The 115,343-nt window shown below is 56.9% G+C and carries 97 protein-coding genes, 1 pseudogene and 1 riboswitch (2 of these 99 only partly in view); of the genes and pseudogenes, 40 read left to right on the top strand and 58 right to left on the bottom strand.

Annotated features, from left to right (window positions below; all coding sequences use genetic code 11):
- A protein-coding gene (yegD, locus tag HII27_RS05620; RefSeq protein WP_185666971.1) for a molecular chaperone crosses the window boundary here: on the top strand, nt 1-1,128 show its 3' portion. 225 nt of this gene lie to the left of the window's left edge; the window shows 1,128 of its 1,353 coding nt (coding positions 226-1,353); the start codon falls outside the window, past its left edge; the stop codon is at nt 1,126-1,128.
- A gap of 82 nt (nt 1,129-1,210) precedes the next feature.
- Here yegD and HII27_RS27515 read toward each other — a convergent pair whose 3' ends face one another.
- A complete protein-coding gene (locus tag HII27_RS27515) occupies nt 1,211-1,270 on the bottom strand; it encodes a type I toxin-antitoxin system Ibs family toxin (protein WP_185667046.1) in 60 nt (19 codons plus the stop codon).
- 253 nt (nt 1,271-1,523) lie between these two features.
- On the opposite strand from HII27_RS27515, the gene HII27_RS05610 reads away from it, so the two are divergent.
- The 7 genes from HII27_RS05610 to trhP all read left to right on the top strand — a co-directional run bounded on the left by HII27_RS05610 (nt 1,524) and on the right by trhP (nt 14,104).
- A complete protein-coding gene (locus HII27_RS05610; RefSeq protein WP_185666970.1) occupies nt 1,524-2,786 on the top strand; it encodes an MdtA/MuxA family multidrug efflux RND transporter periplasmic adaptor subunit in 1,263 nt (420 codons plus the stop codon).
- Nucleotides 2,786-5,908, top strand: a complete 3,123-nt coding sequence (locus HII27_RS05605; RefSeq protein WP_185666969.1) for an MdtB/MuxB family multidrug efflux RND transporter permease subunit — start codon at nt 2,786-2,788, stop codon at nt 5,906-5,908. Before HII27_RS05610 ends, HII27_RS05605 begins: the two co-directional genes overlap by 1 nt.
- Nucleotides 5,909-8,986 carry a multidrug efflux RND transporter permease subunit MdtC gene (mdtC, locus tag HII27_RS05600; protein ID WP_185666968.1) on the top strand — a complete coding sequence of 1,026 codons (3,078 nt, stop codon included), beginning with the start codon at nt 5,909-5,911 and terminating at the stop codon, nt 8,984-8,986.
- A gap of 2 nt (nt 8,987-8,988) precedes the next feature.
- Nucleotides 8,989-10,401, top strand: a complete 1,413-nt coding sequence (gene mdtD / locus HII27_RS05595; protein WP_185666967.1) for an MFS transporter — start codon at nt 8,989-8,991, stop codon at nt 10,399-10,401.
- Between the two features lie 3 nt (nt 10,402-10,404).
- Nucleotides 10,405-11,856, top strand: a complete 1,452-nt coding sequence (gene baeS / locus HII27_RS05590) for an envelope stress sensor histidine kinase BaeS (RefSeq protein WP_185666966.1) — start codon at nt 10,405-10,407, stop codon at nt 11,854-11,856.
- A complete protein-coding gene (gene baeR / locus HII27_RS05585) occupies nt 11,853-12,575 on the top strand; it encodes an envelope stress response regulator BaeR (protein WP_185666965.1) in 723 nt (240 codons plus the stop codon). Before baeS ends, baeR begins: the two co-directional genes overlap by 4 nt.
- 167 nt (nt 12,576-12,742) lie before the next feature.
- Nucleotides 12,743-14,104 carry a prephenate-dependent tRNA uridine(34) hydroxylase TrhP gene (gene trhP / locus HII27_RS05580; RefSeq protein WP_185666964.1) on the top strand — a complete coding sequence of 454 codons (1,362 nt, stop codon included), beginning with the start codon at nt 12,743-12,745 and terminating at the stop codon, nt 14,102-14,104.
- Nucleotides 14,105-14,288: 184 nt separating this feature from the next.
- Here trhP and HII27_RS05575 read toward each other — a convergent pair whose 3' ends face one another.
- Nucleotides 14,289-14,630, bottom strand: a complete 342-nt coding sequence (locus HII27_RS05575; RefSeq protein WP_185666963.1) for a helix-turn-helix domain-containing transcriptional regulator — start codon at nt 14,628-14,630, stop codon at nt 14,289-14,291.
- Nucleotides 14,631-15,022: 392 nt separating this feature from the next.
- On the opposite strand from HII27_RS05575, the gene yegS reads away from it, so the two are divergent.
- Nucleotides 15,023-15,922, top strand: a complete 900-nt coding sequence (gene yegS / locus HII27_RS05570; protein ID WP_185666962.1) for a lipid kinase YegS — start codon at nt 15,023-15,025, stop codon at nt 15,920-15,922.
- Here the strand turns inward: yegS and HII27_RS05565 are convergent.
- The 10 genes from HII27_RS05565 to thiM form a co-directional block, all read right to left on the bottom strand.
- Nucleotides 15,919-17,208 carry an ABC transporter substrate-binding protein gene (locus tag HII27_RS05565; protein ID WP_223883150.1) on the bottom strand — a complete coding sequence of 430 codons (1,290 nt, stop codon included), beginning with the start codon at nt 17,206-17,208 and terminating at the stop codon, nt 15,919-15,921. The genes yegS and HII27_RS05565 overlap by 4 nt on opposite strands.
- 94 nt (nt 17,209-17,302) lie before the next feature.
- Entirely contained in the window at nt 17,303-18,076 is a 774-nt protein-coding gene (locus HII27_RS05560) for an ABC transporter ATP-binding protein (RefSeq protein WP_185666961.1), read from the bottom strand.
- A gap of 10 nt (nt 18,077-18,086) precedes the next feature.
- The gene (locus HII27_RS05555; RefSeq protein ID WP_185666960.1) at nt 18,087-18,953 is read right to left on the bottom strand and encodes an ABC transporter ATP-binding protein; all 867 of its coding nucleotides are present in this window, start codon (nt 18,951-18,953) and stop codon (nt 18,087-18,089) included.
- Entirely contained in the window at nt 18,925-19,830 is a 906-nt protein-coding gene (locus HII27_RS05550) for an ABC transporter permease (protein WP_185666959.1), read from the bottom strand. The genes HII27_RS05555 and HII27_RS05550 overlap by 29 nt, the downstream gene beginning before the upstream one ends.
- A complete protein-coding gene (locus HII27_RS05545; RefSeq protein ID WP_062778702.1) occupies nt 19,827-20,864 on the bottom strand; it encodes an ABC transporter permease in 1,038 nt (345 codons plus the stop codon). The genes HII27_RS05550 and HII27_RS05545 overlap by 4 nt, the downstream gene beginning before the upstream one ends.
- The gene (locus HII27_RS05540; RefSeq protein WP_185666958.1) at nt 20,861-22,483 is read right to left on the bottom strand and encodes an ABC transporter substrate-binding protein; all 1,623 of its coding nucleotides are present in this window, start codon (nt 22,481-22,483) and stop codon (nt 20,861-20,863) included. Before HII27_RS05540 ends, HII27_RS05545 begins: the two co-directional genes overlap by 4 nt.
- Nucleotides 22,484-22,550: 67 nt before the next feature.
- Nucleotides 22,551-23,705, bottom strand: coding sequence for a mandelate racemase family protein (locus HII27_RS05535; protein WP_035894884.1), 1,155 nt, complete (start codon nt 23,703-23,705; stop codon nt 22,551-22,553).
- Nucleotides 23,706-23,974: 269 nt separating this feature from the next.
- Nucleotides 23,975-25,027: a class I fructose-bisphosphate aldolase gene (gene fbaB / locus HII27_RS05530; protein ID WP_185666957.1), complete on the bottom strand. Its 1,053-nt coding sequence runs from the start codon at nt 25,025-25,027 to the stop codon at nt 23,975-23,977.
- Nucleotides 25,028-25,172: 145 nt separating this feature from the next.
- Nucleotides 25,173-25,973, bottom strand: a complete 801-nt coding sequence (thiD, locus tag HII27_RS05525; protein WP_185666956.1) for a bifunctional hydroxymethylpyrimidine kinase/phosphomethylpyrimidine kinase — start codon at nt 25,971-25,973, stop codon at nt 25,173-25,175.
- Nucleotides 25,970-26,755, bottom strand: coding sequence for a hydroxyethylthiazole kinase (gene thiM / locus HII27_RS05520; RefSeq protein WP_185666955.1), 786 nt, complete (start codon nt 26,753-26,755; stop codon nt 25,970-25,972). The genes thiD and thiM overlap by 4 nt, the downstream gene beginning before the upstream one ends.
- A 34-nt stretch (nt 26,756-26,789) precedes the next feature.
- Nucleotides 26,790-26,886: riboswitch (TPP riboswitch) on the bottom strand.
- A 275-nt stretch (nt 26,887-27,161) separates the two neighbouring features.
- On the opposite strand from thiM, the gene HII27_RS05515 reads away from it, so the two are divergent.
- The gene (locus tag HII27_RS05515) at nt 27,162-27,677 is read left to right on the top strand and encodes a hypothetical protein (protein WP_185666954.1); all 516 of its coding nucleotides are present in this window, start codon (nt 27,162-27,164) and stop codon (nt 27,675-27,677) included.
- Nucleotides 27,678-28,480: 803 nt separating this feature from the next.
- Entirely contained in the window at nt 28,481-28,972 is a 492-nt protein-coding gene (locus tag HII27_RS05510; protein WP_370631757.1) for a hypothetical protein, read from the top strand.
- A 74-nt stretch (nt 28,973-29,046) separates the two neighbouring features.
- Here HII27_RS05510 and HII27_RS05505 read toward each other — a convergent pair whose 3' ends face one another.
- Nucleotides 29,047-29,967: a LysR family transcriptional regulator gene (locus HII27_RS05505; RefSeq protein ID WP_185666953.1), complete on the bottom strand. Its 921-nt coding sequence runs from the start codon at nt 29,965-29,967 to the stop codon at nt 29,047-29,049.
- Nucleotides 29,968-30,092: 125 nt separating this feature from the next.
- Here HII27_RS05505 and HII27_RS05500 point away from each other — a divergent pair.
- From HII27_RS05500 to speG, 3 genes and pseudogenes are all read left to right on the top strand, one after another.
- Nucleotides 30,093-31,887, top strand: a pseudogene (locus HII27_RS05500) (adenine deaminase); the annotation flags it as partial.
- 17 nt (nt 31,888-31,904) lie between these two features.
- Nucleotides 31,905-33,248: an NCS2 family permease gene (locus HII27_RS05495; protein ID WP_185666951.1), complete on the top strand. Its 1,344-nt coding sequence runs from the start codon at nt 31,905-31,907 to the stop codon at nt 33,246-33,248.
- A gap of 154 nt (nt 33,249-33,402) precedes the next feature.
- Entirely contained in the window at nt 33,403-33,960 is a 558-nt protein-coding gene (gene speG / locus HII27_RS05490) for a spermidine N1-acetyltransferase (RefSeq protein WP_185666950.1), read from the top strand.
- 53 nt (nt 33,961-34,013) lie between these two features.
- Here speG and HII27_RS05485 read toward each other — a convergent pair whose 3' ends face one another.
- Entirely contained in the window at nt 34,014-34,913 is a 900-nt protein-coding gene (locus HII27_RS05485; RefSeq protein ID WP_185666949.1) for a LysR family transcriptional regulator, read from the bottom strand.
- A gap of 155 nt (nt 34,914-35,068) precedes the next feature.
- On the opposite strand from HII27_RS05485, the gene HII27_RS05480 reads away from it, so the two are divergent.
- The gene (locus tag HII27_RS05480; protein ID WP_185666948.1) at nt 35,069-35,386 is read left to right on the top strand and encodes an RcnB family protein; all 318 of its coding nucleotides are present in this window, start codon (nt 35,069-35,071) and stop codon (nt 35,384-35,386) included.
- Nucleotides 35,387-35,437: 51 nt separating this feature from the next.
- Here HII27_RS05480 and apbC read toward each other — a convergent pair whose 3' ends face one another.
- Nucleotides 35,438-36,547 (bottom strand): iron-sulfur cluster carrier protein ApbC, encoded by a 1,110-nt coding sequence (gene apbC, locus HII27_RS05475; protein WP_185666947.1) that lies wholly within the window; start codon nt 36,545-36,547, stop codon nt 35,438-35,440.
- A 139-nt stretch (nt 36,548-36,686) separates the two neighbouring features.
- Between apbC and metG the strand changes: the two genes are divergently transcribed.
- Nucleotides 36,687-38,720: a methionine--tRNA ligase gene (gene metG / locus HII27_RS05470; RefSeq protein WP_185666946.1), complete on the top strand. Its 2,034-nt coding sequence runs from the start codon at nt 36,687-36,689 to the stop codon at nt 38,718-38,720.
- A gap of 142 nt (nt 38,721-38,862) precedes the next feature.
- Here metG and HII27_RS05465 read toward each other — a convergent pair whose 3' ends face one another.
- The 3 genes from HII27_RS05465 to HII27_RS05455 are packed head-to-tail and all read right to left on the bottom strand — an operon-like array spanning nt 38,863 to nt 41,779.
- Complete coding sequence (locus HII27_RS05465) at nt 38,863-39,330, bottom strand: YehS family protein (protein WP_185666945.1); 468 nt, start codon at nt 39,328-39,330, stop codon at nt 38,863-38,865.
- Nucleotides 39,331-39,377: 47 nt separating this feature from the next.
- On the bottom strand, nt 39,378-40,097 hold the full coding sequence (btsR, locus tag HII27_RS05460) for a two-component system response regulator BtsR (RefSeq protein WP_185666944.1): 720 nt from the start codon (nt 40,095-40,097) through the stop codon (nt 39,378-39,380).
- A complete protein-coding gene (locus HII27_RS05455; RefSeq protein ID WP_185666943.1) occupies nt 40,094-41,779 on the bottom strand; it encodes a sensor histidine kinase in 1,686 nt (561 codons plus the stop codon). The genes btsR and HII27_RS05455 overlap by 4 nt, the downstream gene beginning before the upstream one ends.
- 401 nt (nt 41,780-42,180) lie before the next feature.
- Here HII27_RS05455 and HII27_RS05450 point away from each other — a divergent pair, with 401 nt between their 5' ends.
- Together HII27_RS05450 and HII27_RS05445 are read left to right on the top strand one after the other, a co-directional pair.
- The gene (locus HII27_RS05450; RefSeq protein WP_185666942.1) at nt 42,181-42,900 is read left to right on the top strand and encodes a MerR family transcriptional regulator; all 720 of its coding nucleotides are present in this window, start codon (nt 42,181-42,183) and stop codon (nt 42,898-42,900) included.
- 59 nt (nt 42,901-42,959) lie between these two features.
- Nucleotides 42,960-43,073, top strand: coding sequence for a protein YohO (locus HII27_RS05445; RefSeq protein ID WP_185666941.1), 114 nt, complete (start codon nt 42,960-42,962; stop codon nt 43,071-43,073).
- Here HII27_RS05445 and HII27_RS05440 read toward each other — a convergent pair.
- The 8 genes from HII27_RS05440 to bglX form a co-directional block, all read right to left on the bottom strand.
- The gene (locus tag HII27_RS05440; protein WP_185666940.1) at nt 43,048-43,785 is read right to left on the bottom strand and encodes an ABC transporter permease; all 738 of its coding nucleotides are present in this window, start codon (nt 43,783-43,785) and stop codon (nt 43,048-43,050) included. The genes HII27_RS05445 and HII27_RS05440 overlap by 26 nt on opposite strands.
- On the bottom strand, nt 43,769-44,716 hold the full coding sequence (locus tag HII27_RS05435) for an ABC transporter ATP-binding protein (RefSeq protein ID WP_185666939.1): 948 nt from the start codon (nt 44,714-44,716) through the stop codon (nt 43,769-43,771). Before HII27_RS05435 ends, HII27_RS05440 begins: the two co-directional genes overlap by 17 nt.
- Nucleotides 44,709-45,863, bottom strand: coding sequence for an ABC transporter permease (locus HII27_RS05430; protein WP_317983835.1), 1,155 nt, complete (start codon nt 45,861-45,863; stop codon nt 44,709-44,711). Before HII27_RS05430 ends, HII27_RS05435 begins: the two co-directional genes overlap by 8 nt.
- A 12-nt stretch (nt 45,864-45,875) precedes the next feature.
- Nucleotides 45,876-46,793: a glycine betaine ABC transporter substrate-binding protein OsmF gene (osmF, locus tag HII27_RS05425; RefSeq protein ID WP_185666938.1), complete on the bottom strand. Its 918-nt coding sequence runs from the start codon at nt 46,791-46,793 to the stop codon at nt 45,876-45,878.
- Between the two features lie 71 nt (nt 46,794-46,864).
- Complete coding sequence (locus HII27_RS05420; protein WP_185666937.1) at nt 46,865-48,100, bottom strand: MFS transporter; 1,236 nt, start codon at nt 48,098-48,100, stop codon at nt 46,865-46,867.
- A gap of 71 nt (nt 48,101-48,171) precedes the next feature.
- Nucleotides 48,172-49,734: an MFS transporter gene (locus tag HII27_RS05415; RefSeq protein WP_185666936.1), complete on the bottom strand. Its 1,563-nt coding sequence runs from the start codon at nt 49,732-49,734 to the stop codon at nt 48,172-48,174.
- A gap of 62 nt (nt 49,735-49,796) precedes the next feature.
- The gene (locus HII27_RS05410; RefSeq protein ID WP_185666935.1) at nt 49,797-51,137 is read right to left on the bottom strand and encodes a glycoside hydrolase family 28 protein; all 1,341 of its coding nucleotides are present in this window, start codon (nt 51,135-51,137) and stop codon (nt 49,797-49,799) included.
- A gap of 400 nt (nt 51,138-51,537) precedes the next feature.
- Nucleotides 51,538-53,835 carry a beta-glucosidase BglX gene (gene bglX / locus HII27_RS05405; protein ID WP_185666934.1) on the bottom strand — a complete coding sequence of 766 codons (2,298 nt, stop codon included), beginning with the start codon at nt 53,833-53,835 and terminating at the stop codon, nt 51,538-51,540.
- Nucleotides 53,836-54,033: 198 nt separating this feature from the next.
- Between bglX and dld the strand changes: the two genes are divergently transcribed.
- Nucleotides 54,034-55,755, top strand: a complete 1,722-nt coding sequence (gene dld, locus HII27_RS05400) for a D-lactate dehydrogenase (RefSeq protein ID WP_185666933.1) — start codon at nt 54,034-54,036, stop codon at nt 55,753-55,755.
- 121 nt (nt 55,756-55,876) lie between these two features.
- Nucleotides 55,877-56,431 (top strand): GNAT family N-acetyltransferase, encoded by a 555-nt coding sequence (locus HII27_RS05395; protein WP_185667042.1) that lies wholly within the window; start codon nt 55,877-55,879, stop codon nt 56,429-56,431.
- Here HII27_RS05395 and pbpG read toward each other — a convergent pair whose 3' ends face one another.
- Nucleotides 56,432-57,385: a D-alanyl-D-alanine endopeptidase gene (gene pbpG, locus HII27_RS05390; protein WP_185666932.1), complete on the bottom strand. Its 954-nt coding sequence runs from the start codon at nt 57,383-57,385 to the stop codon at nt 56,432-56,434.
- 180 nt (nt 57,386-57,565) lie between these two features.
- Nucleotides 57,566-58,153 (bottom strand): Yip1 family protein, encoded by a 588-nt coding sequence (locus tag HII27_RS05385; RefSeq protein WP_185666931.1) that lies wholly within the window; start codon nt 58,151-58,153, stop codon nt 57,566-57,568.
- Nucleotides 58,154-58,307: 154 nt separating this feature from the next.
- Between HII27_RS05385 and HII27_RS05380 the strand changes: the two genes are divergently transcribed.
- Entirely contained in the window at nt 58,308-58,880 is a 573-nt protein-coding gene (locus HII27_RS05380) for a DedA family protein (RefSeq protein ID WP_185666930.1), read from the top strand.
- A 65-nt stretch (nt 58,881-58,945) separates the two neighbouring features.
- Here HII27_RS05380 and HII27_RS05375 read toward each other — a convergent pair whose 3' ends face one another.
- Nucleotides 58,946-59,602 (bottom strand): oligogalacturonate-specific porin KdgM family protein, encoded by a 657-nt coding sequence (locus HII27_RS05375; RefSeq protein ID WP_185667041.1) that lies wholly within the window; start codon nt 59,600-59,602, stop codon nt 58,946-58,948.
- A gap of 363 nt (nt 59,603-59,965) precedes the next feature.
- On the bottom strand, nt 59,966-61,408 hold the full coding sequence (gene mdtQ / locus HII27_RS05370; protein WP_185666929.1) for a multidrug resistance outer membrane protein MdtQ: 1,443 nt from the start codon (nt 61,406-61,408) through the stop codon (nt 59,966-59,968).
- A gap of 133 nt (nt 61,409-61,541) precedes the next feature.
- On the opposite strand from mdtQ, the gene HII27_RS05365 reads away from it, so the two are divergent.
- Nucleotides 61,542-62,276 (top strand): class I SAM-dependent methyltransferase, encoded by a 735-nt coding sequence (locus HII27_RS05365; protein WP_185666928.1) that lies wholly within the window; start codon nt 61,542-61,544, stop codon nt 62,274-62,276.
- Between the two features lie 51 nt (nt 62,277-62,327).
- Here HII27_RS05365 and HII27_RS05360 read toward each other — a convergent pair whose 3' ends face one another.
- The 4 genes from HII27_RS05360 to dusC form a co-directional block, all read right to left on the bottom strand.
- On the bottom strand, nt 62,328-63,722 hold the full coding sequence (locus HII27_RS05360) for a glycoside hydrolase family 1 protein (RefSeq protein WP_185666927.1): 1,395 nt from the start codon (nt 63,720-63,722) through the stop codon (nt 62,328-62,330).
- 15 nt (nt 63,723-63,737) lie between these two features.
- Nucleotides 63,738-65,675 carry a PTS beta-glucoside transporter subunit IIABC gene (bglF, locus tag HII27_RS05355; protein WP_185667040.1) on the bottom strand — a complete coding sequence of 646 codons (1,938 nt, stop codon included), beginning with the start codon at nt 65,673-65,675 and terminating at the stop codon, nt 63,738-63,740.
- Nucleotides 65,676-65,703: 28 nt separating this feature from the next.
- A complete protein-coding gene (bglG, locus tag HII27_RS05350) occupies nt 65,704-66,537 on the bottom strand; it encodes a transcriptional antiterminator BglG (RefSeq protein ID WP_185666926.1) in 834 nt (277 codons plus the stop codon).
- A 155-nt stretch (nt 66,538-66,692) separates the two neighbouring features.
- Nucleotides 66,693-67,631, bottom strand: a complete 939-nt coding sequence (gene dusC / locus HII27_RS05345; RefSeq protein ID WP_185666925.1) for a tRNA dihydrouridine(16) synthase DusC — start codon at nt 67,629-67,631, stop codon at nt 66,693-66,695.
- Between the two features lie 86 nt (nt 67,632-67,717).
- Here dusC and HII27_RS05340 point away from each other — a divergent pair, with 86 nt between their 5' ends.
- A complete protein-coding gene (locus HII27_RS05340) occupies nt 67,718-69,100 on the top strand; it encodes a M24 family metallopeptidase (RefSeq protein WP_185667039.1) in 1,383 nt (460 codons plus the stop codon).
- A gap of 91 nt (nt 69,101-69,191) precedes the next feature.
- On the opposite strand, the gene HII27_RS05335 is transcribed toward HII27_RS05340, so the two are convergent.
- From HII27_RS05335 to mhbT, 5 genes are read right to left on the bottom strand one after another with little or no spacing between them, the layout of a single operon-like run.
- A complete protein-coding gene (locus HII27_RS05335; protein ID WP_035893422.1) occupies nt 69,192-70,385 on the bottom strand; it encodes a 3-hydroxybenzoate 6-monooxygenase in 1,194 nt (397 codons plus the stop codon).
- 19 nt (nt 70,386-70,404) lie between these two features.
- On the bottom strand, nt 70,405-71,049 hold the full coding sequence (gene maiA, locus HII27_RS05330) for a maleylacetoacetate isomerase (RefSeq protein WP_185666924.1): 645 nt from the start codon (nt 71,047-71,049) through the stop codon (nt 70,405-70,407).
- An 8-nt stretch (nt 71,050-71,057) separates the two neighbouring features.
- Complete coding sequence (locus HII27_RS05325; RefSeq protein ID WP_185666923.1) at nt 71,058-71,759, bottom strand: fumarylacetoacetate hydrolase family protein; 702 nt, start codon at nt 71,757-71,759, stop codon at nt 71,058-71,060.
- Nucleotides 71,760-71,773: 14 nt separating this feature from the next.
- The gene (gene gtdA, locus HII27_RS05320; RefSeq protein ID WP_185666922.1) at nt 71,774-72,802 is read right to left on the bottom strand and encodes a gentisate 1,2-dioxygenase; all 1,029 of its coding nucleotides are present in this window, start codon (nt 72,800-72,802) and stop codon (nt 71,774-71,776) included.
- Nucleotides 72,803-72,813: 11 nt separating this feature from the next.
- Nucleotides 72,814-74,172 carry a 3-hydroxybenzoate transporter MhbT gene (mhbT, locus tag HII27_RS05315; RefSeq protein ID WP_185666921.1) on the bottom strand — a complete coding sequence of 453 codons (1,359 nt, stop codon included), beginning with the start codon at nt 74,170-74,172 and terminating at the stop codon, nt 72,814-72,816.
- Between the two features lie 169 nt (nt 74,173-74,341).
- On the opposite strand from mhbT, the gene HII27_RS05310 reads away from it, so the two are divergent.
- The 8 genes from HII27_RS05310 to preA all read left to right on the top strand — a co-directional run bounded on the left by HII27_RS05310 (nt 74,342) and on the right by preA (nt 81,730).
- Nucleotides 74,342-75,265 carry a LysR substrate-binding domain-containing protein gene (locus HII27_RS05310; RefSeq protein WP_185666920.1) on the top strand — a complete coding sequence of 308 codons (924 nt, stop codon included), beginning with the start codon at nt 74,342-74,344 and terminating at the stop codon, nt 75,263-75,265.
- 123 nt (nt 75,266-75,388) lie between these two features.
- Nucleotides 75,389-75,787 carry a CidA/LrgA family protein gene (locus HII27_RS05305; protein WP_185666919.1) on the top strand — a complete coding sequence of 133 codons (399 nt, stop codon included), beginning with the start codon at nt 75,389-75,391 and terminating at the stop codon, nt 75,785-75,787.
- Complete coding sequence (locus HII27_RS05300; RefSeq protein WP_185666918.1) at nt 75,787-76,482, top strand: CidB/LrgB family autolysis modulator; 696 nt, start codon at nt 75,787-75,789, stop codon at nt 76,480-76,482. The genes HII27_RS05305 and HII27_RS05300 overlap by 1 nt, the downstream gene beginning before the upstream one ends.
- Before the next feature lie 129 nt (nt 76,483-76,611).
- Nucleotides 76,612-77,496 (top strand): cytidine deaminase, encoded by an 885-nt coding sequence (gene cdd / locus HII27_RS05295; RefSeq protein ID WP_185666917.1) that lies wholly within the window; start codon nt 76,612-76,614, stop codon nt 77,494-77,496.
- A gap of 188 nt (nt 77,497-77,684) precedes the next feature.
- On the top strand, nt 77,685-78,419 hold the full coding sequence (gene sanA / locus HII27_RS05290; protein WP_185666916.1) for an outer membrane permeability protein SanA: 735 nt from the start codon (nt 77,685-77,687) through the stop codon (nt 78,417-78,419).
- A 181-nt stretch (nt 78,420-78,600) separates the two neighbouring features.
- Nucleotides 78,601-79,047 carry a helix-turn-helix transcriptional regulator gene (locus tag HII27_RS05285; protein ID WP_185666915.1) on the top strand — a complete coding sequence of 149 codons (447 nt, stop codon included), beginning with the start codon at nt 78,601-78,603 and terminating at the stop codon, nt 79,045-79,047.
- Between the two features lie 212 nt (nt 79,048-79,259).
- A complete protein-coding gene (locus tag HII27_RS05280; protein WP_185666914.1) occupies nt 79,260-80,492 on the top strand; it encodes an NAD(P)-dependent oxidoreductase in 1,233 nt (410 codons plus the stop codon).
- 2 nt (nt 80,493-80,494) lie between these two features.
- Entirely contained in the window at nt 80,495-81,730 is a 1,236-nt protein-coding gene (gene preA / locus HII27_RS05275; RefSeq protein WP_185666913.1) for an NAD-dependent dihydropyrimidine dehydrogenase subunit PreA, read from the top strand.
- Nucleotides 81,731-81,865: 135 nt separating this feature from the next.
- Here preA and mglC read toward each other — a convergent pair whose 3' ends face one another.
- The 7 genes from mglC to HII27_RS05240 all read right to left on the bottom strand — a co-directional run bounded on the left by mglC (nt 81,866) and on the right by HII27_RS05240 (nt 90,052).
- The gene (gene mglC, locus HII27_RS05270) at nt 81,866-82,876 is read right to left on the bottom strand and encodes a galactose/methyl galactoside ABC transporter permease MglC (RefSeq protein ID WP_185666912.1); all 1,011 of its coding nucleotides are present in this window, start codon (nt 82,874-82,876) and stop codon (nt 81,866-81,868) included.
- Nucleotides 82,877-82,891: 15 nt separating this feature from the next.
- On the bottom strand, nt 82,892-84,412 hold the full coding sequence (gene mglA, locus HII27_RS05265; protein ID WP_185666911.1) for a galactose/methyl galactoside ABC transporter ATP-binding protein MglA: 1,521 nt from the start codon (nt 84,410-84,412) through the stop codon (nt 82,892-82,894).
- 74 nt (nt 84,413-84,486) lie between these two features.
- Entirely contained in the window at nt 84,487-85,485 is a 999-nt protein-coding gene (mglB, locus tag HII27_RS05260; protein ID WP_185666910.1) for a galactose/glucose ABC transporter substrate-binding protein MglB, read from the bottom strand.
- Between the two features lie 291 nt (nt 85,486-85,776).
- Nucleotides 85,777-86,799, bottom strand: a complete 1,023-nt coding sequence (gene galS / locus HII27_RS05255) for an HTH-type transcriptional regulator GalS (RefSeq protein WP_185666909.1) — start codon at nt 86,797-86,799, stop codon at nt 85,777-85,779.
- A 156-nt stretch (nt 86,800-86,955) separates the two neighbouring features.
- A complete protein-coding gene (gene yeiB, locus HII27_RS05250; RefSeq protein ID WP_185666908.1) occupies nt 86,956-88,113 on the bottom strand; it encodes a DUF418 domain-containing protein YeiB in 1,158 nt (385 codons plus the stop codon).
- A gap of 21 nt (nt 88,114-88,134) precedes the next feature.
- Entirely contained in the window at nt 88,135-88,803 is a 669-nt protein-coding gene (gene folE, locus HII27_RS05245) for a GTP cyclohydrolase I FolE (protein ID WP_035893451.1), read from the bottom strand.
- A 112-nt stretch (nt 88,804-88,915) separates the two neighbouring features.
- On the bottom strand, nt 88,916-90,052 hold the full coding sequence (locus tag HII27_RS05240) for a YbfB/YjiJ family MFS transporter (RefSeq protein WP_185666907.1): 1,137 nt from the start codon (nt 90,050-90,052) through the stop codon (nt 88,916-88,918).
- A gap of 138 nt (nt 90,053-90,190) precedes the next feature.
- On the opposite strand from HII27_RS05240, the gene fghA reads away from it, so the two are divergent.
- A complete protein-coding gene (gene fghA, locus HII27_RS05235; protein ID WP_185666906.1) occupies nt 90,191-91,027 on the top strand; it encodes an S-formylglutathione hydrolase in 837 nt (278 codons plus the stop codon).
- A gap of 39 nt (nt 91,028-91,066) precedes the next feature.
- On the opposite strand, the gene HII27_RS05230 is transcribed toward fghA, so the two are convergent.
- Nucleotides 91,067-91,936, bottom strand: coding sequence for an AraC family transcriptional regulator (locus HII27_RS05230; RefSeq protein ID WP_317983834.1), 870 nt, complete (start codon nt 91,934-91,936; stop codon nt 91,067-91,069).
- A 187-nt stretch (nt 91,937-92,123) separates the two neighbouring features.
- Here HII27_RS05230 and HII27_RS05225 point away from each other — a divergent pair, with 187 nt between their 5' ends.
- Genes HII27_RS05225 through HII27_RS05215 form a run of 3 tightly spaced genes read left to right on the top strand, consistent with a single transcriptional unit; the run spans nt 92,124 to nt 96,413 of the window.
- The gene (locus HII27_RS05225; RefSeq protein ID WP_185666905.1) at nt 92,124-93,905 is read left to right on the top strand and encodes a DUF2264 domain-containing protein; all 1,782 of its coding nucleotides are present in this window, start codon (nt 92,124-92,126) and stop codon (nt 93,903-93,905) included.
- Between the two features lie 31 nt (nt 93,906-93,936).
- On the top strand, nt 93,937-95,202 hold the full coding sequence (locus HII27_RS05220) for an oligosaccharide MFS transporter (protein WP_185666904.1): 1,266 nt from the start codon (nt 93,937-93,939) through the stop codon (nt 95,200-95,202).
- Between the two features lie 20 nt (nt 95,203-95,222).
- Nucleotides 95,223-96,413 (top strand): glycoside hydrolase family 88 protein, encoded by a 1,191-nt coding sequence (locus tag HII27_RS05215; protein WP_185667037.1) that lies wholly within the window; start codon nt 95,223-95,225, stop codon nt 96,411-96,413.
- Nucleotides 96,414-96,531: 118 nt separating this feature from the next.
- On the opposite strand, the gene cirA is transcribed toward HII27_RS05215, so the two are convergent.
- The 3 genes from cirA to yieE all read right to left on the bottom strand — a co-directional run bounded on the left by cirA (nt 96,532) and on the right by yieE (nt 101,280).
- Nucleotides 96,532-98,499, bottom strand: coding sequence for a catecholate siderophore receptor CirA (cirA, locus tag HII27_RS05210; protein ID WP_185666903.1), 1,968 nt, complete (start codon nt 98,497-98,499; stop codon nt 96,532-96,534).
- Between the two features lie 310 nt (nt 98,500-98,809).
- On the bottom strand, nt 98,810-100,279 hold the full coding sequence (locus tag HII27_RS05205) for an amino acid permease (RefSeq protein WP_185666902.1): 1,470 nt from the start codon (nt 100,277-100,279) through the stop codon (nt 98,810-98,812).
- Nucleotides 100,280-100,413: 134 nt separating this feature from the next.
- Entirely contained in the window at nt 100,414-101,280 is an 867-nt protein-coding gene (gene yieE / locus HII27_RS05200; RefSeq protein WP_185666901.1) for a DNA-binding transcriptional regulator YeiE, read from the bottom strand.
- A 118-nt stretch (nt 101,281-101,398) separates the two neighbouring features.
- Here yieE and HII27_RS05195 point away from each other — a divergent pair, with 118 nt between their 5' ends.
- From HII27_RS05195 to HII27_RS05185, 3 genes are all read left to right on the top strand, one after another.
- Nucleotides 101,399-102,451 carry a YeiH family protein gene (locus HII27_RS05195; protein ID WP_185666900.1) on the top strand — a complete coding sequence of 351 codons (1,053 nt, stop codon included), beginning with the start codon at nt 101,399-101,401 and terminating at the stop codon, nt 102,449-102,451.
- Nucleotides 102,452-102,516: 65 nt separating this feature from the next.
- The gene (gene nfo, locus HII27_RS05190) at nt 102,517-103,374 is read left to right on the top strand and encodes a deoxyribonuclease IV (protein ID WP_185666899.1); all 858 of its coding nucleotides are present in this window, start codon (nt 102,517-102,519) and stop codon (nt 103,372-103,374) included.
- A 2-nt stretch (nt 103,375-103,376) separates the two neighbouring features.
- Entirely contained in the window at nt 103,377-104,471 is a 1,095-nt protein-coding gene (locus tag HII27_RS05185; protein WP_185666898.1) for a sugar kinase, read from the top strand.
- A gap of 25 nt (nt 104,472-104,496) precedes the next feature.
- On the opposite strand, the gene HII27_RS05180 is transcribed toward HII27_RS05185, so the two are convergent.
- The 6 genes from HII27_RS05180 to fruB all read right to left on the bottom strand — a co-directional run bounded on the left by HII27_RS05180 (nt 104,497) and on the right by fruB (nt 111,763).
- Complete coding sequence (locus HII27_RS05180; RefSeq protein WP_185666897.1) at nt 104,497-105,747, bottom strand: NupC/NupG family nucleoside CNT transporter; 1,251 nt, start codon at nt 105,745-105,747, stop codon at nt 104,497-104,499.
- 95 nt (nt 105,748-105,842) lie between these two features.
- The gene (locus tag HII27_RS05175; protein WP_185666896.1) at nt 105,843-106,778 is read right to left on the bottom strand and encodes a pseudouridine-5'-phosphate glycosidase; all 936 of its coding nucleotides are present in this window, start codon (nt 106,776-106,778) and stop codon (nt 105,843-105,845) included.
- A complete protein-coding gene (locus HII27_RS05170; RefSeq protein WP_185666895.1) occupies nt 106,766-107,707 on the bottom strand; it encodes a pseudouridine kinase in 942 nt (313 codons plus the stop codon). The genes HII27_RS05175 and HII27_RS05170 overlap by 13 nt, the downstream gene beginning before the upstream one ends.
- Before the next feature lie 285 nt (nt 107,708-107,992).
- A complete protein-coding gene (fruA, locus tag HII27_RS05165) occupies nt 107,993-109,678 on the bottom strand; it encodes a PTS fructose transporter subunit IIBC (RefSeq protein ID WP_185666894.1) in 1,686 nt (561 codons plus the stop codon).
- Between the two features lie 15 nt (nt 109,679-109,693).
- Nucleotides 109,694-110,632, bottom strand: coding sequence for a 1-phosphofructokinase (gene fruK / locus HII27_RS05160; RefSeq protein ID WP_185666893.1), 939 nt, complete (start codon nt 110,630-110,632; stop codon nt 109,694-109,696).
- Nucleotides 110,633-111,763, bottom strand: a complete 1,131-nt coding sequence (fruB, locus tag HII27_RS05155; protein ID WP_185666892.1) for a fused PTS fructose transporter subunit IIA/HPr protein — start codon at nt 111,761-111,763, stop codon at nt 110,633-110,635. It lies immediately after the preceding gene.
- A 361-nt stretch (nt 111,764-112,124) separates the two neighbouring features.
- Between fruB and setB the strand changes: the two genes are divergently transcribed.
- Complete coding sequence (gene setB / locus HII27_RS05150; RefSeq protein ID WP_185666891.1) at nt 112,125-113,306, top strand: sugar efflux transporter SetB; 1,182 nt, start codon at nt 112,125-112,127, stop codon at nt 113,304-113,306.
- Here setB and HII27_RS05145 read toward each other — a convergent pair.
- Complete coding sequence (locus HII27_RS05145) at nt 113,303-113,557, bottom strand: YkgJ family cysteine cluster protein (protein WP_185667036.1); 255 nt, start codon at nt 113,555-113,557, stop codon at nt 113,303-113,305. The two genes, setB and HII27_RS05145, sit on opposite strands and share 4 nt — an antisense overlap.
- A 154-nt stretch (nt 113,558-113,711) precedes the next feature.
- Here HII27_RS05145 and yeiP point away from each other — a divergent pair, with 154 nt between their 5' ends.
- Nucleotides 113,712-114,284, top strand: coding sequence for an elongation factor P-like protein YeiP (yeiP, locus tag HII27_RS05140; RefSeq protein ID WP_185666890.1), 573 nt, complete (start codon nt 113,712-113,714; stop codon nt 114,282-114,284).
- Nucleotides 114,285-114,390: 106 nt separating this feature from the next.
- Here the strand turns inward: yeiP and uxuA are convergent, their stop codons facing one another.
- Nucleotides 114,391-115,343: the 3' portion of a mannonate dehydratase gene (uxuA, locus tag HII27_RS05135; RefSeq protein WP_035893479.1), read on the bottom strand. 238 nt of this gene lie beyond the right edge of the window; 953 of the gene's 1,191 nt are visible here — the last part of the coding sequence; its start codon lies beyond the right edge, outside the window; the stop codon is at nt 114,391-114,393.

Below are 115,343 nucleotides of genomic sequence, written 5' to 3'. Positions count from 1 at the left end.
GAAGAAGATATCGACGTACTGAGCAATAGCGTGCAGTTTGGCCTCGCGTCGCTCAAGCAGTACATCGCCGACCCGGAAGAGGTCTATTTTGTTAAATCACCGAAATCGTTCCTTGGCGCCAGCGGCCTGAAGCCGCAGCAGGTGGCGGTATTCGAAGACCTGGTCTGCTCGATGATGCTGCATATTCGCCAGCAGGCGCAGTCGCAGCTCGCGGATAAGCTCGACCAGGCGGTGATTGGCCGCCCGATTAACTTCCAGGGACTCGGTGGCGACGACGCTAACGCCCAGGCGGTCGGCATCCTTGAACGTGCGGCAAAGCGCGCGGGCTTCCGTGAAGTGGTGTTCCAGTATGAACCGGTTGCCGCGGGGCTCGATTTCGAAGCCACGCTGAGTGAAGAAAAACGCGTGCTGGTCGTCGATATCGGCGGCGGTACCACCGACTGCTCGGTGCTGTTGATGGGGCCGCAGTGGCGCACCCGTCACGACCGTGAACAGAGCCTGCTTGGTCACAGCGGCTGCCGCGTCGGCGGTAACGACCTGGACATCGCGCTGGCCTTTAAGAGCCTGATGCCGCTGCTCGGCATGGGCGGCGACACCGAAAAAGGCATCGCCCTGCCGATTCTGCCGTGGTGGAACGCGGTGGCTATCAACGACGTTCCGGCACAAACCGATTTTTACAGCGCGGCCAACGGCCGACTGCTGCGCGACCTCGCCCGTGATGCCCGCGACGCCGAGAAAGTCGCCCTGCTGTATAAGGTCTGGCAGCAGCGTCTGAGCTACCGTCTGGTACGCAGCGCCGAAGAGAGCAAAATCGCGCTGTCCGAAGCCGCACAAATTGACACCTCGCTGCCGTTTATCAGCGACGAACTGGCCACCGCTATCAGCCAGGATGGGCTGGAAGCGGCGCTGAACCAACCGCTGACGCGCATTCTTGAACAGGTGCAGTTGGCGCTGGAAAACAGCAACGAAAAGCCGGATGTCATCTACTTAACCGGCGGCAGCGCACGCTCACCGCTGATTAAGAAGGCGCTGGCGCAACAGCTTCCCGGCATTCCAATTGCCGGTGGCGACGATTTTGGCTCGGTGACCGCTGGTCTGGCCCGCTGGGCGCAGGTGGTTTTCGCCTGAAATATCGTCGTTGACTTCGCTGTTTTTTCGACCTATCGTAAAGGAATGAGGGTAAGGGAGGATTTCTCCTCCCCCTGGTGTCTTAGTAAGCCGGTAAGCTAAACACTAAGAGTATCACCAGTATGATGACTAACTTCATCATAACCCTTTCCTTATATAAGGCCCCTTCGTCAGGAGGGGCTTTCCTGTTTTAGCGCCCTGCTAAACGCCGCTGACGGTAGCACGCGTTAGCCCGGCCCGCAGTTTCGTCCCCAGAGTTTGCGAGCCTACTCGTAAAGCCGTTCAGGATTCGGACGATTCCTTCCGTCTTTCATATTTCCTCCATTTTTTCTGAGCGTTCCGTAACTAAACTAGTATCATTTCGTGAAATGATTCAGGGCGAGAAACGGATAACAATGAAAGGCATTCATAACCATCGCTGGCGTATTGCGCTGGCCGTGCTGGTAGCGATCGCAGTCGCGTTCGGTATCTGGCACTTCAGCAGCAATTCTGATACCTCGGGTTCCACCACCGCGAAACCGGCGGGCGCGCCTGCCGCTGGCGGTCGTCACGGCGGTCGCTTTGGCGGCACGCTGGCGCCGGTTCAGGCCGCCACCGCCACCAGCGAAGCGGTACCTCGCTATCTGAGCGGGCTGGGTACCATTACCGCCGCCAACACCGTCACCGTCCGCAGCCGCGTTGACGGCCAACTGATGGCGATTCACTTCCAGGAAGGGCAGCAGGTGAAAGCCGGTGACCTGCTGGCAGAAATTGACCCAAGCCAGTTCAAAGTCGCCCTCGCCCAGGCGCAGGGGCAGCTGGCAAAAGACAGAGCCACGCTCGCCAACGCGCGTCGTGATTTATCCCGCTACCAGCAGTTGGTGAAAACCAACCTGATCTCCCGTCAGGAACTGGATACCCAGCAATCGCTGGTCAGTGAATCCGAAGGGACCATCAAAGCCGATGAAGCCGCCGTCGCCAGCGCCCAGCTGCAGCTCGACTGGAGCCGTATCACCGCGCCAATCGATGGCCGCGTGGGCTTGAAACAGGTCGATATCGGCAACCAGATCTCCAGCGGTGATACCACCGGTATCGTCGTTCTGACTCAGACTCACCCAATCGACCTGGTCTTCACCCTGCCGGAAAATGATATTGCTACCGTGGTTGCCGCGCAGAAAGCGGGGAAAAGTCTGGTGGTTGAAGCCTGGGACCGCACCAACAAGCAGAAGCTGAGTGCCGGTACGCTGCTGAGCCTTGATAACCAGATTGATGCCACCACCGGCACCATCAAACTCAAAGCGCGCTTTAACAACCAGGACGATGCGCTGTTCCCGAACCAGTTCGTTAACGCCCGCATGCTGGTCGATACCCAGCAGAACGCCGTCGTTATCCCTACCGCCGCCCTGCAGATGGGCAACGACGGTCACTTTGTCTGGGTGCTGAACAGCGACAATAAAGTCAGCAAACACACCGTGGTGCCGGGCATTCAGGACAGCCAGAAAGTGGTGATTGATGCCGGACTTTCTGCCGGTGACCGCGTGGTGACCGACGGTATCGACCGCTTAACCGAAGGGGCCAAAGTGGAAGTCGTCACCGCCCACGATGCCACCACCTCCGGAACGGAAAAACCGGCGGCGGCTGAAGGCCATGCCGCCAGCCATAAAGGAGCGCGCGGCTGATGCAAGTTTTACCGCCGAGCAACACGGGCGGCCCGTCCCGTCTGTTTATTATGCGCCCTGTCGCCACCACGCTGCTGATGGTGGCGATTCTGCTGGCCGGTATTATCGGCTACCGTTTTCTGCCCGTCTCCGCGCTGCCGGAGGTGGACTACCCCACCATTCAGGTAGTCACGCTTTATCCGGGTGCCAGCCCGGACGTGGTGACCTCGGCGATTACCGCGCCGCTTGAACGCCAGTTCGGACAGATGTCCGGGCTGAAGCAGATGTCATCGCAAAGCTCCGGCGGCGCATCGGTTGTCACCCTCCAGTTCCAGCTCACGCTGCCGCTGGACGTTGCTGAGCAGGAAGTACAGGCTGCGATTAACGCCGCCACCAACCTGCTGCCAAGCGACCTGCCTAACCCACCGGTCTACAGCAAGGTCAACCCGGCGGATCCGCCGATCATGACCCTCGCCGTCACCTCAACTGCCACGCCGATGACCGAAGTGGAAGATATGGTTGAGACCCGCGTGGCGCAGAAAATTTCGCAGGTCTCTGGCGTCGGTCTGGTAACGTTGGCGGGCGGTCAGCGTCCTGCCGTGCGCGTGAAGCTGAACGCTCAGGCCATTGCCGCCCTCGGGCTGACCAGCGAAGATATTCGCACCGCCATTACCAATGCCAACGTTAACTCGGCGAAAGGTAGCCTCGACGGCCCCGCGCGCGCGGTGACGCTCTCGGCAAACGACCAGATGCAGTCGGCGCAGGAGTACCGGGCGCTGATTATCGCCTACAAAAACGGCGCGCCGATTCGCTTAGGCGATGTAGCGACCGTGGAACAAGGGGCAGAGAACACCTGGCTTGGCGCGTGGGCCAATAAAAAACAGGCCATCGTGATGAACGTGCAGCGCCAGCCGGGAGCTAACATCATCTCCACGGCCGATAGCATCCGCCAGATGCTACCGCAGCTCACCGAGAGCCTGCCGAAATCGGTCAAGGTTGAGGTGCTTTCCGACCGTACCACCAACATACGCGCCTCGGTCTCCGACACCCAGTTCGAGCTGATGCTGGCGATTGCGCTGGTGGTGATGATCATCTATCTGTTCCTGCGTAACGTTCCGGCGACCATCATCCCCGGCGTTGCCGTGCCGCTCTCGCTGGTCGGCACGTTCGCGGTGATGGTGTTTCTTGATTTCTCGATTAACAACCTGACGCTGATGGCGCTCACCATTGCCACCGGCTTCGTGGTTGATGACGCCATCGTAGTGATTGAGAACATCTCGCGCTATATCGAAAAAGGCGAGAAGCCGATGACCGCAGCGCTGAAAGGCGCGGGCGAGATTGGCTTTACCATTATTTCCCTCACCTTCTCGTTGATTGCGGTACTGATCCCACTGCTGTTTATGGGTGATATCGTTGGCCGCCTGTTCCGCGAGTTCGCCGTCACCCTGGCGGTCGCCATACTGATCTCCGCCGTGGTGTCGTTAACGCTGACGCCAATGATGTGCGCGCGCATGCTCAGCCACGAATCGCTGCGCAAACAGAACCGTTTCTCCCGCGCCAGCGAGCGTTTCTTTGACCGGGTGATTGCCGGTTATGGGCACCTGCTGGCCCGCGTGCTGAACCATCCGTGGTTAACCCTGAGCGTGGCGCTCAGTACGCTGGCGCTGTCGGTGATACTGTGGGTAACCATTCCGAAAGGCTTCTTCCCGACGCAGGATAACGGCATTATTCAGGGCACCTTACAGGCGCCGCAGTCGGTGTCATTTGCCAGCATGGCGCAGCGCCAGCAGGCGGTGGCCGATGCGATTCTGAAAGACCCAGCGGTCGAAAGCCTGACCTCTTTCGTCGGCGTGGACGGCACCAACCCGGCGCTCAACAGCGCCCGTTTACAGATTAACCTCAAGCCGCTGAGCGAGCGTGACGACCGCGTACAGGCGGTTATCAGCCGTCTGCAGCAGTCGGCTGACCGCATTCCGGGCATCCAGCTCTATCTGCAGCCAACGCAGGATCTGACCATCGATACTACCGTGAGCCGCACGCAGTATCAGTTCACCCTGCAGGCCAACTCGCTCGATGCGTTAAGCCAGTGGGTACCACAACTGATGGAACAGCTTCAGGCACTGCCGCAGCTCTCGGATGTCAGCAGCGACTGGCAGGATCAAGGGCTGGTGGCCTACGTTAACGTTGACCGCGACAGCGCCAGCCGCCTCGGTATTTCAATGGCGGACGTCGATAACGCGCTGTACAACGCCTTTGGCCAGCGTCTTATCTCCACCATTTACACCCAGGCTAACCAGTATCGCGTGGTGCTCGAACACGATACCCGCCAAACGCCGGGGCTGGCAGCGCTTGATAACATTCGCCTGACCAGCAGCGACGGCGGCATCGTGCCGTTAACCGCGATTGCCAAAGTTGAGCAGCGGTTTGCGCCGCTGTCGATAAACCACCTCGACCAGTTCCCGGTGACCACCATTTCGTTCAACGTGCCGGATAAGTACTCGCTGGGCGATGCGGTGCAATCGATTCTGGACACCGAAAAAACGCTGAACCTGCCGTCAGATATTCGTACCGAATTCCAGGGCAGCACCCTCGCCTTCCAGTCCGCACTCAGCAGTACTATCTGGTTGGTGGTTGCGGCGGTGGTGGCGATGTATATCGTACTCGGCGTGCTCTATGAGAGCTTTATTCACCCGATCACCATTCTGTCGACGCTGCCAACCGCGGGCGTCGGCGCGCTGCTGGCGCTGATGATTGCCGGTAACGAGCTGGACGTGATTGCCATCATCGGCATCATCCTGCTGATTGGTATCGTGAAGAAGAACGCGATCATGATGATCAACTTTGCGCTCGCCGCCGAGCGTGAACAGGGCATGGCACCGCGCGAGGCGATTTACCAGGCCTGCCTGCTGCGTTTCCGCCCGATTCTGATGACCACGCTGGCGGCCCTGCTGGGGGCGCTGCCGTTGATGCTGAGTACCGGCGTCGGCGCGGAGCTACGCCGCCCGCTGGGGATTGGCATGGTCGGCGGTCTGTTGGTAAGCCAGGTGCTAACGCTGTTCACCACCCCGGTTATCTATCTGCTGTTCGACCGACTGTCGCTGTACCTGAAAAGTCGGTTCCCGCATCGTGAAGAGGAAGCGTAAGTGAAATTTTTCGCGCTCTTCATCTACCGTCCGGTGGCGACGATTCTTATTTCGCTCGCCATTACGCTGTGCGGGATCCTCGGATTCCGCCTGCTGCCGGTCGCCCCGCTGCCGCAGGTCGATTTTCCGGTGATTATGATCAGCGCCTCGCTGCCGGGGGCGTCGCCAGAGACCATGGCCTCATCCGTGGCAACGCCGCTGGAGCGCTCGCTTGGGCGTATTGCGGGGGTCAACGAGATGACCTCAAGCAGCTCGCTTGGCAGTACGCGCATCATTCTTGAATTTAACTTCGACCGCGATATCAACGGCGCGGCGCGTGACGTACAGGCGGCCATTAACGCCGCACAGAACCTGCTGCCAAGCGGCATGCCGAGTCGCCCGACCTACCGTAAAGCTAACCCGTCAGATGCACCAATCATGATCCTGACGCTGACCTCTGACACCTATTCCCAGGGCGAACTGTACGACTTCGCCTCTACCCAACTGGCGCAGAGCATTTCGCAAATTGACGGCGTGGGCGACGTCGACGTCGGCGGCAGCTCCCTGCCCGCCGTGCGCGTTGACCTCAACCCACAGGCGCTGTTTAACCAGGGCGTGTCGCTGGATGCCGTGCGCACCGCCATCAGTAACGCCAACGTGCGCAAACCGCAGGGGGCGATTGACGACACCACCCACCGCTGGCAGCTACAAACCAACGACGAACTGAAAAAAGCCGCTGAATACCAGCCGCTGATCGTTCACTACAACAACGGCGGCGCGGTGCGCCTTGGCGATGTCGCCAATGTGACCGACTCGGTACAGGATGTCCGCAACGCCGGGATGACCAACGCCAAACCGGCGATTTTGCTGATGATCCGCAAGCTGCCGGAAGCCAATATTATCGACACCGTGGACCGCATCCGTGCGGAACTGCCGGAGCTGCAACAGACCATTCCTGCGGCAATTGACCTGCAAATCGCCCAGGACCGCTCGCCCACCATCCGCGCCTCGCTGGAGGAAGTTGAGCAGACGCTGGTGATTTCCGTCGCGCTGGTCATTCTGGTGGTCTTCCTGTTCCTGCGCTCCGGACGCGCAACGCTTATCCCCGCCGTGGCGGTGCCGGTGTCGCTGATTGGCACCTTTGCCGCCATGTACCTGTGCGGCTTTAGCCTCAATAACCTGTCGCTGATGGCGTTGACCATCGCCACCGGCTTTGTGGTCGATGATGCCATCGTGGTGCTGGAGAATATCTCACGCCATATTGAGGCCGGGATGAAACCGATGCAGGCGGCGCTTCAGGGTAGCCGCGAGGTGGGCTTCACCGTTCTGTCGATGAGCGTTTCACTGGTCGCGGTATTCCTGCCGCTGCTGCTGATGGGCGGCCTGCCGGGGAGGCTGCTGCGGGAGTTTGCCGTCACGCTGTCGGTGGCTATCGCTATTTCGCTCGCCGTCTCGCTCACCCTCACGCCGATGATGTGCGGCTGGATGCTGAAATCTAACCGTCGGCATTCGCCAACCCGCAACAAAGGATTTGGGCGCGTTCTGGTCGCCATGCAGCAGGGCTACGGTAAATCGCTGAAGTGGGTATTGGGGCATGCGAAACTGGTCGGCGTGGTGTTCCTCGCCACCATTGCGCTCAATATCTGGCTGTATATTACGGTGCCGAAAACCTTCTTCCCGGAACAGGATACCGGGGTGCTGATGGGCGGCATTCAGGCTGACCAGAGCATCTCGTTCCAGGCGATGCGCGGCAAGCTGCAGGACTTTATGAAAATCATCCGCGAAGACCCGGCGGTGGATAACGTCACCGGCTTTACCGGCGGCTCGCGGGTTAACAGCGGCATGATGTTTATCACCCTGAAAGCGCGCAACGTGCGCCATGAATCGGCGCAGCAGGTTATCGACCGGCTGCGTAAAAAGCTCGCCAAAGAGCCGGGGGCTAACCTGTTCCTGATGGCGGTACAGGATATTCGCGTCGGCGGCCGTCAGGCCAACGCCAGCTACCAGTACACGCTGCTCTCCGACGACCTCAGCGCGCTGCGGGAATGGGAACCGAAAATTCGTAAAGCGCTGGCGGCACTGCCGGAGTTAGCCGACGTCAACTCAGACCAGCAGGACAACGGCGCGGAAATGGACCTTATCTATGACCGTGAAACCATGTCACGGCTGGGGATCAGCGTCGAAGCGGCCAACAGCCTGCTGAACAACGCCTTTGGTCAACGCCAGATCTCCACCATCTACCAACCGTTGAACCAGTATAAGGTAGTGATGGAGGTGGATCCGGTTTATACCCAGGACGTCAGCGCGCTGGACAAAATGTTCGTGATTAACAGCGAAGGCAAGGCGATTCCGCTGTCGTACTTCGCCAAATGGCAGCCCGCCAATGCGCCACTGTCGGTTAACCACCAGGGGCTGTCGGCGGCATCGACGGTCTCTTTCAACCTGCCGACCGGTAAATCACTGTCGGAAGCGAGCGATGCCATCACGCGGACCATGACCCAGCTTGGCGTGCCGTCCACGGTGCGCGGCTCATTCGCCGGTACCGCGCAGGTATTCCAGCAGACAATGAACTCGCAGGTGATCCTGATCATTGCCGCAATTGCTACGGTCTATATTGTGCTGGGGATCCTGTATGAGAGCTACGTTCACCCGCTGACCATCCTCTCAACGCTGCCTTCTGCGGGCGTCGGGGCGCTGCTGGCGCTGGAGCTATTCGATGCCCCATTCAGCCTAATCGCCCTTATCGGGATCATGCTATTAATTGGCATTGTGAAGAAAAACGCCATCATGATGGTCGACTTCGCCCTTGAAGCGCAGCGTAACGGTAACCTCGCCCCGGAAGAGGCGATTTTCCAGGCCTGTCTGCTGCGTTTTCGTCCGATTATGATGACCACGCTGGCGGCGCTTTTTGGTGCCTTACCGCTGGTTCTCTCCGGGGGCGACGGTTCGGAACTGCGTCAACCGCTGGGGATTACCATTGTAGGGGGTCTGGTGATGAGCCAGCTGTTAACCCTCTACACCACCCCGGTGGTCTATCTGTTCTTCGATCGTCTGCGTCTGCGTTTTTCACGTCAACCCCGACAATCGGTAACTGAATAACTATGACTGACCTACCCGCCAACGTTCGCTGGCAACTCTGGATCGTGGCATTCGGCTTTTTTATGCAATCGCTGGACACCACGATCGTCAATACCGCCCTCCCCTCAATGGCGCTAAGCCTCGGGGAGAGCCCGCTGCATATGCACATGGTGGTGGTCTCCTACGTGCTGACCGTCGCGGTGATGCTGCCCGCCAGCGGCTGGCTGGCTGACCGGGTTGGCGTACGAAATATCTTTTTCACCGCCATCGTACTGTTCACCGCCGGTTCGCTATTCTGCTCGCTCGCCGGAACGCTCAACGAGCTGGTGATGGCGCGCGTACTACAAGGGATTGGCGGTGCCATGATGGTGCCGGTAGGCAGACTGACGGTGATGAAAATCGTCCCGCGCGACCAGTATATGGCGGCAATGACCTTCGTCACCATTCCCGGTCAGGTTGGCCCGCTCCTCGGCCCGGCGCTCGGCGGGATTCTGGTGGAGTACGCCTCCTGGCACTGGATCTTCCTGATTAACATTCCGGTCGGCATTATCGGCTGTATTGCTACGCTGGCGCTGATGCCCAACTACACCGTCCAGACCCGGCGATTCGATATCGCGGGTTTTGTCGTGCTGGCACTGGGCATGGCGACCTTAACGCTGGCGCTGGATGGGCAAAAAGGCCTCGGCATCTCACCGTTGATGATGGGTGCGCTGGTGGCTATCGGCATCGTCTCTATCGTGATGTATCTTTGGCACGCCCGCGGCAACGACGGCGCACTGTTCAACCTCAAGCTGTTCCGTACGCCAACCTTCTCTCTTGGCTTGGCCGGCAGCTTTAGCGGGCGTATCGGCAGCGGCATGCTGCCGTTTATGACCCCGGTATTCCTGCAAATTGGCATGGGTTTCTCGCCGTTCCACGCCGGGCTGATGATGATTCCGATGGTGCTGGGCAGCATGGGGATGAAGCGCATTGTGGTGCAGGTGGTGAACCGCTTTGGCTATCGCCGCGTGCTGGTGGTCAGCACCGTTAGCCTGGCCGTTATCAGCCTGCTGTTTATGTTCACCGCGCTGGCGGGCTGGTACTACGCGCTGCCGGTGATCTTGTTCATTCAGGGAATGGTGAACTCCAGCCGCTTCTCGTCGATGAACACCCTGACGCTGAAAGACCTGCCCGATGAGTTTGCCAGCAGCGGCAACAGCCTGCTGTCGATGATCATGCAGTTGTCGATGAGTATCGGCGTCACCATCGCCGGGATCCTGCTCGGCACCTTCGGTCAACAGCATATCGCCGTCGGCAGCGACGCGACGCACCACGTCTTTATGTACACCTATCTTTGCATGGCGGCGATTATTGCCCTCCCGGCGTTGGTCTTTGCCCGCGTACCGGACGACACCACCAAAAACGTGGTGATCGCCCGACACAAACTCAAGGAGTAAAGCGTGAAACTATGGCGCCCGGGCATCTCCGGCAAACTGTTTCTGGTCATTTTAGCCACCTGTATCGTGCTGCTTATCAGCATGCACTGGGCCGTGCGCATCAGCTTTGAGCGCGGCTTTATTGACTATATCAAGCGCGGCAACGAACAGCGGCTCCAGCTGCTGAGTGATGCGCTGGCGGAGCAGTATGCCCAACACGGGAACTGGCGCTTTTTACGTAATAACGACCGTTTTATTTTCCAGATCCTGCGCTCTTTTGAGCATGACAATAACGAAGAGCGCCAACCGCCTGGCCCTCCGGGGCCGGACGGGGAGCCGCCTCGCGGCCCGGATCGCGGCGGCATGCCGCCGCACGGCTGGCGCACCCAGTTCTGGGTGGTCGATCAAAACGCCCGGGTGCTGGTTGGCCCGCGCGAAGCGGTGCCCCATGACGGCTCCCGGCGCGGCATTATCGTCAACGGTATGGAGGTGGGCGCGGTGATCGCCTCACCGGTCGAGCGCCTGACGCGCAACACCGACATCAACTTTGATCAGCAGCAGCGTCGTACCAGCTGGCTTATCGTCGGGCTGGCAACGCTGCTCGCTGCACTGGCCACCTTCCCGCTGGCCCGCGGCCTGATTGCCCCGGTCAGACGGCTGGTAGAAGGCACCCATAAACTGGCGGCGGGCGATTTCTCCACCCGCGTCCCGGTGACCAGCGGCGATGAACTGGGGAGACTGGCGAAGGACTTTAACCAGCTCGCCAGTACGCTGGAAAAAAACCAGCAGATGCGCCGGGATTTAATGGCCGATATCTCCCACGAGCTGCGCACCCCGCTGGCGGTGCTGCGCGGCGAGCTGGAAGCGATACAGGATGGGGTACGCAAATTTACCCCTGAGTCGGTAACTTCGCTCCAGGCCGAAGTCGCCACGCTGACCAAGCTGGTCAATGACCTGCATCAGCTATCCATGTCTGACGAAGGGGCGCTGGCCTACCAGAAATCCACCGTCGATATCATCGCGCTGCTGGAAATTGCTGCCGATGCCTTCCGCGAACGCCTTGCCAGCCGCGGCCTGACGCTCAATCTGGCGCTGGCGGAAAGCGCCAGCGTATTTGGCGACCCCGACCGCTTAATGCAGCTGTTCAACAATCTGCTGGAAAACAGCCTGCGTTACACCGACAGCGGCGGCCAGGTGCTGATTCGCACCGCGCTCGACGCGCAGCATATCGTGCTGGAGTTCGCCGACAGCGGCCCCGGCGTTACCGACGAACAGCTGGCAAGACTGTGCGAACGCTTCTATCGTACCGAAGGTTCTCGCAACCGTGCCAGCGGCGGCTCCGGCCTGGGGCTGGCGATTTGCGCCAACATCGTCACTGCCCACGGCGGGCAGCTAAACGTCGGACATTCGCCTTTTGGCGGGGTTAGCATTAAAGTAGAGTTACCGCTGGAACGTGCTATACCGAGAGAGATATGACCGATTTACCGATTGATGAAAACGCCCCACGCATTCTGATTGTTGAAGATGAACCGAAGCTGGGACAACTGCTCATCGACTATTTGCTGGCGGCCCACTATGCCCCGACGCTGATTAGCCACGGGGATAAAGTGCTGCCGTACGTTCATCAAACGCCGCCGGATCTTATCCTGCTGGATCTGATGCTGCCGGGCACCGACGGTCTGACGTTGTGCCGCGAAATTCGCCGCTTCTCCGACGTGCCGATCGTGATGGTGACCGCCAAAATCGAAGAGATCGACCGCCTGCTGGGCTTAGAAATTGGTGCCGACGATTATATCTGTAAGCCGTACAGCCCACGTGAAGTGGTGGCGCGCGTGAAAACCATTTTGCGCCGCTGCAAGCCACGAACCGAACTTCAGGCGCTGGATGCCCAGAGCCCGCTTATCGTGGATGAAAACCGTTTTCAGGCCTCCTGGCGCGACCGCCTGCTCGACCTCACCCCCGCCGAGTTCCGCCTGCTGAAAACCCTGTCGCAGGAGCCGGGGAAGGTCTTCTCCCGCGAGCAGTTACTCAATCATCTCTATGATGATTACCGCGTGGTGACCGACCGCACCATCGACAGCCACATTAAGAACCTGCGCCGCAAGCTGGAGTCGCTGGACGCCGAGCAGTCGTTTATCCGCGCCGTCTATGGGGTGGGCTACCGCTGGGAAGCTGACGCCTGCCGCATGGCGTAATCTGACAGATTGCCGGATGGCGCTCGCTACGCTTATCCGGCATAAAGCGTACAAAGGTTTACTCCCCTCCCTCGCAGCGCTACAATGCCCGCCCTTAATGTGGGGGCACTCCCCAACTCGCCGCATCAGGTGCGACGAATCTGACCTGTCATCAGAACGAGATAATCATGTTTAAACCGGAACTCCTCTCCCCGGCGGGAACGCTGAAAAATATGCGTTACGCTTTCGCTTACGGTGCCGATGCAGTTTACGCTGGCCAGCCACGCTACTCCCTGCGCGTCCGTAACAACGAATTCAATCACGAAAATCTGCAGCTCGGCATCAACGAAGCCCATGCGCTGGGTAAAAAGTTCTATGTGGTGGTGAACATCGCCCCGCATAACGCCAAGCTGAAAACCTTTATTCGGGATCTGAAGCCGGTAGTGGATATGGGGCCGGATGCGCTGATTATGTCTGACCCAGGCCTGATTATGCTGGTGCGTGAAAACTTCCCGGAGATGGACATCCACCTGTCCGTGCAGGCCAACGCCGTGAACTGGGCAACGGTGAAATTCTGGAAACAGATGGGGCTGACCCGCGTGATCCTCTCCCGCGAACTGTCGCTGGAAGAGATTGAAGAAGTCCGTACCCAGGTGCCGGATATGGAGATTGAGATCTTCGTTCACGGCGCGCTGTGCATGGCCTACTCCGGCCGCTGCCTGCTCTCCGGCTACATCAACAAGCGTGACCCGAACCAGGGCACCTGCACCAACGCTTGCCGCTGGGAATACAACGTTCAGGAAGGCAAAGAAGACGACATCGGCAACATCGTCCACAAATTCGAGCCAATTCCGGTGCAAAACGTTGAGCCAACCCTCGGCATCGGCGCGCCAACTGATAAAGTCTTTATGATTGAGGAAGCCAAACGTCCAGGCGAGTACATGACCGCCTTTGAAGACGAGCACGGCACCTACATCATGAACTCCAAAGATCTGCGCGCCATCGCTCACGTTGAGCGTCTGACCCAGATGGGCGTGCACTCGCTGAAAATCGAAGGCCGTACCAAATCGCATTACTACTGCGCCCGCACCGCTCAGGTTTACCGCAAGGCCATTGACGACGCCGCCGCGGGCAAACCGTTCGATGCCTCCCTGCTGGAAACCCTGGAAAACCTCGCGCACCGTGGCTACACCGAAGGCTTCCTGCGTCGTCACACTCACGATGACTACCAGAACTACGAGCACGGCTACTCCGTCTCCGAGCGTCAGCAGTTTGTCGGCGAATTCACCGGTGAGCGTAAAGGCAATCTGGCCGCTGTCGCGGTCAAAAACAAATTCACCGTCGGCGACAGCCTGGAGATGATGACCCCACAGGGCAACGTCAACTTCACCCTCGAGCACATGGAAAACAGCAAAGGCGAAGCCACTTCCGTCGCACCTGGCGATGGGCACACCGTATGGTTACCCGTGCCGGAAGACGTGGCGCTGGAGTATGGCCTGCTGATGCGTAACTTCGCAGGAGAATCCACTCGGAATCCGCATAACGGCTAGTGCATTTATATTGTTTTTCAATAGCAAAGATTCTTAGAAATGGATCACAGACGGAATAATCGATTGTAGATATCATTCGCTTCGCTGAAAAACATAATCCATAAATGCTAGCTGTACCCAGGAACCACCTCCTTAGCCCGCGTAATCTCCCTTACACGGGCTTATTTTTTTTCTAACAGGCCGTTCAGTGTGGCGCTTTACTTAACGTGAGCTGTAAGCCTGCTACCGCGGCAAGCTGGGCAAGCGTGGTGACCGTTGGGTTTCCCTTCTCAGATAACGCACGATAAATGCTCTGACGCGCAAGACCGGTCTTTTTCGCTGCTTCAGCAATACCACCGCGCGCCTCTAATACGCGGCGTAATGCGATGAGGAATCCCCCTAAACCACCTTCTTCGTTAATCTCTTCTAGCGCTGTTTTTAGATAGAGGTCAGCATAATCAGGATCAGCGCGAAATGCTTCGATCATGAGCTTGTCACGGTCTACCGCTGGGGCGATGGCCCCTACTTTTTTAGTCGCTGATGTCATTTAGCCCTCACTTTAAAATCTCTAAGATATTCAACTGCCTTATCGATATCTGCGGCCTGAGTTTTCTTCGTACCGCCCAGACACCATCCCTTTCAAACTTGTGGTCTCCGAAATTTCCAGACTCAGCCCGGTCTAACCGGGTATCGATCTTCACGGCGGCTATTCGATCTTTCTTTTTTAACCGAGCCAGCCAATCGCTAAAAGGCTTATTGCCATTTTCATCCTGATAGAATTGAGATGTGTACATCCCTTTACCCTCATTCCTTTTGCTCGTTTTAATTGTCACTTATAAGAGACAGGCGGGCAAGATATTTGTCACCTATAAGAGACAACAGGCACATCTGCGTATCCTTTGTTACACTCTTTGCATACCCCACAAAGAGGTACCACGGATGTCCGACTTTCCTGCAAGCTTATTGATTTTAAACGGCAAGGGTGCCAATACCCCTCAACTGCGCGAGGCGGTTGAACTGCTGCGCGATGAGGGCGTGACCATTCATGTTCGCGTTACCTGGGAGAAAGGTGATGCAGTGCGTTACGTGGAAGAGGCCATTCGCCTGAACGTCGAGACGGTGATTGCGGGCGGCGGCGACGGAACGATTAACGAAGTGGCGACGGCGCTGATCCACAGCGAAAGCCGCGAGGTACCGGCCCTCGGTATTTTGCCGCTCGGTACCGCCAACGACTTTGCCACCAGCGTCAATATTCCAACCGATCTGGCCAATGCGCTGAAGCTCGCCATTGCCGGTCGTGACGTGCCGGTTGATATCGCCCAGGTGAACCACAAAACCTGTTTTATCAATATGGCCACCGGCGGCTTCGGCACGCGCATTACCACCGAAACACCAGAGAAACTAAAAGCCGCGCTGGGCGGCGTGTCTTACCTGATTCATGGGCTGATGCGGATGGACACCCTGAAGCCTGACCGCTGCGAAATTCACGGCGAGAACTTTCACTGGCAGGGCGACGCGCTGGTTATCGGTATCGGCAACGGGCGTCAGGCGGGCGGTGGGCAGCAGCTGTGTCCGGATGCGCTGATTAACGACGGTCTGCTGCACCTGCGTATTTTCACCGGGGAAGAGCTGATCCCGGCGCTGTTTAACACCCTTGCCAGCAACGATGGTACAGAAAACCTGGTGGATAGCGTTTCGCCGTGGTTTGAGGTCACCGCACCGCATGAGATGACCTTTAACCTCGACGGCGAACCGCTGAGCGGTAAAACCTTCCGCATGGAGATTTTACCGGCGGCATTACGCTGTCGCCTGCCGCCGGACTGTCCGCTGCTACGTTAACGCATTGCGCGTTTTAAAATACGCTCTGACTGGCGTTTGAAATCCGTTGCCGCTTCGGCGACGGTTTTCTTACCGTAATCAATCGACTGCAGCGCGCTATCAAACTCCTGCACCAGTTGCGGGTCTTCCAGATACGGCGACACGGAAAGCGTGGTCGGCAGCGCCAGCGCCTGTTTAATCCCGGCAACCGACGGATCTTTGTCGTTAATCACCCCCGCCGCCGTCAGCGTTGCCACCGCGCTTTTGCTCAGCGGCACACCGCGCTCCAGCCCCAGCAACGTGACGCCCTCTTTGCTGTTCAGCAAGAAGTTAATCAGCTTCGCTGCTGCTTCTGGGTGTTGAGTGTTTTTGCCAATCGACAGCATCATCGACGGTTTCATAAACAGCCCTGCGTCAGTGGCCCCCGGCAGCATCGGATAGTCACCCAGTTCGAGCTTCGCCGGTGGCTTGAGGTTATCCGAGTATTTGGTGACGGCGGTATTCCACATATAAACGCCGCCCCACTCTCCTTCAATCCACGGCTTCATTTCGTACATATTGCCCTTGCCGAACGAGGCGTAGTACTTCATATCCGGGATGACGTGGTTGTCGATAAGCGTTTTATACAACTGGAAAAACTCGACCCACTGCGCGTCGCTGTAGGTGAATTTTTTACTCTGCTGGTCAATAGCCGGAATGTTGTACTTCTGCACCATATAGGAGTTGAGCAACGCCAGCACGCCCAGGCTTTCCGGGGCCACCGGGTAGTACGGTTTGCCGAGCTTGCTCTCAAAGGTTTTCCCGGCGCTTATCAGCTCATCCCAGTTTTTCGGGTAACCGATCCCCGCCTTTTTCCAGGTTTGATCGTTGTAGTAGAAGATACGCGCGGTCATGGCGACCGGGATGCCGTTCAGCTTACCTTTGACCGTGACCGGCTGGAGGTCTTTGGCGGTGAACTGATCGAGGCCAATCTCATCTTTCACTTTGTTGAGATCGTAGAAGCCGTTGCCGTCTTTAGAGAACAGCGCCAGCCAGTTCCAGTTAGTTTGCATCACGTCCGGCTCGGTACCGCCCGCCAGTTGCGTGGTCAGGCGCGAAGTATGCCCATCCCAGCCGGTGTATTCGGCTTTGACGTTGATATCCGGATACTGCTGATGGAAGGCTTCCAGCGCCTTCAGCGTGACCTGATGACGGCCATTGCCACCCCACCAGGACATTCTCAGGTCGACAGTTTCCGCCGCCAGCGCGGAGGCGGAACAGGCACAGAGGAGAAGTGGTAGGGCAAGACGGAAGGATTTTTTATCCATTTTTATGATTTCCCAGAGTTCGAGTAGCCCGGCCACGCCGGGGCCATGCACTGAGCTAAACCCGGCGTCGCTTTGCTCGGCCGGGCTACGGGTTTTAATACGCCGCCACCTCGCGCGCCATTTCTCGCGTATATTGACGGCTGGCGTTAACCAGCATCTGCGTATACGGCGTTTGCGCTTCACCGTTAACCAGTGCATCAACCGTCAGCGTTTCGAGGATCTTGCCGTACTGCATCACCGCCACCTTCTGGCAGAGGTGGGCAATCACGCCCAGATCGTGCGTCACCATCAGGTAGGTCAGGTTCGACTCTTTTTGCAGCTCCGCCAGCAGATTGAGGATTTCCGCCTGCACCGACACGTCCAGCGCCGAGGTCGGTTCATCGAGCAACAGTACCTGCGGTTCGAGAATCAGCGCGCGAGCAATCGCCACGCGCTGGCGCTGGCCGCCGGAAAGCTGGTGCGGATAGCGGTCGCGGAAGGCGCGGTTCAGCCCCACGCGGTCGAGCAGCGTGTTGATGCGTCGGTCCCGCTCGCCGATGCCGTTAATTTGCAGCGGCTCTTCCAGAATGTCGCCAATGGTATGGCGCGGATGCAAGGACCCGTACGGGTCCTGAAACACCATCTGCACCTGACGACAGCGCTCGCGGCTGATCTTATGCGAGAGCCCCTGGCCGCTAATCGCCAGCTCGCCCTGCCAGTGGTTAAACAGCCCGGCAAGACACTTCAGCACCGTGGTTTTCCCGGAGCCTGACTCCCCCACCAGGCCATAAATATCACCCGGCTTAACGTGGAAATTGACGTCAAACAGCACCTGGTTGCGCTTTTCGCCCTCGCCAAACACCAGGCTTAAGTTTTTCACTTCAATCATCGTGCGCTCCTTAATCGGTCAGCCAGCTGGTCTGACGCTGTAGCACCGGGAGAACCGGTCGGCGATGGTGCATATCCGGCAGGGCGCTAATCAGCCCCTGCGTATAGGGATGGGTGGCATTATCGAGGTCGCAGGCGGCAATCGACTCCACCACTCGCCCGGCGTACATCACCAGCACGCGGTCGCAGAAGCTGCGCACCAGGTTAATGTCGTGGCTGATAAATATCAGCCCCAGCCCGCGCGACTTCACCAGATCATCCAGCAGCCCCAGCACCTGCAGACGTACCGACACGTCGAGCGCCGAGGTCGGTTCATCGGCAATCACCAGTTCCGGGTCAGTTATCAGCATCATCGCAATCATGATGCGCTGCCCCTGTCCGCCGGAAATCTCGTGCGGATAGAGGTTGTAGACGCGCTCCGGCTGGCGAATGCGCACCACGTCGAGCATCTCCATCGCCTTGGCTTTCGCCTCGGCTTTGTAGCCCGGATGGTGAGTCAGCCAGGCTTCGGCAATCTGGTCGCCGACGCGCACCACCGGGTTCAGCGAATATTTCGGGTCCTGCATAATCATCGAAATACGTTTGCCGCGAATGGCGCGCATCTGCGCCTCGCTGGCGTTCAGCAGGTCGATATCGCCAAACTGCATCCGGCTGGCGTCAATGCGCGCTTTTTTCGGGTGCAGGTGCAGCAGCGCGCGGCCCACGGTGGATTTCCCGGAACCGGATTCACCGACTATCGCCAGCTTCTCCTGCCCAAGCTGGAAGGAGACGCCGCGCACCGCGTGGGTTACCGCGCTGCCGTTGACGAAATCCACGCTTAAATCGCTTACGTCGAGCAGCGGTGCAGCGCTATTCGCTGCGAGGATCGAGGATGTCACGTAGGCCATCTCCTAAGAAGTTGAACGCTAAGCTGTTAATAAGAATCGCCAGCCCCGGGATCGTTACTACCCACCAGCACTCCATCATGTAGGTACGGCCGCTGGAGATCATCGCCCCCCACTCAGGATCGGGCGGCTGCGCACCGAGGCCAAGGAAGCCCAGACCGGCGGCGGTCAGGATGATCCCCGCCATGTTCATGGTGATACGGATGATCACCGACGGCAGGCACAGCGGCACAATGTGACGCCACAGCACGCGGGCCGGAGAGGCCCCCTGCAAACGGACGGCAGAGATAAAGTCGGCCTGACGCAGCGACAGGGTTTCCGCACGCGCCAGACGCGCAATTGGCGGCCAGGCGGTCAAGGTAATCGCAATCACCACGTGCTCAAGCCCAGGGCCTAAGGCAGCAACGAACGCCAGCGCCAGCACCAGGCTTGGGAAGGAGATGAAGATATCGGTCACCCGCATCAGCACCATATCGACCTTGCCACCGAAGTAGCCCGCGCAAACGCCGAGCAGCAGCCCCAGCGGGCCCACGGTGACCGACACCAGCAGCACGATGTAGAGCGTAATCCGCGCGCCGTACACCAGGCGGCTAAAGATATCGCGGCCAAATTCATCGGTACCGAACCAGTGCTGGGCATTCGGTGCCATCAACGCGTTGTTTAAGTCCTGCACCAGCGGGTTATAGGGGGCAATCAGCGGGGCGAATATCGCCACCACCAGCAGCAGGAAGATAATCCCGCCGCCGATAGCGGTCAGCGGATTACGCGCCATCTTGCCGATAAATCCCCCCACCCTTGCCAGCCCGCGCAGCAAACGCTGGCGGCCTTCGCCGGAGGCGCTGGAGAGTCGACTATCGAGAGAAACCGTCATGATTTTGTCCTCGGGTCGAAGAATTGATACAGCATGTCGGAGAGCAGGTTGAGCATCACGAAGATCACCCCAACCAGCAGCACGCAGCCCATCACCGCGTTCATGTCGCCCAGCAGCAGGCTGCCGGTGAGATAGGAGCCAAAGCCCGGCCAGGAGAAGACGGTTTCAATTAACACCGCCCCTTCCAGCAGTGAACCGTAGGCCAGCGCCACCACCGTCAGCAGCTGGACGAGGATGTTGCGGAACGCGTGGTTCCAGATAACCTGACGCTCGGTCAGCCCTTTGACGCGCGCGGTGATGATGAACTCCTGCGACAGCTGCGCCAGCATAAAGCTGCGGGTCATACGGCTGATGTAGGCGAGCGAGTGGAAGCCCAACAGCGCCGCCGGCAGGATCAGGTGGTTAATGGCGTTCCAGAACACTTCACTGTTCCCGGCCAGCAGCGCATCGACGGTCATCAGCCCGGTGCGACGCGGCACGATGCCGTCCAGCCCCAGGTCAACGCGCCCCGCGCCGCCCACCCAGCCGAGCCAGGCGTAAAACACCAGCAGCCCCATCATCCCCACCCAGAAAATCGGCGTGGAGTAACCGGCGAGGCTGATAATGCGCACTACATAGTCGGAAATACTGTTGCGGCGCGCCGCCGCCAGTACGCCTAGCGGAATACCAAGGCCCGCGCCAACGATAATCGCCATCGTCGCCAGCTCCATGGTGGCCGGGAAGACGCGGATAATGTCATCGGTCACCGGTTTGCCGGTCAGCAGCGCATTGCCGAGATCGCCGTGCAGCAGATTGACAAAGTAGATGCCAAACTGGGTCATCAGCGACTGGTCAAAGCCCAGTTGATGATAGACCTGCTGATAGGTGCTCTGGTCGGCATCCGGGCCGACAATCGCCAGCACCGGGTCGATAGGCATCACGCGGCCAATAAAGAAGGTCAACAGCAGCAGGCCGAACAGCGTAATCGCCACCTGCATCAACCGTTTTGAGAAGCGCCGGGTCCGGGAGCCGGGCGCAAGAATTGCCGTACTCATCCTTTATCTCCTTCGCTGACTTTGTAGACTTCACGCAGGAACGTGGTGGCCGACGGATGCGGCTTGTACTCCTTCACCTCGTTACGCACCACCACCGAGTCGACCATCTGCGACACCGGGATCATCGCCGGGATCAGCGCGTCGAAGCGGGTCTGAATGGCCTGATAATCGGCAATCTGTTTTTGCGGGTTACGCTCAAGCAGCGCGCCGTCGATCATCTCGTTAAGCTGTTTGTCATAGAACCCGGTGCGCCAGCCCTGGAAGTTGGTCAGGCGCGCTTCATCGCTGTTGTCCGGGTTATAGACCAGCGCACGCAGGCTGGAGTGCGGATGTGGTTCCATACCGCTGCCGCCGCGTCCTACCAGCATGTCGAACTTACGTTCGCGCATCGCGCCGTAAATCTGGTTGCCGGTGCCGGTGATAATTTTGGCGTTAATGCCCGCCTGCATCAGCGTGGACTGCACGGCAATGGCGATATTGAGGAACGGCTGGTCGGCGAGTACGCGCAGCGTGGTGTCAAAGCCGTCAGGATATCCGGCCTCCGCCAGCAGCTTTTTCGCCCGTGCGAGATCAAAGGTGTAGCCAGGGTCCGGCAGCGTCGACGGCATTCCGGCTTTGATCGGACGCTGGTGCAGCACGCCATAGCCCGGCATCAGGGCTTTATTAATGCCCTGATAATCAATCAGGTAACGCACCGCTTCGCGTACTTTCGGGTTGGCGAAGTGCGGCTCTTTCATGCTCATCGACACGTAGTACATGGTGCCGCGCTGCACCGCGTCAACGGTGAGCTGCGGGTCTTTACGCAGGGCGTTGATATCCGACACCGCCATGTTGTTCGCAATATCGAGGTCGCCTTTTTCAATCATCAGACGCAGGGTCTGCGACTCCTGGAAGTGACGCAGCACCACGCGGTTCATCTTCGCTTCACCGCGCCAGTAGTCTGGGTTGCGCTTCATGCGCAGCACGTCTTTTGCCTGCCAGGTTTCCAGCGTAAACGGCCCGGAACCGGCTTCGTGAGTCGTCAGCCACTTATTGCCCCAGTCGTTATTCTGTTCATGGCTTTGCACGGTTTTACTGTCGAGCACGCCAAGGTTGCCGAGCGCCCCCAGCGAGTAAATGACCAGCTGCGGGTCGTTATCCTTAGGCAGGACAATTTGCACCGTATAGTCGTCCAGCGCCGTGACATGCTTGTCGACGTTCTTCTTACTAAAACCGTAGGATTTCCATACCGATGCCTGCGCCAGGTTAAGGTGCAGAATGCGGCGCATCGACCACACCACGTCGGCGGCGGTCAGCGGGTTGCCGGAGTGAAACTTGACGTTGTTGTGCAGATGGAAGGTCAGCGTTTTGCCGTCCGGGCTGATATCCCAGGATTTGGCGAGCGCCGGTTTAACGTTGGTGAGCTGTTCAGGGTCAAGCTCGACCAGCGAGTCATAGAGATTCACCACAATCCCCACCACTTCGTTACCGGTCATTGCCGCCGGGTCGAGAGTGAGGAGGTTATTCATGTTCATGCCGATAATGAGCTGATCCGGCGGCGTTTTTGCCAACGCCGCCCCGCTCCCCATCGTCATGGTAAGCGCGAGCAAACACGCTCCCAGCAAGGAGGATTTTTTCATCTATCTATCGCCTGTAGGGTACGACAGGCGACGAATCCGTCCGTGCCTGTCTTGTCTTTGTTATGTGTCAGTCGTGGCTGACGGTATTGGCTTCGATAAAGGCAAAATTGATGTCTTCGCCCAGTCCAGGGCGTTGAGACAGGTGAACATAGCCATCGGCGTCCATTGGGTCGACGATGCTGTTCAGGTAGGCCGCTGGCTGGTCGTAGTCGAGGAACGGATGCAACAGACCACGCTCATACCAGCGACAGTTGCGAATGGCGCCAATCACCGCCAGGCTCGCCGCGCCGTTACCGTGTACTTCGCAGTCCATACCAAACGACTCTGCCAGCGCTGCCACCTTCATGGTTGGCGTAATGCCGCCCACGCCGTTGGCCCCTGCGCGCAGAATGTCGCAGGCCCCGGCTTTCACCCAGTCGGCTCGGCTGTGGTGCTTACCGCCAAAGCTTTCCGGCCCGATAATCGGAATAGAGAGGTTTTCAGCCAGCCACGCGTAGGAGGACATGCTGTCTTCTTCCATCGGCTCTTCGAACCAGGCAAAGTTGAGTTTTTCCAGCTCTTTACCAATCCACAGCGCTTCGGTGCGGCTGTACCAGTGGTAACCGTCGATCATCAGGTCGATATCCGGGCCTACCGCTTCACGTACCGCAGCGCAGGCTTTGATATCCATTTTTGGGTTCGGTGCAAACGAGACCGGCGGCATCCAGGTATGCAGCTTGATGGCTTTGTAGCCGCGCGCGACCAGCGTTTCGGCAAAAGCCGCGTACTCTTCCGGCGTGGACAGGCCGCCTTCAAGGTCATCGCCACACATGGTGCTACCGTAGGCCGGTACTTTGTCGCGATAGCCGCCCAGCAGCTTGTAAACCGGCATATTGAGCTTACGCCCAATCAGGTCCCATAACGCCTGCTCAACGAAGGAGAGCGCACGTTCGGTCAGTTGATGCGCGCTGCCACGCTGCCAATGCACCAGATCCTGCCAGATACGTTCACGGTCGAACGGGTCCTGCCCTACCAGCACCTTGCGGAAGAAGGTGTTAACCACGAACGGACGCACGATTTCTGGCGGCGCAAAGGAGTAGCCCTTGCTGCCGTCGTCGGCAGTGATGGTCAGCATCGCCATTTTGGCCATGCTTTCTGGGCCCGGATGTGAGTGTCCGGCGCTGTCGGAAACGCGGCGCGTAGGGTGCTGGAAAACGGTGACATTTACAGATTCAATTTTCATTAAGTGTCCTTTATACAACATGCTACATGGCGATTAATTCACCACGGGTCTGTGTAAAACACGGTTCCGGTAAAACGGTTTTGTGGAATTGAAAAGGCGTTTCATCACTAATCTAAGCACAAAATAGCACCACTTCCACGGACAAATTCCGCTAACGCCGGGCTGTTTTTTGGGCATGCGCACGAGGGTGCGTGATGTTTTTCACAAAAGGATGGGGAAGTGTGAGAACGATCATTATCCTCTCCCAGGCGGGAGAGGATGGGCAAAAATCAGGCGAAGGTGATTTTACCGTCGAGGTAGACGTCCTGAACGGCGTTGATAAGCTGCACGCCATCGGCCATCGATTTTTTGAAGGCTTTACGGCCAAGAATCAGCCCCATACCGCCCGCACGTTTGTTGATGACCGCCGTACGGACCGCGTCCGCAAGGTCGGTTTCACCCCCCGCTGCGCCGCCGGAGTTAATCAGCCCGGCACGGCCCATATAGCAGTTCGCCAACTGGTAGCGCACCAGGTCGATAGGATTCTCGCTGGTCAGTTTGCTGTAGACGCGTTCGTCGGTATAGCCGAAGTTCACCGCTTTATAGCCGCCGTTATTCTCAGCCATTTTCTGCTTCACGATATCGGCGCCGATGGTGGCGGCCAGATGGTTGGCCTGCCCGGTAAGGTCGGCAGATACATGATAATCCACGCCATCTTTTTTAAACGCCGGGTTGCGCAGATAGGCCCACAGCACGGTGACCAGCCCCAACTCATGCGCACGCTCAAAAGCAGCAGAGATCTCCTCAATCTGGCGGCGAGACTCTTCCGAACCAAAATAGATGGTTGCCCCCACCGCTACCGCGCCCATATTGAACGCCTGTTCGACGCTGGCGTACAGCGTCTGGTCGAAGGTGTTCGGGTAGCTCAGGGTTTCGTTGTGGTTTAGTTTGACGAGGAACGGAATGCGGTGCGCGTAGCGGCGAGAGACCGAGGCCAGCACGCCGTAGGTGGAAGCCACGCAGTTACAGCCCGCTTCAATCGCCAGTTCAACAATGTTTTTCGGGTCAAAATAGAGCGGGTTGGCGGCAAACGAGGCCCCGGCCGAGTGCTCAACGCCCTGGTCTACCGGCAGAATCGACAGATAGCCCGTACCCGCCAGACGCCCGGTATTGTAGAGGGTCTGCATATTTCGCAGTACGGCAGGCGGACGGTTGTTATCCACCATCACCCGGTCAACGTAGTCGTGGCCGGGCAGATAGAGTTGGTCGGCTGGAATGGTCATACAACGATGCTGTAAAAGGCTGTCGGCGTCTTTGCCAAGCAACTGCGCAATATCAGTCATAGCTATGCTCCCGTAAGCGCCGACATCATGTCGGCTGGATATCCTGCTCAACACTTTTGAGCAGGATAAGCCTGGTACCGGGAGCGTGGAATGTCCAACTTTTGGCAGATTTTAAGCACAACCAACTGGCACGTCAGCCGGACAGCTACCACCACTCGTGGAAATGGTGCACCGGCCCAATACCTTCGCCTACCTGTAAGGTGTCGGCCTGCGCCAGCGCCTGCGACAGCCAGGCTTTGGCGACCGGCACCGTCTCCTGCCAGCTGGCATGGCGCGGTCGCAATGCCGCCAGCGCGGCCGACAGCGTACAGCCGGTGCCGTGCGTGTTTTTGGTCATCACGCGCGGCGCGGTGAAGCGCATTTCGCCTTCGGCGGTAAACAGCCAGTCGGGGCTTTCCGCATCATCAAGATGGCCGCCCTTCATCAGCACCGCTTCGCAGCCGAGCGCCCGCAGCGCCCTGCCTTGTTCCAGCATCTCATGCTCGTTACGAGCATGCGGCGTATCGAGCAGCGCCGCGGCCTCCGGCAGATTTGGCGTGATCAGCGACACCTGCGGCAGCAGGCGCTGGCGCAGCGTTTCAACGGCAGATGGGGAAAGCAGCGGGTCACCGCTTTTGGCCAACATCACCGTATCCAGCACCACGTTTTGAATATGATAGCGTTGCAGTCGCTCGGCCACCGCCTCGACGATATCCGTCTCCGCCAGCATGCCGATTTTGGTGGTATCGATGCGCACGTCGCTGAACACGGAATCTAACTGCGCAGCAACAAAGTCGGGTTCAATCCGGTAGACCGACTGCACTCCACGGGTGTTCTGCGCCACCAGCGCGGTGATAACAGAACAGCCGTAAGCACCAAGCGCCGAGAAGGTTTTCAGGTCGGCCTGAATGCCCGCACCGCCGCTAGGATCGGTACCGGCAATGGTCAGTGCATTGATACGCTTCATGCCGCTACCTCCCCGTGCATCACGTACAAGGCATCGAGAAACGCAGGAACAAAGCTGCCCGGCCCTCGCCCCTGCGCAGCAATCTGCCCCGCCCGCTTCATCACCGCGCAGGCTCCCGCGACGTTCAGCAACCGGTCGCCCGGCAAAGCACAGCTCGCCGCCACGACGGCCGAGAGCGCGCAGCCGGTGCCAACCACGCGGGTCATCAATGGAGAGCCGCCGTTCACCGCCAGCGTTCGTTCACCGTCGGTGATGTAATCAACTTCGCCGGTCACTGCAACAATCGCCCCGCTTGCGCGCGCCAGTTTCTGCGCCGCCGGCAGCGCCGCCGCAGCGGTATCGGTGGTATCCACGCCGCGCCCGCCCTGGCTCTCACCCGCCAGCGCCATTATTTCTGAGGCATTGCCACGAATCGCCGCCGGGGCCATCTGCACCAGTTCGCGGCAGAAGTCACTGCGCAGCGTCAACGCGCCCACCGCCACCGGATCGAGCGCCCACGGCGTTCCCGCCCGGTTCGCGCTTTCAACCGCCGCCCGCATCGCCTGCGCGCGCGGCTGAGTTAAGGTGCCGACGTTAATCAATAATGCACTGGCGATAGCCGAGAACTGCCCGGCTTCTCCGGCATCAATGACCATTGCTGGCGATGCGCCGAGCGCAAGCAGCACATTGGCGGTAAAGGTCTGCACGACATCGTTAGTCATACAGTGAACAAGGGGAGAATGTTGCTGCAGAAGGTGTGCGGTATGCGCGAATTGCGCGGGACTTAGCAGGTCGGCTTGCATGGTTTGCTCCTGCCAAAACGCGAAGAAGCAATGACCATATGGTCTCTGACTTCCCTACGCTGGCATTATCCAGATCAGGTGGTACGGGTCTTTCTCAGCCTTCGTAAAGAAGGGCACCCCGAGTCATTGAGTGATAAAACGTTCTCAGCAGGCAGGTTACGGGAAGTCAAAGAACTACGCAAGCCAGCGTTATCCATCCAGAAGCAGGATGAAAACGCTAATAATGACAGTCTCACAGACACACTCTATTTCCCGTGATTATGTGAATATATAGTGAAGGCCGTAGGCGAGTATCTGAATGATTAGGTGAATAGTTATGGAAACCTGTTGACTTATCTGATCGAAAAAATGACGATATCCTAGAATGAAGTACCACCAATCAACGGACGGATTTAGTGGATGTTTTATGAAATATCATTATGACGATAATTTTCTTATAGGCACATATGCCTTTGTAAGACAACTAGCACTGTCTATTGAACATGCATCTGCCGACTGGGAATTTTTAAGCAGGTACATGGCATCACGCAAGATGCTGCAAACCATCACACCACTAATAGATATGAGAGCTCTTGCTCACCCACCATTAAATAGAAGTCTGCGCGCAAAACTAATATCCTTAATCTTTAATAAAGGGTATTTGACTTTGGACGAATTAGCGCGATTAATGGTAACAGTTAATTGTGCAAAACTGCTTATATATCATAAAAACCCCAAGGAAATTGAAATTTACAACATGGTAAAAGCGTTACATGAAATATCTATAACAATCAGAGGCAGAGTATTTAAAATAGATAAGAGATTAAAAATGGCAGATCAGGTAGAACATTTCAACCAAAGCAATCATGGCATATTTTATAGTGTAGAAGACATCATTCCGTTTGACTCTTTTGAAATAAAAAAGACAAGCAAACGCCGGTAAGTACCTTCAATGAATATCTTTAAGATAACACAAAGGCATAAATATAGGGGCGTTTCCCGATGACCATTAGGTATCTTCTTGGCTAATGTAAACGCTATGCAACAATTTATAAAAAACATTGGCAATACTAATTTTTAAACATTAATTAACAATAGGATTTTAAGAATAATCTGTAAATCAAAAAAGTCTTTTCATATGAAAGTAATGTTTATTAGAAAAACAATGGCGAAATAACAGTCAATGGGGATAAAAATGAATGAAATCATTAAATTCCAGTAGAGTCAGCAAAAAAAATCTTTGCTACTTAGCAATAATTACCATTCACAACAAAGATAAGAAAAGACCGTAACTGATTGTTTATTATACCTAATAACAATAACTTTCATTGCTGAGACGTACCCTCTTCCCTTCCGATTCTATGCATGATCTAAATCAATATTCACTTAGCCATCTTAGTTGATAGTTGCTTTGCGTTACGAAAGAAGAGAATCGAGTGTCCGTGGCACTGCTGCCGGTTTTCTTTTTTGGTACAACGTAAACAATAATGACGATAGCCGTTCTATAAAAATAAAGACCGATGATAAAACTCATTCTTGCTTACGCCATTGCCTCTATGGCACTGGTGGCAACAGGCGTGCTTCTTGGTACGGTATTTAACGATACCCTATCAACGGTAAGCATTGACTGTAACCACGAATAATTCAGACTGCACTTATACTTTTAACGTTTGTTGGTAATAACGGAAGTGATTAAATAATCATTCCGGTTAAATATTGTGTATTGGTTAATAAGAAAAAAGGTTAATGATGAAAGCAAAAATGATGGTGTTAGCCGTTCTGGTCGGTTCCGCAGCGCTGGCAGGTTGCAGCTCCCCGGCACAGCGCATGGCATCCTGCGAAGCACAGGGCGTCTCTAAAGACACCTGCTATTTATCCGAGCAGAACCGCCAGCAGAGCATTAACAATGCGGCAATGACGGCGGCGTACGCTAACGCGGCAAACGCTACCCGCAGCAAAGACGTCGAGCAGCACGCTCAGGCCGCGCACGTCGCGGATCCAATGCGCGAAGCCACTCTCTCTTCCAACGTCCTGAAAGCAACCCTGTCAAACGGCTTCTTCTCCGCGACCATCAACGGTAAGAAAGCGGTGGTTAAGCGTGTTAACGCTAATTTCTATGAAATTCATGGTGCAGGATATGTTATTTCCGTCAGCATGAATGCCGACGGTATTGAAAGCGCGTCATGGAATAAAACCCATGGCCGCGATAACGGGATGCTGACCGTTACCCAGAAGTAATTCGCTAAGGAGGCTTCGGCCTCCTTCTTTCTTTATTGGTCGGCGTCTTCCCGGCGTCGCTTTGCTCGGCCGGGCTACGGGGTATCGCGAAGCGCTTTTAACAGCAATGTGAAGCAGGCTTCGATAAGCGGCGGCAGCGTCTGCGGGCCACGCATTAACGCGACGGTACGCGTTAACTCCGGCTGCTGAAGCTGCGCGACTCGCAGCGCCGTATCCTGCAGATGGGTAGTGTACAGCTGTGGGAGGATCCCCACCGCTAAGCGTGAACGCACCAACCCGTACAGCGTTTCAATATAATCAACCTGATAACGGGTATTGAGCGTCAATCGCTGGCTCTCCACCAGCGCGCCAACCAGACGCTGAATGTTTCCTTTTGAGAACACGGCAATATCGCGCCCTGCCAGCTGTTTCCACGGCAAATGCGGCTGCCCGGCCAGCGGGTCGTCCACGTGGAGTATCGCCACCAGCGGGTCTTCACGCAGCGGAAAAACCTGCAATTCTGCGGGCAGAGAACTGTCGATAGCCCCCACGCCAAAATCAATGTGCCCGCTTTGCAGATCGCGCGCCAGGGCATCGTTGGTGCGATCGAGAAACTCCACGCGCAGGCGCGGAAATGCCTGCGCTAGCGCCTCGGGTAACAGCGGAAACAGCAGCGAACTGACCGACGGCACCAGCCCAATGCGCACCGTACCATCACCGCCCGCTTCCACAATCTGCTGCATATCGTGAAACGCCAGCTGCGCCACGCTCAGCACCCGCTGGGCATGCGGCAAAATGGCCGCGCCCAGCTCGGTCAGCGTCACCGCCGAGGCGGTACGGTTGACCAGCTTACCGCCCAGCACCGTTTCAATCTGACGCAGAGCGCTGCTCAGCGCCGGTTGGCTAATCGCCAGCCGGTTGGCGGTATCGGTAAAGTGACGCAGTTGCGCCAGCGTGACAAAATACTGCAACTGTTTAAGCGAGAGCGCAGGCAATCGCTGCCAGGGGTCGGTCATGGTGTGCTTCACTCGTGGCTATCACGCACAATAAGCTGAAGTTATCGGGTGATAAATTTAATCATCTGGGCAACCGTTTGCTCTGCCCCTAAAGTAGCACGCATTATCCCTGTGCCGGAGTTGTTATGTCCAGCAATGCTGAAAACCGCCGCCGCGCCGTTCAGGCCGCACGCAGCGAGTCCCCGTTTGATCTTTTAATCACCGATGCCAACGTTGTCGATATGGCGACCGGTGAAATTCGCGAAGCCGATGTCGGTATCGTTGGCGATATGATTGCCAGCGTCCACCCGCGCGGCAGCCGCAGCGACACGCTGGAACATCACTCCCTGCCCGGCGTTTACCTCTCTCCAGGCCTGATGGACACCCACGTTCACCTCGAAAGTTCACATCTGCCGCCGGAGCGCTACGCGGAGATCGTACTGGCACAGGGCACCACCGCCGTATTCTGGGATCCGCATGAGCTGGCAAACGTGCTGGGCGTGGCGGGCGTTCGCTATGCCGTAGAAGCCAGTCGTCATCTGCCTCTGCAGGTGATGGTCGCCGCACCGTCCAGCGTGCCGTCTACGCCTGGGCTGGAGATGTCCGGGGCCGATTTTGCCGGTGCCGAAATGGAAACCATGCTGGGCTGGCCGGAAGTGCGCGGCGTAGCGGAAGTGATGGATATGCACGGCGTGCTGCACGGCAGCTGCCGGATGCAGGAGATCGTGGAGGCGGGGCTCAACAGCGGCAAGCTGATTGAAGGCCACGCCCGCGGCCTGAGCGGTGCCGACCTGCAAGCCTACCTTGCCGCAGGCGTCACCTCCGATCACGAACTGACCTCCGCCGACGACGCGCTTGAGAAGCTGCGCGCCGGTCTGACCCTTGAGATTCGCGGCTCGCACCCTTACCTGCTGCCGGATATCGTCAAGGCGCTGAAATCGCTGCCGCATCTCTCTTCACAAATTACCGTCTGCACCGACGATGTGCCGCCGGACATGCTGCTGGAAAAAGGCGGCATTATCGCCCTGCTGAACCTGCTGATTGAACATGGTCTGTCAGCGACCGATGCCCTGCGCTTCGCCACGCTGAACGCCGCCATTCGCCTGCAGCGCTATGACCTTGGGCTGATTGCCGCCGGACGCCGCGCCGACCTGGTGGTGTTCGATTCGCTGGAAAAACTCAACGCCCGTGCGGTGTACGTCGCCGGGAAGCAGATTGCCCGCGACGGCAAGCTGCTAAGCACCTTGACCGCAGCCGTTGGGGTCACGCCGCCGCGTAATACCCTGCGCCTCTCCCCGCTTGAGGCTGATGATTTCGCGCTGCGCGTGGGCAATATCCAGCACGGCACCGCCCGTCTGCGCCACATCCGCGGCGCGCGCTTTACCCAATGGGGCGAAATCGACGTACAGATCCGCAACGGCGAGGTCGAGATCCCGGCGGGCTTCAGCCTGATCTGGGTGAAGCACCGTCACGGCCGCCATGAAGCCAAACCGCAGATTGCCCTGCTGGAAGGCTGGGGTGAGCTGCGCGGCGCAATTGCCACCAGCTACTCGCACGACTCCCACAACCTGGTGGTACTGGGGCGTAACGCCGAAGATATGGCGCTGGCGGCCAATCAGCTGATCGCCTCCGGCGGCGGCATGGCGCTGGCGCAAAACGGAGGCATTCTGGCCCACGTGGCGATGCCGATTGCCGGCATGCTCTCCGACAAACCGGCGCATACGCTGGCCGCCGAGTTCCGCCAGCTGCGCGACCTGAGCGCCGAGATAGCCGACTGGGAGCCGCCGTACCGCGTCTTTAAGGCGATTGAGGGCACCTGTCTTGCCTGCAACGCCGGGCCGCATTTAACCGATTTAGGGCTGACCGACGGCACGACGCGCCAGATAGTCGACCCCGTACTGGATTGCCGGGAAACGCCGGAACACACATCACAACAATAATCACGGGAGCGCCACACCATGGCCGATAACACCCTTCAAACGCCAACCGCTGGGAGTTGGCTTGAGCGACGTTTTGCATTGTCTTCCCGCGGCAGTTCGCTGCGTACCGAGTGCCTGGCAGGCGTCACCGGGTTTCTCGCCGCCGCCTATCTTCTGGTGGTGATCCCAGGCCTGCTGGCCGTAGGGGGAATGGATAAAGGTGCGGCCACCACCGGCACCATTTTAGTGTTCGTTGGCGGTACGCTGCTGATGGCGTTCTACGCCAACCTGCCGTTTATCGTCGGCCCGGGTATTGGCGGTTCGGTGCTGGTCGGTGTGACGCTGGCGGGCAGCGAAGGCATTGGCTGGCAGATTGGCCTCGGCATCGCCTGCTGGTCGGGTATCCTCTTCTTCCTGCTGACCAAATTAGGCCTACGGGAAGTAGTGACCCGTTCGGTTCCGCAGTCGATTAAGCTCGGCCTCACCGCCTCAATCGGCCTGTTTGTCGCCGTGTTAGGTTTTCGTAATGCCGGTCTGGTGCTGGCCAACGCCAAAACCAACTCGCTGATGCTGGGTGACTTTATGGCCCCCGGCGCGCTGGTTGCGCTATGCGGCCTGTTCCTTGCAATTGCATTGCAGGCTCGCCGCATTCCCGGCGCAATTCTCTGGGCAATCCTGTTCGCGACGTTGGTCGGCATTCCGGCGGGCGTCACGCATCTGCCCACCAGCTTTATCGATATGCCGCATTCGCTGACGCCGGTGCTCGGTCACGTTGACATGCTGGGCGCGTTGAATATCGCCTTCCTGCCGTTCCTGTTCGTCTTTTTCGCCTCCGAGTTTTTCTCCACCATGGGCACCACGCTAGCGGTAGGCGGCGAAGCGGGTCTGCTGGATAAAGAAGGCAACATGCCGCACATCAACCGCCCGTTTATGGTGGACTCTATTGCCGCCGCTATCGGTCCGTGGCTTGGCATTCCGGCGGCCACCGCGCTGATTGAATCCTCGGCGGCAGCGGAAGCTGGTGGTAAAACTGGCCTGACGGCGCTGGCGGCAGCGGTGATGTTCCTGCTGATGCTGCTGTTCACGCCGGTGGCGCTGATGATCCCGAAAGAAGCGACCGCCCCTGCGCTGATGCTGATCGGGCTGAATATGTTCAGTGGCCTGCGTAAGGTTGACCTCGGTAATTTCACCGACGGCCTGCCGGTGCTGATGATGGTGATGATCACCCTGATTGCCAACAGCTTCGGTACCGGAATTGCCGGCGGCCTGCTGTTCTTTATCGTGATTAAAACCATCGCTGGAAAATGGCGTGAAATCCCCATTGGTCTGTGGGTGCTGGCGGTACCGCTGGTGTACTACTTCGCGACGCTGGTGAAGCACTAAGTTTTCAGCCCTCATCAGGCGAACACCGTCGCCTGATGAGGCTCAGAATACGCTGACTTACTACACTGAATTGATTGTAATTTTTTTCAAATCTTGATGACGCCCACCGCAAGCAGATAATATATTTCCAGTTTACCAAGAGGCTGAAAATATTATGCCAGAACCATCAGACATTAAACTAAGACCCCTTGAACGCGAAGATTTGCGCTTTGTCCATCAACTCGATAATAACGCGAGCGTGATGCGCTATTGGTTCGAAGAACCCTATGAAGCGTTTGTTGAGCTGAGCGATCTTTACGATAAACACATCCACGATCAGAGCGAACGCCGTTTTGTCATTTCGTTTAATGGCAATAACGCGGGCCTGGTGGAGCTTGTCGAAATAAACCATATTCACCGCCGGGCTGAGTTTCAGATTATCATCTCGCCGGAATATCAGGGTAAAGGCCTGGCGACCCGTGCTGCTAAGCTGGCAATGGATTACGGCTTTACCGTACTGAATCTCTATAAGCTCTATCTCATCGTCGATAAAGAGAACGCCAAAGCGATTCATATTTACCGTAAGCTTGGTTTTATCCAGGAGGGAGAATTAATCCATGAGTTCTTCGTGAACGGTGAATACCGCAACACGATCCGCATGTGTATTTTCCAACATCAATATTTAGAAAATAACAAATCGACGGGCGGGATACTGAAACCGACGGCGCAATAACGGTGAGCCGAGCCGGTACATATCGTCCGCTCGGTCGTCCAGCGCAACGGCAGTTAAGGCTGTTTCGCCGCACACTCCGCTTTCACTGCCTCATACAATAACCGCACCGCCGCAGAGAGCTGCTTGCGGTGTGGGCAGATCATATTCAGCGGCACCCGGTCGCCGAGATAGTGCGGCAGCAGCACCTTGAGTCGCCCTTCCCGCAGGTCGTCGCTAACGTCGAGCCCTGATTTAAACGCAATCCCTTCTCCGGCAACCGCCAGACGGCGGATCACTTCCGCATCATCGCTGGTGATGCTACCGGAAACCTGCACGCTGTGCTCCACGCCGTCAAGACTGAGTGGCCAGCGGTCAAACGGCCTGCCGCGCAGCACGTAGGTCAACGCGTTACATTTTTCGAGGTCGGCCAGCGTCTGGGGTTCGCCGTGACGGGCAATCCAGTCGGGCGAGGCCACCACCACGCGTCGGTTTTCTGCTGCGACCGGCAGGGAGACAAACGAAGCATCGTCGTTCTCACCGTAGCGAAACGCCACGTCGACCGGGTCTTTAAACACATCGGTGCGATGATCGGAAAACAGAATACGCAGGCGCAGTGCCGGGTGACGCTCGCGGAACTGGCGGAACACCCGCAGCAGCAGGTTACGGCCGAGGTCGGACGGCACAGCGATTTGCAGCGTGCCGCGCACCTCATCGTCCGGGGTATGTATCTTTTGCAGCCCATTTTGCAGTGCATCGAGCATCTGTACGGCAAACGGCAGCCAGGTCTCCCCTTCCGCCGTCAGGCGCAGACTGCGCGTTGAGCGAGCAAACAGGCGAACGTTAAGCGCGGTTTCCAGCCGTTTGATGGCCGAACTGACCTGCGCCGGGGGGATGCCCGCTTCGCGCGCCGCATCGCTAAAGCTGTTCAGCGCGGCGGCGCGCACGAACAGAGATAAATCTTCCAGCCTGAACATGAAAGGGTCCTTAGTCGCGAGTGCCAGAATAGTCCTCAAAACCGAATAGTCGCGGTTTGCTTACACTTTTTAAGAAAGCAGCGCTTGCCATTCAGGCCGCGCATCAGGAATCATACGGAGCTGCAATTTTATATCCAGGATAATGTGGGGATAGTATGCGTAAAACAAAAATGATGCTTCTGGGCGTACTGTTGGCGACGGCGAGCGCAGCATGGGCTGCACCGGCAACGGGAATTAAGCAGTTTGAACTGCAAGAGTTCACTGCCGACTTCACGCAGTTCAAGATTGGCGACAAAGCGCCTGCGATGTACCTGACACCGGAGTACAACATCACGCAGTGGCAGCAGCGTAACCTGCCAGCGCCGGATGCAGGCACCCGCTGGACGTACATGGGCGGTAACTATGTACAGATTAGCGATACCGACGGCACCATCAGCAAAATCTACGACGGCGAGATTTTCTACCACCGTTAATGAATAAAGGCCGGGCGCATCACTGATGCGCCCGGCCTCTTTCTTCCCTCGTTACACCGCGCGGAACGCGATGTCGCCCGGAATCACTTCGCCCTGCCAGTAGAGTTGCGCCGCAACGCGCCCCGCCAGTCGGCGATAAATCTCAGTGAATTCACTGTCCGGACGCGCGATAACCGTTGGCGTACCGTTATCCAGATCTTCTCGCAGATTGATGTGCAGCGGCATCTGCCCCAGCAGTTGGGTGTGATACTGCTCCGCCAGCTTCTCTGCGCCACCGGTGCCAAAAATAGGCTCATGGTGACCGCAATTGCTGCAGATGTGCATGCTCATGTTTTCCACGATACCCAGCACCGGCACTTCCACCTTCTCGAACATCACGATGCCTTTTTTGGCGTCGATCAGCGCAATATCCTGCGGCGTGGTGACGACCACGGCCCCGGTCACCGGAATGTTCTGCGCCAGCGTCAGCTGGATATCACCGGTACCCGGCGGCATGTCGAGCACGAGGTAGTCGAGATCCGGCCACAACGTCTCTTGTAGCATCTGCATCAACGCCTTGCTGGCCATCGGGCCGCGCCACACCATGGCGTTGTCGTCCGTCACCAGATAGCCGATGGAGTTGGTGGCGAGGCCATGGGCCATAATCGGCGCCATATGGGTGCCGTCCGGCGAGGTTGGGCGTTGGTTTTCTGCGCCCAGCATGTTCGGGATAGACGGGCCATAGATGTCGGCATCGAGGATGCCCACTTTCGCCCCTTCCGCGGCCAGCGCCAGCGCCAGGTTTACGGCGGTGGACGATTTCCCCACCCCACCTTTGCCGGAGCTGACGGCAATAATGTTTTTCACGCCGTTCACGCCCGGCTGATTTTTCACGCGCTTCAGCGTGGCGATGCTATGTGACAGCTTCCAGTCGATGGCTTTCGCCCCGGTCACCCGCAGCAGTTCAGCGCTGGTTTGATCTTTTAATTCTTCAAAGGCGCTGTGCCAGACAAACGGCATCTGGAGTTCGATGTGCACGGTATCGTCAAGCCAGGCGACGTGGTGCAGCGCTTTCAGCGTCGTTAAGTTGTGCTTAAGGGTGGGGTGCTGGAAGTTTGCCAGCGTACCGGCCACCATCGCACGTAGACGTTCAGGTGATTTGGCCTGGGATTCTGAGTTCATCCCGACTCCTTTGTTGTTTTAACATGCTTTCAGTACGCCTAAGTCTACCACAGGTAAGCGGCATCCATATATGGCACACCCTCTACCCTTTTGGTAATATCAAAACCCCTTTTTTAAAACAGAAGAAGTAATACCCACTATGACTCAAGTCGCGAAGAAGATTCTGGTAACGTGCGCGCTGCCGTACGCCAACGGCTCCATCCACCTCGGCCATATGCTGGAGCACATCCAGGCTGATGTCTGGGTCCGTTACCAGCGAATGCGCGGCCACGAGGTTAACTTCATCTGCGCGGACGATGCCCACGGCACGCCAATCATGCTGAAAGCACAGCAGCTGGGCATTACCCCAGAGCAGATGATTGCCGAAATGAGTCAGGAGCATCAGACTGATTTTGCAGGCTTTAACATCAGCTATGACAACTACCACTCGACGCACAGCGACGAGAACCGCGAGCTGTCCGAGCTGATTTATGGTCGCCTGAAAGAGAACGGTTTTATTAAAAACCGCACCATCTCTCAGCTGTACGATCCGGAAAAAGGCATGTTCCTGCCGGACCGTTTCGTTAAAGGCACCTGCCCGAAATGTAAATCACCGGATCAGTACGGCGATAACTGCGAAGTGTGCGGCGCGACCTACAGCCCAACCGAGCTTATCGAGCCGAAATCCGTGGTGTCTGGCGCGACCCCGGTGATGCGCGAGTCTGAGCACTTCTTCTTTGACCTGCCGTCCTTCAGCGAAATGCTGCAGGCGTGGACCCGCAGCGGCGCGCTGCAGGAGCAGGTGGCGAACAAAATGCAGGAATGGTTTGAATCCGGCCTGCAGCAGTGGGATATCTCCCGCGATGCGCCGTACTTCGGCTTTGAAATCCCGAACGCGCCGGGCAAATATTTCTACGTCTGGCTGGATGCGCCAATCGGCTACATGGGCTCCTTCAAGAACCTGTGCGACAAGCGCGGCGACACCGTAAGCTTCGACGAATACTGGAAGAAAGACTCTACCGCCGAGCTGTATCACTTTATCGGTAAAGATATCGTCTACTTCCACAGCCTGTTCTGGCCAGCGATGCTGGAAGGCAGCAACTTCCGCAAGCCGACCAACCTGTTCGTGCACGGCTATGTGACGGTGAACGGCGCGAAGATGTCCAAGTCTCGCGGCACCTTCATTAAAGCCAGCACCTGGCTCAAGCATTTCGATGCCGATAGCCTGCGCTACTATTACACGGCGAAGCTCTCTTCTCGTATCGATGATATCGACCTGAACCTGGAAGACTTCATCCAGCGCGTTAACGCCGACATCGTCAACAAGGTGGTGAACCTGGCCTCCCGTAACGCGGGCTTTATCGCTAAGCGTTTCGACGGCGTGCTGTCCGCTGAACTGGCTGACCCTGAGCTGTACAAAACCTTCACCGACGCGGCAGCAAGCATTGGCGAAGCGTGGGAAAGCCGTGAATTCGGTAAAGCCATCCGTGAAATCATGGCGCTGGCCGACGTGGCTAACCGCTACGTTGACGAGCAGGCACCGTGGGTTGTCGCAAAACAGGAAGGCCGCGACGCCGACCTGCAGGCTATCTGTACCATGGGTCTGAACATGTTCCGCGTGCTGATGACCTGGCTGAAGCCGGTTCTGCCTGAACTGGCAGCGCGTACCGAAGCATTCCTCAACACCGAACTGAGCTGGGATGCTATCAACGCGCCGCTGGTGGGTCACAAGATTAACACCTTCAAGGCGCTGTACAACCGTATTGAAATGAAACAGGTGGAAGCGCTGGTGGAAGCGTCGAAAGAAGAAGTGAAAGCAACCGCAGCCCCGGTCACCGGCCCGCTGGCGGACGACCCGATTCAGGAAACCATCACCTTTGACGATTTCGCCAAAGTTGACCTGCGCGTGGCGCTGATTGAAAACGCCGAGTTCGTGGAAGGTTCCGACAAGCTGCTGCGCCTGACGCTGGATCTCGGCGGCGAGAAGCGCAACGTCTTCTCCGGCATCCGTTCCGCCTACCCGGACCCGCAGCCGCTGATTGGTCGCCTGACCATCATGGTGGCCAACCTGGCACCGCGTAAAATGCGCTTCGGCATCTCGGAAGGGATGGTGATGGCCGCAGGCCCTGGCGGCAAAGATATCTTCCTGTTAAGCCCGGATGACGGTGCGCAACCAGGCCAGCAGGTGAAATAATCTGCACAAAAAAACGCTGCTTCGGCAGCGTTTTTTATGGGTCTTTCGTTTGCATTCCCGGCGACGCTGCGCTTGGCCGGGCTACGTTTCGCACATATTGGTAGCCCGGCCAAGCGCAGCGCCACCGGGGAACAACGTGAGATTACTTCGCGGCGTGCTCGCGAATTGCCAGGCCGCGCAGGAAGTAGCGCAGGAACTGGTCGCCGCACTCGCGGAAATTTTTGTGGTCAGGGGCGCGCATCATAGCGGTGATTTCCGGCATCGAGACGCGGAACTGCTGCTGGGTCAGGATCGCCAGAATATCGTCGGTTTTCAGCGCAAACGCGATACGCAGTTTTTTCAGCATGATGTTGTTGTTAATACGGCGTTCCACCGCCAGCGCTGGCGCGGACTCGTCACGACCGCGTTTTTCATAAATCAGGCCGTTCAGGAAGCACGACAGCATAATGTCCGGGCAACGTACGAAGCCTTCCTCATCCTCTTTGCGCAGCCACGGCGCCAACTGTTCGACGGTGACTTCGGCTTCGCCCAGCGCGAAAATACGCACCAGATCGTTATTGTTCATTTTCAGGATGTAGCGGACGCTGCGTAAAATATCGTTACTGACCATAGTGCCTTCGGTGGTGATGAAAAATACGGTGGCTAATTCTACACGAATTATAAGCCTAGCGCTTCTTTCAAGGTCTTCAAATAGCGGCGACTTACCGGCACAGTCTGCCCGTTACGCAGCAGCAGCTCGGCCTGGCCGTTATCCTCCAGACGAATCTCCTTCAGATGCGCCATGTTCACCAGATGCTGGCGATGGCAGCGGATCAGCGGCGTACGGCTTTCCAGAGTACGCAACGTCAGCTCGGTAAAGCCCTCTTTGCCCTCACCGCTGGTGACATAAACGCCGCTCATCCGGCTGCTGACAAACGCCACATCATCCATCTGCAGCAAGTAAATCCGGCTGTGTCCGGTGCAGGGAATAAACTTTAGCGCCTGCTGGTTTTCACCCAGCACCGACATATCCTGCACCGCACGCTCCTGACGCAGGCGCATCAGCGTCTTTTCCAGCCGTTTTTCTTCAATCGGCTTGAGCAGATAATCAAACGCGTGCTCCTCAAAGGCCTTCACCGCGTATTCGTCAAAAGCGGTCAGGAACACGATATAGGGGCGATGCTCCGGGTCGAGCATGCCGACCATCTCCAGCCCGCTAATACGCGGCATCTGGATATCAAGAAACAGCACGTCCGGGCGCAGCTTATGCACCGCGCCGATGGCCTCCACCGCGTTGGCGCACTCACCCACAATCTCAAGGTCGTCCTGCGTTTGCAGCAGGACGCGCAGGTTCTCCCGCGCCAGCGGCTCGTCATCAACAATCAGCACTTTAATCATGCATTCTCCTCCAGAGGTAACCGCAGAGTGACCCGGGTAAAACGGTCCGGTTCGCAGGCGACGGCAATCCCGCATTCGTCGCCAAAACGCATCCGTAGACGCTTGTCCACCAGGCTCATACCCAACCCGCTGGACGAGGTATTGGGTTGATACAGCCCGGCGTTATCTTCGATGTCCAGCACCAGATGCCTGCCCTGCTGGCGGGCGCGCAGCGTAATCTCGCCGACATCCATCAACTGCGAAGTGCCGTGCTTAATGGCGTTTTCGACAATCGGCTGCAGGGTGAACGCCGGAAGCTGCTGATGCTCCAGCGCGTCGGGAATATCCAGATGCACCTGCAGCCGCGACTGGAAGCGCGCCTTCTCAATTTGCAGGTAGGCGTTCACGTGCTCAATTTCATCCGCCAGGGTGACAATCTCCGACGGGCGTTTGAGGTTTTTGCGGAAAAAAGTCGACAGATACTGCACCAGTTGGCTCGCCTGTTCGCTGTCGCGGCGAATCACCGCTTTGAGCGTATTCAGGGCGTTAAACAGGAAGTGCGGGTTGACCTGCGCGTGCAGCAGCTTGATCTCTGACTGGGTCAGCAGCGCCTTCTGACGCTCATACTGCCCGGCAAGAATCTGCGCCGACAACAGCTGAGCAATCCCCTCGCCTAACGTACGGTTGATGGAGCTGAACAGGCGGTTTTTGGCCTCGTAGAGCTTGATGGTGCCAATCACCCGCTGGTTCTCACCACGCAGCGGGATAACCAGCGTCGAGCCGAGCTTGCAGTTGGGGTGAATCGAGCAGCGGTACGGCACTTCGTTGCCGTCGGCGTAGACCACTTCGCCGGTCTCAATAGTTTTTTGCGTGTAGCGTGAGGAGATAGGCTTGCCGGGCAGATGGTGATCTTCACCGATACCGGTAAAAGCGAGCAGCTTCTCGCGATCGGTGATAGCCACCGCGCCGATATCCAGCTCCTGAATCAGCACCTGCGCCACCTTCATGCTGTTCTCTTCGTTAAAGCCCTTACGCAGGATCCCCTCCGTCGAGGCGGCTACCTTCAGCGCGGTGGCGGAAAAGGCCGAGGTGTACTTCTCAAACATCGCCCGCTTATCGAGCAGAATGCGCATAAACAGCGCCGCGCCCACGGTATTGGTGACCATCATCGGCGCGGCAATGCTCTGCACCAGATGCAGCGCGTCTTCGAACGGGCGGGCAATCAGCAGGATAATCAGCATCTGCACCAACTCCGCCACCAGGGTAATCGCCCCTGCCGTCCACGGGCTGAATACTTTGTCCGGGCGACCACGACGGATCAGCAGGCTGTGTACCAGCCCGCCAAGCAGCCCCTCAACCATGGTCGAGATCATGCAGCTTAGCGCGGTCATCCCGCCCATCGAGTAGCGATGTAAGCCGCCGGTCAGCCCCACCAGCCCACCGACCACCGGGCCGCCGAGCAGGCCGCCCATCACTGCGCCAATCGCGCGGGTGTTGGCAATGGAATCTTCAATGTGCAGGCCGAAATAGGTACCGAGAATACAGAAAATGGAGAACGTGACGTAGCAGAGCAGCTTGTGCGGCAGGCGCACGGTCACCTGCATCAGCGGGATAAAGAGACGCGTCTTGCTCATTAACCAGGCGATGACCAGGAAAACACACATCTGCTGAAGCAGCAGCAACACCAGATTAAACTCGTACATACCCGTTCACCACAGCAGAAATAAAACTGCGTAACATACACACAGTTGGCATAACTTTCTTTGAAACCTGGCAAAAAAAGTGCAAAAAATGCTACCGATCACATTTTATCCATCACCATGGTCGCGAAGTGGATAAAAAACAATCAAAGGAGGCTGCGCCGGTAATCCCCGTCTAAAGTTATACACAAAATCATTCAAGTTGCATCACAACATGCTTTAGCATGTTGAACAGCGCTTGCGCTGGCCCCGAAGGGGCGAGGCTGTAAGCCGAGTAACGCGGCAAGCGAGTGAATCCCCAGGAGCTTACTCTAGTAAGTGACTGGGGTGAGCGAGCGCAGCCAACGCCGAGGCGGCTTGAAGGATGAAGTGTATAAATGGGATATCGCATGCCGGAGGAAAAGATGGCGCTTTATACGATTGGTGAAGTCGCACAACTCTGTGATATTAACCCGGTGACGCTTCGCGCCTGGCAGCGGCGATACGCGCTGCTGAAGCCGCAGCGTACCGACGGCGGCCATCGCCTGTTTAATGATGACGATATCGACCGTATCCGCGAGATCCAGCGCTGGATAGAAAACGGCGTTCAGGTCGGGAAAGTCAAAGGGCTACTCAGCGAACAGCAGGACGGCTGGCGGGAACAGCAGGAAAAAGTACTGAGCTATCTGCGTAGCGGTCACCTGCACCCGCTGCGCCTGTGGGTCAAAGATTTGCGCCGCAACCACAGCGCCCGCACGCTGGTTGATTGCCTGTTTAACCCCCTGCGCCAGCGGCTACAAAGCGCGCAGTTTGCCCAGCAAACGCTGCTGGGGTTGCTCGACGGCGTGCTGATTAACGACATCGCGCTGAATCTGGCCTCCGGCCGGCGCAAATCGGGGCCGCACGCGCTGGTGGTCGGCTGGAACGTCACCGATATGACGCGCCTGTGGCTGGAGAGCTGGGTCGCCTGCGAACAGGGCTGGCGCGTGGACGTGCTGGCCCACACGCTGACCCACGTACAGCCGGAGCTGTTCCCCGGCCAGACGTTGCTTGTCTGGTGCGGCGTGTCGCCAAGCGCCTTGCAGCGACAGCAGCTCGCCTGCTGGCAAGAAGAAGGCGTGGCCTTCGCGCTCCCCACAAATTAATCGTTCGTTAACAGGCTGGCTTCGCGGTATAATCTTTTGGTTAACAAAAGGAGTACACCATGAAGTCTACCAAACTTGCCGCGATCGTCATTTTTGCCCTGATGGCCATCAGCGGTATCGGCGGCGTGATGCTCGCAGGCTATTCATTTATTGTGCGCGGCGGTGTCGGCTGAGCCGTAGACTCAGCCGCTCAAAGGCACGGTCGACGATAATCGCCGCCAGCGCCACCAGAATCGCCCCCTGCACCACGTAGGCCGTGTTGAACCCACTCAGGCCGATAATAATTGGCGTGCCCAGCGTATTCGCCCCCACCGTGGAAGCGATGGTTGCCGTGCCGATATTAACGATAACCGAGGTCCGCACGCCCGCCACGATAACCGGCGCCGCTAACGGTAGCTCAACCTGACGCAGCCGCTGCCAGCCCGACATCCCCATCCCTTCTGCCACGCTCAACGCACTCTGCGGTACTGCCGCCAGCCCGGCTAACGTGCCTTGCAATACCGGCAGAATGCCATACAGGATCAGCGCAATAATAGCGGGTTTTTCGCCAAACCCCATCACCGGAACCGCCAGCGCCAGTACCGCTACCGGCGGAAAAGTTTGTCCCATTGCCGCCAGCGTCTCAACCAGCGGGCGAAATTCGCTGCCTGCCGGGCGCGTTACCGCCACGCCAGCACTCACGCCGATAACGATCGCCGTCAGGCTCGAAACCCCCACCAGCCAGGCATGAGCCAGCGTCAGCGACAAAAAACCTGCCTGCTGATAGAGCGGGCGCGGCTGCTCAGGAAACAGCAGGTGAAATAGGGGCTCGCTGTAAGGCAGGCCCACCAGCAGCCCGATAAACAGCGCCAGCAGCCACAGCAGCGGGTCACGAACCAGGCGCATCACTCGGCTCCTCGCGTAGCAGGTCGGCAAAATGCAGCGTGCCGTAAGCCCTTCCCGCCTCATCCGCCACTGGCAAAACGGTGCGCCGTTGGTCCATAAAACCGGAGAGCGCATCGCGCAGCGACGCAGTGGCAATAATCGCCTCCCCGTCGGCTTGCTCGCCGTGGCGCACGTAGTCCGCCACCTGACGCAACGACAACAATCGTACGCCCAGCTCGCTACGGCCAAAAAAGGTGCGTACAAATTCGCTGCCCGGTTGGCTAAGCAACTGTAGCGGCGTACCCTGCTGCACCACCTCGCCGCCGTCCAGCAGGATAATGTTGTCTGCCAGACGTAGCGCTTCATCAATATCATGAGTCACCAGCACAATCGTGCGCCCCAACAGTTGGTGAATACGGCGCATCTCCTGCTGAAGTGCACCGCGCGTCACCGGGTCCAGCGCACCGAAGGGTTCATCCATCAGCAGCACCTCCGGGTCGCCCGCCAATGCCCGCGCCACGCCGACGCGCTGCTGCTGGCCGCCGGAGAGCTGATGCGGGAATCGCGTGCGCAGCGTCGGCTCCAGCCCCAGCAGCGCCATCAGTTCATCAATGCGAGCCTCGACCTTTGCCTTCGGCCATTTCAGTAGCTGCGGCACGGTGGCGATGTTTTGCGCCACCGTCCAGTGCGGGAACAGGCCAATAGACTGAATGGCATAGCCCATGCGTCGGCGCAGGGCGAGCAGCGGCTGCTCTCGGATATCCTGCCCGGCAAAACGAATCGTCCCGCTATCGGGTTCCACCAGCCGGTTAATCATCTTGAGGGTGGTGGATTTCCCCGAACCGGAGGTACCAATCAGCACCGAAAACGCCCCTTCTGCCAGCCGCAATGAGAGGTTTTTTACCGCCGGATGGTGACCGAACGATTTGTTGACCTGGAAGAATTCAATCATCGTTCTCTCCTTGTAATACGCTGCCCGCCAGGCTGAACAGCGCGTCGGCGATAACCGCCATCGCGATGGTCGGGATCACGCCAAGCAGCACCAGATCCAGCGCGCTGCTGAGCAGCCCCTGGAACACCAGCGCGCCGAAGCCGCCCGCGCCAATCAGCGCCGCCACCACCGCCATACCCACCGTCTGTACGGTTACCACCCGCAGGCTACGCAGCAGCACCGGCAGCGCCAGCGGTAACTGCACGCGAAGAAAAGTCTGAGCGCGGCTCATGCCCATCGCCGCCGCGCTCTCCAGCACCTGCATTGAGACCTGCTGCATCCCGGCGACCACGCCGCGTACGATGGGCAGCAGCGCGTAGAGCACCAGCGCAATCAGCGCCGGAGCCAAGCCGGTTCCCGCCACGCCGAGATTCGCCAGCCACGGGAAACGCTGAGCCAGCCCGGCAAGCGGTGCAATCAGCAGGCCGAACAGCGCCACCGAAGGGATGGTCTGAATAATGTTGAGGATAGTAAACACGCTCGACTGCCGCCCCGGATGTCGCCAGCACCACATGCCGAGCGGCACGCCGAGCAGCAGCCCTGGCAGCAGCGTGCCCCAGAGCAGCATCAGGTGCTGGCTTAAGGCATCGTTAAAGGTCTCCTGCCGGTTGGCGTACTCTTTCATCAGCGACAGGCCATCAAGCGCCCCGCTCCACAGCAGCCAGCAAGGCAGCAGCCACAGCTGCACGTTCAGCAGCCAGCGCCACCGCGCATGCGATGTCAGGCGGCGAATGGCCTCGCTGCACATCAGCAGCATCAGCAGTAAACCCAGCCATAGCCCGCTCCCCGGCGAGGTACGGGCCAGCGGGCTACTGCTCTGCGCCAGATGCTGCGCGGCCTCGCCGCTCGCCCACAACAGGAGCGCAAAGCCACCTTCGGCCAGCAGCAGAATCAACAGGCTGGGCAGTCGGCCGGGTAACCAACTAAGCCATAAAAACAGCGCCGGAATAATCAACAGGATAAGCGGAGGGAAATCCCAGATTTGCCATAGCCAACGGCCTTCGCCCGACACCAGACGGTTCGGGGCGAAATTGACAAACGGCAGCGCGGCGGCAGCCAGCAGCAAAACCGCCAGCAGCGCCACCACGCGATGAGTACAACGAGGCACGCGATTAACCGATTACTTCGCCCACCCTTTTTGTTTCAGGTATTCCGCCGCCACGGTTTTGGCGTCCAGCCCTTCGACCGCAATCTTCGCGTTCAGCGTTTGCAGGGTCTTTTCATCGAGGCTCGCGAACACCGGCTTCAGCCATTCGTCCAGTTGCGGATAGGCTTTCAGCACCGCTTCACGCACTACCGGCGTCGGCGCATAAATCGGCTGCACGCCTTTCGGGTCGCTCAGGGTCTGTAGCCCCAGCGCCGCCACCGGGCCGTCGGTACCGTAGGCCATCGCCGCGTTGACACCAGAGGTTTGCTGCGCCGCCGCCTTAATGGTGACAGCGGTGTCTCCGCCCGCCAGCGACAGCAGCTGATCCTGACTCAGTTTGAAATCGTAGGCTTTTTCAAACGCCGGGAGCGCATCCGGGCGTTCGATAAATTCAGCAGAGGCTGCCAGCTTAAAGGTGCCGCCTTTTTTCAGATAGCCGCTCAGGTCGGCAAGCGATGTGAGTTTGTTTTGTTCCGCCAGGTCTTTACGCACGGCGATAGTCCAGGTGTTGTTCGCCGGTGCGGGGGTCAGCCAGATCAGATGATTTTTCTCGGCATCGAGCTTTTTCACTTTCTCGTAGCCCGCCGCCGCATTTTTCCAGGCCGCATCGGTTTCATCTTTGAAGAAAAATGCGCCGTTGCCGGTGTACTCCGGGTAAATATCCAGCGCGTTGGAGGTGATAGCACCGCGCACCACCGGCGTGGTGCCAAGCTGAACCTTGTTCACCGTTTTGACGCCGTGGCTTTCCAGCACCTGCAGAATAATGTTCCCGAGCAGCGCCCCTTCGGTATCAATTTTTGAACCTACTTTTACCGGCTCCGCGGCCTGTAACGGCAGCGCAACCGCCGCCAGGAGTACCAGTGACGCCGTCCATCCCCTTGCCATCGTCATACGCTTTCCTCTTATTATTTGCGCTCAATTAACAGGCGCTTAAGTAAAAAGCGTAGACGAAATCTCAGCAATCAGCCCTTTTTCGGGATCGTTAACGGGATCGTCAGCAAGCTCGCGGCGAAGTACAGCAGCGCGATTACCCACAGCGTGCCCTCCACGCCGAGCGGGTTAACGCACAGGGTGACGATAAATGGCCCGACAAAATTGCTCAGGCCAGAGCCAAGGTTCAGGCAGGAGATCGCCGCGCCTTTATTTTCCGGCAGCAGCGAAGGAATCAGCGCGCTCAGCGGGCCGAATGCGCCAAGGCCGATGGCATAAATCGCCAGCGCAATGACCATCGCCACGCTGCTATGACCAAACAGTACCGGCGCGTAGCACACCGCCAGCGCCGACGCGCCGCAGAGCGTCCCGGCAAACCAGACCACGGTGTTACGCCAGCCAATGGTATCGCCCAGCCAGCCGAAGAAGTAGTTGGCGAAGATATTCACCACGTTCACCAGTCCCCAGATGGTCAGCCACTCTTCAATGCTGAAGCCAAAGCGCGGCAGGTAAACCGGCATCAGAATCACCAGCGAGAACTTGCCGATATCGTTGATGGTTTTAACCACCACCGCCAGGCGCATTTTCGGTTCGCGCACCAGCACGATAATCCCTTCCGCCAGCGCCTTGCCGACCGCGCCATCCTGCTGCCACTGCGGTTTATCGCGGTTGAGGAGCAGCGCACAGCCGCAGCCCGCCAGCACAAAGATAAAACCGGAGAGCAAGGTGGTCGTTTCGCCCAAACGCGGGATCATAAAGCCGGAGAACCACGGCCCGACGATGGTCATGCCGACGCCGAAGGCAATCCAGAACCAGGAGACGGCGCGGCCGAGGATCCGGCTTTCGCAGCGCTGGTTAATCCACACCAGAAACGAGTAGGCGAACAGCGGATAGGCCATGCCGCGCACCGCATAGCTCACCATCATCAACGGGTAGTTGCCGTCCGGCAGCGCGACGAAAATAAACGGTACTGAGCCGACAAAGTAGAGCAGCGTCGCCAGCCACATCAGGCGACGCACGCCGAGCACGCCCGCCCCAATGCCGGAAAACCACGAAATAGCCGCCACGCACAGGCCAAAGACGGATGACAGCAGGCTGATATGTACCGCATCAAGCCCGCGCTGTTGCAGCAGCGAGGCCAGCCAGCTCTGTTCGATGGTTGCCCCGGTAATAAACAGGAATACGCCCACGAATCCCCATACCAGCTCGCGTGGGAGGCCGAGGCGTGCCCAGATGCCTTGTTGAATATATAAACTTTGATCGGTCATTTCTGTTATCCAAAAAAATCCCGGGGTCGCTCTGCGCTCGCCCGGGCTACAAGGTGTTTATTTGTTTGGTTTTACGCGTTTTTCAACTGCGCTAACTGATGCTGTTTGGCTTTGAGCAGGCTGCGGTTGACGTGGCCGACGGTGTTATCACCCCAGCAGTGGTCGTACGGCATCCCGGTCAGGCTTTCGATAACCTCTTTAGTTTCTGCCGTGACGGTTGCTTTGCTGCCGCCCTGTTTCAGGCGTGCCACTTCTTCATTCAGCACCGCATGGGTACGGCTGTTGACTTTGAACTGGAAGGCCGACCAGATGCCCCACAGAGTCAGGATAACCGGCAGAATAATCATGATGGCGAGGATCATATTAATCGCCGACTGCGGCTGGCTGGTGTGGCCGGTGATAAAGCCGGACATCTGCAGCGCCACGCCAACGAGGAAGATGGAGAACGCCTGGGACGCTTTACGCAGCAGGCTCATAAAGCCCGCGAAGATCCCTTCACGACGGTTACAGGTCAGGATCTCATCCACATCCGCCACAAAGGTGTAGTTGTTCCATGGAATGGAGTAGATACCGCCGCGTGCCAGACCGGCCACGCCCGCTGCCAGATACAGCATCGACATGCTGGTCGAGCCGTAGAGATAGGTCACCGCGAACAGGGCAAATGCCACCAGCGCCATCAGCGCCTGAGTCGCAAACGCGCGAGACGGCGAATAACGCAGAGTCAGCCAGGTGGCGACGCCAACACCGAAGAACTGCAAGCCGTTGATGACGCTCAGCAGGTTACTGGCAACAACGGAAGAGGTCGCCAGGGCAAAGACCACGAAATAGGTAAAGACGGAGTTAAAGATATCCTGCGCCACCGAACCGCCCAGATACATCCCCAGGTGTGAACGGAAGGTTTTAATTTTCAGGGTAGAGACAAAATCGTAGTAGATATCGAACAGGCGCTTACTCAGCGGCTGCTTCTCTTCGGTCTCAACGCTGCGTTCGCTCTGTTCAATCTCTTCCAGCGAACGTTCCCAGGTACCGAAGTAGACGAAGAACAGCACCACCATAAAGGCAACGGTGAAAATCGCCCCGGCGTAGAAGAAGGAAATAGCAGAATCAGATCCAAAGTAGGCCAGCAGGCGGCCCGGCAGGAACGCAGCGGTGAAGCCCGCGAACTGCGCAATGTACATGCGGGCGCTGGTCAGCTTCGAGCGTTTGGTGAAGTCATTGGTCATCTCGGCCGACAGGGTGTCGTACGGGATCAAAATCATCGAATAGACGATTTCAAACAGAATATAGACCAGCAGATACATCCAGTAGTTAAAGCCCTGCACCCACAGCAGGCTGTAAACCGCCACCAGCGGAATGCTCAGCAGCAGGAAGAAACGGCGACGGCCAAAGCGACGACCGAGGCGGGTTTTGTGGAAGTTATCGGAGATGTAGCCCATGCACGGACACATGATCACATCGACGATACGCGCCACGGCAAACAGCGAACCTGCTTCAATCGGCGTCAGGCCGCAGAAGGTGGTCAGGAAGAACAGCAGCCAGGCACTCACCAGAGTAAAAGCCCCTGAACCGATAACATCGGCCAGGCCGTAACAGATATAGTTGTGGAGTTTTATCTCCCGCACTTTTTTTATCATTTTCCATCCCCTTGAACATAACAGGACGGCGAAGCCACAAGCCGCGCCGTCGTCAAATAGCATCAGGCGTCGGCGTTTTCCTGCACGATGGTGTGCTCACTCCAGCCCTGCGGCAGCGGTTGCGGGCGGCGTATGCGTAAATCGTTAAGCGTGAGTCCCCTCACCCCGTTGGCGTACAGCGCGGGCAGGCCACCCGGATAGGCATCCACGCCCCAGGCGCGGCCGGTTTGCGGGTTCACGCGATAGGCGTTATCCAACCCCATCCCGGTTGGGCTTGCCGGATTGCACGGCGGGCGGATGTCATAGCAGCCCTGCTCGTCGGACGGGCCAGCAAGCTGCTGCAATGAAAGCCCATTGAAGGTGACGTGGCGGATATCGCCCGGCGTTTCCGCATGCAGGTTGATGGCCCCTTCGCTCACCCCAGAAAGCTGGCTGAAGGTAATGTCCTCTACCCTTCCCGGCTGCACCTGCGGGTCGCGGTGGCGCACGGAGATAAACACCGGGTCGGCTTTACCCCAGTGGCACGGGTGGCCGTGACGGCAGTCGAACAGAATGTTGCTGAAGATCATCTGGCTGAACTGGCCGCCGTCGCGGGAGACCAGGCCAATGCCGCGGTTGGACTCAAAGATTGAGCAGTTATGCACCGCGATATGGCTGATGTCGGCGAAGGTTTCGGTGCCAATTTTGATGGCGCAGCTTTTTGAGCGGATCAGGCAGTTGCTCACCACCACGTGGCGCGTCGGTTGCTGGAGCCCTTCCGGTTTGCGGGTGGTTTTCACGCAGATGCCGTCATCGGCGGCGCTGAAGTAGCTGTCGCTGATATGCACGTGCTGACAGCTATCGATATCCAGCGCATCGGTATTGGAGAGCGCCAGATCGTTATCAATGGTCAGGTTCTGGATAAACACCTGGTTGCAGCTCACCAGATGTGCGGTCCACATCGGCGAGTCGCTGATGGTGATATCACGGATGCGCACCTGCTGACAGCCTTCCAGCACCAGCATGCGCGGGCGCATGGTTTTCGGCTGACGGTAGCCCTGGGCATCGGCGCACTCAGAAAACCAGGCGCCAGCCCCGCCCGCCAGGCAGCCTTCACCGCTGAGCGTAATGTGGTGGGCGTTGCGCGCATAAATCAGCGCCATGCGGGACAGTTCGGCGACGGTTTGCGTCAGCTCAGCCGGATAATCCTCGGCGCGAGGGCTCGCCAGCAGGCGCGCACCCGCTTCCAGATGCAGTGTAAAGTTCGACGGCAGGACCAGCGTGCCGGTCATCCAGTCGCCCGGAGAGACCACCAGCGTGCCGCCTCCAGCGCGGTCGATTTCATCAATCAGCTGCTGAAGCTGCGCGGTAAGCGGGGTGTTGCCGCTGCGGTCGAGGGCGGTGTTATGCAATGAAATCTTCATGTGGCTACCTGCGTAGATTGAGATAGCTGCATTTAACGCGGTTACGCCGATTCTCTCGCCGGGCAGATACGGGCTTTTTTACGTATTAGTGAATGGCATCACGCCGGTTATGGCCCCCGGTCATCGCTTTTGAGCAAGCGCACAAAACGGCGAGGCGGCGGGATTTGATGAGTGACGGAGGTCACATATTGGCTGAGTTTGGTGGGGGAAAAGCGGTGGGTTGACGCAGATAGGGGTGGGATAGTGGATAAATTGGGAGGGGGATCACAAAGCGGTGCGGGAGCCAGGGTTGGGGGATTGCCCCCTCACCCTAACCCTCTCCCCGAGGGGGAGAGGGAACCGTTCGGTGCTTGCACACGCCCTCCCCCTTTTAGGGAGAGGGCCGGGGTGAGGGTAATCCTTACAGCAGTTCGAACTCGCCCTGCTTCACGCGCGCCGAATCCACACCGATAAAGACGTTAAACTTGCCCGGCTCCGCCGCGTACTTCATCTGCTGGTTCCAGAACTTCAGCGCGTTGACGTCAATCGGGAAGCTGACGGTCTGGGTTTCACCCGGCTTAAGGGTCACTTTCTCAAACCCTTTCAGCTGTTTAACCGGACGGCTCATCGAAGCGGTGACATCCTGCAGGTACATCTGGATAACCGTCGCCCCTTCACGCTTGCCGGTGTTAGTCACCTGCACGCTGGCGGTCACGCTACCGCCCGCTTTCATGGTTGGCGCAGACAGCTTCACGTCGGAGACCGAGAAGGTGGTGTAGCTCAGGCCATAGCCAAACGGATAGAGCGGGCCGTTCGCTTCATCGAAGTAGCGCGAGGTGTATTTGTTCGGCTTGTCGGCATTGTACGGGCGACCGGTGTTCAGGTGGCTGTAGTACTGCGGAATCTGCCCCACGGAGCGTGGGAAGGACATCGGCAGCTTACCGGACGGGTTGTAGTCGCCAAACAGCACGTCAGCGATAGCGTTACCGCCTTCGGTACCGGCAAACCAGGTTTCCAGAATGGCATCAGCCTGCTGGTCTTCTTTCACCAGGGTCAACGGACGTCCGTTCATCAGCACTAAGACCAGCGGCTTGCCGGTAGCTTTCAGCGCGGCAATCAGATCCTGCTGGCTTTTCGGAATCGAAAGTTCGGTACGGCTGGAGGCTTCATGCGCCATGCCCTGCGCTTCACCGACCACGGCAACGACGACATCGGACTGTTTCGCCGCTGCAACCGCTTCATCAATCATCGCCTGCGGCGAGCGCGGGTCAATTTTTACCGCCTCTTCGTACAGGTTCAGGAAGTCGACGATGCCTTTGTCGTTGGTGACATTAGCGCCTTTGGCATAAACCACTTTGCCTTCGTTGCCCATCACGTTCTTGATACCGGTTAGCACGGTCACCGACTGCGCGGCGACGCCTGCGGCAGACCAACTCCCCATTACGTCGCGTTGGCTATCGGCCAGCGGGCCCACCACGGCAACGGTGGCATTTTTCTTCAGCGGCAGGGTTTCCAGACGGTTTTTCAGCAGCACCAGGCTCTGACGCGCGACTTCACGCGCTTCGGTGCGGTGCAGACGGCTTTCGGCGTTGGTGTCCTGCGGGTCAGAATCTTTCGGCCCTAAGTGGCTGTACGGGTCGTTAAACAGCCCCATGTCATATTTGACGTTCAGCACGTGGCGGGTGGCATCGTCGAGTTCCGCCATCGTGACCTTGCCCGACTTAATCAACCCCGGCAGGTATTTGCTGTAGAACTCGTCGCTCATACTCATGTCGATACCGGCTTTCAGCGCGACGCGCACCGCATCTTCCGGGTCGGCGGCCACGCCGTGTTTAATCAGCTCTTTGATGGCCCCGTGGTCAGAAACGGTAATGCCTTTAAAGCCCCACTGCTTACGCAGCACGTCTTTCATCAGCCAGGCGTCGGCGGTGGCCGGGGTGCCATTTAGCGAGTTCAGGCCGATCATTACCGCGCCGCTGCCGGCATCCAGCCCCGCTTTGTACGGCGGCATATAGTCGTTGAACAGGCGCTGCGGGCTCATGTCGACGGTGTTGTACTCTTTGCCGCCTTCAACCGCGCCGTAGGCGGCAAAGTGCTTCACGCTGGTCATCACCGAGTAGCGGTCTGCCGGGCTTTTGCCCTGCATCGCTTCCACCATGGTTTCACCCATGATGGAGGTTAGATAGGTATCTTCGCCAAAGCCTTCAGACGCTCGGCCCCATCGCGGGTCGCGGGACACGTCGACCATCGGCGCCCAGGTCATGTTCAGGCCGTCGTCCGCCGCTTCATAGGCCGAAATGCGGCCCACGGTTTTCACCGCATCGAGGTTAAAGGTGGAGGCTAGCCCTAAGCTAATCGGGAAGACGGTACGTTGACCGTGTACCACGTCATAGGCGAAAAACAGCGGGATCTTCAGGCGGCTGAGGGACATCACCTGATCCTGCATGGTGCGGATATCCTGACGGGTGACGGTGTTAAAGATTGCCCCCACCTGCCCTTCTTTGATCATGTCGCGAATGGCTTCTTTCGGGTTGTCCGGCCCGACGCTAATCAGGCGCAGCTGACCGATTTTTTCATCGACCGTCATCTTCTTAAGCAGACCGGTCACGAAGGCGTCACGCGCCTGCGGCGTGAGTGGGTGATTGCCGAACAGTTCCTCCGCCAGAGCGGGTTGCAGCGCCAGGCTCACGGCGACGCCAACAGAAAGTAGCCATTTCATATTCTTGTAATCTCTTTATTCCATGCCGGGTAGCGCGGCAAGAGTCGATGAAAAAACGCAGTTTGCCATAAACTTAAATGACGGCGGTACAGAAAGCTAAGGTTATTCTCTGATTTTTAGAAACATTCGCTCACCAAATGATCATACAAAGCGCTATTCTTAGAAACGACAAATTTGTCTCGCCACAAGGAGTGGAGAATGTCTTCTCAAACCACAACTGATAATAATGCGCTGATTAACGAACTCTCCCGCCTGGTTGGTCACGCCCACCTGCTGACCGACCCCGCTAAAACCGCTCGCTATCGCAAAGGCTTCCGTTCCGGCCACGGCGACGCGCTGGCCGTGGTCTTCCCCGGCTCCCTGCTTGAGCTGTGGCGCGTGCTGAACGCCTGCGTCAACGCCGACAAAATTATTCTGATGCAGGCCGCCAACACCGGCCTGACCGAAGGTTCAACCCCGAGCGGTAACGACTACGACCGCGATATCGTCATTATCAGCACCCTGCGCCTCGATAAACTGCACCTGCTGGATAACGGCGAACAGGTGCTGGCATGGCCGGGCACCACGCTCTATTCGCTGGAAAAAGCGCTGAAGCCCTTTGGCCGCGAGCCGCATTCGGTGATCGGTTCTTCCTGTATCGGCGCCTCGGTAATTGGCGGTATCTGCAACAACTCCGGCGGCTCGCTGGTGCAGCGCGGCCCGGCCTACACCGAAATGTCGCTGTTTGCCCGCATTGATGAACAGGGCAAGCTGACGCTGGTCAACCATCTGGGCATTGACCTTGGCGAGACGCCAGAGCAGATCCTCAGCAAGCTTGACGACGAGCGCGTCAAAGACAGCGATGTGCAGCACGACGGTCGCCACGCGCATGACTATGATTACGTGAACCGCGTGCGCGACGTAAACGCGGATACGCCAGCGCGTTACAACGCCGACCCGGAACGCCTGTTTGAGTCCTCCGGCTGTGCGGGCAAGCTGGCGGTGTTTGCGGTGCGCCTCGACACCTTCCCGGCGGAAAAACGCCAGCAGGTGTTCTATATCGGCACCAATCAGCCTGACGTGCTGACCGAGATTCGCCGCCATATTCTGGCGGAGTTCAAAAATCTGCCGGTCGCGGGCGAATATATGCACCGCGATATTTACGATATTGCCGAGCAGTACGGCAAAGATACCTTCCTGATGATCGACAAGCTCGGCACCGACAAAATGCCGTTCTTCTTCACCATGAAGGGCCGCGCGGATGCGATGCTGGAAAAAGTGTCGCTGTTCAAGCCGCACTTCACCGACCGCTTTATGCAAAAGCTGGGGCACGCCTTCCCGGCGCATCTGCCGGAGCGCATGAAAACCTGGCGTGATAAATACGAGCATCACCTGCTGCTGAAAATGGCCGGTGACGGCATTGATGAAGCGCAGGCATGGCTGACCGAATACTTTAAAGAGGCTGAAGGTGACTTCTTCGTCTGTACGCCAGAAGAAGGTAGCAAAGCCTTCCTGCACCGCTTCGCGGCGGCGGGCGCAGCCATCCGTTATCAGGCGGTTCACGCCGATGAGGTGGAAGATATTCTGGCGCTGGATATTGCGCTACGCCGTAATGATACCGAGTGGTTCGAGCATCTGCCGGCGGAAATCGACAGCAAGCTGGTGCATAAGCTCTATTACGGGCACTTTATGTGTTACGTGTTCCACCAGGATTATATCGTCAAGAAAGGGGTCGATCCGCACGAGGTCAAAGAGCAGATGCTGGCCCTGCTGCGTGAACGCGGGGCGCAGTATCCGGCGGAGCATAACGTAGGGCATCTGTATGAAGCAGATGAAAACCTGAAGCGCCATTACCGCGAAAACGATCCGACCAACAGTATGAACCCGGGGATCGGTAAAACCAGTAAGCTCAAATATTGGGGCGAAAAAACCGACGTGTAATGCGACGCCGGTAGAATTTCCCGGGGTCGGCGTAAACGCCTCGCTCGGGCTACGATTCGCATGTAGCCCGGCCGAGCGCAGCGACGCCGGGAATTTTCCCAACACGATAAGGAATACAATGATGTCTACGCTTGATGTCACCCGCGACGGCGATGTTGAAATCCGTGACGCGCAGGCTGACGATGTACAAGCCATTGCCGCGCTGTATGCCTGGCACGTGCTTAACGGCCGCGCCTCGTTTGAAGAGGTGCCGCCGTCCATTGATGAAATGCAGCAGCGGATGCGCAATATTCAGGAACAGGGCCTGCCGTGGCTGGTGGCGCTCTATCGCGGCGAAGTGGTCGGTTACTGCTATGCCAACCACTACCGCCCTCGCCCGGCCTACCGTTACACCCTTGAAGAGTCTATCTACGTTGACACCACCATGACGGCGCACGGCATCGGCAGCCGCCTGTTAACGGCGCTGATTACGATTTGCGAGCAAGGGCCATGGCGGCAACTGCTGGCGGTAATTGGCGACGGCAATAACAATACCGGTTCGCTGCGCCTGCATAAAAAGCACGGTTTTGAGGTGGTGGGCCAGTTGCGTAGCGTGGGCTACAAGATGGGTGACTGGCGGGATACGGTGATTATGCAGCGTCCACTCAATGATGGTGACTGGACGCTGCCCGAGTAATTAATCGTCCTGGGTGGTCTGCCCGCTCTTCTGGGCTCTGGCGATATCGCCTTCCACCTGGGCTTCCTTCTGCTTCTTATAGCTCAGCGCGGCCGCAGGTACCGGCATCACTTTTCCGGTTTCTACCCAGGTACGCAGACGGCTGGCGTCGGCGAAGTGGGTAAATTTACCGAACGCATCCATCACCACCATCGCCACCGGGCGTTTGTTCATCACGGTGCGCATCACCAGGCAGTGACCCGCGGCGTTGGTAAAGCCGGTTTTGGTCAGCTGAATGCTCCAGTTATCGCGATACACCAGATGGTTGGTATTGCGGAACGGCAGCGTATAGGCCGGATGGGCGAAGGTTGCGGTGTCTTCTTTAGTGGTGCTGAGCTGGCCAATCAGCGGGTACTGTTTGGTGGCAATCAGCAGCTTCGTCAGGTCACGCGCGGTCGACACGTTATGAATCGACAGCCCGGTTGGCTCAACGTAGCGGGTGTTGGTCATCCCCAGCGATTTTGCCTTGGCGTTCATCGCCCGGATAAACGCGTCATAGCCGCCCGGATAGTGGTGAGCCAGGCTCGCCGCCGCGCGGTTTTCTGACGACATCAGCGCCAGCAGCAGCATATTTTTACGGCTGATCTGGCTGTTCAGACGCACGCGGGAGTAAATCCCTTTCATCTCTGGCGTGTGGCTGATATCCACCGTCAGGATCTCATCCAGCGGCAAATGCGCGTCCAGCACTACCATCGCCGTCATCAGCTTGGTGATAGAGGCCATCGGGCGCACCAGATCCGGCTGGTTGGCGTAAATAACTTTGTTCGTTTCAAGATCAACAATCATCGCGCTACCGGAGGCAATTTCCGGCTGCGAGGCAACGGCGGTGACGGCCGTTTTAGCACTCGCCTGAGGCGCAAAAGGCAAAGCCAGCACAAAGGCAAGGCTTAGCAGGGAAACGCGAAATTTCTGCATGGTGAGTATTCTGGTGGTTATTTATGCACATTATGATAGACAACCGCCTCGTACCTAAGGGGTACGAAGCGGAATGGCTCATCATAGCGCGGAGTACGCGGCATCTACCAGAAAAGAATAGTGAATAAATGCTGCATTGCTGACGGAATCTACATTCACATCAGCAATGCATTCAGCGAGTTAAAATAGCCTGTATCCGTAGCCCCACAGCACCACGGTCAGCGCCAGCAGCACTTCCAGTACCAGCACCCCAATGGCGAGGGTGGAACTGGCAAAGCTCAGCCCCTCTTCCCGGTTAATATTGAGGAAGGTAGGGATGCCGACGTAGAGCAAATACCCGGTATAAAACAGCGCCACCGTCCCCACCAGCGCGCACAGCCACACCAGCGGATAGAGCGCGACGATACCGCTCAGGAAAATCGGCGTCGCCACGTAGCCGGCAAACACCATACAGCGCTTGAGTGAAGGACGCTGCGGGTAGTTGCGTGCCATCCACCAGATAACCCGGCCCATCACCGCTACGCCCGCCAGCATCAGTGCGTAGAAGAGTATCGCCAGCCCAATCCCGGTCATCAGTGAAAGCCTGACCACGGTGCCTTCGCCAAAGTTCCAGCCAAGCTGGGTGGTACCGATAAACGCGCACACCACCGGAATGGCCGCCATCACCAGCACATGATGCATATAGTGGTGAGAGACGGTTTCGTTCTCACTACGGATCACATGCATCTCTTTATCAGGGTGGGAGAAGAGTCCCCATACATGGTTCATAACGCCTCCTCAGCACGGCTTCGTACCACGTTGCTCTAAGTATAATTCACATAAATAGATTGTTTTATGTACAACGTAAAAAATAGACGCCGCCGCACTTCTCGCGTGAGGGTGTATGATTAAAGGATTGATGCAGTAAGGAGTGAGTGTTTGCATGGATATCAATAACCTGATTTCCCACTATGGTTACGCTGCGCTGGTGATTGGCAGTATGGCGGAGGGCGAAACGATTACGCTGCTCGGCGGGGTGGTGGCGCATCAGGGTCTGTTAAAATTTCCGCTAGTGGTCATTTCGGTGGCGCTGGGCGGTATGATAGGCGACCAGTTGCTGTACCTGCTTGGTCGGCGGTTTGGCGGGCGGCTGCTTAAACGTTTTTCACGCCACCAGGCGCGCATTCGCAAGGCGCAGCGGCTGATTAAAAGTCGTCCCTATCTGTTTGTGATTGGCACCCGTTTTATGTACGGTTTCCGCGTCATTGGGCCGCTGCTGATTGGCGCCAGCGGTTTGCCACCGAAGATCTTCCTGCCGCTGAATATTCTGGGGGCGTTAATCTGGGCGCTGCTGTTCACCACGCTTGGGTACCTTGGTGGTGAAGCCATTGGTCCGTGGTTGCATCATCTGGATAAACATCTGAAGCATCTCATCTGGCTGGTGCTGGTGGTCGCGCTGGTGATTGCCGTTCGTTGGTGGATGAAGCATCGCGAAGCGAAAAAACCGCAGGAATAAACCCGGCATAGGCCGGGTTTAGGGTAGCCCGGCCGAGCAACGCGACGCCGGGAATCGCTCAGGACTTAAAACGAATACTGTACGCCCACACGATAACGCGTCTGACGCTCGTCGGTGGTATTACGCACGGAGACGTTGCCGATTTCCACATACGGCTTCCAGTTTTTATCAATACTGTAGGCCGTTTTAAAGTTCAGCTCGTAATCATCTTTACCGTTGTCATAGCGATTAAAATCTTCGCTCTTTTTATAAAGGTAGTTGCCTTCGAATGCCCACGCGCCGGTTTTATAACCCAGCCATACGTCACCGCGGTTAATATGTTCATCGTCTTTATCTTCAGAAGTATCTCGCACATATTCGTAGCGATATCGCGCTGCCAGATAAATACCATTACTGAAATTATACTGCCCACGAATATACGGTTTATAAATTGACTTAGACGAAGAGGTCTCTAATGCCAGGCCGGGTTGAATCGTTATTTCCGGCGTCGCGTTAAACTGATAGCTCACCACATATTCGCTACCATTATCAACGACGTCATTAAACGCTTTCCGCGAATGTTCACCGCCCGATTTGCTTTTTGCCTCCACCGAGAAGCCAAAGCCGTTAGCAAAGCGGTGTGATATCAGCACCCTGTCCTTCTGCGCCTGACTGTCGTCGGTATACTCATGGCGCAGGTCGATAGTGACCGCCTGTGCTGATGCACTGGCGAAGGCCAGCATCCCAAAAGTTATTAATTTTTTCACGCAATCGTCCTCTGTTGTTATCGTTAACTCCAAAGCGGTGAGGAACTGGCTTTAATATTTAAAATATGAATATAAAAAGGTATAGGGTATTTATTATCAATAAAGAATATTCTTTCTTCGGAGGGCGATACTAGTGGCGAGCAAATGAAGTGTCATTAAATTAAATCAAAATACGTGATCACAAACATATTTTAATGCAATATTGATGGTGATTTTTAATAAAATTAAAAATCAAATACCGAGGGTATATATTAGCTAGTGATATTATTTAATCTAAGTATTTATTTTCCACTTTCCCCCTGCATGAATAATACAGGGGGGGAAGTAACACGAGGTTGGTTATTTTTCTTCGCTGATGTGGTAGCCACCGCCCAGCGCCGAGGTCAGCTGGATGCTGGCATCGATCCACTGGCCGTGCAGGCGTAACGCGTTGACACGCTCCTGCAGAGCGGGCAATTTCGCAAGGCTAACTTTAGAACCCGGAATAATCCCGGCGTTCATCCGCGCCTGCGCCAACGTCACCACACGCTGTGCGTCTTTTTCAACCTGCTGTTGCTGCTGGTTTTTCTCCATCAGCGTTTCAACCTGGCTGGCAGTTTTCGCCACCTGATTTACCGCATCCACCACCGCTTTATTATATTTAGCGATGGAGAGATTGCTCTGCGCATTAGCGATATCAAGGTTAGCGTTCAGACGGCCGCTATCGAAGATAGGTAGCGTCAGCCCGGCGGTCACGCCCATCTGGTTGGCCGAGCTACGGAACAGATCGCTTAAGTGCAGGGCATCCTGTTGCAGGAAGGCCATCAGGTTGATGTCCGGGTAGAACGCCGCTTTCGCCGCGTCGATCTCACTCAGCGACGCTTCGATATACCAGTGCGCTTCCTGCATATCCGGACGGCGCGCCAGCAGGTCGTAGCCTAAGCGAGCCGGCATTTTGCTGGCAACCGCTGGCAGGTCGACCTTACGCAGATTCAGCGACTGGCTCTGGCTGTTGGTCAGCGCCATCAGCCGCGCCTCAATCTCTTTCATATTGCCAGCCACGTCGGTCAACTGCTGGTCGGTTTTGCTGACGTTAATATCGTTCTCAGCCCCTTCGGCGGAGTTGGTCAGCCCGTGCTGGTACAGCTCGGTATCCACGGTCACGATATTATTTTGTTCGCTTTTCACCTGCTCTAACACGTCGCGAATCGCGGCTTCGGTTTGCCACTGCCAGTACAAACGCGCCACGCTGCTGGAGAGCAGTTCCTGGGTTTGCGCCCGCTCGGCAACCTGTGCCTTCACTTCACCGATACGCGCCTTCACCTGCGCGCGGTTTTTACCCCACAGGTCAAGATCCCATCCGGCGGTCAGGCCGAACGTACCGTTGGTGTACCACGGGCCGGTATTGCCGTCAGCGTCGGTGGCAAACGGCCCCATCAGGCCTTCTGCGGACATTTTCTGGCGTTCAAGATTCCCGCCGAAATCCACTTCCGGGCCTAGCGACGACTTCGACATCCGCGCCTGCGCTTCGGCCAGTTTGATGCGCTGATCGGCAATCTGCATATCCGGCGCATTCGCCAGCGCGCGGGTAATTAGGCTGTTCAGCTGTGCATCGTGATAGCCCTGCCACCAGTTACTCTGCGGCCAACCGTTTTGCAACGCCGCAGGGAGTTCCGTTGAAACGTTCGAGGCCGGAACCTGCTGTTTAACAGGACTACCAATATCATGCGAAGGTGCACAGCCAGCCAGCGCGATGAGCAGGGGTAAACCAGTCAGCACGCTTTTTTTCAGAGTTAAGTTCATTTGAGAGGTCAGGTTACAAAAGAAGGAGGTTTATATTAATTTAAATGCAGCCAATCCTTTTAGTAAAGCGTGTGGGAACATAATTTGACATACTTAGTGACAGTCAAAAATGATTAAATTTCATGGAGTAGAAATGAGTCAGAATATTTATGACAACCCTGATTTCTTCGCCGGGTACGCCACGCTTGATCGTTCGGTTAGAGGGCTCGACGGTGCGCCGGAATGGGCCACTATTGTGCACATGATGCCCGCGCTGGCCGGTCAGCGGGTGGTGGATCTTGGCTGTGGCTACGGCTGGTTTTGCCGCTGGGCGCGCGACCAGGGCGCCGCTAAGGTGACCGGGCTGGATCTCTCCAGCCTCATGCTGGAACGGGCGCGAGAGATGACCCACGACGCGGGGATTGAATACCGCTGCGAAGATTTACAAACCCTCGCGCTTGCCGCCAATAGCTGCGACGTGGTTTACAGCTCGCTGGCGCTGCACTATTTGCCCGATATCGCCCCGCTACTCGCCTGCGTTTATCAGGCTTTGACGCCGGGCGGCACGCTGCTGTTTTCCGCCGAGCATCCTATCTATACCGCCCCGCTCAAGCAGGGCTGGCAGGAAGATGCACAGGGACAGAAAAGCTGGCCGGTCAGCCATTATCAGCAGGAAGGCGAGCGCATCAGCAATTGGTTTGCCGACGGCGTGAAGAAACAACACCGGACGCTTGGCAGTTGGATCAACGCGCTGGTCGCCGCCGGTTTTGTGATTGAATGCCTCAACGAATGGGGACCAACCGCAGAACAGATTGCCGCCAACCCGGCGCTGGATGAAGAGAAAGAACGGCCGATGATTTTTATTCTGCGCGCGCGTAAGCCGGTGTGAGTTGGGTGAGTGCCGGATGGCGGCTACGCTTTATCCGGCACTCACCGATGCTTACGCTTTCAAGCTCGCGCCGTTGGTCGCAATCACCTCTTTATACCAATCGAAGCTCTTCTTCTTGCTGCGCGCCAGCGTTCCGGTGCCGTCGTCGTGGCGATCCACATAGATAAATCCGTAGCGCTTGGAGAGCTCCGCCTTCGAGGCGCTGACCAGGTCAATCGGCCCCCAGCTGGTAAAGCCCATCAGCTCAACGCCGTCCTCAATCGCTTCCCGCGCCTGCACCAGATGGTCATTCAGGTAGCTGATACGGTAGTCATCGTTGATGCTGCCGTCAGCTTCCACTTTATCCTTCGCGCCGAGGCCGTTTTCAACGATAAACAGCGGTTTCTGGTAGCGATCCCACAGCACGTTCAGCAGCGTGCGCAGCCCCAGCGGGTCAATCTGCCAGCCCCACTCCGAGCTTTCCAGATGTGGATTCGGCACCATATTGAGGATATTGCCGCGCGCTTTCTGGTTCAGCGCTTCGTCGGCGGTCACACAGCCGGTCATGTAGTAGCTAAACGAGATAAAGTCGACGGTCGATTTCAGCGCGTCACGGTCGGCGTCGGTCATCTCCAGCGCAAAACCGTTATCACGGAAATAGCGCAGCATATAGCCCGGATACGCCCCGCGCGCCTGCACGTCGCCGAAGAACTGCCAGCCGCGGTTCTCCTGCAGGGTTTTGAACACATCATCCGGCTTGCAGCTTAGCGGGTACATCAGGCCGCCCAGCAGCATGTTGCCAATTTTCCCCTCCGGCACGATTTCATGGCAGGCTTTCACCGCCAGCGCGCTCGCCACCAGCTGATGGTGAATGGCCTGATACACCTCCGCTTTGCTGCTATCACTCGGCAGGCCTACGCCGGTCATCGGCGCGTGCAGCGACATGTTGATTTCGTTAAAGGTCAGCCACAGTTTGACCTTGCCTTTGTAGCGCTCAAACACCGTACGGGCATAACGCTCGAAGAAGCCAATCACCTTGCGGTTGCCCCAGCCGCCGTAGTTTTTCACCAGCGCCCACGGCATTTCATAGTGGGAGAGCGTGACCAGCGGCGTAATGTGATGTTTAGCCATCTCGTCAAACAGCTTGTCGTAAAAGGCCAGACCGGCCTCGTTTGGCTCGGCGTCGTCACCGTTCGGGAAGATACGCGTCCAGGCAATCGACACGCGCAGGCAGTTAAAACCCATCTCGGCGAACAGCGCGATATCATCCGGGTAGCGGTGATAGAAGTCGATGGCGATATCTTTTAAGCCGGTGTCGCCCGGCATACGCTCAACGACGTCGCCAAAAACGCCGTGCGGCTGCACGTCGGAGGTGGATAACCCTTTGCCATCCTCAAGAAAGGCGCCTTCAACCTGGTTCGCTGCGGTCGCGCCGCCCCAATAAAACGTCTGTGGGAATGCTTTCATCTCTCTCTCCTGTGATTAATGCGTAATGGACAACAGCGGCTGACCGGCGCTGACTGCGCTGCCGGCAACGATCTCCAGCTCCGAATAATCATCGCTGTTGCTGATAATAATGGGGGTCGCCAGGTCGTAACCGGCGTCCAGAATGGCCTGGCGGTCGAAAGTGAGCAGCAGATCGCCCGCCTGCACCTTATCACCCACCTTCACGTGGGCGGTGAACGGCACACCGTCCAGCTTGACGGTATCAATACCAACGTGGATCAGCAGTTCAATGCCGCTGTCGCTCTCAAGACCGATGGCGTGTTTGGTTTGAAAAATCGAGGCGACTTCGCCGTTAAAGGGGGCAATCACTTTGCCCTCCGCTGGGATAATCGCCACACCTTTACCCAACAGGCCGCTGGCGAAGGTGGTATCCGGGACATTCTCCAGCGCCAGTACGCTGCCGGTCATCGGTGCCAGCACGTCATTTTCCGTCACTTTTGCCACCGCAGCGGGCTCAGCGACCTTGCGCGGCATCCCGAAGAAATAGGTCAGCAAGCCGGAAAGGATAAAGGCCACCGCCGTACCAATAAGCCCGCCCCATACGCTGGCATCAATACCGCTTGCCGGGATCATCTGCGCCGGGAAGAAGATATTCGGCAGGCCAAACGAGTAGGTCGCGCTGTTGCTGAAGGCGGTAATCGCGCCACCGAGGGCACCTGAGACGCAGCCAAAGATAAACGGGCGACGCAGCGGCAGCGTTAGGCCATAAATCGCCGGTTCGGTGATACCAAAAAGCCCGGCAGAAAACGCAGAGCCCGCCAGCACTTTCTGGCGCGCATCACGAGTGGCGAGGAAAATTCCCAGCACCGCCCCCACCTGCGCCAGCACCGCCGGCAGAATAATCGGCAGCATCGAGTCGTGGCCCAGCACGTTCAGGTTGTTGATCATCAGAGGCACCAGCCCCCAGTGCAGGCCGAAGATAACGCAGACCTGCCACAGCCCGCCCAGTGCGGCCCCCGCCAGCCACGGCGCAACGACGTAAACCGCCTGGTAACCGTTCGCCAGCATCACGCTAAGCCAGGTGGCGATTGGCCCGATAACCAGAAAAGTCAGCGGCACCACAATGGCAAGGCAGATAGCCGGGGTAAAAAAGTTCTTCATCGCCGACGGCAGCAACGCGTTGCTGCGCCGCTCAATCCAGCAGCACACCCAGGAAGCAAGGATGATAGGGATAACCGAGGAGCTGTAGTTGATAAAGGTGACGGGGATGCCGAGGAAATACTCCGCCGTGGCACCCGGTAACTGCCCCGCCTCAAAGGCCTGAATCATCAGTGGGTGGGTCAGCGCGCCGCCGATCACCATCGTAATAAACGGGTTACCACCAAACTTTTTCCCGGCGGTGTAGCCGAGGAACAGCGGGAAAAAGAAGAACAGCGCGTCGCTTGCCGCAAACCAGATTTTGTAGGTCGCCTGTTCGGTGTTCAGCCAGCCGCACACTACTGCCAGCGCCAGCAACCCTTTCAACAGACCGGTGGCCGCCATCACGCCGATAAACGGCGCAAAAATACCGGACACCACGTCGATAACCTGGCCCAGCACTGAAGTTTTTTCGCCTTTGACCGCGACCGGTTCGCTATCGTCGGTAATACCTGCCGCCTCGCGCACCGCCAGCCAGACGTCGTGGACGTGGTTGCCGATCACTACCTGAAACTGACCGCCGCTCTCAACCACCATAATCACGCCGGGGTTCGCCTTCAGCGCCTCAGCGTCAGCTTTGCTGCTGTCTTTAAGCTTAAAACGCAGCCGGGTAGCGCAGTGAACCAGACTCACCATATTCTCTTTACCGCCCACGTGGCGGAGAATATCCTGCGCAAGCTCATGATATTTCATACCAAATTCCTTGACCGAGTATAAAAACAAAAAAACCCGAGAACGACGCCAGATGGCACCGCGCTCGGGTTTTGCCTGCGTTATGCAGTAACAATCCCATTGTATTGGGGGATTAACGCCCCTCTTTTCTCACCCGTTCAATATGAATGGCGAGAAACATAATCTCTTCCGTCGTCAACGGCCGCTGATAGCTGTTTTGCAGATGCAAACCGACGGTTTCCGCACACTTCCACGCTTTGGCGTAGTTGTCCTTCACCGCGCTATGCAGTTCGGCGTCATCGTCTTCCACCACCGTTCGCGTCAGCATTCGCTGGGCGAAAAATTTCAGGTGGGTCACGAAGCGCTGATAGCTTAGCGACTCTTCGTTGTACTCCAGACGCAGCTGGTACTTCACCAGCTGCAAAATTTCCTGCATCACCCGGGTGACGTGCATCACTTCCGGCATTTCGCTGTTGAGCTGCGCCGTGACCAGATGCAGGGCGATAAATCCGGCTTCATCCTCCGCCAGCGCCACGCCGAGCCGCTTTTCAATCAGCGCTCGCGCCTCCTGCCCCAGCGCAAACTCTTTCGGGTAGAGCCGCTTTATCTCCCACAACAGCACGTTACGCAGCGCTACGCCCTTTTTCTGCCGCTCAATGGCGAAGTGGCAATGGTCGGTCAGGGTGATGTAAACGCTCTCCTGCAGCCTGCCGAGCCGCTCGCGCGCCCGTTCGATAATCCGGTCGCAGGTGGTCATCACCTCAAGCGGGATCTGACTGAGTAATTCACCTAAACGCCCTACCAGCTCATCGCTTTGCAGGGCAAAAATTTTCTCGATTTTCGTCTCATCCAGTGAGTCGCCGACGCGTTTCTGAAAGGCTAGCCCTCGCCCCATCACTACCTGCTCACGCCGGTGTTCATCCAGAACCACCACCACATTATTATTAAGTACTTTGGCGATTTGCATTTATGAACCCCAGAAACAAAAAAACCTGACTTCTGACAGGAGCCAGATAATCAGGTTTTGCCTGCCGAAGCAGTAACAATCGTTCAGGAGTATTTCACTTTCACGTAGTGAAGCTCAATGAAGCAAAGAGAAAATTGTGATGGAGATCTGATACTTTATTCGCGCCAGTCGGTAATCGCCCGCGCAATCAGCTTCGACTCCTGCAGTGCGCGCACGGCGCTAAACAGTTCACTAGCCTCGTCATACTCTTTACGCAGGTAGCCAAGCCACTGCTTAATACGCGCCACATGATACAGCCCGGTATCCCCCTGTTTTTCCAGGAGAACATATTTTTTCAGTAAATCCACCACCTGCGGCCACGGCAGGCGCGGCTCGTTGTATTTGATAACCCGGCTGAGGTTCGGCACGTTCAGTGCGCCGCGGCCAATCATCACCGCATCGCAGCCGGTGACGGCCATACACGCCTGCGCGCTGTCGTAGTCCCAGATTTCACCGTTGGCGATAACCGGGATGGTGAGCCGCTGGCGAATCTCGGCGATCGCCTGCCAGTTGATGCGCTCGGCCTTGTAGCCATCCTCTTTGGTGCGCCCGTGGACGGCGAGTTCGGTAGCGCCCGCCTGCTGCACCGCATCGGCAATTTCAAACTGTCGCGCGCCGCTGTCCCAGCCCAGACGCACTTTTACCGTCACCGGCAGATGCGCTGGCACCGCTTCACGCATCGCTTTCGCACCCTGGTAGATAAGCTCCGGATCTTTTAGCAACGTCGCCCCACCGCCGCTGCCGTTTACCGTTTTCGACGGGCAGCCGCAGTTGAGGTCTACGCCCCAGGAGCCTAGCGCCACCGCGCGGGCGGCGTTCTCCGCCAGCCACTCGGGGTATTGCCCCAATAGCTGGATTCGCACGCGGGTCCCGGAAGGTGTGCGGCTTTGGTTATGCAGTTCGGGACATAGCTTGTAGAACGATTTTTCCGGCAATAGCTGGTCCACCACGCGCAGAAATTCGGTGATGCACAGATCGTAATCATTCACTTCGGTCAGCAGCTCGCGCACGAGCGAGTCGAGCACGCCTTCCATCGGTGCCAGTAAAACACGCATATCGTTATCCGGAAAAAAAAGAGGCGCTATGGTAACGTCTTAGTATGCCGCTTTCCACTGCCAGTCAACACACCAGGAGGTGAATGATGAATTCAAGGGATATTACGCTTAAAGCCATCCAGCCGCCGCACGGATTCAGCGACGTACCGCCGGTCACGCTGACCGATGCCACCCTGCTCGAGCGTAAAAATAAACTGCTCGAACGGATGCAGGAAGAACGCTTTGATGCGCTGGTAATTTACGCCGATAAAGAACACGGCGGTAATTTTGAGTACCTGACCGGCTTTATCCCGCGCTTTGAAGAGGGCCTGCTGGTGCTGCATAAATCCGGGCACGCCACCGCCATTCTCGGCAATGAAAACCTGAAGATGGCAGCGCATTCGCGCATTCCGGTGACGTTAAAACACTGCCCGCTGTTCTCGCTGCCTAATCAGCCGATGGATAACGAAAAGCCGCTGGCGCAGCTGTTCAGCGAAACCGGGCTGAGCGCGATGTCTAAAGTGGGGCTGGTCGGCTGGAAGATGTTTACCACCGCCGGGCGCGATAACGCAAAGCTGTTCGACCTGCCGTGGTTTATCGTCGAGGCGATAAAACAGAGCACCCATGCCGATCTGGTCAACGCGGCGCATCTGTTTATTCGCGGTGATAAAGGGGTGAGAACGGTGAATAACGCCAACGAAATTGCCCATTACGAATATGGCGCCAACCTCGCGTCCCGCTGCATGCTGGCGGCGCTGGATGCCGTCGAACCGGGCGTTCGTGAAGTGGATCTGGGCGCGCTGCTCGCCGCCGAAGGGCAGGCACCGTCTGTTGTCACCATCGCCGCAGCCGGACAACGTTTTGAGAAAGCCAACCTCTACCCTTCATGGAAAAAGGTCGAGCGCGGCCAGCCGCTGTCGATGACCACCGGGTTTAAAGGCGGGCTCTCCAGCCGCACCGGATTTGTGATTGCTGAGGAAAACGAGCTGCCGGAGAACCAGCGTGATTATCTGGACCGCGTGGTGAAGCCCTATTTCGGCGCGGTGGCGACGTGGCTTGAGAAGATTAAGGTCGGGATGCCGGGCGGTGAGCTTTATGATTTAGTCGAGCGCGTGCTGCCAAAAGCGCAGTACGGCTGGCACCTTAACCCAGGGCACCTGAGCGCGGATGAAGAGTGGATGTCGTCACCGGTCTATTCAGGCTCAAGCGAGACGCTGAAAAGCGGCATGGTGATGCAGATTGATATTATTCCGTCGGTACCAGGGTATACGGGCACCAGCGCGGAAGAGAGCATTGCCCTGGCCGACGCGACGTTACGCCAGAAGATAGCGCAGGCGTATCCGGCGCTGTGGGCGCGCATCGAGGCACGGCGGACGTATATTCGCGAGACCTTGACTATTGCGTTGAGCGATGACGTGTTGCCGCTATCTAACGCCGTGGGGTATCTGCGGCCGTTTATGTTAGCCAAAGATAAGGCGCTGGTGGGGTAGTGCGGTGATATTCCCGGCGGCGCTTTGCTTGGCCGGGCTACACATTCCAATGTAGCCCGGGCGAGCGCAAGCGACCCCGGGGAAACCGCGATTACCGCGGTTGCAGACAGTTATCTTCTTTCCAGCCGTACAACCACTCGATGCCGCGATAGAACTCTTCCTGGGTTTTGCCTTTCCACAGCAGGTTACGCACCTGACGCTCGACCCCAGCCGCATGATACAGACGCCCCATTTCACGGGTAGACCAGACGATACGCGCCGTGCGCGGAATACGCACCGACTCGTACAGCGCAAACGCGCTGGCGGCATCGCCGTCGCACTGGGTCAGCGCCTTACCGAGCGTCACCGCATCTTCCAGCGCCATGCAGGCGCCCTGGGCCATATACTGCGCGACCGGGTGAGCGGAGTCGCCCACCAGCGTAATTCTGTCGTTGCCCCACTTCTCTACCGGCTCGCGGTCAGCGGTCGACCAGCGACGCCAGGAGGTGGGCTTATCCAGCATCTGGCGCGGACGTGGGTGAATGCCTTTAAAATACGACATGACCTCTTCTTTACTGCCATCACGTACGCCCCACTGCTCGGTTTCGCGGCTGTGGAAGGTCACCACCAGGTTGTACTGCTTACCGCCGCGCAGCGGATAGTGTACCAGGTGGCAGTGCGGGCCAGCCCACAGCACCGGCGCATTGATGCGCAGGTCTTCCGGCATATCATCGCGTTCCACTACGGCGCGATAGACCACGTGGCCGGTCACGCGCGGCGTGTCGCCGAGCAGGCTCTGGCGCACCACCGATTTCACGCCGTCGCAGCCAATCAGAATATCCGCCGTCCAGCTGTTGCCTTTGTCGTCAAACACGGTGACATCATCGGCGGTCTGGCGAATATCCACTACGTGAGTAGAGGTACGGTATTTCACGCCCGGGTGCTGCAACGCCGCTTCCCAGACGGTGGCATGAATATCGACGCGGTGGATAACCGCATAGGGGCCGCCGAAGTGGTCACGAAACGCTTGCCCCGTTTCGATGTGAATCACCTCTTCGCCGTTGACCGCATCCATCATGGTGATGTGGTCGGTAAAGACCGCACGCTGACGGGCGACCTCGCCCACGCCGAGGCTGTCGAGCGCGGAAAACGCGTTCGGCCCGAGCTGGATCCCGGCACCAATCTCGCCAATTTCGTGCGCCTGTTCCAGCAGCATCACCTGGATGCCCTGACGCGCCAGCGACAGCGCGGTGGCCGCGCCACCAATACCGCCGCCGACAATGATTGCACGCGTTACTTTAGCCATGATTCTTCTCCTGTTCTCACTACGCCGGGATCTTGTCCTGCTGGTTTTCAGGGGCCGCCGCAATAAACGCCGGCAGCGCCGTACACGCATCAAACACGGCTTTACAGCGTGGGAAACCGCTTAAATCGCAGCCCATACGCTCCGCATTCGCCCACTGCGGCACCAGGCAGCAGTCGGCCAGCGTCGGCGTATCGCCGAAGCAAAACGCCCCTGATTGGCCACGGCGCAGCAGTTGTTCTACCGCGCTCAGCCCCTGCTGGATCCAGTGTGCATACCAGCGTTTTTTCTCTTCTTCACTCACCTTCAGCTCGTCGCTGAGGTAGCGCAATACGCGCATGTTGTTGATGGGGTGGATGTCGCAACAGATGGCGTACACCACCTCCAGCACGCGCATGCGCTGGGGATCGTTCGCCGGAAGCAGCGGCGTCTGCGGGAAATGTCTGTCCAGCCAGTCAATAATCGCCAGCGATTGCCCCAGCGATTCACCCTCGTCGGTGACCAGTGCAGGCACTAATCCCACCGGGTTCAGGCGTCGGTACTCCAGCGCATTCTGCTGGCCGATACGGATGTTGACCCCGACGGTCTGGTGGTCAATGCCCTTCAGCGCCATCGCAATACGTACGCGGTAAGAGGCCGAACTATTAAAAAAACTGTACAGCTTCATCATTCACCTCAAATAATTTTGACCGCGATGGGCGTTAACCCTTCCACATTACCGGTGATGGTTTCGCCCTTCACGACCGCGCCAACGCCTTCCGGCGTGCCGGTGAAGATCAGGTCGCCCGGCTGCAGTTCGAAGAAGCCAGACAGGTAGCTGATGGTCTCTTTCACGTCCCAGATCAGGTGCTGAATATCGCTGCGCTGACGGTCTTTTCCGTCAACCTGCAGCCAGATTGGCGCGTTATCGAGGGACGGTGCATCGGCGACTTTATGCAGCGGCGCAATCGGTGCGGACAGATCAAAGGCTTTGCCGATTTCCCACGGACGGCCCATCTGACGCATCTCCATCTGACGGTCGCGGCGGGTCATGTCCAGCCCGGTGGCGTAACCCCAGATATACTCTTCAGCTTTCTCCAGCGGGATATCGCTGCCTTTTTTACCAATGGCGACCACCAGCTCGATTTCATAGTGATAGTTGTCGGTCTGCGCCGGGTAGGCGAGGTTCAGGGTTTCGCCAGCGGCAACGGGAACCACGGCATCCGCCGGTTTGCAGAAGAAGAATGGCGGCTCGCGATCCGGGTCAAAGCCCATCTCACGGGCGTGGGCGGCATAGTTACGGCCCACGCAGTACACGCGGCGCACCGGGAATTTCTCATCGCTGCCAACAACCGGCACGGCAACCGGCGCCTGGGGTTCAAATACGTATTTGCTCATCTTTCTTCTCCTGATTAATAGCGCGCTTCGCGGAACAGTCCCAGGGCTTCCTGGACAGGCCTATCCGAGAAACTGAATAGCACGGTCTCTTCTGGCGTGTTAAAGGACACGCTGTGCCAGGTTGGCACGACAAAAATATCTTTCGCTTTAAAGCTGAAGGTCTGCTCGCCGATGGTCACCTCACCGCTGCCTTCCACCACGTGGTAGATGGTGCTGTCGGTGGTGCGCGCCTGACGCGTCTGGAAGCCTTTCGGCAACAGCTGCAGGAAGGCGCCCATCGACGGCATCGGGTAGCCCCCGGTCACCGGGTTGACGTAGCGCATCTTGTAACCATCCCACTCATCGGCATCGCCCATGCGCATCAGCTCATGCAGCGCTTCACGGCTGCGGTCGTAGCGGTAGTTGAAAATCGGCGATGAGTTACCCACCTGATGGCGCAGCGGCAGCATGTTGGCGGCGTAGCGCGGTAGGTAGTCGCCCTCTTTACGGGTGACCGGCTGCTGTTCTTCCGGGTAATCTTCCGCGAAGCCGCAGCCGAGGTAGTTCACCAGCGGCAGGTCGAGGCCGTCGAGCCAGATAACCGGTTCGTCGCCCGGGTTACCGTGGTCGTGCCAGCGCCACTGCGGGGTGAGGATAAAGTCACCGGGGCTCATCTGGGTGCGTTCGCCGTCAACGGCGGTAAACGCGCCGTGGCCTTCTACCACAAAGCGCAGCGCCGACTGGTTATGGCGATGGCTTGGCGCCACCTCACCCGGCATGATCAGCTGCAGGCCCGCGTACAGCGACGAGGTAATCGATGAGTGACCGCGCAGGCCCGGATTTTCCAGCACCAGCACGCGGCGAACCGCCTCTTTTGCGCCAATCAGCGTGCCGCTTTCCAGCAGCAGCGGGCGAATTTCCTGGTAGTTCCAGTAGGCCGGGGCACAGTTGGCGTTCGGCGTTTTTGGCACCAGGTGATGCAACGATTCCCACAGCGGCGTCAGGTTTTGCCCGGAAATATGCTGGTAGAACTGCTGGCGATCGTGTTTTACGTCCGAGGTCATTATTATTCTCCTTAACTTTTCACCGCGCCCATCACAGGCGACGATTCGGGTACTCGGGAAGATTGGCGTACGACCAGCGTCAGGAGCGTCAGCACCACGGCGCTAATGGCGGCCGGTACGGCAATCACAAAGAACAGGGTGTCGAATGAGAAGTTCATCGCCATCATCACGCCGCCGGAAACGGAGCCGACAATCGCGCCGCAGCGACCGATAGCGTTTGACCAGCTCACGCCAGTGGCGCGGCTCTGGGTCGGATAAAGCGTGGCGGTCAGTGCATTCAGGCCAACCTGCGAGCCGCTGATGCCGATGCCGGTACCGAAAATCGCCAGCGCCATCATCCACAGGCCGTTTTCGCTCAGGCCAATCATCACAATGCACACCGCCCCCAGCGCATAGCTCACCGCCAGCACCCAGAACGGGTTGAATTTATCCATTAACACGCCGAGCATCAGCGCCCCCAGCGTACCGCCTACCTGGAACGCCGCCGTTACCCACGAGGCGTGCTGGAGATCGATCCCGCGATGGTTCAGCAGGGTTGGCATCCAGCTGGAGAGTAAATAGATGATCAGCAGGCTCATAAAGAACACCACCCACAGCATCAGCGTGATGGTGAGCTGACGCCCGGCGAACAGCTGGCTGATGCTACCCTTCTGGGTTGCCGCCGGTTCATCGAGCCAGAACTCGGCGTCGTCATAGCGCTCGCCGGTCATGGCGCTGACGGTGCGGCGAATTTCCGCCTGCGGACGCTGACGGCGTACCAGCCAGCGCGGGGATTCCGGCAGCACGGCCAGCAGCACGAAGAACAGCACGATAGGCAAGACGCCGCCCAGCACCAGAATGCCGTGCCAGCCAATCACCGCCACCAACTGCGCGCTGACGATACCGCCCAGCGCCGAGCCGAGGGTAAAGCCGCAGAACATCAAGGTGACCAGCGCGCCGCGACGGCGGGCCGGCAGGTATTCAGAGGTCATGGTGATGGTATTGGGCATTGCGCCGCCAAGGCCGAGGCCGGTTAAGAAGCGCAGGATGATTAAGGCTTCCAGATTCGGTGAGAACGCCGACAGCAGGCTGAAGAGGCCGAACAGCGCCACGCACCATTCGATAACCCGTTTGCGCCCGAGCCGGTCAGAGAGCGGGCCGCACAGCAAGGCGCCTGCGGTTAACCCCAGCAGACCTGCGCCAAACAGCGGGGCCAAATCGCCTGCCGTTAACTGCCAGTGGTCGCGAATGGCCGGGGCGATAAAGCCAATCGCGGCGGTATCAAAACCGTCCATCATCACTACCAGGAAACAGCAGATGATGACGCGCCACTGCATCTTGCCGATCGGAGCGACATCGATGAGTGCCTGTAGTTCACGTCGTTGCGTCATAGGGAGGGCCTCGGTATATGCAGGTTATCCACGTCGCCGTTCACGCTTTCGCCAGAACGGCTCAGAGTAAGATGTTTATTTTTTTGCTTTTATGTTGCTATCTTGTGACATGTGAAATGAGTTGTACAATGGCATTTCATGCCTATCCATAACCTGGAGGTTATATCTCATGGCCGATTGGACGCAGAAGCTGAAGCTCCACCATCTGAAGATGCTGGTGGCACTTGGCGAGCAGGGAAACCTGACTCAGGTCGCTAAAATGATGCACATCACCCAACCCGCGCTCTCAAAATGGTTAACCCAGTTTGAAGAAGAGCTGGGCATCACGCTTTTTGAGCGTCACAGCAAAGGGCTGCGCGTGTCGGAGGGCGGCAAGCTGCTGCTTCAGCACGCACAGCGGCTGATTAACGACATCGAACGCTCGCAGTTTGAGATGGAGCGTTTTAAACAGGGCGGCCTTGTGGGGAGCCTGAAAATCGGCTGCTCGCCGGTGGCGACCGACTGCGTCTCCCAGGCCATTTTCCCGCTGCTGGCCGAAATGCCAACGCTGCATCTGAATATTGAAGAGAAGGTGATGACGCCGCTGTTGCATGATTTGCAGTCCGGCGTCGTGGACGTGGTGGTTGGGCGCATCGGCGGCCGGGCGCTGGAGTTACCGCTAAACTACGAAGTGCTCTATACCGAACCGGTCTGTTTCGTGGCGCGAACCGACCATCCCCTCGCCCACCGCAGCCGACTGTCGTGGGAGGACCTGGCGTCATGGCGCTGGATAGTCTGGCCAAACGGCACGCCGATTCGCCAAAGCATCGACAATGCGCTGGTGGAAAACGGCGTCATGCTGCCTGAAAATACCATTGAGTCGGCCTCGATGAACGTCAGCGTCAACCTGCTGCAAAGCAGCGATATGATCTCAATTCTGTCACTGCGCCTGGCGGAGCGATACCAGAGCCAGGGCCAGCTCGCCATTCTGGCGCTGCCACGTGTTGAGCAGAAAGGCAGCGTTGGCGTATTCTGGCGCAAATCGAGCACGCCTTCGCTGGCGCTAAGCCGGTTTCTCCACTATTTGTCGCATCCGGTGCAAATGACGGAATAACGCCGAGCAGATGCCTGATGTTCGCATTATCTATATCAGGTATGCTCAGATTTCATGATGTGATCGGTAGCACATTTCTGGGTTTAATTGTATGATGAATGCATTCCACCAAAGGTGAATCCCATGCTCAAATCGCTGAATTTAATCTGGCAATACCTGCGTGCATTCGTGCTGATTTACGCCTGTCTGTATGCCGGTATTTTTATTTCGTCGCTGCTGCCGATTACCATTCCCGGCAGCATTATCGGCATGCTTATTATGTTTGTGCTGCTGGCGCTGCAAATCCTGCCCGCGAAGTGGGTCAACCCCGGCTGCTACATCCTGATCCGCTATATGGCGCTGCTGTTCGTGCCGATTGGCGTGGGCGTGATGCAGTACTTCTCGCTGCTGAGCGCGCAGTTCGGCCCGGTGGTCGTCTCCTGTACCATCAGTACGTTGGTGGTGCTGGTGGTGGTGAGCTGGAGCTCTCACCTGATTCACGGTGAGCGTAAAGTCGTTGGTCGTGAGGGAGCGGATAAATAATGCTGCACTATATCTGGTGGTCTTTACCGCTGACCTTAGTCGTCTTTTTCGCCGCCCGTAAGCTTGCCGCGCGCTTTAAGATGCCGCTGCTTAACCCGCTGCTGGTGTCGATGGTAGTCATTATTCCGTTCCTGCTGCTGACCGATATTCCGTACGATCACTACTTTAAGGGCAGTGAAGTGCTGAACGATCTGCTGCAGCCTGCGGTGGTCGCCCTGGCCTATCCGCTGTATGAACAGCTGCACCAGATCCGCGCCCGCTGGAAATCCATCATTACTATCTGCTTCGTCGGCAGCGCGGTGGCGATGATCACCGGGACGTCAGTGGCGCTGATGATGGGGGCTTCCCCGCAAATCGCCGCTTCTATTCTGCCGAAATCGGTGACCACGCCGATTGCGATGGCGGTCAGCGGCAGCATCGGCGGTATTCCGGCCATTAGCGCCGTGTGCGTGATTTACGTCGGTATTCTTGGTGCGGTGTTTGGCCATACCCTGCTGAACCTGATGCGGATTACCACCAAAGCCTCGCGTGGGCTGTCAATGGGCACCGCCTCGCACGCCCTCGGCACCGCTCGCTGCGCCGAGATGGACTATCAGGAAGGGGCGTTTAGTTCGCTGGCGTTGGTTATCTGCGGCATCATGACCTCGCTGATTGCGCCATTCCTGTTCCCGATTATTCTGTCGGTAGTGGGATAAAACGAGACAAATCACACATTTTTAATTGATGTTACACACGTTGCATTAACAATGAGATATTGATCACTAATCGGGGCGCTTGCGCCCCGTACACTACGATCCCATTACATTGTTATGAGGCACAACGCCATGCATCCACGTTTTCAATCTGCTTTTTCGCAACTGGCGGCAGATCTGCAGACCGCTATCGCTCCCCTGCTAGCCGATCCGCACTTCCCTGCTCTGCTGAGCGCCGAGCAGGTCTCTTCGCTTAAAACGGCGACGGGGCTGGACGAAGACGCGCTCGCTTTTGCGCTTCTGCCGCTGGCAGCAGCCTGCGCCCGTGCTGACCTGTCTCACTTTAACGTAGGCGCTATCGCTCGCGGCGTGAGCGGTACCTGGTACTTTGGCGGCAACATGGAATTCCTCGGCGCCACCATGCAGCAGACCGTGCACGCAGAACAGAGCGCCATCAGCCATGCCTGGCTGCGCGGCGAAAAATCCCTGCAGGCCATTACCGTTAACTACACCCCGTGCGGCCACTGCCGTCAGTTTATGAATGAACTGAATAGCGGGCTGGCGCTGCGCATCAACCTGCCGGGCCGTCAGCCGCATACGCTGCAAGACTACCTGCCGGACGCGTTCGGGCCAAAAGACCTCGATATCAAAACCCTGCTGATGGACGAGCAGGATCATGGTTATCCGCTCGAGGGCGATGCGTTGGCGCAGGCCGCGATTCAGGCCGCGAACCACAGCCATACCCCGTACAGTAAAGCGCCCTCCGGCGTGGCGCTGGAGCTGCGTGACGGTACCATTTTCAGCGGCAGCTATGCGGAAAACGCGGCGTTTAACCCAACGCTGCCACCGCTGCAGGGTGCCCTGAACCTGCTGAGCCTGAACGGTTACGACTACCCGGATATTCAACGCGCCATTCTGGCCGAACGCGCCGATGCGCCGCTGATTCAGTGGGATGCCACCGCCGCCACGCTGAAAGCGCTGGGCTGCCACAATATCGATCGCGTGCTGTTAGGTTAACGATGTCGCCCGGACGAGGCGTGAACACGCCGACTCCGGGGTGACTCTGTGCCCCGTCCCGGCGGCGCTTCGCTTAGCCGGGCGACAACACACCGGTTAATTTCCCCGCAATTAAACGATGGTTTCTTGCTCTTGCCCGGCGGGTAAAGTAGCCTGATGTCTCCCTCGTCCACTATTGAGTCAAGTTCATGTTAAAGCGTGTGTTATACAGCCTGTTAGTCCTATGCGGCCTGCTGCTGTTGACCGTGCTGGGTCTTGACCGTTGGATGAGCTGGAAAACCGCCCCTTATATCTACGATGAACTGCAGGATCTCCCCTACCGCCAGGTTGGCGTGGTGCTAGGCACTGCCAAGTACTACCGCACCGGGGTTATCAACCAGTATTATCGTTACCGCATTCAGGGTGCGCTGAACGCCTACAACAGCGGTAAGGTCAACTACCTGCTGTTGAGCGGCGATAACGCGCTGCAAAGCTATAACGAACCGATGACCATGCGTCGGGATCTGATTAAAGCCGGCGTCGATCCTGCGGATATTGTGCTCGACTACGCCGGTTTCCGTACGCTCGACTCCATCGTGCGTACCCGCAAAGTCTTCGACACCAACGATTTCATCATCATCACCCAGCGCTTCCACTGCGAGCGCGCGCTGTTTATCGCCCTGCATATGGGCATTCAGGCGCAGTGCTACGCCGTGCCATCGCCGAAAGATATGTGGAGCGTTCGCCTGCGCGAGTTTGGTGCCCGCTTCGGCGCACTGGCCGATCTCTACCTCTTCAAGCGCGAACCGCGTTTCTTAGGCCCGCTGATCCCCATTCCTGCCCAGCAGGAAGTACCGGAAGGCGCTCAGGGTTACCCGGCGGTGACGCCAGAGCAGCTGCTGGAGTTGCAGAAGAAGAAATCCGCCGCTAAAGCTGATGAGTGATATATGTGTCACTAAAAACGTAAAATGTGAATAACGCGTGATATAAGGTACATAAAACAGCAGCTTCGCTCGTCGACTTACCGGAAAGGCTCCAGGCACGCGGCGTACCGGAGGCCATATTATTGATGCCGTCGATTGGCTTTAAATTTATGACAGACAAACTGACACGGTGGGGGTTGCTATGAGTGCGCAAAATAAAAAAGATGAGATTAAAGCCACCGTCGAACGCTTACGTCAGTCTAATAACGACTTAAATCAGGCGACAGGGATTTATAACGTCACCCGACAGACACCGCTGGTGGAAAAAAAGCGCGTCTCCTCAACAACGGATAAAATCACCACTCAGGAACGTAAAACGGTGATGAATAACCTCATCAGACAGCTACTGCTGGGTGAGATTTCACAGGGCGTCGCACTAAAGCAGTTTCGAATCCACATCATGGGATTAAAACAGGACGCCTACGCCGAACTGGTTTCCGTATCACGCAAAACGCTGTCAGATATTGAAAACGACAAAGGAAATTACTCCGTCGAGGTGATCAATCGAATCTATAAACCCCTCGGTCTACAAATAGGTCTGATACCGATCGCAAAAAGCCTGCTGACGACGCTGCTTTCATCGGAGTAAACCTCAGCTTCAGATAAATCGATCTAATGAATTCTCATTGCGGTAATTGTTCCTATTTGCATCTTATGTATTCTTGCGATCCTCAATAAACCACACCAATTATCAGGTTATTTGTGAATACTTTCACAGAACCCTCCCCCTCATCCGCTTAGCCTGCCAGTAGTTGTTTCACTTTATTTGCCTTAATTAAACTAATCATTAAGGGAGCAATTATGTCGCAACACGAATACCAGGATGAGCTGATTCCCGCCTTTACGCCGCTGTTGGCGATCAAAGAAGCCTCCCGCTGCCTGCTGTGCCACGACGCGCCGTGCAGCCAGTCCTGCCCGGCGGAGACCGACCCAGGCAAGTTCATTCGCTCGCTCTATTTCCGCAACGTTAAAGGCGCGGCCGAAACCATTCGGGAAAATAATGCATTAGGGGCGGTGTGTGCACGCGTCTGCCCAACGGAAAAACTGTGCCAACAGGGCTGTTCCCGCTCGGGAATCGATACGCCGATTGATATCGGCCGCCTGCAGCGTTTTATTACCGACTTTGAGCAGCAGATGGCGATGCAGATTTACCAACCGGGCCGCAAGGATAAGGGCAAAGTGGCGATTGTTGGCGCGGGCCCTGCCGGATTACAGGCCAGCGTCACCCTCACCAATCTGGGTTATGACGTGACCCTTTTCGAAAAGGCGGCCCAGCCGGGCGGCTGGTTGCGTCACGGTATTCCTGAATTCCGCCTGCCACAAAAGGTGCTGGATGCAGAGATTGCGCGCATCAGCGAAATGGGCGTGACGATTCTCTGCGGCTGTGAAGTCGGCAAAAACCTGACCCTCGCCGAGCTAAAAGCCGACTACCGCGCCGTGCTGCTGACCGTTGGGATGTCCAAAGGCGCAACGCTACCAATGTTTAACGACGCAGACCCGGTCGAGATTGCCATCGATTTTCTCCAGCGCACCCGTACCTCTGGCGGCAACATCACCGTACCGCAAAGCGCCCTGATTGTCGGCGGCGGCGACGTGGCAATGGACGTAGCCAGCACGCTGAAAATTCTCGGCTGCTCCTCCGTCACCTGCGTCGCGCGCGAAGAGCTGGCCGACTTCCCGGCAAGCGATAAAGAGTTCACCACTACCCAGGCGCTGGGCGTGTCGATTATCGATGGCTTTACGCCTGTCAGCGTGGCGGGCAACAAAGTCACATTCCAGCACGTCCGCCTGCCCGGCGAGCTAACGCTGACGGCGGAGCGTATTTATCTGGCGGTGGGCCAACGCGCTGAGCTAAATGCCTTTGCGGGCATTCAGGTACAGCGCAACGTCGTGGAAACGCACGACTACCAGACCAGCGATCCTGCGCTGTTCGCCGCGGGCGATATCGTCAAAGGAGATAAAACTGTGGTCTACGCCGTGAAGACCGGGAAAGAAGCCGCTCAGGCCATTCATCACTATTTAGAGGAGGCATGAACATGTTAACCAAAGATCTGTCTGTCACCTTCTGCGGCGTTAAATTCCCTAATCCGTTCTGCCTCTCGTCTTCACCGGTGGGCAACTGTTACGACATGTGCGCCAAGGCCTATGACAGCGGCTGGGGCGGGATCGTGTTTAAAACTATCGGCTTCTTCATTGCCAACGAAGTCTCTCCGCGCTTCGATCATCTGACCAAAGAAGACACCGGGTTTATCGGCTTTAAGAATATGGAGCAGATTGCCGAGCACCCGCTGGCGGAAAACCTGGCGGCAATCCGCCAACTCAAGCAGGATTATCCCGATAAGGTGCTGATCGCTTCGATCATGGGCGAAAATGAACAGCAATGGCAGGATCTGGCGAAGCTCGTCGAGGAAGCCGGGGCCGACATGATTGAGTGTAACTTCTCCTGCCCGCAAATGACCTCCCACGCGATGGGCAGCGACGTCGGGCAAAGCCCGGAGCTGGTAGAGAAGTACTGCCGGGCGGTGAAGCGCGGTTCCTCTCTGCCGATGCTCGCGAAAATGACACCGAACATCGGCGATATGTGCGAAGTGGCGCTGGCGGCCAAACGCGGCGGCGCCGACGGCATTGCGACCATCAACACCGTTAAATCGATTACCAATATCGACCTAAACCGTAAAATCGGCATGCCGGTGGTCAACGGTAAATCCAGCGTCTCCGGGTATTCCGGTAAAGCCGTGAAGCCGATTGCGCTGCGCTTCATTCAGCAACTGCGCACGCACCCCGAGCTGAAGGATTTCCCCATCAGCGGGATCGGCGGGATTGAAACCTGGGAAGACGCCGCCGAGTTTTTACTGCTGGGCGCGGCGACGCTGCAGGTTACGACCGGCATCATGCAGTACGGCTACCGTATCGTCGAAGATATGATAAGCGGCCTCTCCCACTACCTTAACGATCAGGGCTTCCATTCGCTTGATGAGATGATTGGTCTCGCCAATCACAACATCGTGCCGGCCGAAGAGCTCGACCGCAGCTACATTGTCTACCCGCATATTAATCAGGAAAAATGTGTCGGCTGCGGCCGCTGCTATATCTCCTGCTATGACGGCGGGCATCAGGCGATGGAGTGGAATGAAGAGACCCGCACACCGCACTGCAATACCGAAAAATGCGTCGGCTGTCTGCTCTGCGGACACGTCTGTCCGGTGGCCTGCATTAGCCTTGGGGAGATAGCCTTTAAACCGGGTGAAACAGCGCATGCGGTGGCGCTTTAACACCTCTCAACGTTGAGCAAGTAACCCGGACGAGGTGCGCAGCACCGACTCCCGGGTTGTTCGGTGGTAAACCCCGGCGGCGCTGCGCTTGGCCGGGCTACAACGTAAAAGCCCGGCATTTCGCCGGGCTTCTTTTTATTTCTTACGTGCGTACTTGAGGGAGTCCAGCGCCACGGCGAAGATAATAATCCCGCCCTTGATGATGTACTGCCAGTACGGGTTCACGCCGATATAGGTCAGGCCGTAGTTGATAACGGTGAAGATAATCACACCGGTCACCACGCCCAGAACGGTACCGACGCCGCCGCTGAATGACACCCCGCCAACCACGCAGGCGGCAATCGCATCCAGTTCATACATAAAGCCGAGGTTGTTGGTTGCCGAGCCGATACGCCCTGCTTCCAGCATCCCGCCGAAGGCATAGAACACGCCGGACAGCGCATAAATCACCAGCAGGTTCAGAGCAACGTTCACGCCGGAAACCTTCGCTGCTTCCGGGTTACCGCCGATAGCGAAGATGTTTTTACCAAAGCGAGTCTTGTTCCACAGGATCCAGACAAAGCCAACGGCAATCAGCGCGTAGAAAGTAATGTACGACAGTCGGAAACTGCCCAGCGCGATAAACCCTTGCGTGAATGTCGAGAAGCCGCTGTCGAAGCCAGAAATCGGCGATGCGCCCACGAAGTCGTAGTACAGGGAGTTGATACCGTAAACGATGATCATCGTGCCCAGCGTGGTGATAAACGGCGTCACGTTCAGGTAAGCAATGATAATCCCGTTAATCAGGCCAATCACCGCGCCAATAGCGCAGACAATAATCATTACCACGAAGATTGGCATGGTTGCCATCTCAGGGAAGACCTTGTTGGCGTTCTCCATCGACTGCAACAGCGTCGCTGCAATCACCGCCGCGAGGCCAACCTGGCGACCTGCCGATAGGTCAGTACCCTGGGTCACAATCAGACCAGCAACGCCGAGGGCGATGATAATACGCACAGAAGACTGAGTCAGGATATTACTAAGGTTCAACAAACTTAAGAAAGTCGGGTCCTGGATAATAATAATAGCCAGCAGAACCAAAAGAACAACGTAAATACCGCCATCTTTCAGATAAGTGAGAAAGCTTTTTTTATTTAACGCACTCATGTCGAGCCCCTGAAATTAAAGGTGCAATGACGCAAGACGGAGAATTTCGTTTTGCGTTGCGGTTTTCGTTTCTACAATCCCGGCAACCAGGCCATTACTCATGACAAGGATGCGGTCAGTAATACCCAGCAGCTCTGGCATTTCTGAAGAAATAATAATGATCCCTTTATCTTTCTTCGCCAGTTCGGCGATTAATTGATAAATTTCAAATTTTGCACCAACGTCGATACCACGGGTTGGTTCATCCAGCATCAGGATTTCAGGCTGGGTTAACAGCCAACGTCCAATAATCACTTTCTGCTGGTTACCACCGGATAGCGAACCAATTTGCGTGTGATGCCCTGGCGTTTTCACGCGCATCGAGTCGATAACCCATTGGGTGTCGCTCTTCATGCGGGAGTTATCCAGCAGGCCCACTTTGTTTTTATAGCTCTTGATATTCGAGATTAATGAGTTAAATCCAATATCAAGGTAGGCATAAATACCGGTTGAGCGGCGCTCTTCGGTGACCAGCGCAAAACCGTTATTTATCGCTTCGTTGGCGCTATGGTTGTTGATTTTCTTACCGTGCAGGGTAATCGTGCCGCCCGATTTTTCGCGCACGCCGAACAGCGTTTCCACGATATCGGTACGCTTAGCGCCCACCAGCCCGGCGATGCCGAGGATCTCACCTTTACGCAGTTGGAACGACACGTCGCGAATCGATGGCTGACGCAGGGACGTCAGGTGCTGCACGTCGAGGATGACTTCGCCCGGCTCGTTCTGCCTGTCCGGGAAACGCTGGTTCAGCGAACGGCCCACCATCATGGCGATGATCTTGTCCATATCCAGCCCTTCCAGCGGCTGGGTGGCAATCCACTGCCCGTCGCGCAGAACGGTGATTTCATCACACAGCTGGAAAATCTCTTCCATCTTGTGCGAGATATAGACGATGCCGCAGCCACGGTCTTTCAGCTTACGGATGATGGTAAACAAGTGGTTTACCTCTTTTTCCGTCAGCGATGACGTTGGCTCATCCATAATCACGATTTTCGCGTTATAGGAGAAGGCCTTAGCAATTTCAATCATCTGCATCTGCGAAACGGACAGCGTACCGACGCGCGCACGCGGGTCGATATCAATATCCAGCTCATCAAAGATGGCTTTAGTATCGCGATACATTTTGTCCTGATCGACAAACATGCCTTTGGTTGGGTAACGACCTAACCACATGTTGTCCATGACCGAGCGTTGTAATACCAGGTTAAGTTCCTGGTGAACCATCGAAATACCATTCTCCAATGCTTCTTTAGCAGAATGGAAATCAATCTCTTTGCCCTGGAAGAGAATACTGCCGGAATCTTTTTGGTAGATCCCAAATAGACATTTTAATAACGTTGATTTGCCCGCACCGTTCTCGCCCATTAATGCATGGATCGAGTGCGGACGAACTTTCAGGTTAACATTATCGAGTGCTTTTACGCCCGGAAATGACTTGTTGATCTGGCTCATTTCCAACAAGAATTCACCAGACGGCTCTCTATTATTGTTGTCCATATATATACCTGGCTGCGATATTTCTGCGTCAGTATTTATAGGGCGCACAAATGCGCGCCCTATATATTTAAAGATTACTTACCGGTGAATTCGCTAAGGTTGTCTTTATCTACGCCAACGTAAGGAACGCGGACGATTTTGTTCTCGATCTTCCAGTTGGTACCATCAGCAGCACCTTTACCGGCCGCGAGGTTTTTCGCCAGATCGAAGGTCGCCTTCGCCTGGTTGTTCGCATCGTTCAACACGGTACCGGCCATCGCACCGGATTTCACCAGCGCCAGCGCTTCTGGCAGGGCATCAACGCCGAATACTGGGATGGAAGATTTGTTGTGTGCTTTCAGCGCTTCTACCGCACCCATTGCCATCGCATCGTTGTTGGCGATAACGACTTCAATTTTGTTGGCGTTAGGGCCGGACAGCCATGCGTCCATCTTATCTTTCGCCTGAGCGGTATCCCACATTGCGGTATCTAACGCCAGCTGCTGGGTTTTCAGGCCCTTGTCGTTCAGCTCTTTGATAACGTAGGTGGTACGCGCTTCAGCATCCGGGTGGCCCGGTTCGCCTTTCAGCAGAACGAACTGAATCTGGCCGTCTTTGTTCAGGTCCCAGTTCGGGTTCGCCGCCCAGTGTTTAGCAATCAGGTCGCCCTGGATAATACCGGACTCTTTAGAGTCAGTACCGACGTAGAACGCTTTGTCATAGCTATCCAGCGCTTTACGAGAAGGTTCTTTGTTGAAGAAGACGATCGGCACGTTCTGGCCGCGCGCTTTTTCAATAACCGTGCCCGCCGCCGCTGGGTCAACCAGGTTAATTGCCAGCGCTTTCACGCCTTTTGCCAGCAGCACGTCAATCTGGTCGTTCTGCTTGGACTGGTCGTTCTGGGAGTCGTTCATCAGCAGCTGAACGTCCGGCGCGGTTTTCGCATCTTTCTCGATAGCTTTACGCACAACGGACATAAAGTTGTCGTCGTATTTATAAATTGTCACACCAATACGCGTATCGGCAGCGTGAGCTGCTGCACCGAAAAACATGCTGGCCATCAGGGCAGACAGGGTTAACACCTTCTTATTCATGGTATCTCCGGTTTTATTATGCAGGGTAGTTCGGGTGAAAATAATCGGCGGGCAGCGTTAACGGAATGTTACTGCTCGACGAAATTCACTGATAAAAATTTGTTCTTCCGTGTTGAGTAACAATCCAGATGACGTTCTAAACTGTTTTTGCAGCTGGAATACGTTATAAAAAGTGATTAATCACCGTTACATCATGTTTCAGCCTGATAAACGCTGCCATCATAGCCATGCCGATGTTAACAATCTGTGAATTTACTCACAGATTGAAAACGGTTACATCGAGCTAACAAATCAGTTCGTGATGGGATGCACAAATTGCCGTTGCGCCACCGAATGGCGGCGAACCAAGGTCGGCATAAAGCAGTGCGTTGCTTCGCCGTCAAGCTTTCCTGCCGCCCCTAACAGCGCCAGTTCCGTGGCCTGTTTTGCCATAGAAACAATCGGGTAGCGGATAGTTGTCAGCTGCGGGTCGGTATAGCGGGCGATGGGAATATCATCAAAGCCAATGACCGACACCTGCTGCGGCACGGCAATGCCGTTATCTTTAAGCGCGCTAAGCGCCCCGGCCGCCATATTGTCGTTATAGGCAAACACTGCCGTCAGCCCGGCATTGCGTCCGAGCAGCTCAACCATCGCCGCTTCCCCGCCCTGCATATCCGGCGAGCCGGTGCCGACCCAGCTATCGGGGGCCACAATTCCCTGCTCCAGCAGCGCACGCGCCCACCCTTCCCGCCGCATATCATCATCTTCAATGCGGTGGCTGGAGGCGAGATAACCAATACGTTGATGACCATGATTGAGCAGCATTCGCGTCCCCATCAGCGCACCACTGACGTTATCAAGGCAAACGCAGCGATGGGCATAGCCGGGAACGATGCGGTTGATGAGCACCATGCCGGGCATCTGCGCCATAAACTCGCTCAGTTCACGATCGCTTAAGGCTTTTGAATGGACGATTAACGCGCTACAGCGCTGACGAATCAGCACCTCAATGGCGTTACGCTCTTTTTCTGCTTCGTGGTAGCTATTGCCGATAAGAACATATTTATGATGCTGCTGGGCGACGGTATCCACCGCTTTGACCAGCGCACCAAAAAAGGCGTCGGACACATCCATCACCACGCAGCCAATGGTATCGCTGACCTGCGTAGCCAGCGCCTGCGCGTTGGCGTTCGGGCGATAGCCCAGCGCTGACACCGCTTTCATGACCATGTCGCGCGTCTCATGGCTGACCAGCGCGCTGTTGTTCAGCACCCGCGAAACGGTGGCAACGGAGACGCCCGCCTGGCGGGCGACATCACGAATGGTGACCATACACACCGCCCGGTTGAAAATTGCTGCAGTTCACGATACACCCCCTATGTCCAGCGTGAGCGCTATTCTGGCAGCGAGCTTGCGGCAACTACGTGAGTGAGGTCACAGGGTTGGAAACGGTTACATCCATTTTGTTAATGGTTGTGATCTGGATCGTTATCTAAATGTGCCGCGAAATGACACACCTGACGCTTTTGCCGTCAATTGTCGCCAGAGCCATTCAACCGGCCCCTGACGGAAATAGCGCAGCCACAGCAGCGAGAACGCGAGGTTGACCAGCCAGATGGGAACGACAAACGCCAGCAGCGTCAGGCGATCGAATTCCATAAACAGGCCGAAGTGATAAAACAGCGTGGTGCAGATAAGCGTTTGCAGAAGATAGTTGGTGAGCGCCATGCGCCCGACGCAGACCACCGCCGCCGCCAGCCGGCTACGGCTGATTTGCGGCCAGTAAGCGTAGGCCAGCGCCGCATAGCCCAGCGTCTGGATAGGCGCGCTGATTTCACGCGGCGCCTGCAGCAGGAACGCACACCAGCGATAGTCCCAGCCGAGATGCCACTGGGCGGCAATCGCCGGCAGGTTAATCAGCATACCAAGCGAAATACACACCGCCGCGCAGCGACGATAGTGGCGGTGGCTGAACTGCCCTTTCAGCCAGCCGCAGCGCATCAGCGCCGCGCCCATCAGCATCATGCCCGCCAGCTGCCAGCCGTACTGCGCACCGAGCGCCAGCAGGTTCGCCGACAGCATATCGCTGCGGTTAGTGATGGCTTCCATTCCGCCATTCAGCTTCCAGTAATGTTCGTAGAGCAGGCTTGAAGCATCCGGCACCCATGAACGGCTTTGTCCGTTATCGGCAATCAGCCCAAGTAACAGCAGCACGGCCACGCCAATCACGTACAGCATCGCGCCGGTGTTGAATAATGCTTTCACTTCACGCGCGTCGCGCACCAGCCGCCAGCAAACCAGCCCCACCAGCGAATAGGCCAGCAAAATGTCGCCGTCCCAGAACAGTAGCCCGTGGATAAACCCAAGCAGCGCCAGCAGCGTCAGACGGCTTTGGATCCAGCGTGAACCGCGCGGTAGCAATAGCTGAAGACCTGCACCAAACAGCAGCGCAAACAGGGTGAGGAATTTCACCTGCGCAAACAGGTCAAGAATGGCCCACGTCCAGGCATCGCGAGAGGTAATTTCGCCGTACCAGGCAGGGTTAAGATAGGCGGCCTTCGGCAAGCCGAAGGCGCTGATGTTCAGCAGCAGGATACCCAGTATGGCTACGCCACGAATAAAATCCAGCGTGACGTTTCGCTCCATGTACCCTGCTCCGTTGGTCAATTAATTGTGGTGACGTACCGCGCGCAAGAACTCCTGGCGGGTATTCTGGCTGGACTTAAACAGGCCGCCCAGCGAGGTTGTGGTGGTGGCGCTGGTCGCATCACGAATGCCACGCGCTTTCACGCAGTAATGCACCGCGTCAATAGAAACCGCCACGTTGTTGGTACCGAGCAAAGTTTGCAGCGCGGTCAGAATCTGCTGCGTCAGACGCTCCTGCACCTGTGGGCGCTGAGCGAAGAACTGCACGATACGGTTGATTTTCGACAGACCAATCACCGAATCTTTCGGGATATAGGCCACGGTCGCTTTACCGTCGATGGTGACAAAATGGTGTTCGCAGGTGCTGGTTAAGGTGATATCGCGCACCGTTACCATTTCGTCGACCTTCATTTTGTTTTCAATGACGGTAATTTTCGGGAAATTAGCGTAATCAAGCCCGGAGAAAATCTCATCGACATACATTTTTGCAATGCGATGCGGCGTTTCCATCAGACTGTCATCACTCAGATCGAGATTCAGCAGCTGCATGATCTCAGTCATATGCCCGGTGATCAGACGCTTACGGGTTTCATTATCCATTTCGCGCTCCGATGGGCGCAGCGGCGTTTCCAGACCACGGGCGACCAGCGCTTCATGAACCAGGACCGCTTCTTTACTCAGTGATGACATCGTTTATTCTCCTGCAGGTGTGGCGCTTTGCTTTTTCGGTGCAAAGTTTGCACTCATTGTGCGTGAGGCGACGCACAGAATCCAGTATTCGTCGCGATAATTATTGCAATCGTTATTCTCTTTCAACCCGCGGACGCCAGACCAGCGCTCCGCCAATCAGTAAGGCCACGGCGGCAATGCCCAGCGCGGGCTCCAGCCGTTGCGTGAGCCAGGTGGATATTGCCGAGGTCATCGGTCCCACTAATTGCCCAACGGCGTAACCGGTGGTCAGCAGTCCGGCCATATAGCGCGCGTGTTTTGGCGCGAGTTCGCGGCCATACAGCAGCGACAGCTGCACCGCCGCCAGGAATCCGCCGCCGACCAGCAGCGCGCCGCACACCAGCCCGCTCATCCCCGGTAGCAGCCAGGCCAGCAGTACGCCCAGCCCCTGAAGCCACAGTACGACGGCCAGACGCTGATGCGCGTGACCTACCCCACGCATGGCGATACTCAGGCCAATACCCATAACGCTCGCCAGACCGAAAATCGGCCAGATAAACTGCGCAAACAGGCTCTCAGGAAAGCGATGGCTCGCCATCTGCGATAAAAAGGTAGCGGGCAGGATATAGCCGAAGCCTGCCAGACTATAGCTCCACACCAGCCGTTTCAGATTAGTGGTTAAAGTCAGCGGCTCGGGCTTTTCGCCGCTGCGGTGCAGTTCACCCGGACGCGGCAGCCAGCGGCCAATCAACGCCACCAGCAGCAGTGCCAGTACGCCATAAAGCTGCCAGCCCGCCGCTGCGCTCAGCGACTGTGCATGAATAAACACGCCGAGCAAACCGCTTAGCGCAATACCGGCGCCCGGCCCGGCAAATACCGCCGCGCTGAGGCCAGGCCTCGCATAGTGCGCCAGCCGTTCGTTAACCCACGCCGCCGTCAGCACCATTGCCCAGCCGCTCATGCAGCCAATGACAAAACGCAGCGCGCCGTGCAGCCAGGCGTTATCCGCCAGCGCCGAGAGGAAGGTCAGCGCAACGGCGCCCACAATCCCTAAATAGAGACGCATTTCCACACCGCGATGGGCGCGCATGGCATCCCACGCGCCAACCAGATACCCCAGATAGTTCAGCGCGGCGACCAGCCCGGCGCTGGTCAGCGTCAGCTCGCCTTCGCCGATCATCAACGGCACCTGTGGGGTAAACGCGAAGCGCCCTATCCCCATCGCCACTACCAGTACCAGAAACCCACTTAGCGCAATACGTACCGGCATGAATGCCCCGGATGTAAATGTAAAGTTATCTTTATGATGCAACATGTGGATGTTATGCGGAAGTGAAAGTTACTCACCGCCGATGAATTATCTGTATGATGGACTGATATATTTTGACCAAAACCGCGAGGAGCCCGCATGGAAATGCTTGAAGAGCACCGCTGTTATGGCGGCTGGCAGCAGCGCTGGCAGCACCATTCTGCCACGCTAAATTGCCCGATGACCTTTAGTCTGTTTTTACCTCCGGAAGGGAAAAAAACGCCGCCACCGGTGCTGTACTGGCTGTCCGGCCTGACCTGTAACGATGAGAACTTCACCACCAAAGCCGGGGCGCAGCGTGTTGCCGCTGAACTGGGCATTGTGCTGGTAATGCCCGATACCAGCCCACGCGGCGACGGCGTTGCCAACGATGCCGGTTACGATCTCGGCCAGGGCGCAGGCTTCTACCTGAACGCCACCGAATCCCCGTGGGCTGCGCACTATCGGATGTATGATTATCTGTGCGATGAGCTCCCGGCGCTTATCCAGGCGCAGTTCAACGTGAGCGCACGCAGCGCGATTAGCGGCCACTCCATGGGCGGCCACGGTGCGCTGATGCTGGCGCTCAAAAATCCGGGCAAATATTGCAGCGCGTCGGCCTTCGCGCCGATCGTCAACCCAAGCCGGGTGCCGTGGGGGCAGAAAGCCTTTAGCGCCTATCTGGGCGATGACGTTGCTCGCTGGAAAGAGTGGGACAGCACCGAGCTGCTGCTGGCAAGTCAGGCGGAGCATGCTATCCCGATGCTCATTGACCAGGGCGATAACGACCAGTTCCTCGCCGACCAGCTCCAGCCTGCGGTGTTCGCCGAGGCAGCACGGCAGAAAGACTGGCCGCTCACCCTGCGCATTCAGCCGGGTTACGACCATAGCTATTACTTTATTGCCACGTTTATTGAAGATCACCTGCGTTTCCACGCCGAGTATCTATTGAAATAATGATGGTCCCGGTGTCGGCGCTTACGCGCCTCATCCGGGCTACCTCTCCGGCAACGTGTACGGATACGCCTTGCGATACTGCAACGGCGTTTTCCCCATATTCTTGCGAAAACAGGTAATAAACCACGCGTATTCGGTAAAGCCGACCCTTTCGGCAATCTCCCTCACTGAATGCTGTGAGTGCAGCAACAGCTCGCAGGCCTGGCGAATGCGCCGCATCATCAAATATTCCTGAATCGTCCCGCCGGTTTCATCATGAAATCGCCGCGAAGTATGCCCGCGCGAACACCCCATCACGTCGGCAATCTCCTCTAACGAACAGCGTTCATGATAGTGATTCTCCAGCCAGCGGATAATCGTCGATGAGAAGGTGTTATGCCCCACCGCCTGCTCCTGCTGTGGCAGCAGGCTAATCAGTTGCATAATTAAAAACGCGCTGTCGCTGGTGCTCCAGCTCTCTTCGTGCGTTAAGGTTTCAAAGCGCTGTAACAGCGTTTCAATCACCGGCTGCAGGTCGCCAACGTCAAACACCCTCGCCTTTTCACCACGCCCGCAGAGATGGCGTAGCAGCATCTGCTGACGAGGAAAATCCCGCAGCCAGGGCTCAATCAACGACGGGTTAAAGTGCAGCGTGGTGCGGTGATAAAGGTTGCGCTCGCTTTGCTCAACGTAGACCTTGTGCAGCTTGCCTGGCGGGAAAATAAACAGCCGCCCCGGCTTCACCGTATATTGCTGATGCTCCATCAGCGCGATACCCACGCCCCGTGAAACGGTGAGGATCTCCGCGCATTGGTGCCAGTGGTAATAGTTAGCGGGAAGATTCTGCATCCGGTTGAAATAGATAGATTTATCGTTGAGATGAATCTGCTCGAGATAGGTAGTGTCTTCCGTAGGTTGTGAATGTGCCACTGCGCCAGCCCCACATGTTAATAAACTTAAACTTTCATCATCGGAATAAAACTTTTACGCCAAATTACGCCATAAAATTATTTTTAATTACCCTTCATGCTTAAAAGTAAGAGCGTAATCACATTTGCTAACCACGCCAAATTCCTATTATTCGTCCGCCATCAACAAACTGAAACGGGATTTCATCATGCTGACGAAACAAGAATACGGTGCATTAGTCGAGGGTTGGATAGCGGCGGCAGTTCCCCGTTTATCGGCAGACTGCACGCAACTTCATGCGGGCGATACCGCTGCGCAATACCCGGACGATGTCGCCGGAATGGAGGGTTTTGTTCGCTTGATGTGGGGACTGTTTCCGCTGGTGAGCGGCGGCAGCGTGCCCGCGTGGCACGACGCCTTCGTCACTGGAGTGCGTAACGGCAGCAACCCGCAGCATGCGGGATACTGGGGCGATGTAGGCGACAACGACCAGCGCTGCGTGGAAATGGCGGCCTTTGGCCTTGGCCTCGCGCTGCCTAACGGTAAGCTGTGGTCATCACTTTCAGCCAAAGAGCAGGATAACCTCACCCATTGGCTCAGCCAGAGCGCAGACGTTGCGGTGCCGGACAATAACTGGCACTTCTTCCCGGTGCTGATCCAACTGGGGCTGAAATGCGTCGGACGCCCCTACGACATGGCGGTCATCAATCGTCATCTCGACGCCATTGAGCCCTTCTGGCTCGGCAACGGCTGGTACAGCGACGGTGCGGGCAAACCGCGCGACTATTACATCTCCAGCGCCTTCCATTTTTATGGCCTGATCTACAGCCACTTTATGCAGGATGTCGACCCCGAGCGCTGCCTGCGCTATCGCCAGCGCGCCCAGCAGTTTGCCAAAGATTACGCCTATTACTTTGCTGCTAACGGCGAGGGGATTCCGTTTGGCCGCAGCCTGACCTACCGCTTTGTGCAGGTCGCGTTCTGGAGCGCGGTCGCCTTTACCGAACTGGAGGTCTTTACCCCGGGCGTGGTGAAGGGGCTGATTCTGCGCCACCTTGAAGGCTGGCTCGATAAGCCGTTTATCGGCGCCGACGGCCTGTTCACCATTGGCTACAGCTATCCAAACCTGATTATGGCCGAGGACTACAACAGCCCAGGCTCCCCTTACTGGGCACTGAAAGCGATGCTGATTCTGGCGCTGCCGGAAGAGAGCGCCTTCTGGCAGGCCGCCTGCGAACCGCTGCCGACGCTGGATGCCGTTCACCCTGTTCCCGAAGCCGGGCAAATCATCGTCCACAGCGATGAACAGCGCCACGCGTGGATGCTGATGTCCGGTCAGTTCGACAAAAACAACTTCGTCAACTTCGAGCAGAAGTACTGCAAATTCGCCTACTCCAGCCAGTTTGGTTTTACCCTCGAGCGCGGGCGCTTTGGCCTGAGCCATGCGGCGGTGGATTCCATGCTGCTGTTCAGCAACGGCGATGACTACTATCGCGGCCGCCGCGAGTGCGACAGCGCTGAGGTAACGGATGACTGGGTACGCAGCGAATGGCGTCCGTGGGCCGATGTGACCGTCAGTACCTGGCTGGTTGCGCTGCAGGAAGGCCATGTGCGCGTGCACCGCGTACACACGCCGCGAACGCTGGAGTGCGTTGAAGGCGGGTTTGCCGCTAATTGCCACCAGCAAATGCGCCAGACCGTTACCGACAACAGCGTCACCCTTGAAACCACACACCACTACAGCCGGATGGTGGGTCTGACCGACAGCCGCCAACCGTTCATCGTCACCACGCCGCCAAACAGCAATTTGCTGTACGCCGCACCTGCCACTATCCCCTGTCTGCGCGCACAGCTTAGCGCCGGAACCCACTGGCTCGCCTGTTACGTCAGCGCCGACCCGGGTGCAGTGCGTGAGCTGCCGGGGCCATTGCATTTTAATGTGACGACACAGCAGTTAACCGTGAACGACCTGACGCTCACCCTAAAATAACCCTGACCTCTGGATAACGGCGGAGACCGCAATGACCACGATGATTCAGTCGACACGTTCGGCGTATATAAAACTCAGTCTCTTTGTTTTTCTGTTTACCTTTACCTGGGCGGCAAGCTTCGGCCTGTACGCCATCTGGCTTGGTGATAAAGCGGGGCTTGATGCCGTGGATATCGGCACCGTCTTCGCGGTGAACGGTGTTTTCGCGGTGGTGATTAAGCCGGTGTACGGTTACATCATGGACAAAATCGGCATGAAGAAGCATCTGCTCTATTTTGTCTGCATCGTCTCAGCGCTGATGGCACCGTTCTATATCTGGATCTACCTGCCGCTGCTGCAAACGCATTTCATCACCGGCATGATTGTCGGCGCGCTGTTCTTTAGCCTCGGCTGGTACGCGGGCGTGGCGGCGGAAGAGTCCTACGTCGATCGCTTCAGCCGCCTGTATAACATGGAGTTTGGCCGTATTCGCATGTGGGCGGCGCTCGGCTGGGCGACCGCCTCCTCCTTCTCTGGCTTCCTCTACAACATTTCGCCAAAAATCAACTTCGCCATCAGCAGCGTGTCAGCCCTATGCATGTTTGCCGTGCTGCTGACGCTCAAGGTGGACCACTTCGGCAAAGAAGAGAATAACGTTTTATCAAAAGAGAAAATCGTCATTACCGACGTGCTGAACCTGCTGAAAAACCGCAAGTTCTGGATGTTTGCGCTCTATATTGCAGGCGTGGCCTGGATGATGTTTATCGCCGAGCAGCAGTTCTCACGCTACTTCGTCACCTTCTTCACCACCAAAGAGGAAGGCAACGCGATGTTCGGCTATATGAGCACCGCGCAGTCCGCCGCTGAATTCTTCGGCATGATGCTAGTACCGGCCATTATCAACCGCATCGGTGCCAAGCAGGGCATGCTGCTCACCGGGCTGGTGATCAGCCTGCGCCTGATTATCTCCGGCATGACTAACGACCCGCTGATTATCTGCCTCGTCAAGCCGCTCTACGGTATTGAGATTGCCCTGATTCTGGTGTCGGTTTTCAAATACATTGCCGAGCATTTCGACAAACGCGTTAACGCCACCATGTATCTGCTGGGCTACCAGGCGATGATCTACGTCGGTTCTATCGTCGTCGCGCCACCGGCGGGTTACGCCTATCAAACCATCGGCTTCGAGCACACCTATCTCATCATGGGCATTATCGCCCTGGTGTTTACCGGTGTCTCAGCCCTCACCTTATCGACCTGCTACAGCCATAAAAAAAGCGCTGTAGAACAGGAAATCAAGCAGCAAGCGCTGAATTAAAACGGGAATATGCCAGCATGATGTCTGAACAGATCAGAAAAGAACCGCTCGCCTTACACACCCTGAAACCGGGCGAACGTGAAGAGATTGGCCGTAAAATTCGCGGGGCGATGCCCGCGCTGCTGAAGGCAATTGATGACAACGCCGACTATTTCGGCACTCGCTTCCCGGATGCAGCCTGTAAAAACGGGGTCTATCCGATTATTGATAACGTCGAATGGACCACCAGCTTCTGGACCGGGCAGCTGTGGCTGGCCTATGAGTGGACGGGACTTGAGCGCTACCGCACGCTGGCGGAACAGCATATCCACTCCTTCGGCCAGCGGATTATTAACCGCGACCACACCAACCATCACGATCTGGGCTTCCTTTATAGCCTCTCCTGCGTGGCGGGCGAACGCCTGACCGGCAACCGTGAAGCGGGCTACATCGCCCTGCTCGCCGCCGAGGCGCTGATGGAGCGCTACAACGAGAAAGCTGGGATTATTCAGGCATGGGGCGAGCTGAATAACCCTGAGCAGCAGGGCCGCATGATCATCGACTGCAACATGAACCTGCCGCTGCTGTATGAAGCCAGCGCGGCCAGCGGCGACCCGCGCTACGCCGAGGCGGCAAAGCAGCACATTGAGCGGGCGCGCCGCCATATCGTGCGTGAAGACGGTTCGACCTTCCATACCTGGTATATGGACGTGGAAACCGGCGAGCCGCGCTTTGGCAACACCCATCAGGGCTTCTCCGACGATTCATGCTGGGCGCGCGGCCAGGCGTGGGGCGTGTACGGTTTCCTGCTGAACTACCTGCACACCGGCGATGAACGCCTGCTGGCGCTGAGCCAGACGCTGGCGAATTACTACCTGAACCGGCTGCCGGAGGATCTCATTTGCTATTGGGATCTGGCGCTGACCGATCCTGCCAGCGAGCGCGACAGTTCAGCGGCGGCGATTGTAGCCTGCGCCCTACTGGAGCTGGTTAAACATCTGACAGTCACCCATCCGGATCGCGAGAGCTATGAAACCATAGCACTACGGATGATTGGCAATATGATCGACGGTTACATTAACCGCGAGCATACGCCGGGTCAGGGGCTGCTTAAGCATTCGGTCTATTACTTTAAAGGCGGGATTGGCGTGGACGAGTGCTGTAGCTGGGGGGATTATTTCCTGATGGAAGCGATGGTGCGCGCGACGCAGAACTGGCAGAGCTACTGGTAATAAAAGGCCCGATGGCGTTGCGCTTTTCGGGCCAGTTTCCCGGGGTCGCTTGCGCTCGCCCGGGCTACCCTCGTATGTAGCCCGGCCAAGCGTCAGCGCCGCCGGGTTTCGCACAGGTTTAGAAGCGGTAATCCACCGCCATAAAGTAGCGACGACCGTCTTCGTTATAGCTGTAGTCATCACGATTCAGGTCTTTATCCCCCACGTTGAGCACGCCCGCGCGCAGCTTAACGTCTTTGGTCGCCTGCCATGCACCGCCGATATCCCAGGTGGTATAGCCGCCCGGCGTTTTCGAGGTTGCCGTGGTAGCACGCTGCTTACCGGTGTAGCTTCCCGCCAGATAGAATGTCCAGTCCTGAATCGGGCTCCAGTCCACGCGCCCGTTACCGGTGTGGAACGGCAGCTCCTGCAGCGGCTTGTCACCACCGTTGCTCAGGTCTCGACCGTCGTTATAGGTATAATTCAGTGTTACCTTCCAGTCGTCGCCAACCGGCACCTTCAGCTCAGACTCCACGCCGCGGATACGCGCTTTGTTGACGTTGTAGTAGGCAAACACCGGCACGCCGTTATCGAAGCCGACAAAGTTCGGATAGCCCGGCGCAGCATTTTTATCGCGCGTACGGCTGATGTTAATCATGTCGTCGATATCGTTCTGGAAGGTGGTCACGTTCGCCTGCACGCCCTCCAGCCAGCCCTCTTCCCCTTGATAGTAGAGGCCGATTTCATAGCTCTCGCTGGTTTCCGGCTTCAGGTCCGGGCTACCGACAATTCGGCAGCCGCCGCGACAGGAGTTGGTGGCCCAGTCCGGGCTCAGCTGCAGCAACGAAGGCGATTTAAACGCCGTGGCCCAGCCCCCTTTCACCGTCACGGTATCGGTCGCGTTATAGACCAGGTACGCACGCGGGCTCCAGTGGTCACCATAGGTTTGGTGATCGTCCATACGGATACCGGTGGTCAGTGCCAGCGGTTCAAAGATGCGCCATTCGTCTTCAAGGAACAGCGCGTACTGGCTGGCTGAGGTTTCGCTGCTGGTGCCGCGCGTCAGGTTAACCGGGTCACTCAGCTTGTCGTGACGCCATTCGCCACCTAAGGTCACCAACTGATTAATCGCCCCCAGCGGCAGTACATATTTACCGTCGATGGTGTTGCTTTCAGAGGTGATTTCACTGGCGTTACCCGGGTTCTTATTCACCACCTTCTCGCCGTAATATTTAAGCTCGCTGTTGCCCAACTCCCAGCGGCCATTGTGGCTTAACGAGTAGTTCTGGCGTTCAACGCGGTTACGGTCGAGCGAATCGGAGTCGCGGTCCTGGCGGTCGAAACCATAGCCTGCGGTGATATCGTTGCTCTCGTTTGGCGTCCAGGCGAACTCGACATTGGCATCGCGGCTGGTGAAGCCTTCAATACGTGGGCTTTCACCGGTCGCGCTGGTGCTGGAGGGTTGTTGATCGTCTTTCTCGCGTTTTGCCAGACTACCAAAGGCTTTCATACCCAGCACGCCGTCCACCAGCGGGCCGGCGGTATAGAACTGGCCGTTCCAGGTGTCGCCACGGTCGCGGTGTTCCTGAATGGTGGTGTCAGCGGTGACGGTGCCGGTCCATTTGGCGCCAATCTTTTTGGTGATGATGTTAACCACCCCGCCCAACGCATCGGAGCCGTACAGCGAAGACATCGGCCCACGCACCACTTCAATGCGCTCGATAGCGTCTACCGGGATCCAGTTGAGGTCGAAATCGTTGTGGCGGAAGACGACGTTACGCGAGTTGACGCGTTTGCCGTCGATAAGAATCAGGGTATAGCTGCTGTCCAGGCCGCGAATACTCACGCCCTGACGGTTATCCCCTTCGTTGGTGAGCTGAACGCCCGGAACCTCTTTCAGCACATCCTTCAGGTTCTGCACCGGCTTGCGCTGCAGGTCTTCCTGGGTGATGACGCTGATACTCGCGGGCGCATCCTTCACGCTTTGTTCGGTGGCAGCCGCCGTCACGACCATCACGTCTTTATCATCTGCAGCGCTGACCGGCAGCGCCAGGGACATTACGGACGCACAAAGCCCGCCCCGAACCAAGGGGTTTAACCTGAACATTTCCTATCTCCATGAGGTGAATACTGAATTAAAACAAAGAGGTCTTACTCACAAATGCTGCTGCAATGCCGTTGACCGACGGCCTGTTGTTTTATGCAGATGTGGCTGGTCCCTCCAGGTTTTATCTATCAGGAGTGGAAATGGCTTCATCTATTTATATGAGGCGTGATAATAAACGTAATGATAATGATTATCAATTAAGTTTATTTAAAGTTATGTCAAGAAGTAACTATTTGCGTCTACTTCATAGACGGCAGGCATAAAAAAACCTCTCCGAAGAGAGGTTTTTCACATTATGCCGAACGGCTGATTATTTCTTAAAGCGTTCCGGGAAGTGCATTTCGCTATAGCTCACGAAGTGCGTACCGCGGGTCAGCTTATAGCCGAACCAGATAACTAGGAACAGCGGAATACCGATATAGGTTGCCGCTACGCCGCCCCAGTCGATGGTATCGGCCAGGAAGGCTTCGTAGTTCTGGCCCAAGGTAATGATCAGGCACAGTACGAAGGCAAAGATTGGCCCCAGTGGGAAGAACCCGGAACGGTACGGCAGATTATTCAGGTCATGACCCTGCATCACATAGCCGCGACGGAAACGATAATGGCTAATCGCAATCCCCAGCCAGGCGATAAAGCCGGTCATCCCGGAGGTGTTCAGCAGCCACAGGTAAACGGTCTGGTTGCCAAACATTGAGGTCAGGAAGCACAGGCCAGCAATCACGGTTGTTGCATACAGCGCGTTACGCGGCACGCCGCCACGGGAGAGCTTCGCGAAGATGCGCGGCGCTTTGCCGTCGCAGGCCAGGGTGTAGAGCATACGGGTAGAAGCGTACATCCCGGAGTTACCCGCCGACAGCACCGCCGTCAGGATAACCGCGTTCATAATCGCCGCCGCAGAGAGCAGACCCGCGTGTTCGAACACCAGCGTGAACGGGCTGACGGAGATATCTTTCACGTCGTTACGCAGCAGGCTTGGGTCGGTGTAAGGGATGATCAGGCTGATAATCAGGATCGCGAACACATAGAACAGCAGGATACGCCAGAACACCTGACGGACTGCGCGCGGAATGTTCTTCTCTGGATCTTCAGATTCGCCCGCCGCAATACCGATAAGTTCGGTACCCTGGAAGGAGAAGCCGACGATCATCGCCACGCCAATCATCGCTGATAACCCACCGGCAAACGGCGCATCACCGGTTGTCCAGTTGCTCCAGCCCACCGGCTGCGCACCTTTGAAGATGCCGAGGATCATCATGATGCCGACGATAATAAAGATGATAACGGTCGCGACTTTAATCAGCGAGAACCAGTATTCCGCTTCGCCAAAGCCTTTAACCGAGATGTAGTTCAGCAGGAAGATGACGCACAGGAACAGCGCACTCCAGATCCAGCCTGGGGTATCCGGGAACCACCAGCTCATCACCAGCTGTGCGGCCACCAGGTCAACGGCGATCGTTACCGCCCAGTTGTACCAGTAGTTCCAGCCCAGCGCGAAGCCGAAGCCCTCTTCCACATAGTTCTGGCCATAGGTGGCAAAAGAACCGGATACCGGCATATAGGCTGCCAGCTCGCCAAGACTGGTCATCAGGAAGTACACCATCAGGCCAATCAGAATATAGGAAAACAGCGCGCCGCCCGGGCCCGCCTGAGAAATGGTTGCGCCGGACGCAACAAACAGACCTGTACCAATGGAACCGCCAATGGCGATCATCGTCAGGTGACGCGCCTTGAGTTCGCGACGTAACGCGGGCGCTTGTGTGGTTTTTGTTTCGGAACCCATGTGAAAATGCTATCCATCCAAAAAATGAGGCGCGATTGTAACAGACGATTCCGGCATATCATGGTAGAAATGCGCAGTTATAAGAGAGCTTCATGATCGCTCTCTTATTATAAGTAAAGCATCCGATGGCGATTTTAGATATCGCAGTAGTGCAGAAAACGCTTGAGCGCGTTGGAGAGGTGCTTTTGTCGGTGATGGATGCGCCACAGCGTGCGGCTGAGCGTCGGCAGCGGAATGGTCACTTCCACCAGCGTCCCGGCTTCAAGCTGTTCGGCAATGACCCGCCGCGACAGGCAGCTGATGCCAAGATCATGGCGTACTGCGTGTTTAATGGCTTCCGAGTTGCCAAGCTCCATACCCATCTGGAACTGCGGCAGGTGTGAAAGCAGCAGATAATCGACGATCTCCCGCGTGCCCGACCCCTTCTCACGCAGGATCCACGGCGCCATTGCCAGCTTTTCGAGCGTCACCTCTCCCAACAACCAGGCGCTGTTTGGCGCGGAGAACACCACCAGCTCATCGTCGAGCCACGGCTCAGCAATAATGTCCGCCGAGTGGCATGGGCCTTCGATAAGGCCGATATCGACGCGGAAGTCCGCCACCGCGTTAATTACATCCTGACTGTTACCCACGCTCAGTTCCAGCGGCAGCGCAGGAAAGTCTTTGCGGTAGCGAGCGATAATGCCCGGCAGAATATAGTTGCCGATGGTGCTACTGGCATAGACGCGAATCGCGCCGTTATCTTCACGAAACAGCTGTTCTATCTCCCCGGCTTGTTCAAGCAGCGCCAGCGCGCGCGGGTAGAGCAGACGGCCGTGCTCGTTAACCACCAGCCGTTTACCGACGCGGTCAAAAAGCTGAACGCCGAGTTGGCCTTCCAGATCGGTGAGCGCCGCGCTGACCGCCGACTGCGACAGCGCCAGCATCTGCGATGCCTGGGTGGTGGAGCCACTTTTCAGTACCTCTGCAAAAACTTCTAACTGCCGCAGCGTGATATGCATAGCGCTTCAGCCCGCCTGGGCCGCCCTTACCAGTTATTACGATTAATTATAAATATATAATCAATTTTATCTTTAAACCAGCGAGGCGTACTCTTTTAGCCAGACAAAGGAGAAGGCTATGACACAGGTCACCTTAGAAACGCATCATCATCGCGGTATCAAACATTTTATCCCAGGTCTTGCGCTGACCGCCGTGATTACCGGCGCCGCAGTCTGGATCGGCAATATCCCGGCCGTTGCAGGCGTCGGCATGAGCGCATTGACGCTGGCCATCCTGTTTGGGATGGTGATTGGTAACACGATTTACCCGAAACTCTGGCAGTCCTGCGACGGCGGCGTACTGTTCGCCAAGCAGCATTTACTGCGTCTGGGGATCATTCTTTACGGCTTCCGCCTGACCTTTTCCCAGATTGCAGACGTGGGCGTAAGTGGGATTGTGATCGATGCCCTGACGCTTTGCAGTACCTTTATGATGGCCTGCTGGCTCGGGCAAAAAGTCTTTGGTCTGGATAAACACACCAGTTGGCTAATTGGTGCAGGTAGCAGTATCTGCGGCGCGGCGGCAGTACTGGCGACCGAACCCGTCGTAAAAGCTGAGGCAAGCAAAGTGACCGTCGCGGTAGCGACCGTGGTTATCTTCGGTACGTTGGCTATCTTCATCTACCCAGCCATGTACCCGCTGCTGGCGCACTGGTTTAGCCCTGAGGCTTACGGGATCTATATCGGTTCCACCATGCACGAAGTGGCGCAGGTTGTGGCAGCTGGCCATGCGGTAACGCCAGAAACGGAAAACGCCGCGGTCATTGCCAAAATGCTGCGCGTAATGATGCTGGCACCGTTCCTGCTGTTTATGGCCGCTCGCGTTAAACAACTGGCTCCAGCCGGTGCGACCGAGAAAAGCAAAATCACGATCCCATGGTTTGCCATCATGTTTATCGTGGTCACCATCTTTAACTCGTTCCACCTGCTGCCAAACAGCGTGGTGCAAATGCTGATTACGCTGGACACCATTATGCTGGCCATGGCCATGGCGGCACTGGGTGTGACCACTCACGTTAGCGCACTGAAAAAAGCCGGTGCAAAACCGCTGATGATGGCGCTGGTGCTGTTCATCTGGCTGATTGTTGGCGGCGGTGCGATTAACTACGCTATCCATAGCGTGATGGCATAATCGACAACGACTAAGCGCTTTTAACCCGCTATACTCCCCCTTTTGAGTATGGCGGGTTTAACGATATGAAATACATTGGAGCGCACGTCAGCGCCGCGGGCGGCCTGGCAAACGCCGCAATTCGGGCTGCGGAAATCGAAGCGACCGCATTCGCCCTGTTCACCAAAAATCAGCGCCAGTGGCGCGCCGCGCCGTTAACCGCCGAGGTTATCGACGACTTCAAAGCCGCCTGTGAAAAATATCACTACACCCCGGCACAAATTCTTCCTCACGACAGCTACCTGATTAACCTCGGCCACCCGGTTGAAGAGGCGCTGGAGAAATCCCGCGAAGCCTTTATCGACGAACTGGCACGCTGCCAGCAGTTGGGGCTGACGTTGCTGAACTTCCACCCGGGCAGCCACCTGTTGCAAATTGACGAAGATAAGTGCCTGGCGCGTATTGCCGAATCCATCAACATCGCACTGGCACAAACCGAAGGCGTCACGGCGGTGATTGAGAACACGGCCGGTCAGGGCAGCAATCTCGGCTTTAAGTTCGAGCATCTGGCGGCCATCATTGACGGCGTAGAAGATAAGTCTCGCGTCGGCGTCTGCATCGATACCTGTCACGCGTTTGCCGCGGGCTACGACCTGCGTACCACCGAAGCCTGCGCGGAAACCTTTGCTGAATTCGAACGCATTGTCGGCTTCCAGTATCTGCGCGGCATGCACCTCAACGACGCCAAAAGCGAGTTCGGCAGTCGCGTTGACCGCCACCAGAGTCTGGGCCTCGGCAACATCGGCCACGATGCGTTCCGCTTTATCATGCAGGACAACCGCTTTGACGGTATCCCGTTGGTGCTGGAAACCACCAACCCGGATATCTGGGGTGAAGAAATTGCGTGGCTGAAGGCGCAACAGCAGGAAACGGTGGAAGCCTAATCATGAACGACAGGGAAAAGCAGATACTCAAGATCCTGCGTCGCAATCCGCTGATTCAGCAAAACGAGATTGCCGATATTTTGCAGATCAGCCGCTCTCGCGTGGCGGCGCATATTATGGATCTGATGCGCAAAGGAATGATCAAAGGTAAAGGCTATATCCTCACCGAACAGGAGTACTGCGTGGCGGTGGGTGCCATCAATATGGATATTCGCGGTATTGCAGATATTCACTACCCGCAGGCCGCCTCTAACCCAGGTAACATCCGTTGTTCAGCCGGCGGCGTGGGGCGCAATATTGCCCACAACCTGGCGTTACTGGGCCGCGATGTGCATCTTATCTCGGCGGTCGGCAGTGATTTTTACGGCGAAACGCTGCTGGAACAGACCCGCCAGGCCGGAGTGAATATCTCCAGCTGTATTCGCCTGCACGGGCATAGCACCGCCACCTATCTCTCCATTGCCAATCAGCAGGAAGAGACGGTGCTGGCCATTAACGACACCCATATTCTTGAGCAGCTCACGCCACAGCTGTTGAACGGTTCGCGAGAGCTGATTCGCCACGCGGGCGTCGTGCTGGCTGACTGTAACCTGACGCCGGAAGCCATTGAGTGGGTCTTTACCATTGCCGATGATATTCCGGTGTTCGTGGATACCGTATCCGAGTTTAAAGCGGCTAAAATCAAGACCTGGTTCTCACGTATTCATACCCTGAAACCGACGCAGAAAGAGCTGGAGATCCTGTGGGGCCAGCCTATTGTTTCCGCAGCCGACCGCGTTCAGGCCGTCAATTCGCTGCATCAACAGGGCATTCAGCATATTTTTGTCTGTCTGGAAGATGAGTCGGTTTTCTGCAGCGAGAAAGATGGCGAGCAGTTCGTTCTGACGCCACCTGCGCACACCGTTGTCGATAGCTTCGGTGCCGATGACGGCTTTATGGCAGGGCTGATTTACGGTTTTCTGGAAGGAATCGAGTTTCGCGACCGCGCGAATTTCGCTATGGCCTGCGCTGCGCTGTCGCGCGCCAGCGTCAGCATCAATAACCCTACCCTCTCCGCTGACAACGCCATCTACTTACTGCAAAACGCCCAGGCATAACGCCTGGGCTTTACGGTTCCGTTAATTATGACAATCCGATAAAGAGTCCGGCGATGGTGGCGCTCATCAGGTTAGAGAGCGTTGCCGCCGCCAGCGCCCGCATCCCCAGCTGGGCAATTTCCGGCGCTCGCTGAGGCGCAATGGCGGAAAATGCCCCGACCACCACCCCGATAGAGCCAAAGTTGGCAAAACCGCACAGAGCAAACGAGATAATCGCAATCGTCTTCACGTCCAGCGAACCGCCGGCTTGCAGGTACGGAGAGAAGTTGAGATAGGCGACAAATTCGTTGATCGCCAGCTTCTGCCCGATCAAACTGCCCGCAAGCGTCGCATCGCTCCAGTCGACGCCCATAATCCAGGCAAGCGGCGCCAGCACCCAGCCAAAAATCCCTTCCAGGGTCGCATGACCGAAACCAAACCAGCCACCAATACCGCCGATAATGCCGTTAATAAGCGCGATAATAGCGACAAAAGCCATCACCACCGTCGCTACGCCAGCCGCAATTTTCAGGCCGGTCATCGCCCCGCTCGCCGCGGCTTCAATGATGCTTTTTGGCGGTGTGTCGGTAAATGACAGGTTTTCGAAGGTGACGGTTGATGCCTCGGTTGCCGGGCTCAGCATACGGGCAAACAGGATCCCACCAGGAATAGCCATCAGCGAGGCCGCCAGCAGGTAATCAATCGGCACCCCCATGCCCGCATAGCCAATCATCATCGACCCCGCGATAGACGCCATACCGCTACAAATTGCGGTAAATAGCTCATTGCGGTTCAGGCGATGAATAAACGGTTTGACGATCGCCGGGATCTCATTTTGCCCGAGGAAAATGGTGGTCACGGCCACGAAGGACTCAATTTTGCTGATGTTCAACGCTTTCTGGAAAATGCCGCCGAGGACGCGAATCAGCAGCCCCATCACGCCAATGTAGTAAAGCAGGCTGATAAGCGCGGTAACAAAGATAATGGCGGGCAGCACGCGGAAGGCGAAGATAAAACCCGCACCGTCAAACAGTACATCCATCTTCGGCCCCACCAGCGAGCCAAAAATAAAGGCGCTGCCCGCATCGCTGTAGGACATCACCTTGTGAACGCCCAGCGCCGCTTGCTCAACCAGCCATTTCCCCGGCGGGAAATAGAGCATAATGCCGCCGATGGCAATTTGCAGCACCAGCGCCGCGCCAACGGTACGCAGGCTAATGCGCTTTTTATTCACTGACAGCAAAAACGCGATGGCCAGTAATACCACCATACCCACAAGACTTCTCATTATATCCATAATGATTTCCCTTCATGCCAGGAAACCCGGCGTAAACGCCAGGTTTTGGTATGTTTGATATTCGCGGGCGACCGCACGCTGCCCGTGAAGTTGGTTTATGCGAGGCGTTGATACTCCTTCGCAATTTCACAAGCCAGCACCGCGTTGTTGAACACCAGTTGAATGTTGGATTTCAGGCTATCGCCACCGGTCAACTCCGCCACGCGAGCCAGCAGGAACGGCGTGCTCTCTTTGCCCACAACGCCCTGCTCTTCCGCTTCCTTCACCGCTCTATCGATAGCGGCATTGATTGCTTCTTCCGCCATCGCAAACTGTTCTGGAATAGGGTTTGCCACCACCAGACCGCCGTTCAGACCGGCCTGCCATTTCACCGCCATTGCACGAGCAATTTCTTTCGCGCTATCGAGGCGAATGCTGACCTCAAACGGACTGGTGCGGCAGAAAAATGCGGGCAGCGCCTGGGTTTGATAACCAATCAGCGGCACGCCAAAGGTTTCCAGATATTCAGTGGTTAAACCGAGGTCGAGAATAGATTTCGCGCCTGCACAAATAACCGTAACGTTGGTATGCGCTAGCTCTTGTAAATCAGCGGAAATATCGAATGAGTGCTCTGCACCACGGTGAACACCGCCAATACCGCCGGTTGCAAAGACTTTAATACCGGCCAGTGCGGCAATAATCATGGTAGAGGCAACGGTGGTCGCGCCATTTTTTCCGGCGGCAACCACAAACGGTAAATCACGGCGACTGACTTTCGTTACGCTATGCCCTTCGCGGCCTAATAATTCGATTTCCTCTTTGCTCAGGCCGACTTTCATTACGCCGCCAATAATCGCAATCGTTGCAGGAACAGCACCATGCTTGCGAATGGTTTCTTCAACTTCAATCGCCGTTTGCGCATTCTGCGGGAAAGGCATGCCGTGAGAAATAATGGTCGATTCCAGTGCAACAATCGGCTTTTTGCTGTTTAAAGCTTCCTGGACTTCTGGTGAAATTTGTAATAATTCAGGGGAAAGAGTTAATTCAGGCATTCTATGTTCTCCACTAACGATGTAACGTTCGCAATAGAAAGATCAGGGTTATTGGTATATTCACTGGACAGCGCCATTGATGAACAACCCTGCGCAAATCGGACAGACTCAATAAACGGCACGTTATCAACCCAGCAGGAAGCTAGCCCGGCCATCATCGCATCACCGGCCCCGGTAACATTAATAACGTTGGTTTTCAGCGGTCGTGACCAACCGTGTTCGCCGTGAATATCGCTGTAGTAAACGCCGTCGCCGCCCATGCTAAGCACCAGGCGATTCAGGCCATGCTCATGGAACCATGCGGCAACCTTGCCGACATCCTCTCGCCCTGAGAGCGTGATACCGCTTAGGGTTTCAGCTTCCAGACGGTTCGGTTTCAGGGTATGTATTTTGCCCAACCGCTCGCGAATTTTGACGCACTTCCAGGCTGAAACTGGGTCAACAAATACCGGCGTGGAGCCAGCGTTTTCCAGCACCCAGGTCAGCGCCGCTTCGCTGATATTACAGTCAGCAATAATCACCTTTGCCCCACGAATAAAATCTGCATGCTGCGCTAAAAACTCAGCAGAAATATATTCGGTAATACACATATCGTTGATAGCCACCAGCATTTCGCCGGTATTATCCAGTAGGGATAAATAACTAGAGGTATTTTCCCCAGAAACGATAAGACATTTATCGACGTGGACGCCAGGCTGGCTGGTCTGGGCTAATAATGATTGGCCATAAAAGTCACTGCCGACAGCCGTTAATAGCCATGAGTCCTTTCCCAGCAACGCTAAATTATGCGCAATGTTGCGCCCGACGCCGCCTGGCGTAAATTTAATTTTTCCCGGATTGGAATCCGCATAGTTTAAAGAAGCATGCGAATATCCAGCCACATCCATATTGGCCGAGCCAATAGTGACAATGTATTCCTTTTTACGCATAGCACGTCCTCTGGCAATAAATTGCCATAAAAATGAGTTCGTTAACGATGTTGATAGCAACCTACTATATTAGAGCACATGTTCATTATCAAACATATGTTCATGATAAGCCTGGTTTAGATAAAGTAAACCCGTCCGCAAGCGCGAAAGTGAATAGATATGAGGGGAGTCACAGATTTTTATTGTGGATGACTGAAAGCGAGGGAAAAATTGAAAGGCAGGACACAAATTTGAAAAATAAAAAAAGGGCAGAGATCGCTCTGCCCTTTCCGAATAAAGGTAAACTTATGCCTGTTTAGCGACGACTTCCGGGCGTTTCAACACCGCGTAAGAGAGGCCAGCAACCAGCGTACCCACGATAATCGCCACCAGATAACCCACTACCGGCGTGATAGCGCCAGGGATCAGCAGGACGAACAGACCACCGTGTGGTGCCATCAGTTTTGCACCAACCGCCATCGAAATAGCACCGGTAACAGCACCGCCGACGATACAGCAAGGCAGGACGCGCATCGGGTCACGAGCCGCGAAAGGAATCGCCCCTTCGGAGATAAAGCACAGGCCAAGAACCAGCGCCGCTTTACCACCTTCACGTTGACCCTGATCGAATTTCTTACGCGCAATCAGCGTAGCAATACCCATTGCCAGCGGTGGAACCATACCGGCCGCCATAATCGCTGCCATTGGCGCGTAGGTTTGGGTACTCAGCAGACCTACGCCGAACGCGTATGCCGCTTTGTTCACCGGGCCACCCATGTCGGTACACATCATCGCACCGAGGATCGCACCCAACAGGACGGCGTTCGCGGTACCCATGGTTTGCAGCCAGTGGGTCAGCCAGTTCAGCAGCGCCGCAACCGGGGTGCCGATCAGGTAGATCATCGCCAGGCCAACAATCAGGCTGGAGACCAGCGGGATTATCAGAATTGGCTTCAGCGCTTCCATGCTTGGCGGTAGCTTCAGCTTGGTGCTGATAAGTTTCGCGACGTACCCGGCCAGGAAGCCTGCAATGATACCGCCGATAAACCCAGAACCGCCGCTCACCGCCAGCATACCGCCGATAAGACCTGGGGTCAGACCCGGACGGTCAGCAATGGAGAAGGCGATAAAGCCTGCCAGCACCGGCACCATCAGCGCGAAGGCTGAACCGCCGCCGATCTGCATCAGCGCCGCCGCCAGCGTACCTTTCACTTCAAACGCTTTGATACCGAAGGCAAAGGACAGGGCGATACACAAACCACCCGCCACGACCATTGGCAGCATATAAGAAACACCGGTCAGCAGGTGACGATACGCCCCGCCGCCGCTCTCTTTCTTCGCAGAATCCGCCGGGGATTTGCTCTGGCCAGCTGGCTGATACGGCTTCGCCTCAACCATTGCTTTGTCCAGTTCCTGCGCGGTTTTCTTCAGCGCCAGGCCGGTGGTGGTGCGATACATCGGCTTGCCGGCGAATTTCGCCAGATCCACTTCAATATCCGCCGCCACGATAACCAGATCCGCCTGCTCAACTTCTTCTGGCGTAATCGCGTTACCAGCGCCCACGGAGCCACGGGTTTCCACTTTCACCCACAGGCCGCGTTTTTTAGCTTCGGTTTCAATGGCTTCAGCCGCCATAAAGGTGTGTGCCACGCCGGTTGGGCACGCGGTGACCGCCACAATGCGTTTTACCGCACCTTTGGCTGTAGGCTCCGCCTGCGCCGGAGCCTCGTAAGGCAGGGCGTGGGATTTGGCTTCGCTCAGGAACAGTTCCGGATGGGAAACTGCACGGTTGATATCGCCAAGGTAAACCTGTTTGCCAGCCAGCGCGGTATCCGCTGGCAGAGCAGTGCCCAGCACGATCGCCAGGTCGGCGTCGTTCGGGTTATCAATGAACTCCAGGCGCGCTTTCTGCGCCGCCGCACCCAGCAGGGTCTTCGCCATATAAGCGCGAGCCTGTCCGAGTTTGGCATCGATAATCAGCAGCGTTTTCATACGCCTCTCCCGCTGTTAGTTAAAAGGTTTCAGGTCGACGCGCGCCATCATCGCGGCCAACTGGGTACGGTCGGTGATTCCGACGTTGCTCTGGCTTACCGCCAGCGCTGCAACGGCGGTCGCCAGACGCAGGGTATGCTCGCTGGATTCACGCATCAGCAGGCCGTAAATCAGACCGCCGACCATTGAATCCCCTGCTCCTACGGTGCTTACCACTTCCATTGACGGCGGCTTGGCAATCCATTCGCCGGAGGCGTTAACCCAAAGCGCGCCTTCTGCACCCAGCGAAATCACCACGTGAGCAATACCCTGCTCGCGCAGCGCGTGGGCCGCTTCAATCACATCTTTCATTTCAGGCAGCTTGCGGCCAGCCCAGATCTCCAGCTCGCGACGGTTTGGCTTCACCAACCACGGCGCGGCTTTCAGCCCGGCAACCAGCGCTTCACGGCTGCTGTCGAAAATAATGCACGGACACTGGCTACGCAGACGCGTCATCCAGTCGGTGAACGCTTCAGGGCTCACGCCCGCTGGCAGACTGCCGCTCACGCACACCATGTCGAACTGACCCAGCCAGCTCAGGGAATCATTGACGAAACGCTCCCAATCAGACGGGGTAACTTCAAAACCAGAGAAGTTGAAGTCGGTAACTTCACCATCTTTTTCCGTCAGCTTGACGTTAATACGGGTACGGCCCTGGACGACCTGGAAACGGTTAGCAATGCCCAGTTCGCTGAACAGCTGCTGAAAACCATCCTGGTTGTCTTTCCCCAGGAAACCACCTACGGTGACGTCGATGCCTAAGTCCTTCAGCACTTTGGCCACGTTAATGCCTTTACCCGCCGCGTGCAGCCCGGTGGTACGCACCAGGTTCACTTCGCCACGCTCAACTTCTGGCGTGAACCCTACCAAATCATAGGCCGGGTTTAAGGTAATTGTGGCTACTCTTCTGCTCATTTATGCGCCCTCCCCGAGGCCTGAAGCAATGGCTTCGCCAATAGCGTCCAGCGCCTGACGAGCATCATCACCCTGTGCGGTAAAGCGCAGGCGATGACCTTTTTTAACACCCAGCGCGACAACCTTCATCAGGCTACGCCCGTTGGCTGGTTTGCCGCTGCCGTCAAGATTGGTGACGGTAATGTCACTGTTAAACTGTTTGATGGTGTTCACCAGCACGGTGCCCGGACGGGCGTGCAGACCGTGTTCGTTACGCACCACGAATTCTTCATTCAGCACGTCTTCAGCCAACGCTTCATCGCTGGTCAGCAGCGCCAGCAGCGTAGCGGCATCGGCTTTCAGCAGGCGTTCAGCTTTGTTGTCCAGCAGAATATTGACCAGGCGGTTCAGCACTGCGGTCGGCTGAGCATCGGCCATGGCGACGGAGATCAGCAGCGAAGCAGAAGCGTCACCGACGGTAAATGGCGTTGCCGCGCGGCTTACCGCGATAGCGCTGCGCAGGTTGCCTTCCGCGCTGTCGTTCAGCCAGATACCCTGGCCCAGGTTCAGCGGCTGCTCGTTAATCACGCGCGCCACAAAGTTGGCATCTACCGCACCCGCTTCTTTCAGACGTGCGGCGTTCAGCGCCTGCAGCGTCACCAGGTCACTGGCAACCACGTCAAGCGAGAGCGTGTCGTTATCAAGCTTCAGCACTTCGCTCTGCTTTTCACCCATCAGCAGCGCACGCAGCTCTTCCGCGGTGGTGGCGGTTTTCAGCTGTTCAGCCACCGCGTCATCGCTCAGCACATGCGTCAGCTGACGCAGCAGGCCGAGGTGCTCATCGGAGCTGGCGGCGATACCGATAGCGACGTACGCCGTCTGGCCTTCGCCCCAGGTGACGCCCTGCGGGAATTGATAAACCTGAACACCGGTTTTCAGCACCTGATCGCGGGTATCGGTGGTGCCGTGCGGAATCACAATGCCGTTGCCAAGGAAAGTGGAGGTTTGTTGCTCACGCGCCAGCATGCCGGCAACGTAACCGTCAGCAACGTTGCCTGCGCTGACGAGCGCCGCAGCAACCTGCCGAATAGCCTCTTCTTTATTCGCGGCCTGCTGGCCGGGATGAATATCCTGAACAGTTAACTGGAACATGGTTCCCCTCGCGCGCTGAATTGAATCGATTCAGCTTTGGTGAGAAAAAATCGTCGTACTTAGCGAGTGAGGTGCTGAAGACGACGCTGAAACGTTTCAATAATATTGTGCCTTTCTTAATCAGCCTGCAAGTTTTGCTGACAATTTGATTGCATAAATTAGATCTACAGCACATTTCATTAGCATTCTCGCCACAACTGCTGACGCGCTGATGGCGACTCAACAACGGCTTCAGCAAGACGTAAGCTAGATTTTGAAATGGCCTTTTAATTTTTCGTGCCGAATTTGATTTAGGTTACTGTTCATTTTCTGAGTCGCGGCGTAAACTCCCCGCCTCTCCTAAAGCGACCGATAAAACAACATGCAAAACAGTACCGCCGCCGCCCCACGGCGATCGTTTGATTTCACCTCGTCATCCTTTCTGATTGTTGCCTTTTTAACCGGTATTGCCGGCGCACTACAGACCCCAACGCTGAGCCTGTTCCTCAGTAATGAAGTGCACGTTCGCCCGGCGATGGTGGGCTTCTTTTTCACCGGCAGCGCCGTTATCGGCATTCTGGTCAGCCAATTTCTGGCGGGCTACTCGGATAAACGCGGCGACCGTAAAAATCTGATCGTGGTCTGCTGCCTGCTCGGCGTGCTGGCCTGCGTGCTGTTCGCCTGGAACCGTAACTACTTTATTCTGCTGTTTGTCGGCGTCTTCCTCAGCAGCTTTGGCTCCACGGCCAACCCGCAAATGTTCGCCCTCGCCCGCGAGCACGCCGATAAAACCGGCCGCGAGGCGGTAATGTTCAGCTCGATTATGCGTGCTCAGGTATCGCTGGCGTGGGTGATTGGCCCGCCGCTGGCCTACGCACTGGCAATGGGCTTTAGCTTTACGGTGATGTATCTGTCGGCTGCGGTGGCGTTTGTGGTCTGCGGCGCGATGGTCTGGCTGTTTTTGCCAACCATGCGCAAGGAGAAAGCGGCGGCCAGCGGTACGATTCAGGCACCGCGCACCAACCGTCGGGATGCGCTGCTGCTGTTTGTTATCTGCACCCTGATGTGGGGCACTAACAGCCTCTATATCATCAATATGCCGCTGTACATCATTAATGAACTGCATCTGCCGGAGAAGCTGGCCGGGGTGATGATGGGCACTGCCGCCGGGCTGGAGATCCCGACGATGCTGATTGCGGGCTACTTCGCCAAGCGCCTGGGTAAGCGCTTCCTGATGCGTCTGGCCGCCGTGGCTGGGCTATTCTTCTATATAGGTATGCTGACCTTCAGCAGCCCAACGCTGTTGCTGGCCATGCAGTTGCTGAACGCGGTGTATATCGGGATTCTCGGCGGGATTGGCATGCTGTACTTCCAGGATTTGATGCCGGGGCAAGCCGGCTCAGCCACCACGCTGTACGCCAATACCTCGCGCGTCGGCTGGATCATTGCCGGTTCGCTGGCGGGCGTCGTGGCGGAAATCTGGAACTACCACACCGTGTTCTGGATTGCGCTGGCGCTGTGCGTCGGCACCCTTTGCTGCCTGGTGCGGATTAAAGACGTTTAGGGCGCGGTCAGCGCTTCGAGGTGAAGCAGATAGGTCATCGCCGCGTCGCGGGTGACGCCGCACATTTCAGGCGCGGGCTGTAACCCTGCGCACACCTTCGGGCGCAGCGGCGAGCCAAAGATTTTACACCGCTGGCGTTCGTCGAGCTGCACGCAGGGCGTGTTAGCCGGTTTGCCGTTGGGCATGCCGGGAATGGGGCTGGAGATTGAAGGTGCAGTGCAGCAAGCCCCGCAGTCCGGACGACATTCCATCGCGGGTTCTCTGTAGTGTGGATAAGGTGGTGGCGCGCACATTACCACCTTTTGAGCAGCCATAGCAAAAGCCTTTAAATCCTCTTGCCTGAAACGCCCGGCACGAGTACTTTTACGCGATATTTTTGACACCCTAGTTCACAGGATAATTGCAATGCCAAGAGCGAACGAAATTAAAAAAGGTATGGTGCTGAATTACAACGGCAAGCTGCTGATTGTAAAAAATATTGATATTCAGTCACCGAGCGCCCGTGGCGCAGCAACGCTGTACAAAATGCGCTTCTCCGATGTCAGCACCGGCCTGAAGGTTGAAGAGCGTTTTAAAGGCGACGACATGGTTGATACCGTGACCCTGAACCGCCGCTTCGTTGACTTCTCCTACATCGATGGCAACGAATACGTGTTTATGGATAAAGAAGATTACACCCCGTACATCTTCACCCACGACCAGATTGCTGAAGAGCTGCAGTTCATTCCTGAAGGCGGTATGCCGGAAATGCAGGTTCTGCTGTGGGATGGCCGAGTTCTGGCGCTGGAACTGCCGCAGACGGTCGATCTGGAAATCGTGGAAACGGCACCGGGCATCAAAGGCGCTTCCGCCAGCTCCCGTACCAAGCCAGCAACCCTGACTACCGGTCTGGTTGTGCAGGTTCCTGAATACCTGACCACCGGCGAAAAAATTCGCGTTCATATCGAAGAAAAACGCTATATGTGCCGCGCGGACTAACTGTCTTTAGTAGCCCGGCCGAGCAACGCGACGCCGGGCTACGGAAATAGGCCAACAAAAAGGGCAGCCAAATGGCTACCCTTTTTTATTTTGCGAAAATGACGAATTACAGCAGATCGCGGAACTTGGTCATTTTCAGCGCCAGCTCAACGCCGCGCACTTCCGCCAGACCTTTCAGACGACCAATCGCAGAATAGCCTGGGTTGGTTTTCTTCTTCAGGTCATCCAGCATCTGGTGACCGTGGTCAGGACGCATTGGGATAGGACGCAGATCGCCCGCTTTCTTACGACGTTGCTCTTCGGTCAGAATCGCATCAACCACCGCAACCATGTTCACATCGCCCTGCAGGTGTGCTGCTTCGTGGAAGGTTTTCGGGTTTCCTTCACGGCAGGTAGAACGCAGGTGCGTGAAGTGAATACGGTCGCCGAAGGTCTCGATCATTTTCACCAGATCGTTATCTGCACGCACGCCGTAAGAACCGGTGCACATGGTGAAGCCGTTGTTGATGCTATCAACGGTCTCTTTCAGCCACTGCATATCTTCAATGGTAGAAACGATACGCGGCAGGCCGAGGATTGGACGCGGTGGATCGTCCGGGTGAACCGCCAGGCGCACGCCGACTTCTTCCGCTACCGGCACGATAGCGCGCAGGAACACCGCCATATTTTCACGCAGGTTTTCTTTGCTGATGTGGTCGTATTCCGCCAGACGCGCACGGAACTGGTCCAGGGTGTAACCCTCTTCCGCGCCCGGCAGGCCAGCAATGATGTTGCGGGTCAGCTTGGTGACTTCCGCTTCGGTCATTGCCTTGAAGTATTCCTGCGCCTGACGCTGCTCTTCCGCGGTGTAATCCGCCTGCGCACCTTCACGCTTCAGGATGTGCAGCTCAAACGCCGCAAAAGCGATCTGGTCAAAGCGCAGCGCTTTAGAGCCATCTTCCAGAGTGTACTCGAGGTCGGTACGCGTCCAGTCAAGGATCGGCATGAAGTTGTAGCAGACGGTGTCAATGCCACATTCAGCCAGGTTGCGGATGCTCTGCTGGTAGTTGGCAATCCAGG

The organism is Kluyvera sichuanensis (assembly GCF_014218705.1).
Classification (GTDB): domain Bacteria; phylum Pseudomonadota; class Gammaproteobacteria; order Enterobacterales; family Enterobacteriaceae; genus Kluyvera; species Kluyvera sichuanensis.
The sequence above is the reverse complement of the archived record's forward strand: the minus strand, read 5'-3'. Positions and strand labels throughout refer to the sequence as shown.

Coding starts and splice junctions, on each gene's coding strand:
- HII27_RS05610 (WP_185666970.1), top strand. CDS start 1,524: ATGAAAGGCATTCATAACCATCGCTGGCGTATTGCGCTGGCCGTGCTG.
- HII27_RS05605 (WP_185666969.1), top strand. CDS start 2,786: ATGCAAGTTTTACCGCCGAGCAACACGGGCGGCCCGTCCCGTCTGTTT.
- mdtD (WP_185666967.1), top strand. CDS start 8,989: ATGACTGACCTACCCGCCAACGTTCGCTGGCAACTCTGGATCGTGGCA.
- baeR (WP_185666965.1), top strand. CDS start 11,853: ATGACCGATTTACCGATTGATGAAAACGCCCCACGCATTCTGATTGTT.
- trhP (WP_185666964.1), top strand. CDS start 12,743: ATGTTTAAACCGGAACTCCTCTCCCCGGCGGGAACGCTGAAAAATATG.
- HII27_RS05575 (WP_185666963.1), bottom strand. CDS start 14,630: ATGACATCAGCGACTAAAAAAGTAGGGGCCATCGCCCCAGCGGTAGAC.
- yegS (WP_185666962.1), top strand. CDS start 15,023: ATGTCCGACTTTCCTGCAAGCTTATTGATTTTAAACGGCAAGGGTGCC.
- HII27_RS05565 (WP_223883150.1), bottom strand. CDS start 17,208: ATGGATAAAAAATCCTTCCGTCTTGCCCTACCACTTCTCCTCTGTGCC.
- HII27_RS05560 (WP_185666961.1), bottom strand. CDS start 18,076: ATGATTGAAGTGAAAAACTTAAGCCTGGTGTTTGGCGAGGGCGAAAAG.
- HII27_RS05550 (WP_185666959.1), bottom strand. CDS start 19,830: ATGACGGTTTCTCTCGATAGTCGACTCTCCAGCGCCTCCGGCGAAGGC.
- HII27_RS05545 (WP_062778702.1), bottom strand. CDS start 20,864: ATGAGTACGGCAATTCTTGCGCCCGGCTCCCGGACCCGGCGCTTCTCA.
- HII27_RS05540 (WP_185666958.1), bottom strand. CDS start 22,483: ATGAAAAAATCCTCCTTGCTGGGAGCGTGTTTGCTCGCGCTTACCATG.
- HII27_RS05535 (WP_035894884.1), bottom strand. CDS start 23,705: ATGAAAATTGAATCTGTAAATGTCACCGTTTTCCAGCACCCTACGCGC.
- fbaB (WP_185666957.1), bottom strand. CDS start 25,027: ATGACTGATATTGCGCAGTTGCTTGGCAAAGACGCCGACAGCCTTTTA.
- thiD (WP_185666956.1), bottom strand. CDS start 25,973: ATGAAGCGTATCAATGCACTGACCATTGCCGGTACCGATCCTAGCGGC.
- thiM (WP_185666955.1), bottom strand. CDS start 26,755: ATGCAAGCCGACCTGCTAAGTCCCGCGCAATTCGCGCATACCGCACAC.
- HII27_RS05515 (WP_185666954.1), top strand. CDS start 27,162: ATGAAATATCATTATGACGATAATTTTCTTATAGGCACATATGCCTTT.
- HII27_RS05510 (WP_370631757.1), top strand. CDS start 28,481: ATGATGAAAGCAAAAATGATGGTGTTAGCCGTTCTGGTCGGTTCCGCA.
- HII27_RS05505 (WP_185666953.1), bottom strand. CDS start 29,967: ATGACCGACCCCTGGCAGCGATTGCCTGCGCTCTCGCTTAAACAGTTG.
- HII27_RS05495 (WP_185666951.1), top strand. CDS start 31,905: ATGGCCGATAACACCCTTCAAACGCCAACCGCTGGGAGTTGGCTTGAG.
- speG (WP_185666950.1), top strand. CDS start 33,403: ATGCCAGAACCATCAGACATTAAACTAAGACCCCTTGAACGCGAAGAT.
- HII27_RS05485 (WP_185666949.1), bottom strand. CDS start 34,913: ATGTTCAGGCTGGAAGATTTATCTCTGTTCGTGCGCGCCGCCGCGCTG.
- HII27_RS05480 (WP_185666948.1), top strand. CDS start 35,069: ATGCGTAAAACAAAAATGATGCTTCTGGGCGTACTGTTGGCGACGGCG.
- apbC (WP_185666947.1), bottom strand. CDS start 36,547: ATGAACTCAGAATCCCAGGCCAAATCACCTGAACGTCTACGTGCGATG.
- metG (WP_185666946.1), top strand. CDS start 36,687: ATGACTCAAGTCGCGAAGAAGATTCTGGTAACGTGCGCGCTGCCGTAC.
- HII27_RS05465 (WP_185666945.1), bottom strand. CDS start 39,330: ATGGTCAGTAACGATATTTTACGCAGCGTCCGCTACATCCTGAAAATG.
- btsR (WP_185666944.1), bottom strand. CDS start 40,097: ATGATTAAAGTGCTGATTGTTGATGACGAGCCGCTGGCGCGGGAGAAC.
- HII27_RS05455 (WP_185666943.1), bottom strand. CDS start 41,779: ATGTACGAGTTTAATCTGGTGTTGCTGCTGCTTCAGCAGATGTGTGTT.
- HII27_RS05450 (WP_185666942.1), top strand. CDS start 42,181: ATGGCGCTTTATACGATTGGTGAAGTCGCACAACTCTGTGATATTAAC.
- HII27_RS05445 (WP_185666941.1), top strand. CDS start 42,960: ATGAAGTCTACCAAACTTGCCGCGATCGTCATTTTTGCCCTGATGGCC.
- HII27_RS05440 (WP_185666940.1), bottom strand. CDS start 43,785: ATGCGCCTGGTTCGTGACCCGCTGCTGTGGCTGCTGGCGCTGTTTATC.
- HII27_RS05435 (WP_185666939.1), bottom strand. CDS start 44,716: ATGATTGAATTCTTCCAGGTCAACAAATCGTTCGGTCACCATCCGGCG.
- osmF (WP_185666938.1), bottom strand. CDS start 46,793: ATGACGATGGCAAGGGGATGGACGGCGTCACTGGTACTCCTGGCGGCG.
- HII27_RS05420 (WP_185666937.1), bottom strand. CDS start 48,100: ATGACCGATCAAAGTTTATATATTCAACAAGGCATCTGGGCACGCCTC.
- HII27_RS05415 (WP_185666936.1), bottom strand. CDS start 49,734: ATGATAAAAAAAGTGCGGGAGATAAAACTCCACAACTATATCTGTTAC.
- HII27_RS05410 (WP_185666935.1), bottom strand. CDS start 51,137: ATGAAGATTTCATTGCATAACACCGCCCTCGACCGCAGCGGCAACACC.
- bglX (WP_185666934.1), bottom strand. CDS start 53,835: ATGAAATGGCTACTTTCTGTTGGCGTCGCCGTGAGCCTGGCGCTGCAA.
- dld (WP_185666933.1), top strand. CDS start 54,034: ATGTCTTCTCAAACCACAACTGATAATAATGCGCTGATTAACGAACTC.
- HII27_RS05395 (WP_185667042.1), top strand. CDS start 55,877: ATGTCTACGCTTGATGTCACCCGCGACGGCGATGTTGAAATCCGTGAC.
- pbpG (WP_185666932.1), bottom strand. CDS start 57,385: ATGCAGAAATTTCGCGTTTCCCTGCTAAGCCTTGCCTTTGTGCTGGCT.
- HII27_RS05385 (WP_185666931.1), bottom strand. CDS start 58,153: ATGAACCATGTATGGGGACTCTTCTCCCACCCTGATAAAGAGATGCAT.
- HII27_RS05380 (WP_185666930.1), top strand. CDS start 58,308: ATGGATATCAATAACCTGATTTCCCACTATGGTTACGCTGCGCTGGTG.
- HII27_RS05375 (WP_185667041.1), bottom strand. CDS start 59,602: ATGCTGGCCTTCGCCAGTGCATCAGCACAGGCGGTCACTATCGACCTG.
- mdtQ (WP_185666929.1), bottom strand. CDS start 61,408: ATGAACTTAACTCTGAAAAAAAGCGTGCTGACTGGTTTACCCCTGCTC.
- HII27_RS05365 (WP_185666928.1), top strand. CDS start 61,542: ATGAGTCAGAATATTTATGACAACCCTGATTTCTTCGCCGGGTACGCC.
- HII27_RS05360 (WP_185666927.1), bottom strand. CDS start 63,722: ATGAAAGCATTCCCACAGACGTTTTATTGGGGCGGCGCGACCGCAGCG.
- bglG (WP_185666926.1), bottom strand. CDS start 66,537: ATGCAAATCGCCAAAGTACTTAATAATAATGTGGTGGTGGTTCTGGAT.
- dusC (WP_185666925.1), bottom strand. CDS start 67,631: ATGCGTGTTTTACTGGCACCGATGGAAGGCGTGCTCGACTCGCTCGTG.
- HII27_RS05340 (WP_185667039.1), top strand. CDS start 67,718: ATGAATTCAAGGGATATTACGCTTAAAGCCATCCAGCCGCCGCACGGA.
- HII27_RS05335 (WP_035893422.1), bottom strand. CDS start 70,385: ATGGCTAAAGTAACGCGTGCAATCATTGTCGGCGGCGGTATTGGTGGC.
- maiA (WP_185666924.1), bottom strand. CDS start 71,049: ATGAAGCTGTACAGTTTTTTTAATAGTTCGGCCTCTTACCGCGTACGT.
- HII27_RS05325 (WP_185666923.1), bottom strand. CDS start 71,759: ATGAGCAAATACGTATTTGAACCCCAGGCGCCGGTTGCCGTGCCGGTT.
- gtdA (WP_185666922.1), bottom strand. CDS start 72,802: ATGACCTCGGACGTAAAACACGATCGCCAGCAGTTCTACCAGCATATT.
- mhbT (WP_185666921.1), bottom strand. CDS start 74,172: ATGACGCAACGACGTGAACTACAGGCACTCATCGATGTCGCTCCGATC.
- HII27_RS05310 (WP_185666920.1), top strand. CDS start 74,342: ATGGCCGATTGGACGCAGAAGCTGAAGCTCCACCATCTGAAGATGCTG.
- HII27_RS05305 (WP_185666919.1), top strand. CDS start 75,389: ATGCTCAAATCGCTGAATTTAATCTGGCAATACCTGCGTGCATTCGTG.
- HII27_RS05300 (WP_185666918.1), top strand. CDS start 75,787: ATGCTGCACTATATCTGGTGGTCTTTACCGCTGACCTTAGTCGTCTTT.
- cdd (WP_185666917.1), top strand. CDS start 76,612: ATGCATCCACGTTTTCAATCTGCTTTTTCGCAACTGGCGGCAGATCTG.
- sanA (WP_185666916.1), top strand. CDS start 77,685: ATGTTAAAGCGTGTGTTATACAGCCTGTTAGTCCTATGCGGCCTGCTG.
- HII27_RS05285 (WP_185666915.1), top strand. CDS start 78,601: ATGAGTGCGCAAAATAAAAAAGATGAGATTAAAGCCACCGTCGAACGC.
- HII27_RS05280 (WP_185666914.1), top strand. CDS start 79,260: ATGTCGCAACACGAATACCAGGATGAGCTGATTCCCGCCTTTACGCCG.
- preA (WP_185666913.1), top strand. CDS start 80,495: ATGTTAACCAAAGATCTGTCTGTCACCTTCTGCGGCGTTAAATTCCCT.
- mglC (WP_185666912.1), bottom strand. CDS start 82,876: ATGAGTGCGTTAAATAAAAAAAGCTTTCTCACTTATCTGAAAGATGGC.
- mglA (WP_185666911.1), bottom strand. CDS start 84,412: ATGGACAACAATAATAGAGAGCCGTCTGGTGAATTCTTGTTGGAAATG.
- mglB (WP_185666910.1), bottom strand. CDS start 85,485: ATGAATAAGAAGGTGTTAACCCTGTCTGCCCTGATGGCCAGCATGTTT.
- galS (WP_185666909.1), bottom strand. CDS start 86,799: ATGGTCACCATTCGTGATGTCGCCCGCCAGGCGGGCGTCTCCGTTGCC.
- yeiB (WP_185666908.1), bottom strand. CDS start 88,113: ATGGAGCGAAACGTCACGCTGGATTTTATTCGTGGCGTAGCCATACTG.
- folE (WP_035893451.1), bottom strand. CDS start 88,803: ATGTCATCACTGAGTAAAGAAGCGGTCCTGGTTCATGAAGCGCTGGTC.
- HII27_RS05240 (WP_185666907.1), bottom strand. CDS start 90,052: ATGCCGGTACGTATTGCGCTAAGTGGGTTTCTGGTACTGGTAGTGGCG.
- fghA (WP_185666906.1), top strand. CDS start 90,191: ATGGAAATGCTTGAAGAGCACCGCTGTTATGGCGGCTGGCAGCAGCGC.
- HII27_RS05225 (WP_185666905.1), top strand. CDS start 92,124: ATGCTGACGAAACAAGAATACGGTGCATTAGTCGAGGGTTGGATAGCG.
- HII27_RS05220 (WP_185666904.1), top strand. CDS start 93,937: ATGACCACGATGATTCAGTCGACACGTTCGGCGTATATAAAACTCAGT.
- HII27_RS05215 (WP_185667037.1), top strand. CDS start 95,223: ATGTCTGAACAGATCAGAAAAGAACCGCTCGCCTTACACACCCTGAAA.
- cirA (WP_185666903.1), bottom strand. CDS start 98,499: ATGTTCAGGTTAAACCCCTTGGTTCGGGGCGGGCTTTGTGCGTCCGTA.
- HII27_RS05205 (WP_185666902.1), bottom strand. CDS start 100,279: ATGGGTTCCGAAACAAAAACCACACAAGCGCCCGCGTTACGTCGCGAA.
- yieE (WP_185666901.1), bottom strand. CDS start 101,280: ATGCATATCACGCTGCGGCAGTTAGAAGTTTTTGCAGAGGTACTGAAA.
- HII27_RS05195 (WP_185666900.1), top strand. CDS start 101,399: ATGACACAGGTCACCTTAGAAACGCATCATCATCGCGGTATCAAACAT.
- nfo (WP_185666899.1), top strand. CDS start 102,517: ATGAAATACATTGGAGCGCACGTCAGCGCCGCGGGCGGCCTGGCAAAC.
- HII27_RS05185 (WP_185666898.1), top strand. CDS start 103,377: ATGAACGACAGGGAAAAGCAGATACTCAAGATCCTGCGTCGCAATCCG.
- HII27_RS05180 (WP_185666897.1), bottom strand. CDS start 105,747: ATGGATATAATGAGAAGTCTTGTGGGTATGGTGGTATTACTGGCCATC.
- HII27_RS05175 (WP_185666896.1), bottom strand. CDS start 106,778: ATGCCTGAATTAACTCTTTCCCCTGAATTATTACAAATTTCACCAGAA.
- HII27_RS05170 (WP_185666895.1), bottom strand. CDS start 107,707: ATGCGTAAAAAGGAATACATTGTCACTATTGGCTCGGCCAATATGGAT.
- fruA (WP_185666894.1), bottom strand. CDS start 109,678: ATGAAAACGCTGCTGATTATCGATGCCAAACTCGGACAGGCTCGCGCT.
- fruK (WP_185666893.1), bottom strand. CDS start 110,632: ATGAGCAGAAGAGTAGCCACAATTACCTTAAACCCGGCCTATGATTTG.
- fruB (WP_185666892.1), bottom strand. CDS start 111,763: ATGTTCCAGTTAACTGTTCAGGATATTCATCCCGGCCAGCAGGCCGCG.
- setB (WP_185666891.1), top strand. CDS start 112,125: ATGCAAAACAGTACCGCCGCCGCCCCACGGCGATCGTTTGATTTCACC.
- HII27_RS05145 (WP_185667036.1), bottom strand. CDS start 113,557: ATGGAATGTCGTCCGGACTGCGGGGCTTGCTGCACTGCACCTTCAATC.
- yeiP (WP_185666890.1), top strand. CDS start 113,712: ATGCCAAGAGCGAACGAAATTAAAAAAGGTATGGTGCTGAATTACAAC.